The sequence below is a fragment of the Propionibacterium freudenreichii subsp. freudenreichii genome (assembly GCF_000940845.1).
In the GTDB taxonomy this organism is placed as follows: Bacteria; Actinomycetota; Actinomycetes; order Propionibacteriales; family Propionibacteriaceae; genus Propionibacterium; species Propionibacterium freudenreichii.
On the sequence record NZ_CP010341.1, the window covers coordinates 288,358 to 403,700 of the forward strand.

Here is a 115,343-nt window from a genome sequence, read left to right on the forward strand (position 1 = left end):
CCGTGAGGGTGTCATCGACGACCTCCAGGTCGGCCCGTAGGCGACGCAGCCCGCCGGTCGCCATCGGATCGGTGATCGTCACCCGGGCGCCGGCGGCCCGTGCCCGGTCGGCGATTCCCAGCGCTGGAGAGTCACGCAAGTCGTCGCTGTCGGGCTTGAACGCCGCACCCAGGATCGCCACCCGGCGTCCGGCCAGGCCGCCGCCACACAGCCGCGCCAGGGCATCGGTGGCCCGGTCGCGGGCGCGCAGGTTGAGGGCGTCCACGCGCCCCAGCAGGTCGGCGACGGGTTGGGCGCCGAGCTCGCCGGCCCGCGCCTGCAGTGCGCGCAGGTCCTTGGGCAGGCAGCCGCCCCCGAAGCCGATGCCGGCATCGAGGAATCCTGCGCCGATCCGCGGATCGAGGCCGAGCGCGTCGGCCAGCGCGGTGACATCGGCGCCGGCGGCGTCGCACAGCTCGGCCATCGCGTTGATGAAGCTGATCTTGGTGGCCAGGAAGGCATTGGCCGAGGTCTTCACCAGCTCCGCGGTGGCATAGTCCACGGCCAGCCGGGGCGTCGCGGCGTCGATCCCACGATGGCAGCGGGCCAGCTGGCTGCGCGCGAAGCGGGCCTGCTCGGGGTCGTCGGGCAGGCCGTGCACCAGGCGGGCCGGTGCCCGGGTGCCGGCGATCGCATGGCCCTCGCGCACGAACTCCGGCTCCCAGGCCACCACCAGGTCGGCATCACACCGCGACAGCCGCTCGGCCACCCGGGCCGCGGTGCCGACCGGGACCGTCGACTTGCCCACCACCAGCGTGCGATGGGTGCGCGAGGCATGGGCCTCCACCTGACGCAGCGCCGCATCCAGCTGCGACAGGTCGGCGCGCCCGGCTGCCACGGGCCCCTGCGCGCCCGATCCGTCGGGAGCCGGGTTCCCGGTGGCCCGACCGTTGCCCACCGGCCCACTTCCCGCAGGCCCAGTTCCCCCGTGCCCAGCTCCCACCTGCCCATCTCCCAGCTGGGGCGTGCCCACCGCCAGGTAGATCACCTCGGCCGCCCCCAGCGTGCCGGGGTCGGTGGTGAACCGCAGGCCATGGCCCACGGTGCGGCCCAACAGCCCGGCCAGGCCCGGCTCATGGAACAGTGGCTCGCCGGCCTGCAGGCCCGCCACCTTGCGGGCGTCCACGTCGAGGCCGACAACCTCATGGCCCGCCCCGGCGAGGCAGGCTGCGTGCACTGCGCCGAGATAGCCGCAGCCGATAACGCTGATGTGCATGCCTGCCACGGTAGCCATCGCCGCGCAGGCCCCGGCCGCCGACGCGGGCGCGGCGACGGCCTGCGCGTCCGGCCGTGAAACAATGATCCCCATGTCGTCCTTGCCCTCGCAGCTGTCCGAACGTGTCCAATCCGTGGCGGGTATCGACCCCGAGATGCGGCCCGCCACCAAGCCCCAATTCGGCCACTTCCAGTCGAATGTGGCGCTGCGCCTGGCCAAGCAGCAGGGCAAGCCACCGCGCCAGGTGGCCCAGGAAATCGTCGACAAGCTCGACGTGGGCGATCTGTGCGAGCCCGTGGAGATCGCCGGGCCCGGCTTCCTCAACTTCCGGTTGCGTGCCGACGTGCTGGCCGGTGCCGTCACCGACCAGCTGCACGACCCGCGCGCCGGCATCACGCCCACCGAGCTGCCGCAGACCGTCGTGATCGACTACTCGGCACCCAACGCCGCCAAGCAGATGCACGTGGGCCACCTGCGCTCCACGATCATCGGCGATTGCTTCAACCGCGTGCTGCGCGCCAAGGGCCACACGGTGATCGCCCAGAACCACATCGGCGACTGGGGACGCCAGTTCGGCATGCTCATCGAGCAGGCACTCGACGAGAAGCTCGACCTCGACAGCCTCGACCTGGCCGGCGCCGAGGAGCTCTACAAGCGCGCCAACGCCCACCTGAAGTCGGACGATGCCTTCGCCGACCGCGCCCGCGAGCGCGTCGTCAAGCTGCAGAACGGCGACGCGGACACCCGCGCCATGTGGCGCAAGATGATCGACCTGTCGAAGGCCGGGTTCAACAAGACCTATGCCCGCATGGGGGTGCTGCTCACCGACGCCGACTATGCCGGCGAGTCGATGTACAACGAGATGCTGCCCCAGGTGTGCGACGACCTCGAGCAGCGCGGCATCGCCAAGCTCGACCAGGGCGCCCTGGTGGTCTTCGTCAAGGGCTTCGACGCCCCGGCGATCCTGCGCAACTCGCAGGGCGGCTACGGCTACGACGTCACCGATGTGGCCGCCGTGCGCTACCGCGTCGACGACCTGGAGGCCAACCGGCTGATCTACGTGGTGGGTTCGGAGCAGACCTATCACTTCAACCTGATCTTCGCCGTGTGCCGCGAGGCCGGCTACCTGCCCGCCTGGGTGAGCGCCCAGCACGTGGGCTACGGCATGGTGCTCGGGGCGGACGGCAAGAAGTTCTCCACCCGCGAGGGCACCGCGGTGCACCTCAACGACCTGCTCGACGAGGCCGAGGAGCACGCCGCCCCCGAGATCGCGCTGGCGGCCATCAAATACGCCGACCTGTCGAACTCATTGCAGAAGGACTACGTCTTCGACCCCGTGCGGATGACCCAGACCACCGGCGACACCGGCCCCTACCTGCAGTACGCCCACGCCCGCGTGAGCCAGATCCTGCGTAAGGCCGACGCCGAGGGCCTGTCGGGCGACACGATCAGCGTGCTCGACGAGGTGCCCGAGCAGGAACTCGCCCTGTGGCTGACGCGCTTCGGTGACGCCGTCGACGAGGTGGCCGACGAGCTGACGCCCCACAAGCTGTGCACCTACCTCTACGAGCTGGCCACCAAGTACTCCACGTTCTACGAGAACTGCCCGGTGCTCAAGTCCGACGGCGATGTGCGCACCTCTCGGTTGGCGCTGTGCGCCACCACCAAGCGTGTGCTGGCCACCGGTCTCGACCTGTTGGGAATTGCGGCGCCCGAACGGATGTGAACCGGCGCCGCCGGCCGGTGACTACCGCGCCGGTGCCGCCGTGGACCTGCGGACGCGCAGCGAGGGTGCCACCAGGCTGCGCTGGGGTGGCGACGCAGGCTGCAGGATGCGGCGGATGATCGATTCGCCCGCGAGTCGTCCCTGCTCCTCGCTGTGCGTGTCCACCGAGGTGAGGGGCGTGGTGCCCGACCGTGACAGGAATGAGTTGTCGATGGTGGCCACCGACAGGTCCGTGGGGATGCGCAGTCCCAGGTCGGCCGCGGCGGTGAGCAGCCCGGCGGCCGCGAAGTCATTGGAGACGAAGACCGCCGTGGGTGGGGTCCCTCCGCGTTCGAGGAGGCGACGCCCGGCGTCGTATCCGCCCAGGTCGGTTCCGTCCGAGCTCTCCATCATGGTGTTCCCGCCCAGCCCGTGGGTGGCCATGAAGTCGCGGTAGCTGTCACGCCGGATGGCGAACGAGCGGGCGTCCGGTCCGGCGAGGTGGGCGATCCGGCGGTGGCCGAGGTCGAACAGGTGGTGCATCACCAGCGCGGCGGCCGCCGCATCGTCGCCTGTGGTCACGTCCACCGGTGAGTCATCGAAGTCCCGGCTGCCGGCGATGACGGTGGGCATGAGCTCGATCGCCTCCGACAGGGCGTGCGTCACCGGCATCGTGCCGGCCAGGACGATGCCGTCGACCTGGCTCTCCAGGAAGGTGTGGATGAGTCGCTCGTCCATGTGCCGGTCCACCCGGGTGTCACCCACCACCATGTAATAGCCGTGGTGGTGCAGCGCAGCGCCCAGGCCACCCAGGAAATCGCCGAACCAGGGCTGGCGAAGGTCGTTGACCATCGCCCCGATGGCATGGGTGCGTCGTTCGGTGAGGCTGCGGGCCATCGCATTGGGGCGGTATCCGAGCTCGTCGACGGCGGCCTGGATGGCCTCGCGGGCCGCGTCGCTCAGGTAGGTGCCGCCCTGGAGGAACCGCGACACCGATGACTTGGAGACGCCGGCACGCGCGGCGACCTGGCGAATCGTCACCGACGGGTTCTCCGGGCCGGGGCCTGCTGTGTGCGTCACGCGTCTCCTGCCTTCTGTCAGCCGAGGGGCCGCGCCGTGGGCCGGCGCCCTGCAGTCCCGGGTCTAGTCAAGCAGCTTCGGTTCGCGTCGGGGGATCGGACCGAGGGGTTGACAAGCGGTCTTCCCGGGAATGATACTGGGACCGGTCCCACATCAGTGCGCAGAGTTGCTCACGTCAATCTGGGACCGGTCCCAGAAGATTCGGCGAACTCTCCGCCTGAGCACAAGGAGCACTTCATGACCACCACTGACAAGGCGCCCGCCACCAGGGCCCGACTGGGCAGCGCCCCCGACTCGTGGGGAGTCTGGTTCCCCGACCATCCCCAGCAGACCACCGGCACCCGCTTCCTCGATGAGATCGCCGAGGCCGGCTACCACTGGATGGAGCTCGGCCCCTACGGCTTCCTGCCCACCGACCCCTCGCAGCTGGCCGACGAACTGGCCGCCCGCGACCTGCACGTGTCGGCCGGCACGGTGGGTGGCGCCTTCCACAAGAAGGACGAGCTCGAGGCACTCACCCAGGAGGCGCTGCGCGTCGCCAAGCTGGCCGCGGCCGTGGGTGGCAAGTACCTGGTGCTCCTGCCCGCCATGTACCGCGACCTGCTCTCGGGTGACTACCTCGAGGACAAGACGCTCGACACCGAGGGCTGGAAGCAGTTCATCCGCTCGTGCGAGGAGGTCTCACGGGCCGTGCAGCAGGAGACGGGGCTGCGGGCGGTGTTCCACCCCCACGCCGACTCCCACGTCGAGACCCAGCAGCAGACCTACCGCTGGCTGGACGACACCGATGCCGACGCGGTGGGCCTGTGCCTCGACACCGGCCACATCGAGTACGGCGGCGGCGACAGCGCAGAGATCATGCGCCGCTACCCGCAGCGCATCGAGTACATGCACTTCAAGCAGGTTGACCCCGAGCTCATGAAGACCGTGCGCGACAAGGACCTCGCCTTCGCCGATGCGGTCAAGCTGGGCGCCATCTGCGAGCCACCCAAGGGCATCCCCACCGCTGAGTCGATCGCGGCGCAGATGCACCTGCTCAACCCCGAGCTGTTCGTGATCGTCGAGCAGGACATGTTCCCCTGCGATCCCGACGACCCCCTGCCCATCGCCGCCCGGACCTGCGGCTACCTGCGCAGCGTCCCGCTGGCCCTCTGATCGTCTCCTCCACACGAAAGCGACATGACATGACACTTCGCATCGGACTCGTCGGCGCCGGATTCATCGGCTCGCTGCACGCCCGCAACCTCTTCGCCTCGCCGCGCTTCGACCTCGCCGTGGTCGCGGAACCGAACGCCGACCACGCCCGCGCCGTGGAGGAGCTCACCGGCGCCACCATCGTGCCCGACTGGCGCACCCTGGTGGACGACGACTCCCTGGACGCCGTGCTGATCGCCAGCCCCGCCGAGGACCATCCCGAGCAGGTGGGGGCCTTCGCACGCGCCGGGAAGCACGTCTACTGCGAGAAGCCACTGGGACTCACCCTGGAGGCCGCCGACGCGGCAGTGGCCGCGGTGCAGGAGGCCGGCACCCTGTTGCAGATGGGATTCAACCGGCGCCTTGACCCGAACATGGCGGCACTGCACGCCAATGTGGCCGACGGGCGCGTGGGCGATCCGCTGATCGTCAACATCATCTCCCGCGATCCGGGGCTGCCCGACGCCTCTTACCAGCGCGGCCCGGGAAAGATGTTCATGGACACCTCCATCCACGACTTCGACACCGCCCGCTTCCTGGCCGGCTCGGAGATCGTCGAGGTCTCCGCGTTCAGCGCCGCCCTGGTGGACGAGCTGGCGCGCGACGCCGGCGACGCCGACACCTGCCTGATCACCCTGCGCTTCGCCAACGGGGCACTGGGCGTCATCGACAACTCGCGCCTGGCCACCTACGGATACGACCAGCGCGCCGAGGTGCTCGGCACCCTGGGCCTGGCATCGATGGGCAATGTCCCCAGCACCACCACCACGGTGGCCGATGGCGCGGGCTATCTCACCCCGCCGCTGCCCGACTTCTTCCCCGAGCGCTACGCCGAGTCGTACCGCATCGGGCTCGACGTCTTCGCCGATGCGATCGAGAAGGGTTCGCCGGTGGCCTCGGACGGCCACGACGCCCGCCAGGCCCTGGCCGCCGCCTTCGCGGCCGAGCAGTCCCGTCGCGAGCAGCGGGCCATCCCCCCTCAACCAGTAGTCGGCCACCCGGGTCGTCGAGTTCGATCCGGGTGGGTCCGCTCACCATCCCCTGTCGGGCCCGGGCGCAATGTCGAGCCGGGGCCCGACCAGAAAGGAGAGTCATGTCCAATGCAGTACGTGACGCCGGGGGTACGAAACCAGCGTCGCAGCAAGAGAATCAGCTCCCCCCATTCACGGTCGGCCCGCATTCCAAGCGGCTCGGCATCATCGCGGTCATCGCCACCTTCGGCGGGCTGCTGTTCGGCTATGACACCGGAGTGGTCAACGGTGCCCTGACGCCCATGAAGGCCGACCTTGGCCTCACCTCGGTCACCGAGGGATTCGTGGTCTCGATCCTGGTGGTCGGGGCGGCCTTCGGGGCGATCATCGAGGGCGGCGTGTCCAACCGCCTGGGCCGGCGGCGCAGCATCCAGATGCTGGCCCTGATCTTCATGATCGGCACCACCGGGTGCGTCCTGGCACCCACCTGGCAGGTGCTGGGCATCTTCCGCTTCATCCTGGGACTGGCCGTCGGCGGGGCGTCCGCCGTGGTGCCGGTCTACCTGGCTGAGATCGCGCCGGTGGAACGTCGCGGCAGCCTCGTCACGCGCAATGAGCTCATGATCGTCAGTGGCCAGGTCTCGGCGTTCATCATCAACGCGATCATCTACCAGTACTGGGGCGACCACCTGTCGGTGTGGCGCTACATGTTGCTGGTGGCGCTGCTGCCGGCGATCGGGTTGTTCTTCGGGATGCTGAAGGTGCCCGAGAGTCCCCGCTGGCTCATGTCGAAGGGACGCGAGGACGATGCGCTGGCAGTGCTGAAGCTGATCCGCGCGCCCGAACGGGCGGAGGCGGAGCTCGTGGAGATGCGCTGCCTGGTCAGCGCCGATCAGAAGGCCGAGTCGGCGAGCTGGTCGGATCTGCGCACGCCGTGGATCCGGCGCATCGTGTTCATCGGAATCGGCATCGGCATGTTCTCGCAGTTCAGCGGCATCAACGCGATCATGTACTACGGCACGCAGCTGTTGAGCAACACCGGGTTCTCAGCCGACACGGCCATCATGGCGAACACCCTCAACGGGTTGGCGTCGATGATGGGCGTGACGGTGGCGGTGATCATCATGAACCGCATCAACCGGCGCACGATGGTGATCACCGGCTTCTGCCTCACCACCACCTTCCATGTGCTGGTCGGCATCTGTGCCCTGGCCATCCCCGACGGGGTGGCGGCGAAGCCGGTCGTGATCCTGGTGCTGGTGATGTGCTTCGTGTTCTCGATGCAGGCCCTCATCGGACCCCTCACCTGGCTGCTCCTGTCGGAGATCTTCCCCCTGCGGGTGCGCTCGTTCGCGATGGGCGTCTCGGTGTTCATGCTGTGGGTGGCGAATTCGATCGTCGCCTTCGCCTTCCCGCCGCTCGTCGAGGGCGTGGGCGTGTCCACCACGTTCTTCATCTTCGCCGGGCTGGGGGTGCTGGCGATCATCTTCATGGTGCGCATGGTGCCCGAGACGCGCAACAAGACGCTCGAGCACTTCGAGGAGGAGATGCGCCAGCACGGTGAGCCGACAGCTGCTGGTTCGTGATGCCGCAGGCTGTCGGGAGCGTGTGGTGGGTGGCCTGATGCGCCGTCAGCTCGTTTGCGCCGGCTGACGGTCCCCCCGGACCCCCGTCACATGGGGTGGCCCGTCCCTTCGGGGGCGGGTCACCCTTTTCATGTCAGGCGCCGTCATGTCAGGCGCCGTCACGTGCGTCGCCGTCATGTCCGACGGCGGTGTGCGCACCTCTCGGTCGGCGCCGTGCGCCACCACCAGGCGTGTGCCGGCCACCGGTCCCGGGTGGTGGGGAATTGCGGAGCCCGCACGGACGCGAACCGGCAGCGCTGGCCGGCACCCACGGGGCGACGCCTGCGGAAGCGGGGCACTGCGCATCTCCTGATGATTGGTTGACGGTGGATGGAGCGATCGTATCGGCCGGGGGAGGGTCCGGGGTGGGCAACGGGCAACGCGGGCCGCTCAGCGCGGCACCACCATCGGCGTGCCGGTGATCGGATCGTCCATCACCAGGGCGTCCACGTCGAACACCTCACGCATGGTCTGCTCGGTCACCACCTCGCGCGGGGTGCCCTCGGCCACGATCCGGCCCTGCTTCATCGCGATCAGGTGGGTGGCATAACGGGCCGCCTGGTTGAGGTCGTGCAGCACCGCCACGATCGTGGTGCCCTGCCGGTTGAGCGCCGCGAACAGGTTCAACAGGCCGTACTGGTGCGAGATGTCCAGGTAGGTGGTCGGCTCGTCGAGCAGCAGGATCGGCGTCTGCTGGGCCAGCGCCATCGCCGTCCACACCCGCTGGCGCTGCCCGCCCGACAGCTGGTCCACCGGCGCATTGCGCAGGTCGGAGACGCCGGTCACCTCCATCGCATCGTTGACGGCCATCTCGTCGTCGTGGCTCCACTGGCGGATCAGGCCCTGGTGTGGGTAGCGTCCCCGCGCCACCAGGTCGGCCACGGTGATGCCCTCGGGCGCCGTCGACGACTGGGGCAGCAGCCCGACGATGCGGGCCACCTCCTTGGTGCGATAGGTGCTGATGGCCTTGCCGTCGAGCACCACCTCGCCGCCCCGGGGCTTGAGCAGCCGTGACAGTCCGCGCAGCAGCGTCGACTTGCCGCAGGCATTCGGCCCGATGATCACGGTGAACGATCCGGGCGGAATGTGCACGGTGAGGTCGTCGGACACCACCCGGTCGCCATAGGCGAGCTTCACGTGTTCGGCGCCGAGCCGGCTGACGAGGGCCGTGCCGGCCTCGTGGGTACCAGCGCTGTGCGCATCGGCCCCGTGTGTACCAGCGCTGTCTGCCCCGGCATCGTGCGGGACGTCGCGGCCGGCCGTGGTGGGGGAGTCGGGGGTGGACTTGATGGTCACAGTGAGCGAGCCTCTCTGAACAGCAGGGCCAACAGATAGGCCCCACCGATGACGATGGTGACGATTCCCACCGGAATCGGGTTGGTGGTGAGGTGCTGGGCCACCACGTCGGCGCCGACCAGCAGCAGCGCCCCGGTGAACGCCGAGGTGAGCAGCGGGATTCCCGCTGAACGGGCGAGCCGACGCGCCACCTGCGGGGCCGACAGCGAGATGAAGGCGATCGGCCCGACGGCCGCGGTGACCACGGCCACCAGCCCGACGCCCACCACCAGGATCGCCAGCCGTGAGCTCTCCACCCGCGTGCCATGGGCCAGCGCCGTGTCATTGCCCAGCTCGAGCTGGCGCAGCGGCCGGGCCAGCAGCACCGTGCAGGCGACCAGCAGCGCGGCGGCCGGCAGCGCGAAGGTCAGCTTCGCCCAACTCACCAGCGACAGCGTGCCGGCACCCCAGATCGATGCGGACATCGCCACCTCGGTGCGCATCCGCAGCAGTAGGAAGGTGTTGACGGCCGTCAACATGGCGGTGGCCGCGATGCCCACCACGATCAGCCGGAAGCCCTGCACCCCGCCCCGCCAGGCGAGCAGGTAGATCACCAGCGCCGTGACGATGCCGGCCACCACCGCCGCCACCGAGGTGGACACGGCGCTCGTGGCGCCCAGCGTGGTGACGATCAGCACGCCGGTGTACGAACCGGTGGAGAAGCCGATCACATCGGGCGAACCCAGGGGATTGTCGGTGAGGGTCTGGAACAGCGCCCCCGACAGCCCCAGCGCGGCACCGAACACCAGGCCGGCCACCACGCGGGGGGCCCGCCACTGGGTGACCACGGTGGTGGCGAAGCCCTGGTCGCCGAACAACGCCGAGACCACCTCGGGAATCGACAGCGGATAGTCGCCCAGGCTCAACGCCAACAGCGAGATGGCCACGCAGGCCGCGCAGATGACGGCGCACGCGATGATCATCCGCCGGGGGATGCGGTGGCGCCACGGAGCCATCGTCGACATGGCGACGGACGGACGCATCGCGGTCGGCTCCGGGGCACGTCCGGTCGTGCTCGTGTCACTCACAGCTTGCCCGCCTTCGTGCGGCGCACCAGGTAGATCAGCACCGGACCCCCGATGAATGCGGTGACGATGCTCACGGCCACCTCCCCGGGACGCAGGATGATGCGTCCCACGACGTCGGCGGCCAGCACCAGCACCGGCGCCCAGACCACGCACAGCGCCATGATCCAGCCCTGCCGCGGTCCGCTGATCCACCGCGCCACGTGGGGCACCATCAACCCCACGAACACGATCGGACCCACCATGGCGGTGGCGCCGCCGGCCAGCAGGGTGATGGCGGCGAGCGCGAGCAGGCGCGCCCGGTTGACGTTGGTGCCCAGTGCCCGGGCCAGGTCGTCGCTCAGGGCGATGGCGTCCAGCGAGCGTCCCAGTAGCGCGGCGATCACGAGTCCCGCGGCCAGGAAGGGCAGTGTGGGCACGATCACGTCCCAGCCCCGGTCGGCGAACGAGCCGGCCTGCCAGGCCTGGATCACCGAGAACCTGCGGTCGTCGGCCAGCCGCATCGCCGAGGTGATGCCGCTGAGCACCGCCCCCAGGGCCATGCCGGCCAGTGTGATGCGCGCCGGACTCACCGAGCCGCTTCCCGACGCGCCGATCAGGTAGACCACCACGGTGGCCACCAGGGCGCCGGCGAAGGCGAACCACAGGTACTGGCCCGGTGAGCTGGCCCCGAACAGGCCCACGCCCAGGGCAATGGCGAAGGCCGACCCGGAGTTGACGCCCAGGATGCCCGGATCGGCTAGCGGATTGCGGGTGACGGCCTGGATGAGCGCTCCGGCCACGCCCAGCGCGGCGCCGGCCAGCAGGCCCAGCACCGTGCGCGGCAGGCGCAATGTGGTGATGATGCGGGCCGCCTCGGAATCATGGGCGCCGGTGAGTGCCTGCCAGACGGTCTGCAGCGGCACCGTGGCCGATCCGACGGCCAGGCTGGCGGCGCAGGCCGCCACCAACAGGGCGATGCCGACCACCAGTCCGATGAGGCGACGCCGGGTGGCGTCGGGTGCATGCGGTGACGACAACTCGGCGGTGCGCGCAGGGGCGGACGAGTTGGGGGTCACGGTGTGAAAGTCTAGAACAGCTCACGTTTGTAAGCTAAGCCTTACCTAATCTAGGCTGAGCGCGCCCCCTGATGATGCTGTGCAAACACCCCACACCACCATCCATCGATTCCAGAACCAACAACTCCCGAGCCACCACTCCTCCACCCACCGGTGCGGCCCATCGCAGCCGCCACCCATCACGCCGCAGTCGCGTGAGGGAGCCTCCGGCGGCGGGAAGGGGCGGTGGCGTGAAGAAAGGCCCGATATGACCCTGCGTCGCGCAGTGATCGCCCTGATCGCCGCCATGTCACTACTGCTTGCCGGGTGCTCCGGCTCGTCCTCATCGTCGAAGTCCAGCGCCAGCGCCTCGGGTGGTGCGGCCGCGGGAAGCTTCCCGCAGTCCGTCGACACCGCCTTCGGCAAGGTGACCATCGAGAAGGCCCCCCAGCGCGTCGTCGCGCTCGGCTGGGGCGACGCTGAGACCGCACTGGCGCTCGGCGTGCAGCCGGTGGGCGCGTCCGACTGGCTGAACTTCGGTGGCGAGGGCGTCGGCCCGTGGGCCAAGGGCCTGTACACCACCGCGCCGACGATCATCGGCACGATGGAGCCCAACTACGAGCAGATCGCCAGCCTCAAGCCCGACCTGATCCTCGACGTGAAGAGCAGCGGCGACAAGGATCGCCATGATCGCCTCGCGCAGATCGCCACCACCGTCGGCATCCCCGAGGGCGGCACCAGCTACCTGACCACCATGGACCAGGAGGTGACCATGATCGCCACCGCGCTGGGCCAGCCCGCCAAGGGCAAGGAGCTGCTCGACGCGGCGGATGCCAGCTACAAGAAGGTGGCCGACGCCCATCCGCAGTGGAAGGACAAGACCGTCACCGTGGCCACGCGCACCAGCGAGGGTTGGGGCGCCTACATCGAGGGCGACACCCGCCTGGCCTCGCTGGAGAAGCTGGGATTCAAGCAGAATCCGACCATCGCCTCGATGACGCCCAGCAGCTCGGGATTCTCGGTGAGCGTGTCCAGTGAGCAGCTGTCGGCGTTCAATGCCGACCTGATCGTGGCCTTCCCGATCTACATCGACACCACCCAGATCACCGACGATGCGCAGTGGAAGCAGCTGTCCACCGTGCAGGCCGGCCATGACGCGGTGATCGACGGCGACCTGTCCAGTTCCTTCGCGGTGGGTTCCCCGTTGGCCGTGAACTACATGCTCGACAACATGGTGCCGAAGCTCGAGAAGGCCACGGCCTGACCCGGCGCACCAGCACCTGACCCGGTGCCGACCCTCGCGGCGGCGCGGTCGGGCGAAGAAAGCCGAAGGAAAGGGCGGGCACCCACTGGGTGCCCGCCCTTTCCTTGTGCGAGGTTGACGCGCGTGATCGATGGCGCGTGATTGCGCGTGGCTGGTCGGTTACCGCGCCGCTAGGCCGGCACCGACGCGATGCGCTGTGCGCCGGGCGGCACGTCGGCACCGACGCGCAACGACGCGGCCAGCGCGGCCCCGATCGTGCCGGCGCCATTGCGCAGGCTGGCCGGAACGATCGGCGTCTGCAGGTTGAGCAGCGGCAGGAACCGCTTGTACTCACGGCTCACCCCGCCGCCCACGATGAACAGGTCGGGCCACAGCAGCTTCTCCAGGGTGGAGTAATAGCGCTGCAGGTGCTTGGCCCATTTCTTGTAGCTGATGTGCTCGCGTTCCATGTACGACGACGCCGCGCGGCTCTCGGCATCGCGGCCATTGATCTCGATGTGCCCGAACTCGGTGTTGGGCACCAGGCGTCCGTCATGGAACAGGGCGGTACCCACGCCGGTACCCAACGTGGTCAGCACCACGGTGCCCTGCTTGCCACGGCCTGCGCCGTACTGCATCTCGGCCACCCCGGCGGCGTCGGCGTCGTTGACCAGCACCACCTCACGGCCGAGCTTCTCGGAGAGATAGGCGTCCGCGTCCAGGCCCACCCACGACTGGTCGAGGTTGGCCATGAAGGGCGTCACGCCGTGGAGCACCGGCGCCGGCACGGCGACGCCGATGGGACCGTCGATCTGATCGGCGAACTGCTCGATGATCGTGGCCATGGCCCCGGCACAAGCCTCCGGAGTGGAGGGCTGGGGCGTCAATACCTTGCGTCGCGGCACGGCCAACTCTCCGGCCTGGAGGTCCACCGGGGCACCCTTGATGCCCGAGCCGCCGACATCGATTCCCAACACATGAGTCACGCCTCTCATGGTACGAGGATGGCAACCCCGTGGGGCCCAGTTCGCCAGACCGCGTGGACGACGTCCGGCCTCAGCCGACCATTCCCAGCCAGCTCCAGTAGGTGAGCACCATGACGCTCATGAAGGCCGCGCCCAGCACGCTCATCACGGCACCGGTGCGGATCAGCTCGCGGGTGCTGATGAAGTCGGTGCCCATGGCCACGGCATTGGGCATATTGCTCACCGGCAGCAGGTACTGGTGGTTCATGTTCATGCCCAGGATCAGGCCGAACGACGCCTGGTTGGCGCCGATCGCGCCGGCGTGGGCGAGGATGATCGGGGTGAGGGCATTGGTCTTCGGACCGCCGCCGGTGAAGAACACCTGCAGGATGGTGATGAACCACAACAGGATGATCATCTGCACCGGGATCGACAGATGCGTGATGGGCCCGAACATGGTGGTGGCAAGCCATTTCGCGGCGCCCGAGGTGGTCAGCGCGGTGCCCATCGACAGGCCGGCGCCGTACACCATGAACACATTCCACGGCACCTTCTCCTGGGCTTCCTTCCAATTGAGCACGCCCAGTCCGGGCAGCAACAACAGGATCACCGCGATGATGCCCACCACGATCGTCGACAGCATCGGGGGCTCGGTGGCCCACAGCACCAGGGTGGCCATGAACACGGCCAGCGTGTACCACTCCGACTTCTTCACCGGTCCCAGTCGCGCCAGCTCACCGGAGATGTACTCCTTGGCGCCCTCGACGCGCGAAGTCTCCGGCTTCCACATGAGGCTGATGACCATCACCGACAGCGCCGACAGCACGAAGGCCGGCGGGCCACCCACCTTGAACCACTCCGACCACGAGACGGTGTGGCCGGTGGCTGCCTGGATCAGGCCGACGGTGGCGGGGTTGCCCACATGGGCGGTCAGCACGCCGATGCTCATCATCGTGCCGCTCATGGCGACGATGAAGATGAGCGCCTTGACGATATTGCTCTTCCCCCGCTCGGCGCCGAAGGCCTGCCCGATGCCCATGATGATGGGCAGCATCAGTAGGGTGCGCGCGGTGATAGAGGGCACCAGGAAGGTGAGTACGGCCATCACACCCGCGATCGCCCAGTAGATCTTGAGGGCCGATCCACCGGCCAGCCGCACCACCGACAGGGCGATGCGTTCGCTCAGTCCGGACTTCTCCATCGCGGCGGCCATGATGAAGCCCACCACGATCAGCCACAGTGAGGTGTTCGAGAAGCCGGCGAACGAGCCGGCCAGGTTGGTGCCGCTCGACACCACCAACAACAGAATGATGAGGAAGCCCGACAGGGCGTCCGACACGGCCTGGGTGACCCACACGATGATGGCGAACACCGCAACCGCCAGCGCGCCCTTGGCGCTGGGTGTCAGCGCTCCAGTGGTGGGGATGGCGAAGCGGACGAGCAGGAAGCCGAGCGTGGCAATGCCCAGAAAGATCCAGTTCTTGCGCATATGAACCTCCAACGTGGCGCGATCAGGATGCTAGGGGTGCTGCGGGCCCGTGCAGGGTGAGTCTCATCGGGGCAACGGCCGATAAGCTCAACATGGTTGGCGCCCGCACGCAGGGCTGCCCGCTGGGGGGGACGCCCCACGAGGTCACCGCGGAGCGTTGATCCGCGGGGTTCCTCGCAGCGCGTTGATTCGCGTGCAGGGAAAACCTACAGGTGTCGGGCCCCCAATGGGTGGTGTGGGGTGGACGCCTGTCACGAACGGGCGTCGTGCAGGCGCCCGGCAGACACGGACGACGACAGACAGGAAGCTTTGATGAGTTGGTTGGTCACAGGTGGCGCCGGGTACATCGGCTCGCACATCGTGCAGGCATTCCAGCAGGCGGGCATCGATCCGGTGGTGATCGACGACCTGTCCAGCGGGCATGAGCACTTCGTGCCCGAGGGCGTGCCCTTCGTGCGCGGCTCGATCCTCGACACCGGCCTGGTGCAGCGCACGCTGGACGAGCACCATTGCGAGGGCGTGGTGCATGTGGCCGGGTTCAAGTACGCCGGCGTTTCGGTGACGCGTCCGCTGCACACCTACGACCAGAACGCCACCGGCACCGTCTCGGTGTTGCGCGCGATGCGCTCGGCCGGCGTCCACCGCTATGTGTTCAGCTCCTCGGCGTCGGTCTACGGCACCCCCGACGTCGACGAGGTCACCGAGCAGACCGCCCTGCACCCCGAATCGCCCTACGGGGAGACCAAGCTGATCGGTGAATGGCTCAACCACGACATGGAGCCGGTGGACGACCAGTGGCAGGGCGTCAACCTGCGCTATTTCAACGTGGTGGGCTCGGGCAGCGACCAGCTCTACGACACCAGCCCGCACAATCTCTTCCCGATCGTCTTCGACCTGCTGCTGAGCGGCGGCACGCCGAGGATCAATGGCGACGACTACCCGACCCCCGACGGCACCTGCGTGCGTGACTATGTGCACGTGGCCGACCTGGCCCGCTCGCATGTGGCCGCGGCCGAGCAGATGATGGCCGGCAAGAAGCTCGAGAAGGCCTACAACCTGGGCAGCGGCACCGGCTCGTCGGTGCGCGAGATCATGGACGCGATCGCCCGGGTCACCGGCATCGCCTTCACCCCCGAGATCGCCCCGCGTCGGCCCGGAGACCCGGCCCGCATCGTGGCGCGCGGCGACAAGGCAGCCCGCGACATCGACTGGAAGATGCGCCACAGCCTCGACCAGATGGTGGAGTCGGCCTGGAATGCGCGCCGGGCCCACCCGCAGGGCGCCTGATCAGCGCGGGCCCACGGACAGGGGGCCCATCAGCCGGCCGGTGCCTCGCCGACGCGCTCGCCGGTGACCATGGTCACCGGATACTGCTGCAGGGCGGGGCGCATGGTCCACGGGGTGGGTAGCTGGGGGATCGGCTTGTCCATAGGGCAGGCCCAGCAGTCGGCGTCCACCACGACGCACGTGCATGCCCATGTCCACACTCGGGTCGAGCAGCCACTGGAACTGGATGCCGTCGGCCTGTGCCACGATCGCCGTGGCCACGCCCGCCGGGTAGACCACCTGCGGTACCAGCCCGGCCTGCGACATCTCGGTGATCCACGAGGTCAGCCAGCCGGCCAGCCGACGGTAGCGGCGCTCCAGGTAGTCGTGGGCCGGATGGTGCGGGTCGACGGCCGCCGCGGCGATCGTCAGGTAGAGCGTGACCAGCCCGGGCACCTTCATATTGGAGTCCATGATCTGGGCCAGCGATTCCACCGGATTGGTCTGGGCGTCGAGGTCGGAGCGGCGCACGTCCATCGCGTCGCGGTGCTGCAACACCGCACTGAGCAACTGCTCCTTGCTGTCGAAGTAGTGCATGATGCCGGCCGGTGTGATTTGTGCCCGTTCGGCGATGCCGCGCAGCGACGTGGCTCGATAGCCCTCGGTGGTGAATACCTCCAGGGCGGCGTCAAGGATTTCGAGCCGCTTGGCCGAACCCTTTGGATAGTGACGAAGAGTCATGTTGGATAGTGACGAAGAGTCATGCTGGCCAGTTTAAGTCGGAATGACTTCGTCGACGGTGCCCAGTGGTGGGAAGAATTGAATGGCGTACGGTAATTTGTGCCAGCCGAATCGCCCCTGGATCATGGGCGGGAACGGCTCCTGGTCGGGGGGAGGACAGGTCCCTGACCAGGGGGAAGCACGTCGCCGACCGCGCTGGGCGCAGCGCCCGGGTGCCGCAGGCCGGATGGGCGTGCACAGCGCGCACAATTGTCGGCATAGCATGCACTGTGCGCGACGATCGATAGGTCTGCTCCTTTGTGCAAATCCCCCACAATCACGTGCCGGCGGTGCGGGGAGGGCGCGGAGCGGGCGTGAAAGGAAGCAGCCATGCCTGACCAACCCGCCCGGGCCGCATCCGTCCCTGAGTCCGAGCAGCGTCGTCAGGCACATCGGATCGTGAGTCGGCTCGCCCCCGACGAGAAGGCGGCGCTGCTGTCGGGTGCCGACGCATGGCACACGGTGGGGCTCGACCGCCTCGACGTGGCGGCCGTCACCCTGGCCGACGGTCCGGCCGGGCTGCGCAAGGTGGCCGACCCCGAGGTCGGCGTCATGCGGTTTGACAACGCCGTGCGCGCCACCGCCTTCCCGGTGCCGGCCGCGCTGGGGAATTCGTTCGACCCCGATGTGGTGGCCATGGTGGGCCGCGCCATCGGCGAGGAGGCCCGCGAGCAGTCGGTGGGCGTGGTGCTCGGCCCGGGGATCAACATCAAGCGCTCCCCGTTGGGCGGGCGCAACTTCGAGTACTACTCCGAGGACCCGATCCTGTCGGGCCAGCTCGGCGCCGCCTGGGTGCAGGGCCTGCAGTCGTGCGGCGTCGGCGCCTGCGTGAAGCACTTCGCGGCGAACAACCAGGAGACCCGTCGCATGACCGCCGACGCGCTCATCGACGAGCAGACGCTGCACGAGGTGTACCTGAGGGCCTTCGAGCACGTGGTGCGCACCGCAGACCCGTGGACGCTCATGTGCGCCTACAACAGGGTGAACGGCACCTATTGTTCCGAGAGCCACTGGCTGCTCACCGAGCTGTTGCGCGATCAATGGGGCTTCGACGGGCTCGTCGTGTCCGACTGGGGCGCGGTGCTCGACCGGGTGCGCTCGCTCGCCGCCGGCGTCGACCTGGCGATGCCGCCCGACCTGGCGCGCGACGCGGCGGACATCCAGTCGGCGATTGCCCGGGGCACGCTCAGCCCGCAGGGCCGTGACGAGGCATGCGCGCGGGTGGTCGAGCTGGCGCTGAAGGTGACCCAGGGCACCACCCGAGAGCTCGGACGCCGGGTGGGTGCCCACCACCACGTGGCCCGCGAGGCCGCCGGACGCAGCATCGTGCTGCTGCGCAATCGTGCCGTCGACGCGAACAACCACGGCTCCGCCAATCCCGTGCTGCCGCTGGCCCATGGCGCGAAGCTGGCCGTGATCGGCGAGTTCGCCGCCAACCCGCGCTTCCGTGGCGGTGGATCCTCCCAGGTGATCCCGATGCTGCTCGACATCCCCCTGGACGAGATCCGCGGGCGTGCCGACGAACCCGTCCGCTACGAGGCCGGGTTCCTGCTGTCGGGCGAGTCGGACGACGAACTGGCCGACCGCGCCGTCGAGGCCGCCGAGGAGGCCGAGGTGGCCGTGGTGTTCGTCGGGCTGCCCGATGACGCCGAGTCGGAGGGCCTCGACCGCACGTCCATCCTGCTGCCGGCGGTGCAGACCGGGCTGGTGCAGCGCATCGCCGCCGCCAATCCGCGCACCGTGGTGGTGCTGACCAATGGTGGCGTCGTGCAGCTGGCCGAGTGGTCGTCGGAGGTGCCGGCGCTGGTGGAGGCGTCGTTGCTCGGCGAGGCGGGCGGGTCGGCCATCGCCGACATGCTGTTCGGCGAGGTGAACCCCTCGGGCAGGCTGGCCGAGACCATTCCGCTGCGGCTGCAGGACACCGCCGCCTATTTCAACTTTCCCGGCGACCGCAATCAGGTGCGCTATGCCGAGGGCCTGCACGTGGGCTACAAGTGGTACAACGCCAGCCAGCTGGAGGTGGCCTATCCCTTCGGCCACGGGCTGTCGTACACGCGGTTCAGCTACAACGGGCTGCACCTTGCGGCTGACGAGTCGGGGCTGCACGCCCGGTTCACCCTGCGCAATACCGGTGCCCGGGTGGGACGCGAGATCCCGCAGCTCTACGTGGCCCTGCGCGCTTCGGCCTATCGTCGGGCCGGTTTCGAGTTCAAGGCCAGCGCGGTGGTGCAGCTGGCCCCCGGTGAGCAGCGCGAGGTGACGCTGAGCGTGCCGCCTGCCGACCTGGGGGTCTGGGACGCCGACCTGCACCGGTGGTTGGTCGAGGGCGGTGACTACGACGTGGCCGTGGGGGCGTCGTCACGCGACATCCGGCTCAACGGCATCGTCACCGTGCGGGGCGAGGCCCGCCCGCGCACGCTGGATCGAAACTCCACCGTCAGCGAGTGGCTGTCGAGCCCGTTGATGGCCCAGTTCCTGGCCGTGCAACTGGCCAACCTGGCCACCGACCCCGCCGCCGCCACCGACGGCGCCGGCCCCCGCGACCCCCAGGAGTTCATGCGCCTCGCCCACGACCTGCGCCTGTCGCAGCTGCCGGTGTTGGCGCCCCAGCTACACATCAGCCGTGAGCAGATCGACCAGCTGATCGCCGCCGCCGGCATGGATGCGCGGCCACGGCCCCGCCGCATCGATGATTCCGTCGTCGAGGGCCCGGATGTGAGCCCCCGATGAACGCGGGGCGAACCCTTGACTTCGCCCCGGGGTCCGACGTCGACCGATGGCGTCATACGGGCTGGTGGAGTGGTTCCCGAACCCCCTAGTCAGACCGGATTTTTCGCCCGTCACGAAGTCGCTGTTCCGCCGCTTGGTGTCTTTTGCGGTCCGGTTGATAACGGGGCTAGTGTCCAATCGTTTTGAATCGATTCGGGTGTGCCCGCGTCGACCAGGGGATCCTGCTCCACGGCAGGCTGCATTGCGTCCATACCTCGGGAACCACGCCGTTCCCGACGCGGCGGCAGCGCGCGGTGGGGCGGCATGTCTCACGTCTCACGGTGTGGTGGACCACTGCACCGGTCGATGCGCAGCACGGATCCAGTGGTGGCCGCCTCCATGCCCTTGACCAGGAGCAGTCATGACCTCTGGCACATCCCCGTCACAGGGATCTCCACAAGTTCTCACCACTACCGGCTTCGACGAGGTGGACACCCCGCAGATGCGCCGCTTCCAGCGACGTGTCACCCTGCTGTCCGCCGGCGGCACCTTCCTGGACGGCTTTGACCTCACGGTGATCGCCGTGGCGCTGCCGCTGATCAAGGACGAATGGCACATCACCGCGCTGCAGCAGTCGATCATCGTGTCGGCGGCCCTGGTCGGTTCGCTGATCGGTGCCCTGTGGCTCGGCCACCTGACCGACCGCCATGGCCGCAAGGCCATGTACGTGATCGACCTGCTCGGCTTCGTGGTCTTCGGGGCGCTCACCGCCTTCGCCCCCTCGGTGTTGTGGCTGATCATCTTCCGCTTCCTGCTGGGCCTGGGCATCGGCGCTGACTATCCGATTTCGGCGACGCTGGTCTCGGAGTTCTCGTCGAACAAGCGGCGGGGCATGCATTCCACCTCGCTGGCCGCGTTCTGGTTCGTCGGCTCGGTGTTCGCCTACATCGTGGGCCTCATCGTGGCGCCGATGGGCGACCTCGCCTGGCGCGCGATGCTGCTGGTGGGTGCCGCCGTGGCGCTGGTCGTGTTCTTCATGCGCATCAAGCTGCCCGAGTCGCCGCGCTGGCTCATCGCCCACGGCCGTGAGCAGGACGCCCGCGAGGTGATGCACCGTGTCACCGGCCTGCAGGTGGCCGAGCACATCAAGCTCGTGGTGCCCGAGGCAGTGCCGGCCCGCAAGCTGTTCACCCCGCGCTTCCTGAAGCGCACGATCTTCACCTGTGGTTTCTGGTTCTGCTATTCCACCGCCTACTACGCGATCTCGATGTACACCCCGACGATCCTTGCCCCGTTCACCAAGGGCGACCGCACTGCCAACATCGTCGGTTCGGGCGTGGTGGCCATCATCGGCCTCATCGGGTCGATCATCGGCATGAACACCGTCGACCGCTGGGGGCGTCGTCCGCTGATCATCACCAGCTTCGCCGGCCTCACCATCTCGCTGGCCATCATCGGCGTGAACACCTCGCCCAGCCTGGGCTTCCTCATCGTGCTGTTCTCGTCGGCGGTGCTGTTCGCCAACGCCGGCGGCGGCATCCTCAACTTCGTCTACCCGGTGGAGCTGTTCCCCACCAACATCCGCGCGACCGCCTCGGGCCTGGCCACCTCGGTGAGCCGCTTCGGCTCGATCCTGGGCGTGCTGGTGTTCCCGAACGTGGTGAAGGCCTGGGGCCAGAACTCGGCCATCTGGATCTTCGCGGCCGTGGGTGCGCTGGGGACCATCATCTGTATCGCGCTGGCGCCCGAGACGAAGAATCGTACGCTCGAGGAGTTGAATCCCGAACCGGGGGAGCCCGCACATGTCTGATATTTCTCGAGAGGCCACGACCGACGACGACCCGGCCGACAACGGCCCGGCTGCCGGCGATACCGCTGACACCACCAACCACCGCATCGTGCGGGCGCAGCCCTATCAGGGCCGCTATGTCGAACTGACCGACGCGCCGGGCGAGCCCCACGTGACACGCGACGAGCTGGCGCCGGGAATCGGGGATGACCCGACGTCCGACTGGACGCCATCGGGCGGGCCGCTGCTCAGCCTGGCCCAGCTCACCGACTTCCAGCTGGCCGACCTCATCTCGCCGGCGCGCACCGACTACCTGCAGCGTCGCTCCGATGATCCGCGCTGGACGCGGATGACGCCGTCGTACCGGCCCGAGGAGTTCCTTGAGCTGCATGCCATCGAGGGGGTCGCGGCGTCGATCCGCGAGTTCGCCGAGCAGCACCACCTCGACGTCACGGTCACCACGGGCGACAACACCGATTCGGCCCAGCACAACGAGCTGGCCACCTATATGCGGCTTGTCACCGGCGGACCGGTCGACCCGACGGCGCTCGGGGTGGGCCATCCCTCCTCGCCCACCGGACTGGCCGACGACCCGGCCTACTGGCATCCCAGTGGCACCGCACCCGACGAGTTCACCGATCGCGGCGTGCCGCGACGTCCCGGAGCCGATGCGGCGGCCGCCAAGCCGTTCACCGCCACCGGTGTCGGCACCCCGTGGCTCACCGTCTACGGCAACCATGACGCCCTGGTGCAGGGCAGGGCGACGGGCAGTTCGCTGTACAGCGAATATGTGCAGGGCAATCGCAAGCCGGTCGAACCCCCCGCGGGCTATGAACCCGCGGACGAGGCGCTGGTCGACTTCGTGGCCGATCCGATGGTGCTCACCGGTGGTCCCTCGATTCCGGTGCCCGCCGACCCCGACCGGCGCGTGCTCGACCGCGAGGGCTATGTGAAGGGCCACCTGGCGGCCGATGGCCTGCCGGTGGGGCACGGCTTCAGCGAGCTGAATGCCGAGACCCATACGGCCTACTACGTGTGGGACGCGGTGCCCGGGATGCGCATCATCACCCTGGACACGAACAATGCGGCCGGCTTCTGGGACGGCGCCCTCAACGATGGCCAGTTCACCTGGCTGGCCGAGCGGCTGGCCGAGGTCTCGGCCGACTCCGACGATCCGCGGCTGGTGATCATCGCGGCGCACCACGGGCTGTCGACGCTGACCAACGGCTATCGCGACGCCGAGCACCATGAGGAGCTTCACCTGGCCGACGACGTCGAGGCCCTGCTGCACCGCCATCCGCAGGTGATCGCCTGGATCTCGGGGCACACCCACGTCAACCTGGTGACCCCGCGTCCGGCGGATGGCCAGCAGTCGTCCCCGGGCGGCGGTTTCGTGGAGTTCTCCACCGCAGCGGTGTCGGAGTGGCCGGTGCAGTGGCGTCACCTGGAGGTGCGGATCGCTCCCCGCGGGGCCGTGATCCGCTCGACGATCCACGACTCGGCGGCCCCATTGCACGCCGAAAGCTGGCAGACTCCGCTGGAGCTGGCCAGCCTGCATCGTGCTGTGGCCGCCAACGATCCTGATGCCGTGGGGGGCCTTGAGGCCCAGGGGAGTGCCCGCGACCGCAATGTGATCGTGCACGTACCGCTGCCGCCCGAGCTGGTGTCCGCGGTGCTTCGAGCAAGTCTGACGAGGGATTGATTGTCTGTGCCATTTTTGTCGTCCGAGCTCGCGCTGCGTGAGCTCATCCTGCTGAGCATTGCGTTCGTGCTGTGCTCAGTGGTGGGCCTTGAGCGGTCCATCCACCAGAAGAATGCCGGCTACCGCACCCACGTGCTGGTCGGCATGGGTGCCTGCGGCCTCACGCTGGTGTCCTGGTACGGATTCGGCGCGGGCATCGCCGGCCACGGCGCCGGGATCGATCCCACGCGTATCGCAGCGCAGATCGTGTCGGGCATCGGCTTCCTCGGTGGCGGCGTGATCTTCAAGGGACGCAATTTCGTGCGCGGCCTCACCACGGCGGCCACCATCTGGATCACTGCCGCCATCGGCATGTCGGTGGGTTCCGGACTGGTGGTGCTGGGGGCCATGCTCACCGTGGCCCACCTGCTGACGATCTTCATCGTCGGGCCCCTGATCCGCAAGATCCCGCCGGCCGACAGGCGTCGCGAGCTCACCATCGTCTACGAGGACGGTCAGGGCGTGCTGCGCAAGATCCTGGGGGCGGCCACCGACCAGGGATTTGCCGCGGAGGTGCGCTCCACCCGGCGCCTGCCGCGCAAGGACCGCGACCTGATCTCGATGGAGCTGCGCTTCTTCGGCAATCAGCCATTGCGTGAATTGGTGGTGCCGATGTCGGAGATTCCCGGTGTTGACCGGGTGTTGTTGCATGGTGTCGCCGAAGATGAGGATGACGACGACGAGACCTCGGCCTGATCGGGCGCTCGCCGGCGCCAGGTGAACGCCGCATTGCGTCGGGGAGGCTCAATGCGGATATAGGGCTCGGCGGAGAGTCGGATTTCGCTGTCAGAGAAGCGCAATAGCGATAACACAGTGTGCACTTATTTCCTGTGAGGATATGAGTGCGTGCGCATCCGAGCACGCGCTACGCGCAAGAACGTTGCCCTGTGCGCCTTCGCGACAGTAAGTCCTTTGGTGCGCGGGCCGTTCTGTGATTAAATGGCCGGCGGCCCTGCGCCCGCTGGGCCACCGCAAAGGAGCAAAATGTCAACGACTGACACTGCGCGGCCGGCGAGGAAGAGGTCGTGGCTTTCGTCACCGCTTCCCGCGCCACGCTTGCCGGATGCCGAGGTGAAGCAGCGATACCCGCGCATGAGATTCCAGGTGTTCATGGGAATCTTCGTCGGGTATGCCGGCTTCTACCTGATTCGCAACAACATCTCGTTGGTTGCGCCGATCCTGCTCAAGGACGGCCATATCGACAAGGTGGGCATCGGCCTCATCGCCAATGCCGTGCTGATCGCCTACGGCCTGTCGAAGTTCTTCATGGCCACGGTGTCCGACCGGTCGAATGCGCGCTACTTCATGCCCATCGGCCTGGCCCTGTCGGCCGTGGCGAACCTGTTGGTGGCCTTCGTGCCGGCGCTCACCGGCTCGATCGCGATCTTCGCGATCATGATGTTCATCAATGGTTGGTTCCAGGGAATGGGGTGGCCTCCCAGTGGCCGCGTGCTGGTGCACTGGTTCTCCACCAATGAGCGCGGTTGGAAGACCGCCATCTGGAACTGTGCCCACAATGTCGGCGGCATGGCCGTCGGCGCGGCGGCCTCGTGGGGCCTGGCCATCACCGGCGACTCGTGGCAGAGCGCCTTCTGGCTGCCCGCCCTCATCGCGCTGGTCGTGGCCCTGTTCGCCTTCCTCACCATCCGCGACACCCCGGCGTCCGTCGGCCTGCCGCCCATTGAGGACTTCCGCAACGACCCGGCCAAGGTTGAGGTCGACAACTCCGAGATCGCCCAGCAGAGCTACTGGCGCGTGATCTGGGAGCATGTGCTCAAGAACCGCACCATGGTGCTGTTGGCGCTGGCCAATGTGTTCGTGTACGCGCTGCGCTACGGCGTGCTGTCGTGGACGCCCACCTACCTCTCGCAGGTGCACCACGTGTCGGTGACCAAGGGCATCGCCGGGTTCTCGCTGTTCGAGCTGGCGGGCCTGGTGGGCACGCTGGCCTGTGGCTGGGTGTCCGACAAGGTGTTCCACGGCAACCGCACCAAGACCGGCATCACCTTCATGGTGGGTGTGGGCATCTCGCTGGTCGCCTACTGGCTGGCGCCGGTGGGCACGCCGTACTGGCTGCTCATGGTCTTCCTGTTCTTCATCGGCGCCTTCATCTACGGCCCGGTCATGCTCATCGGCCTGCAGGCCCTGGACATGTCGGCGCGCCAGGTGGCCGGCACCTCGGCGGGCTTCACCGGCCTGTTCGGCTATGTGATCGGTGCGACGCTCGCGTCCACCGGTGTGGGCTGGATGGTGCAGCACTTCGGCTGGGGCGTCACCTTCGGTGCGCTCACCGTGTGCGTGGTCATAGCGATCGTGCTGCTGGCCTGCATCGGCCCGGAGGAGAAGCGGCTCATCGCGTCACATGACGCCGCCGTCGAGGAGAGCTTCCAGGAAGAGGACTGAGCTGGGCTCGGTTCACACCGGAAGTTCCCGGGGCTGATGCCCCGTTGATACTGAGCAGGGGATCCGCCGTCGTGGCGGGTCCCCTGCTGTGTGTGGTGGGTGCTGGATCCCCCTAAGTGGGCAGTTGTGCGGGAATGACGCCGCATAGGTGTCCACTTAACGGCCGTGGTCGGGGTTGGCGGCGTGATAGGTGCGGATAAAGCACCGTGGACGGTGCTCTTGTCGACCGCATCGTCCTGGTGGCGCGAGGCCGGACGACCCGTGTCCTGGTGGCGTCCCCCGGGGCCGGATGGCCTGTGGCGACGGGACTCAGCTGGCGGTGCTCAGGCGACGCGGGCGCGACGCGCCTGCGGGAACTCCTGCATCTGGCGCAGGGCCTCGTCCACGATCTCGGGCATCGTGTCGAGCGGTCCCTTGAGGAAGTCGGCGCCCGCGGTGACGTCGCCATCGTTGCGTCGTGCGTAGTCGGCGATGAACGCGCGCGCCATGTCCACGGCGTCCTGGGGAAGGTTCTTCGAATCGCGCATACCGGAAACGCTAGTAGCACAGTCCAAGCGAAACCTGTGGGACGTGCCGGACGGCGCCCGGTTGGGTACGCGGAGAATCTGAGCCTGTCGGTCTAGTTCAACACCGGCGCCGACAACTCCAGGGCGTACTTGGAGTTCAGCTGGCCGACGGCGGCCAGGTCGGGCGTGGCCCAATCGAGGGCGGGCAGTTCATCGGCGGTCAGCCAGGTGAGCTTGTCGTGGGCGTCGCTGTGCGTCGGACGCTCAGCGGCGGTGGCCAGATAGAAGCGGATGCCGATAATGCGGTCTGACTTGGTCGTTTGCGACGAGGTGAGCATGTCATGCACCTCAACGTCGACGCCGAGTTCCTCGCGGATCTCGCGCCTGAGCGCCTGCTGGGCGGTCTCTCCGGGCTTCACCTTGCCGCCGGGGAACTCCCATTTGCCACCCGCATCAAGGCCCGCGTCGCGTCGGCAGGCAAGGTAATGATCGCCGTCGACAATGACGGCTGCCACCACGTCAAGCACCTGCAGTTTGGGATAGAGCACGCTTCCCATAGTGGCACGTCACAGGAATGGGTGGTATCGCACCTGCACCCGGGGTTGAGCCCTGGGCTGTCAGACCCCCGGCCCGCCATCGCCTAGGCACGGCCCGTCACACCCCATGAGCTTGTTGGACCCCCGCGCCTGTTGGACCCATGCGCCTGTTGGACCCCTGCGCCCGTTGGGCCTATGAGTCTGTGGAACCCACAAGTGAGTCTGCGGAACCCACGAGCTTGTCGGCCGCATCCTCGATGGCCAGCCGATCGGGGCAGGTTGCCGGACCGGGACGCGTCGTCGACAGGGCACCGGCGCAGTTGGCCAGCACCAGGGCCCGATCACGGGGAATTCCCTCCAGCAGGGCCGCACCCAACACGCCGGCATGGGCGTCCCCGGCACCATTGGTGTCAACGGCCCCGACCCGCGGCGTGGGCACCTTGCGGGCCGCATCGCCATCGGCGAACCAAGCGCCATCCGAACCCACCCGCAGGATCACCGGGGCCCCGAGCCGCTGCGACAACAGCCGGCAGCGCTCCTGCTCACCGCGCGCCGCGACCCCAAGGCGCTCAGCCAACAAGCACCCCTCGAGGTCGTTCATCGACCACATCGGGTGCAGGTCGATCATGGCCTGCAGGCTCGATCCGGGGAACTCGGCCACCATCGGGCCGGCATCGAACAACACCCGGCCGCCGGCCTGCGTCCACTCCGTGCGCGCGGCAGCGAAGCGCTCCACCGCGGTGCGCGTGCCGGGCGACATGAAGGAATAGCCGCACAGGTACACCAGGTCGTCGTCACGCAGGGCCAGGCCGGCGAACTCGTCGGGCCCCATCTGCGCATCGGCGCCGCTCACCGAGATGAAGGAGCGTTCCCCATCGGGTTCGGTCATGGCCACGCAGTAGCCCGTGTCGAGCCCGGCGATCGTGGGCCCCTGCGCCGCCACGCCGATCCGACGCATCGCGCCGCGCAGGATGTCACCCATCGGGCCGGTGCCCACCGCGCCGAAGAAGTCGGGCGACAACCCCATCTGCTTGACGGCCCACAACACGTTGTAGCCACCGCCGGCGTTCATCGTCGCCTTGTCGGCGAACACGTCACCCCCGCGCTCGGGGATGCGGTCGACGTACACCGTGAGGTCGACGATCATCTGCCCCAGGTGCAGGAAACGCCCCCGGCTGCGGTCAACGGGCTCACTCACGCAGCGGCTCCGGCGGCGAGTGCCGCGGCGGCGTCGTCCTTGCGGCGCAGCCCACCGAACAACGCGTACAGGCCGGCGGCGACCACCAACGACACCAGCCAGGCGAGCCCGTTCGTGCCGATCCAGGTGTGCGACAGCGGCCCGGCGAACCAGACTTCGGTGTCGGAGATTTTCGCGCTCATGAACAGCAATCCAACCACCAGCCCGATCAGCCAACTGCCGGTGCCGGCAAGGCTGATGCCGTGCCAGTACCAATAGCGTGCTCCCGGACGAAGGTCGAGCAGCCCATGAGCGTCGTAGCTGCGGCGTCCCGCCATGTCCACCAGGAAGCAGCCGATCCACGCGGTGATCGGCACGGCGAGCACCGAGATGAAGCTGATGAACGGCCCGTAGAAGCTGTCGGAGATCAGCATGAAGTAGATGCTGCCGGTGATCGTCACCACGATGTCGACCACCACGGCGTACACGCGGCGGATGCGCACGCCCAGCGTGATGGTGGTGAGCCCGGCGGAGTACATGGAGATGTGGTTGCTCATCAGCAGCCCGGCGAAGGCGGCGATCAGATAGGGCACCGACACCCAGGTGGGCAGCGACTGGTGCACTGCGGCGATCGGGTCGGAGGCGGTGGCGATGGACGAATTGCCGGCGGTCAGCGCCGAACCGAGCCCGATCACCACCACCAGCGGGATGCCTGCCCCCACCGACGCCGAGGCGACCAGTGATCGCGTCTTCACCGACAGCTTCTGGTAGCGGGCCATGTCGGCCCCCGAGTTGGCCCACCCGACGCCGGTGCCGGCGACGATCGTGCCGATGCCCACCACGAACGCGCTGGCCGGTCCGGGTGCGTTGCCGATGAACGCCGACCAGTCGACGGTGGTGGCCAGGTACAGGGCGACCAGCGCGGTGAGCGCACCGAACACCCAGGTGGCCCACTTCTGCACGGTCAGCAGGAAGGAATGGCCGGTGGCCGAGACCACCACGGTGAGGGCCACGAAGATGACGATGCACACCACCGTGAGCACCGGATGGGCCTTCGCGTCGGCGGTGGTGCCGGTGGCGATCGAATACAGCGAGATCAACGCGAACGCCCCGGTCAGCGTGGTGACGGTCTCCCAGCCGAGCCTCGAGACGAGTGATACCAGGGTGGGTCCGGCATTGCCGCGCACCCCGAAGATGGCCCGCGACAGGGTGAGGGAGGGCGCACCGCCGCGTCGTCCGGCAACGGAGATGACGCCCACCACGGCGAAGGAGCCGAAGGCGCCGATCGCGGTGGCCAATACGGCCTGCCACAGGTTCAGCCCCAGCGCGATGAGCGTGGCGCCCAGGGGGATGCCAAGGATGGAGATGTTGGCCGCGAACCAGATCCAGAACAGCTGGCCGGGGGTGCCGTTGCGCTTGTCGGCCGGCACCGGCTCGATGCCCCGCTGCTCGACGTGTGACAGCACCCCGTGCTCGATCGGCGCCTCCAGGAGTCGCTCGTCGGGAGCGGGTGTGGTGCTGGTCGCGGCGGTGGTCATGCAGCCTCCTCGGGGCACGCAGGATTCTCCGGGGAAGGAATCGCTTCCGTGGGGGGAGGAGTGTCTGGCGCCTGACTTTGGTGTTAACGCGACCAAAACCTAGTGGACGGCCCCGCGCGTCCCCACAAGGGGGTCCCGGTTGCCGACGGTCCCGGGCTGCTTGCTATGGGGCGCCGACTAGTGCGTCGGGTCGGACACCAACCTGGCCAGCAGCTCAGCGTGGGCACGCGGCGCCCCGGCCAGGATCGACCCCTTGTGGCGCACGTCCAGGGGCGTGCCGTCCAGCCGGGTTACCGTGACGCCGGCCTCGGCGCAGATCACCATCGCCGCCGCGATGTCCCACGGCGACACCCACAGGTGCACGAAGGCGCCGGCGCGTCCGCTGGCCACCTCGATGCACTCCAGCGTGGCCGACCCGTAGCGGCGATGTCCGCGTGATTCCACCAGCGCCGCCACCAGGCGCGGCATCGCGCGGATCTCCTTGAGGTCGGTGATGATGATCGAATCGCGAAACCCCTTGTCAGAGGGCACCTGCGCCAGCTCTTCGGTCGAGCGTCCGGGTTCGGTCGCGGGCCCACCCACATCGCTGCGCGTCCAATCGTGCTCGTCCGGGTGGCAGGTTGCGCCGTGGCCGCGCACCGCCGAATAGAGGCGTCCGGCCACCACATCGGCCACCACGCCGATCAGCGGCTGGCCGTCGGACACCAGCGCCAGCGAGACCGCATAGTCGCGGCGGGTCTCCACGTAGTTCATGGTTCCGTCGATGGGGTCGACCACCCACACCCGCCCGGCGAACGAATCGACGCCGTGGCCCTCCTCGCCCAGCACCGGATAGCCGGTGCGACTCGTGAGCTCGGCCGCCACGAACTCCTCGATGTCCTTGTCGACACGGGTCACCAGATCGTTGCGGTTGGCCTTGGTCTGCACCTGCAGGTCGCGCTGCTGGCCCGCCAGGGCCATCGCGGACGCCCGCCGCACCACCTGTTCGGCAATCGCCAGCAATGCCTGCGTGTCAAGCTGTTCACTCATCGTCTGCTCCTTCGGAAATCCCGGCGTCGGCGGCCGGGTGTTCCTTGGAGAACTCCCGGTCGGCCCTGATCATCCGCTCCTCGAACAGTGCCACAGCCACCAGGCAGACCAGGCCGACGCCCGCCGAGACGAACAACACGGTGAACGTGGAGCCCCAGCCGTGCAGGGAGTGGCCGAAGATCTCCAGGCCCTGCTTCTTGGGGTCGGCGATGCGTCCCAACAGCACCTTGGCGATCGAGTCGCCGAACACATAGCCGAAGGCGCGCGGCACGGCATTCACCACCACGGTGGCGGTCTTGGGGGCGAAGCCGATTACCGAGATGCCGATCAGCGTCACCGGCCCGAAGATCAGGAAGCCGATGAAGAACAGCGCCGCGTACACCACCGTGGGTGTGGTGGCGTGGGCATAGACGAAGATCGGTACCACCACGAGCGCCAGGCCGATCGCCGCGGTCAGCGCGCGTCGTCCGCCCAGCCGGTCGGAGAAGAATCCCCAGCACAGTGAGCCCAGCAGCCCACCGATCTCCAGCGCAATGGTGGTGTTGACGGCGGTGTAGTCGGAGAATCCCAGCTCGCTCTTGGTGTAGAGCACATTCCAGTTGTCGATGCCGATGCGCACCACATAGGCGGCGACGTTGGCGATGCACAGGAACCAGATGGCCGGGTTCTTGACCACATAGTCCATGAGGATGCGTCCCTTGGACACCTGCTGGGTCACCACATCGGCCTTGGCCTGCGGCTCGCCGAAGATCACCTCGGGCTTGTCCCAACCCAGCTCGATTGGGTCGTCCTTGCCGAAGAACAGGCCCCAGATGCCGATCGGGATCGCCACCAGCGCCGGCACCACGAAGAAGCCGACCACCGAGCCGTGGAAGAAGGTGTTGGCGCCCCACAGGGCCAGCGCGCCGGCGGCCATCGCCCCCAGGTTGTGCGATGCATTCCACCAGCCGATGAACCGGCCGCGGTACTTGCGGGGTGTCCAACGGTTCATCGTGGAGTTGCAGCACGGCCCGCCAGGCGATTGCAACAGGCCGGTGAGCGACCACAGCAGGATCAGGTAGCCGTAGGGATTGTGGGTGACCGCCAGCGTGATGCCGATGGTGATGGCCACCACGCCCGAGGCGATGAGCAACGCCGAGATGATCTTCTTCGTGTTGTGCCCATCGGCGAAGAAACCCAGGATGAGTCCGCCGAAACCGTAGGTGAGTGAGAAGCCGAACCCGATCGTGCCCAACGGTGGTGTCATAGCGTCGAAGCAACACTCCCGGTCGGCGGGGGTCTGATCGGTGGAGTGTGCGGATGGCGCGGGTGGGGTTGTCGTTCAGTGACAGGTCGGAGATCTCGACGGCCTCGAAAGCGGGCTGGTCGGTGCGGAGGATCGCCCGTCACCTGGGGCGTTGCCCGTCGGTGATCTTGCGGGAGCTTCACCGGAACTCGACGAAGACCCGCGGCTACCAGGCCGTGACCGCAGACGTCAGAGCGCAGCGTCGGCGGGCTCGCCCGCAGCAGCGGAAGGTCGCGGGGGATCCGGTGCTGCAGGCGAGGGTGGAGGCGGATCTGGCCGCGTCGTGGACGCCGAACGAGATAGCGGGCCGGTTGCGTCTGGAGGCGACAGACCCGACCGTTGAACGCATGGCGAACTCTGCTGACGCACGCGGCCGAACCGTCTCCGGTGAGGCTATCTACCAGTACATCTACGCAATCCCGAAGGGTGAGCTCGCCCGCAAGGGCATCTTCCTGCAGTCCAAGCGGACCAAGCGCCGACCACGTACGACCGGGCGGACGCGCGGTGGCCCAATCGTAGGTATGGTCCCGATCGCGGAGCGAGGTGAGGACGCCGCCCAGCGTCGGGTGCCGGGGCACTGGGAGGGTGACCTGATCATCGGGAAGAACGGCACCTCGTGCGCGGCGACGCTGGTGGAGCGGATGAGCGGGTTCACCGGGCTGCTGGCCCTGTCCTCGAAACACGCCGAGCCAACCGCTGACGCGGTCATCGAGTTTTTCAACGACTTGCCCGAGATGATGAAGGCATCGTTGGCGTGGGACCAGGGCAGCGAGATGGCCCAGCACGCGAAGGTCTCCCTGGCCACGGCGATGCCGGTCTACTTCGCCGATCCCCACTCGCCCTGGCAGAGGCCCAGCAACGAGAACACGAACCGGCTCTACCGGGAGTATCTGCCCAAGGGCACGGTGATCCCCGATCACCAGCCCTACCTCACCACCATCGCCGAGGAGATCAACAATCGACCCCGCCGCCGACTGGGCTATCTCACGCCCACCGAGGCATTCGCTCGACTGCTCGCCGGCGAGCCCCATGTTGCTTCGACGCCTTGACATCGCCAACTGGGTGGTGGTGAGGCCCAATTGGTCGCGCAGGAATGGCTGGGCCGACTTGAAGTTGGTGCGCAACAGGTAGAAGCCGCCATAGCCGATGATGAGCACGGCATAGGTCTTCATGAATTCACGCAGCCACCGCTTGCGCTGGGTGGTGATCGGAATGTCCGACTTGGGTGCGGGCACGATATTGAATGCCGTCTTCAGACTTCCCACGGGGGTCCTCCTTGGGTGAGGGTTGCCGCGTCCCGGCAAGGGGCGTGGACGCTCTTCGGAGCGCACCAGGTGTGTGCGCACCGACGGATCAGGTTCCGGGGGGATTCCGCAGGATCGGGCCTCGTCGCTCGAAGTGCGGGACGCAGACGACTTTACGGGAAGGCGTCGGGTGCATATGCAGGGGGCGGCGAAAGTGCACCGATGACTTTATCGTGCAATATCCCGGGCTGTCAAATGGGCAACTATCCAAAATGTCCGCACAAATAAGGGGGATATCGGCTTATAGGGGGCGTGTGCGAGTGGCGCGTGGCATCCGGCATTCGGGGGCGCGGCAGGAGTGGCGGTCGGGATCGGGACGCGTCGCGGGCCGCACGTGCATCAATTCCCGCGGGGGTGCACCGCTTCGACCACCATGGCGCTGCCCTGGCCGCCGCCGATCGAGATCGCGGCCAGCCCATAGCGTCCCGCGCCCTCGCGCACGAGCCGGCTGAACAGTCTCACCAGCAGGATCGCGCCGGACGCACCCCACGGATGGCCCAGGGCGATGGCCCCGCCCCGGGGGCACAGGCGGTGCTCGTCGAGATCGAGTGCGTCGGCGCAGGCCAACACCTGGGCGGCGAAGGCCTCGTTGAATTCCAGGGCGTCGATCTGGTCGAGGCGCAGTCCGGCGTCGTCGAGGGCGGCGCGCACGGCCGGCACGAGGCCCAGGCCGAACCGGTCGGGGTCGTAGCCGACGGTGCGGGCGGCCAGCACGCGCAGCCCGGGGATCGCCAGGTGGGCGTGGGTGGCGGCGTCCACCATGGTCACGGCGGCTGCCGCGTCGTTGATGCCGCAGGAATTGGCGGCCGTGACGGTGCCGCCCGGGCGGAAGGCGGCGGGGAAGCGGGCCAGTCGCGCCATCGTGAAGCCGCTCCGGGGACGCTGATCGCGGCCCACCCGGGCAATCGGCACGATCTCGGCGTCGAAGGCGCCGGCGTTGCGGGCGGTGGCGGCGCGGGTGTGCGAGCGCAGGGCATAGCGGTCCTGGCGCTCGCGACTGATGTGCAGCTCGGCAGCGAGCTGATCGGCCATCACGCCCATGTCGGGGTCGAGCCAGGGTGGCGGCGCGAAGGGCGCCCGGTCGAAGGTGCTGGGTGGTTCGCCGTCGCGGCCCGGCCACAGGGTGATCGGCTGGGTGCTGGCGGCCTGTACCCCTCCGGCCGCCACGACGCCCGGCTGGCTGCGGCAGCGGTGCCATGCATATTCGATGGCAGCCATTCCCGATCCGCATTGGCGGTCGAGTGTCAGGGCGGGTACGGCCGGGTCGATACCCGCGGCCAATGCCGCCACGCGCGCCGGATCGCCACCGGGTCCGCGCACATTGCCGAGGACCACCTCGCCGAATCCGGTGCCGGTGGGCAGCCGGGCGTCCAGCTCGCCGAGCACGGGGGCGGCTAGGTCGGTGGTGGTCTGGTCGGCGAAGACGCCTCCGGTGGTGCCGATCGGGGTGCGCAGGGCCTCGATGATCACCGGGTTGTCGGCGAGGGTGTTCACGGTGAGTCCGGCCTATCGGTGGGGCCTCCCAGTTCCAGGGCCAGGGCGCGCAGGTCAACCTTTCCGCTGAGGGTCAGCGGAGGATGGGCCACCCACTGCCAGCGTCGTGGTCGGTCGGCGCCGGTGAGGTGTTCGCGCGCCCAGGCTCGCACCGGACCCAGGTCGTCGCGCCGGGTCACCACGGCGGTCAGCACCTGGCCGAGCGCGGCATGCGGTAGCCCGAGCAGGAACAGCTCACCCTGCGCCCGATGACGCAGCCGCTCGAGCAGCGGGGCGAGGAGCACGGTCTGCCCTGCTGTGGTCACGGCGCCATCACGTCCTTCGACGATCAGCCGGCGCCCATCAAGGGCTCCGCGGTCTCCCACTGTCACGAAGCCGTCGTCACCGCGCCGCAGCGGTGCGGGAGTCTCGAGCCGCAGGGGCACGGGATTTCCGGACGACGGGGGTTCATCGGCGCTGGCCTGCAGGTATCCCTGCGCGAGCCACGGTGAGCGCACCCAGATGGTGCCGTCGGTGATGCGGGCCTCCACGCGGTCGAAGAGCTCCAGGTCGTCGCGGCAGCTGCCCATCGCGATCATCGACATCTCGGCGGCGCCGTAGTAGTGCACCACGTTGATGCCGCGCGTCGTGGCCCGGTCGCGAAGCCCGCGCGACAGGCTATCGCCGGCCACGATCACCTCGCGCAGACGCTGCGAACGGGGCAGTCCGGCGTCCAGCAGGGAGCTCAACCGGGCGGGTGTGAGCTGCCAGATGGTGGCGCATTCGGGCTTGTCGGACGACCATTCCACGCCGTTGTGAACAGCCAGGCAGGCGGCGAACAGGTTCATCGTGGAGCCCATCGGGCCGGGGATCCAGATGCGGTCGTGAGGCGTCAGTGCGCAGCGCCGGGCCACCGCATCGAGGCTGTCGACCCAGGAATCGGTGGTGCGCACGATCACGCGTCCGGCGCCTGTGGTCGTGCCCGAGGTGCGCAGGCCGATCAACTGGCCGCGGCGATGCGCCTGCCAGAACTGGTCGGCGGCCCCGGGGCCCGGGCCGAGCACGCACGCCTGCCGGGCGATGTTGGCGCTGGTGCCCATGGGCTTCCTCCCGGCGGTTGCTGAACGTTGTTCATTGAACACCGTACAGCCAGCCCGGGGTCGGTTCGAGTGGTCTGCGCAGGCGGGGAATCGGCGTTTTCCGGGGGGCGCCGTCGCCCGAGCACAGGGCGGATGTTTGGATTGAAATCCCAACAACGGAAGGAACTGCCATGAACGATGCACAGTCCGCTTTCGACAAGGCTGCGGGTAAGGCCAAGGAGGTCATCGGCAAGGTGACCGGCAACGACGAGATGGCCGCCGAAGGCACCACGCAGAACGCGATGGGCAAGGTCGAGGGTGCCTTCAACGAAGCCAAGGACAAGGTGACCGACACCGTCAATGGCGTCAAAGAAGGCCTGAAGGGTGTCTTGAACAAAGACGAGAGCTAGCCCTTCACCCCAAGACTCCCCGCCCGGTTCGGTCCTGGGCGGGGAGTCTTTTGCATGCCCGGTGGTGGCGGCCCCGGACCCTCAGGCGCTGTGCCCGGTTCGGCCTCGGGCACTGCGCCCGGTGCGGCTCGGGTGCGATGGCTCCCGATCGTGGTGTTCTACGTGCTCGCCTGTGCGCTGGCGTGGTTGGTGATCTCACCGCTGTGGATCAGTGGAAAGGGCTCCAGAATCCGCTCATGGGCGTGCTCTCCCCGCTCATGATGTACACCCCTGCCGTGGCGGCATTGTTCGTGGTGATGGTGGTGCAACGGGTGCGGGGGCGCGCGGTGCTGGCGTCGCTGGGCATGTGGCCGATTCGGCCCCTCAAGCGGACGCTGCTGTTGGCGCTGGCCGCCCTGGTGGGCACCGCCCTGCTGCCGATCGTGGTGACATTCATCGCCGCCGGGCTGGGGCTCGTGCGCCTCGACCTGGTGAACTTCTCGGGCTTCGCGCAGGTGTTGCAGTCGCAGATGCCGGCCGGACAGACCTATCCGTTGTCGGTGCGCACCACGGTGATCGTGCAATTGGTGATGCTGTTGCCGGCCTCCGCCACCAATGCGATGTTCACCGTGGGCGAGGAGATCGGTTGGCGTGGCTTCCTCATGTCATCGCTGCGTCCGCTGGGCACGTGGCCTGCGCTGGTGATCAGCGGGGCGATGTGGGGACTGTGGCATGCGCCGCTCATCCTGCTGGGCTACGACTTCGGCCGACGCGATGCGCTGGGCGTGCTGCTCATGATCGTGTCGTGCGTGATCCTTGGCACGTTGTTCGGGTGGTTGCGCATCCGCAGCGGCAACATCTGGCCGTCGGTGTTCGGTCATGCCGCACTGAATGGCACGGCGGGTTTCCTGGGACTGGTGGTGGCGGCGGGCGAGTCGCCGAGCGTGCTGGCCACCAGCCCCCTGGGCTGGATCGGGTGGACGCTCGTGGCGCTGGTCGTGGTGGTGCTGGCGCTCGCCGGCCAGTTCCGCGGCAAGGACCAGTGGGCCGTCAACGTGGCGAAGGCTCCGGCGGTGGGTCCGAGTCCGTTCCAGCCCTGAGCTGTGCGGGGGATTGGCCGCTATCGGACCGGAGTGTGACGGAATAAAAGCGGCGGTTCGAGCGTTGTACAGTGTGAGGGACAACATCTTATAGGGGTGTGCGTCGCGCGATCAGTTTGGTGGATCGTGGCGCAACCCATGAGCCAGAGGAGTGAATATGACGAATACCATTTCTGCGATTCATCAGGCAGAAGTCTCCACCACCAACCTTCAGAACGCCGAGAGCGGCTTTGTCGCCTCCGATATCCTTCGTGATTCGCTGCAGTCAGTGCTTGTTGACTTGATTGCGCTGAGTTTCTCGGGCAAGCAGGTGCACTGGAACATCGTGGGGCCGAACTTCCGCGACCTGCACCGCAACTTTGACGACGTCGTCGAGATCGCCCGCGAGGGTTCCGACACGATCGCCGAGCGCATGCGTGCGCTGCACGTGGCACCGGACGGCCGCACCGACGTCGTCTCCGCCACCACCACCCTTCCCGAGCTGCCCGCCGGTGAGATCCTCTCCAGCGACGCAGTCGACCTGGTCGTGAAGTCGATCGAGGCCACCACGCGCACCATCCGTGAGGTGCACGACGCGGTGGATTCCGCCGATCCGTCGACCGCCGACCTGCTCCATGAGCTGATCAACAAGCTCGAGCAGCAGGCATGGTTCATCGCCGCCGAGAAGCGCCAGCCCCAGGACTGACCACTGACGGTGGTGTTCGCGCACCCCCTGGGGTGAGCGACTGAAAGACCAACCCCGGGCGCGGGGTCCGAGGCCTGCGCCCGGGGTTTTTCATGCCCGCGAGCGGGTTGACGGGCCTGGTTCGCGTCAATTTGGTTCGTCGCCTGCGGCCGCTGGGGGCCTCGAGGTCCGTGATCAGAAGACTCGAGGTCCGGAATCAGAAGATAGGTGCGGATAAAGCACCGAAGACGGTGCTTTATCCGCACCTATCTTTCGTTTTCGCTGGGGTCGGTGGCTGGGCAGTTGTGCGGTGTCCTTGCCGCACAAGCGTCCACTTCATGCCCGGATCGAGGCCGTCGGCGATGTCAAGGCGTCGAAGCAACATGGGGCTCGCCGGCGAGCAGTCGAGCGAATGCCTCGGTGGGCGTGAGATAGCCCAGTCGGCGGCGGGGTCGATTGTTGATCTCCTCGGCGATGGTGGTGAGGTAGGGCTGGTGATCGGGGATCACCGTGCCCTTGGGCAGATACTCCCGGTAGAGCCGGTTCGTGTTCTCGTTGCTGGGCCTCTGCCAGGGCGAGTGGGGATCGGCGAAGTAGACCGGCATCGCCGTGGCCAGGGAGACCTTCGCGTGCTGGGCCATCTCGCTGCCCTGGTCCCACGCCAACGATGCCTTCATCATCTCGGGCAAGTCGTTGAAAAACTCGATGACCGCGTCAGCGGTTGGCTCGGCGTGTTTCGAGGACAGGGCCAGCAGCCCGGTGAACCCGCTCATCCGCTCCACCAGCGTCGCCGCGCACGAGGTGCCGTTCTTCCCGATGATCAGGTCACCCTCCCAGTGCCCCGGCACCCGACGCTGGGCGGCGTCCTCACCTCGCTCCGCGATCGGGACCATACCTACGATTGGGCCACCGCGCGTCCGCCCGGTCGTACGTGGTCGGCGCTTGGTCCGCTTGGACTGCAGGAAGATGCCCTTGCGGGCGAGCTCACCCTTCGGGATTGCGTAGATGTACTGGTAGATAGCCTCACCGGAGACGGTTCGGCCGCGTGCGTCAGCAGAGTTCGCCATGCGTTCAACGGTCGGGTCTGTCGCCTCCAGACGCAACCGGCCCGCTATCTCGTTCGGCGTCCACGACGCGGCCAGATCCGCCTCCACCCTCGCCTGCAGCACCGGATCCCCCGCGACCTTCCGCTGCTGCGGGCGAGCCCGCCGACGCTGCGCTCTGACGTCTGCGGTCACGGCCTGGTAGCCGCGGGTCTTCGTCGAGTTCCGGTGAAGCTCCCGCAAGATCACCGACGGGCAACGCCCCAGGTGACGGGCGATCCTCCGCACCGACCAGCCCGCTTTCGAGGCCGTCGAGATCTCCGACCTGTCACTGAACGACAACCCCACCCGCGCCATCCGCACACTCCACCGATCAGACCCCCGCCGACCGGGAGTGTTGCTTCGACGCTATGACACCACCGTCCCCGAAGATGGGGAGGACCTTTGCAGGTTAGACGACGTAAAAGTCCTCCCCATGACGCGTGGTCTGGGCCTTGCGCCAGGTGACCCGGCATCTCTTGTATTGGCGAGCCGCGTGATCAGCCGGCTCGCCTCTCACGCGAGGTCGGTCCAGAAACCGGTCGTTCCGGTGAGGAACGCCTTGCCGTCGATCACGCTTCCCTCGCGCGGGGTGGGCGTGATGCCCAGGGGCAGCGCGACGGTGACGGGGAATCCGCAATCGGCGTCGATGCGGTACCACTGCTGGCCGGTCAGGGCATTGGTCACGGTCTCGACGCGTTCGCACACTGCCTTGAAGATGCTGATGGGGCTGGCGTTGTCCGCCGTCTCATCGCCCGAGTAGAGCGCGAAGAGCCAGGGGCTGGTGACGAATGTCGGCCCCAGGAACATCTCGTCGGGGAGGCCCGCGACCGGATCATGCACCGGCGCCCCTGCCGTAATGATGGGCGTCTGGGATTCCCGCCAGGCGTCGACCGTGTCGAACACCGCAACGTCCACGGCAATCGCGCCCATGCGGTAGCCGTCGAAGCGCGCAGGCTCGCCGACGTCCTTCAACGGGTACCACGGGTACATGTGGGGGTCGTCCACGAAAGCCAGCACCCGGGTGATCAATTCGCCCTGCTCGTCCAGAACGTTGACCTCTGCTGTGCCGGGCCACACCTGCCACACCTCGGCGGGGACTCGCTCGTGGCCGCTGACGGTGAAGGTCTCTGTGGAGAATCCCTCCGACGTTTCGAACATGCAGACGCTTGCGCCGGACGGGTCGGCATAGACCAAGAGGTGATCGAACCGCTCATTGCGCGCGAGCGATTTCAGCTTGTCATCATCCAGGAGGTCATAGGTCTCTTCCCACGAAGCCGGGAATCCCATGGATTTCAGGAAGTCATCGTCCATGGGTCCATCGTGGCAGCTGGCACTGACAGTTTCTGGGTCGGTGTCGACGTTATGCAATTCGATCTGGACTCCCGGGCGCAGGCGCGTGGATGTGGCTGTCCGCCGGCCTAGGTCTTGGTGTTGGGTATCAGATAATGGGGTCCCACAAAGCCGATGTGGACCTTGCCGGTCGTCCCGGCGGTGTCGTCGTAGAAGTAGATGCGTGGAGCGAGATTGCCCCCACCCTCGGCGATCTTCAGGTGTGGTTCCATGTAGAGCCTTCCCGAACGGTCCACGGCGGGATCAATGTCGAAGGTGCGGCAAGTGCGGAACTTCTTGTTGTTGACCACCGTCTCGCCTTCGCGCATCGACAGTTTCTTGGGTGACGCCGGCCAGCCACCGGGGCGTCCTTTAAGGCACCAGGCCCAGAAGTCCCCGGCGAAGCCGTCCCGTCGGTCCCGGACGAATGCCGCGAGTGCTCGCAGACCGCGCCAGGCGGTGTTGCCCCACGCCGCGCTATTCATGTGCGAGTCCAGTTTCTTCAGGTCGCGCTTGCAGCTCTCGGGCACGGTCAGGTCATCCGCAAGATACATCTGCGCGGCGAGGACGGCCTCGCTGATCGCATCCACCATGTCCGGCGCCTCGTCCGTGGATTCGGCGTGTTGCGCTCCCCAGTAGAGCCCTGCATGGCCGTGTTCGGCCAGGACCTTCTGCAGGCGTTCGAGGTGTGCTTGGGCCAGCGAAAGCTCTCTCGTCGCCTCCTCGTAGTCTTCGGTCAAGGACAGGTTCTCGTCCTCATAGGAATCGATCTGCTGCTGAAGCTCGGCGTTGGCGGCGCCAAGGTCACTTCCGGAGGCGCTGTCCCATTCGGGACCGGTCAGTGCAGGCAGCACGCGACGCCTCGTTGACTGCTGCGTGACAAACGAGACCAGACCATCCACCGTCGCACCCGCTGGGCGGGCTACAACGTACTTCCAGGGCAGGAACCGGTGCATATGGCTGCCCTCGACGACTCGCGCGGGAACATATGTGCGGATTGCGCCTCCCCAGGCGGCCATGTCCCCCAACTGCCTGCGAAACTCGGTAACTGCCGCGTTCCCCAGGGTGAATACCTGGGCGGTTCCCATTGAGCGGGTCGCCACCCGCGCCGCGAGGCGTTTCCAGTCAAGCCCGGAATCATCGTTGGGGGGCGGTTCCGTGAAGACGATCGCCGGGAGCCTTCGGTCCGTCTTTTTCAAGAAGTCGACCAGTACGGAGACTTGCGCGGCGTCCAACTCGGAGACCTCATCGAGGAGGGCCGAGCCGCCGAGCCGCCCGCCGCCCGTCGCCGTCAGCAGATCTGCGATCACCCGGGGACGGCCGACCGAAATCCGCACGGTGACGTCATCACCTTCGAAGGAGTTCTCCACAAGAGCACTGAGCGTTCCGTCGACAACGCGGAACCGGCCGGTTGTCTTCCACAGCTGGCCGTCGCTGCCACTGTCCGTGCAGGTCGCTTCAAGGGCGTTATCGAGATCGGTGAGTTCGTCGCGGACCTCATAGTTTCGCGACTTCCCTTCTCCCGTTTCCTTGGCCCACCTGTCGAAGGCGTTTCGGCAGGCCTGGATTGTGGCCGCTGAGTCATCGGCCTTGGACTCCCACATGGCTCTGTAGAGCAGGCTCATCTCGGTCTCCTTGTCAGTGAGGACAGGTTATCCGGCTCTTCGCGATCCGGGGTGTAGCGGGGGGTTGAGTCTGGCTGGCGTGTCGGGGTGGGTGTGAGGGTCGGGGTCTTCCGATGATGGGAGTTCCTACGCTGCCCATCTGAAAGACCCCGACGTGTCCCACGCTACCTTTGCTGCCCCCGATCTGACCACGTTCGCCCGCCTGGATGACCTCGGCCTCGTGGTGGTGGGCCAGAGAGTCCTCCCGGATCGCTGCGAGGTGGCCTGCCGGGTGGTGGACGATGACCGGTGGTGTCGCGAGTGTGGGTGCGAAGGGATCCCCCGCGACACCGTGGTCCGTCGCCTCGCCCACGAGCCCTCGGGCTGGAGACCGGTGACACTGGTGGTGCGAGTGCGTCGCTACCGCTGTTCGGGGTGTGGGCGTGTGTGGAGGCAGGACACCACTGGGGCGGCCCAGCCGCGCTCGAAACTGTCCCGGGGCGGACTGCGTTGGGCCCGTGGCGGGCATCGTCGTCCAACACCTCACCGTCGCCCGGGTCGCTGAGGGTCTGGGCGTGTCCTGGGACTGCGCCAACACCTCCGTCCTGGAGGAGGGACGCAGGGTCCTCATCAACGATGAGCATCGCTTCGAGGGTGTGACCACGATCGGGGTGGACGAGCACGTGTGGCGGCACACGCGCAGGGGCGACAAGTTCGTCACCGTGATCATCGACCTCACCCCGCTGCGCGAGGGAAGGGGTCCTGCCAGGTTGTTGGACATGGTGGAGGGCCGCTCCAAGAAGGCCTTCAAGGAGTGGCTCAGCCAGCAAGACCCTGCGTGGCGCGACCGGATTGAGGTGGTCGCCATGGACGGCTTCACCGGGTTCAAGACCGCAGCGAAGGAAGAACTCCCCGACGCGGTGGAGGTCATGGATCCCTTCCACGTCGTCCAGCTCGCCGGCGATGCCCTGGACCACTGCCGCCAGCGCGTCCAGCAAGACACCACCGGACATCGAGGCCGGTCCGGGGATCCCCTGTACGGGGTGCGCAAGACCCTGCACACCGGGATGGATCTCCTCACAGACAAGCAACGCACCCGCCTGGAGGGCGTCTTCGCCCAGGACGCTCACGTCGGGGTGGAAGCCACCTGGGGCATCTACCAGAAGATCGTGGCCGCCTACCGCGATCCCGACCCCAAGGCCGGGCGAGCCCAGCTGGCCCACGTCATCGAGGTCATCAGCCGCGGCGTTCCCGCCGCCCTCGCTGAGATCATCACCCTGGGGCGCACCCTCAAGCGGCGCGCCACAGACGTCCTGGCCTACTTCGAGCGCCCCCACACCTCCAACGGCCCGACAGAAGCCCTCAATGGCCGACTGGAACACCTGCGCGGCTCAGCCTTGGGCTTCCGAAACCTGACGAACTACATTGCCCGCAGTCTCCTCGAGGCCGGAGGATTCAGACCCCAACTACACCCTCAATCGTGAAGAGCCGGTTATCCAAGCGCTCTGACAAATGAGTGGCGCCTGGGCGAGAAACGGTCCCTTGCGACGGTTCCCGCTGTCGGGCAGATCCTTGCGCCCGGGAGCTGGTTCATCCAGCGTCCACCAAACGCCATGGTGGGGCCTCGAGGTGCGGGATCAGAGGGTAGGTGTGGATAAAGCACCGTCTTCGGTGCTTTATCCACACCTATCTTTCGTTTTCACTGGGATGGGGCCGGGTCGGGCCCTGGGTGGGCAGTTGTGCGGCGTCATCGCCGCACAAGCGTCCACTTCATGCCCGGATCGGGCCGTCCCCCAAGATGGGGAGGACCTTTGCAGGTTAGACGACGTAAAAGTCCTCCCCATGACGCGCGGCCTGGGCCTTGCACCAGGGAGCACCCGGACATTGCCGTCCGGCGATGCCTTGAAGGCTGCTTCCGACCGGTGGTGCAGCATGCACCATGAGGCCAGATCGGCCGTGGTCGCAGGTCGCACGGATCGAGGGGGGATCGTCGAAACCACTGACAGTCGGCCAATCCAGAGTTACCTTCTGAGGAGAGCATCTTCCAGCGCCGATGCCAAGCCGTGCCCTTGCCGTCGGATGACAAGCGATCGTAGGAGAAGACGTCATGGCGAAGGATCCTGTCCGGAGACGCTTCTGGCTGCTCGTGGCAAGCACGGCGGTCCTCGCGTCCATTGCGATTCTTATCCGAACCCTGGGACATGACACCGAGGGCAGGGCTCTCGGTATCTGGTTTGAATTGGCAGTATTGCTGTTCGTTGTGCTGGTTCCCACGATCCTGACCCTGGCCTGCGCAGGGGTAACTGTTCAGGTGGTGGCTGGGGTCCAGGCCTGTCCGTTGAACAGGTCGACGAGGACCTGGTAGGTGTTGCAGGCCTGCTTGGTGGCGGTGGACAGGTAGGAGCGCAGCCGGAGGAAGCCCTCGGCGCCGGTCAGAGTGCGGTGGCATCCCGAGACCTTCTGATGCACCTTGACCATGCGGATCTCGCGTTCAGCGGCGTTGTTGTCGGGTGCCAGGCCCGGTGTGGTGGCGAAGCGCAGGTAGTCGTCGATCCGGGCACTGATCCGCCGGGCCAGGGCGCGGTGCTTCGCCCCGACCTTCCCGGGCACTCCCGAATCCGCACCCAGTCGTGCTGCGTCGACGATGAGACGCCGCCCGGCCTCCAGCAGTCCGGGGTCGGCCTGTCCTGCGGCGGCGTGGGGATCGCGGATCAGCGGCAGGAGGGCGTCGAGGACCTGGCGGGCCCAGCAGAACGCCCCGGGCGGGTCGTGGGCGTCGTGGTGGTCGGCCACCGCGACCAGTTCGCGGATCAGGTGGGCGCAGCACAGTTGGTGGTCCACGTGCTCGTAGGTGTCGTAGGGGGCCCACGCGTCATGGACCAGCACACCGGTGCAGCCGGGCAGGATGCCGGCGGCATCCATCCCCGCCCGGCCCCGCCGCCGGTGCACACTGATATGCGAGTACTGACCGGTGGAGGCCGAGTGGACCCAGTGCAGCTTCCCAGCGACCCGCAGCCCGGTCTCATCGGCGTGGACGACAGGGGATGCGGCGATCCGGCCCGCCACCTGGCCGGTGAAGGCGTCCAGGGGCTCACCGCCCGCCTGTTCGACGGCGGCGGCCACCGCCCCGGTCGACACGGGCATCCCCAGCAGGTCGGCCATGGTCACCGCGACCCGCCTGATCGGTATGTACTGGCCGGCGGCCAGGTAGACCATCGCCGCACGGGCCGCCGGCCCGTAGGAGACCGGCGCGGCCACCCCGGCCGGAGCCGTCCCCGCCGTCAGGTGCCCGCAGGCGCACCGGCGGGTGAGGATCTGGTGCTCGGTCACCACCGCGCGCACCTGGGGCAGGTCGACCACCTGCCGGGCCACCACACCCACGTCGCAGCACTCGTCCAGGACCCCGCCGCAGGCCGGGCACCGGTCCGGGGCGTGGGTCACGATGTGATCGGGATGATCGACCTGGCGCAGGGCCGCACCCGGATGGCCGGGCTGGCCGCCCGGGTGCCGTTCTGAGGGGCGCCGCAAGGATTTCGGGGCCGGCTTGGCCAACCCGTCTGCCGAGGGTGGCTTCGACGAGTTGCGCGAGGTCGACCCGAGTTGGCGTTCCAACTCAGCGATCTGGGCCGCCTGGGCGGCCACCAGCCCGACCAGCTCGTCATAGGTGGGTTTACGCGACCGCGGCATGCCCCGAATACTCCACCTCCAGCCCCCGGACCAGCGACGCGACACGCCGCACACCCCGCCAGACCCCCGAACCCACCAGCTGAACAGTTACGCGCAGGGAAGGCGAATCAACGCCTGTACAGGACTCTCATAACGGTCTCGTGCTGCCTGTTTCTGGCCTCGACCTCCCTGTTCCGCCAATCGGGCATCGCCTGGCTCTCGGTGCCGGATGTCATTGACTCGGTCCTGATGTTCGCCGGGATGTGGGCATACCTGGCCGGTTGGAGACTCAGCGACTCAATGAAGAAGAGGGTTGAGTATCTCGGAGCCCGATAAGGGGTCCGGCGATTCCTGATCCCGGAAGCGGGTGAGCTTGCGGTCTCAGTGTGCGGGGCACCGCTGAAGGACCCTGCGACCGAACTGCGCACCGACCACTCGTCCACACACAGCTGGAGCGGGCGCACTCATGCCGGAGCTCTGGTCAGGAGAGGCCCGAGGCCTGACGTGGGATCGCGCCGATCGCGCCAAAGGGACGATCATCATTGACCGGCAGCTTCAGCCCATCATGCCGGATGCTGCGCTGATGTCCGGCTGCAAGGTCATTTGCCCGGAAGGCAGTCATTGGCTCGTGGCGCCGCCCATGAGGGTCCATGATCTGCGGGCATGGTGTGGATTCCAGTCCGGCGCTGGGGTCCACCAGGAGGATCGAAGCTTCTGCGTCTTCCACGAAGCGCGTCACTCGAATGTGTCGTTGCTGCTCGCTGCAAGAGTCCGGAGTCAGTGATCAGTGCGATCGTCGAGCATGCAAGCTTCGCGGCGACCGAGCAGTTTGCCCGCACCGACCTCGACGCGGCACGCGTCCCCCAGGAAGGTGCAGGACAGCCTCGTGCTGGAGCTTGATGGCTGAGCATGGAATGAGCCGCCGACCACAATGGCCGGCGGCTCATTTTGTTTCAGCGACTAGCCCACCAACGAGACTGATGTCACCTTGAGGGTGGCCGTCTTCATGGCTTCCTGCTTGTCGGATGAGACGAACTGGAAGGCCTTCTGCTGAGTGGACTGCCCGGCAGCAAGGTCATTCGCATAGAGCGAATCGGTGGCAACCTGCGAGCCGTCGGCGGCATTGGCGGCGATCGTGATCGAGTACGAGTGTTGCTTATCGGTGATGTTCTTCACGGTGACCGGAACCTGGGTGGTAAAGCCGTCGGAGGCGACGGAGAAAGTGCCCATCGTGACGTTCACGGAGTTCTGGAGCAGCTGCTCCGTGTTCTCGCCGGTGAAGTCGCCCAGGCTGGCGCTCGCCGACGCGAGGGAGGAGCTGACGCTCTTCGCGGCGCCGTAGATCGTGGTGGTTGCGACGATGGCGACGATGATCGCGGCGACTCCCAGGATGGTGGCTGCGATGGCTTTGCCGCCATGCTTCTTCACGATCCCGAGGATGCCGAACAGGAGCGCCAGGGCGCCACCGATGATCGCAACGGGCATGCCGATCACGGGGATGAAGGCGAAGACGACGGCAATGATGCCGAGCACGAGGCCCGCCGTGGACAGTCCGGTCTTCTTTGGCGGCTGCGGGGCGGCGTATTGCGGCGGGACCCCCTGCTGCGGAGGCGTCGGGGGGACAGATGGGTTGGTGCTCATGCGAGCTCCTTCAACGTGGTGAGTACATAGCTTGATGATGGGTAAGACATACTGCGCTCACAGAAACTTAGCCCGCAGCGGGCCTCGCCGCAGGCATTCCATTGGATTCAATGCACAGCGCCTGCGAGCTCCCCTTTGTGAACAGTCTGTTCGCTGGGATGTAACTGGGATGGAAGTGGCCAAGCCGCCTCGCAAGCTTGCGATCGCCAACGCCGAGTTCGTCGGCTGCCTCGGACGGACTGGCGGTTCGCTGGAGGGTCCTCGCTACCGTCGCGAGCGGGATTAGGAGGCCTGCGACAGTCTGGTCGATCAGGCTCTCTTCGCGATCGCACATCCATGCAAGGGTCGTCCGCGTCTGGCATGCAGGATCTCGCGCGTACTCGGATCCCGCGTGCAATCAGGCGGTCGATGAGGACGACTTGAGCTGAGGTACCAGCTGGTTCTGGGCCTGGAGGCCCGGGATCAGAAGATGGGTGCGGCTAAAGCACCGTCTTCGGTGCTTTAGCCGCACCCATCTTTCGTTTTCGCTGGGATGGGGCCGGATCAGGCCTTGGGCGGGCAGTTGTGCGGCGTCATTGCCGCACAAGCGTCCACTGAGTGCCCGGATCGTGGCCGTCACCCAAGATGGAGAGGACCTTTGCAGGTTAGACGACGTAAAAGTCCTCCCCATGACGCGAGGTCTGGGCCTTGCGCCAGGTGGACATTGATCCGCAACCATTCTCCGGGGGCACTCCTGGGCACCATGATTCCCTGCGACCGAACCGCGCACCGACCACTCGTTCAGGCATAGATGGAGCGGGCGACGGGAATCGAACCCGCGTGTCTAGCTTGGGAAGCTAGCGCTCTACCATTGAGCTACGCCCGCACAGCCTTACGGCTTCCAAGACATTAGCGCATCAGCGCGCTGCGATGAAGTCCACCGCACGGGCATCGCCCAGGTCGACGTCCGACTCACTGGAAGCGCGGCAGGGGACCGTAGAACACGTCTGTCGGCAGCTCGGGTTGCGGCGCTGGAGCGCGCAGCGTGTCCCATTCGGCGAAGTAGTCGCGGCTGGACCCCAGCCTCAGCAGCACCACGCCCACCAGCGCACACGGGATCGCCGCCACGGCCCACCAGTTGAACAGCACCCCGAGCAGTGATCCACCCAGGGCCCACCAGGACAAGGTGCGTGCGAAGCGATGCCCCGTCCACGCCTGGTAGGCGGTGACGCAGGGCAGGGCGACCATCGCGGCCACCACCGCGGCCAACCCACAGGCGAGCAGGAGCGACCACATGCCACCCGGGCGCGGATGCAGCCATCCCGTCACCCACGATGCAGTATGGAACTGCCCCTTGTGCATCGCCTGGAACCAGTACCAGGAGTAACCGGTTCCAGCGCACAGTGCCGACGCCCAGAAGGCCACTTGCGTGGCGACGATGCTGCGACGCCGTACCGGCTCCCCGGTCCTCGGTGACACCGGCACGCCACCGGCATGCGGCGACAGCGGCGGCAGGGTGGCGATCGGCGTGGCCGGCGGAGTGCCGAAGCCCTGCGACCCGGATTCCGGATCCGCGTGTTCCGCCCCAGCGCTCGTCTCAGTCGTCGCAGTGGCGGGGCCCTCGCCCGACGCCGTGCGGCGCGGGGCGTCGTCGTGGGAACTCATCGGCCCCTCCAAACTGGTGTGCTGCCGGCCACTGAATGCCCTGCCAGCCTAGCGTCCGCCAGCTGTGCGCCCGGTATGGAAAGTCCCGCCCGAACACGACCTGTGTGCGCCGACCACGGCAGGAGCCATCGCGCCACCGTGATGGTGCGCAATCACCCCCGCCATGGATCCCGGCGCCGGACGGTCACGCCTCCGGCGTCGCCTCACCCAGGGTGACCAGCTTGTTGAAGTTGGGAATGGTCGTGTCGCCGCCCAGGTGCTGCGAGTCATACAGCTTCATCGTGTTCGGCGTGACCGACAGGAACACCTCGTGCATCCGCTGGTTGGCAAGGTCGCGTTCGATGAACTGCCCCAGCACAGGGTCGCTGATCGACGCCAGCATCGTCTCGTAGGGCACCTCAATGGCCGCGGCGTAGTTGCGCGGCACCGCATTCACCAGGCCAGCCGGCCGCGCCCCGAACGCACCCTCCTTGCCGACGAAGCCCATCCGCATCGACAGGGCCGTGCCCCAGCGTCCGTCGACCGTGTGCAGCACCAACGGATAGCTCTTGTCACCCACCCGCAACGCCGCGTCATGGCGTGCCGACGCATAGGCGAAGTTGTCGATCACCAGCTCACCGCCGGTCGGCATGGTGCCCACATAGTCATAGGGCGAGTCGGCCACGAGCGTCTCGGTGCTGCGATCACGCTCGGAGTTGTCGAGCCAGCGGCCCTGGATCTCCTCGCCGGTGGGGGCGAACTGCCAGGCCGGGTCATCCAGCGCCTTGAACCAGTAGCCGTGCATGCCGGCGGCGCTCTCACCCTCCACCCGCAGCTCGCGATTCTCCGAGCCGGCATGGGTGGAATGGATCGAGATGCGGTCGGTGATCCTGCCCGGCACCTTCGGTTGGTGGGCCCAGTCGGCCGTCGGCAGCTGGATCGCCGCGGTGCTCGGATCGAGCAGGTGCTGCAACGCATCGGTGGCCGAGGGCCGCTCATCAGGACGCCATGTGTAGCGGAACTGCGCCGGGTCCGAGCCATTGATATCGAAGTCGGACAGCTTCGTGTACATGTCGCCGTACTCATTGGTGATGAAGTGCACCGAACCGGACGACGACAACGACGTGGCCCGGAACCGCGAATTGAACGGCGTGCCCACCTCGTAGGAGTAGTCCTGCGCCAGCCACGGGTCGAGCGTGTAGATCTTCGACCCGTCGGGGCTCAGGGCCGTCACCTGGGTGACCTTGGCCAGCGAGATCGGCTGCTGGGTGCCGTCGGGCATCGTGTAGGTGCGGTCGGTCTGGTTGCCGATCACGCTCAGCGACCACCGGTTCGGCTCGGTGGTGGGTGATTGCAGGCCGTCGCCGAACCAGAACGGCGAACCCCAGGCACGCACCCAACCCCACTTCGAGGGGTCGGACAGCAGATTGCCCATCGTGTAGATCCAGCCCTGCGAGTCCAGGGCGATCAGCAGGTCCTCATTGAGGGAGATCCCAACCACCTGCCCGGCCAGGCATGAGGGCATGGGAGCCTCGCGCCACTGCTTGTCACCGATATTGCGCACATAGATCTGTCCATCGCGCAGCGCCGTCTCCACCTTCTGGTTGAAGCCCTGGCTGTTGTCACGCAGGTCGACGCTGCGTGGCAGCGAGGGGTCGCTGGCCACGGGCAGGGCGTCATAGCCGTCGTTGCCGAAGGTGGGCGCCACCAGCCCCAGCGGCAGCTGGCCATAGCCCTTCACGAAGTCCCCGACCAGGGGCACGCAGTCGGCGAGCGGACCGGTGGACGCGGGAATCTGGGGCTGCGGCGTGTCGGGGGCAGCGCTGCGGTCATCGTCAGGGCGAGGCCCGTGGCCAGGACGGCCCGCAGGAGCTTGCCGCGGCGCCGCGCGGGGCGGGCCTGTCGGTGCGTGTCGTGGGTGTGTTCGTGGGGTGCATGGGCGTGTTCGTGGGGTGTGCGTGCCATGGTCTGTCCTCGCGTCGTTGTGAAGGCGGGCGCACCGCACCATCCGCGGTCCCGACGTGGTCGGCGAGCAGACAACCGTGTCCGCCACCAGCCGCGTCACGAGTGGTTCGGCGTGGTTCAGGGGGATTTTGACGCTATCAGCCCTTGTCGGAGCCGACGAGGGGGTTGGGGCATCGTGCGTGCTGTCAGATTGCCGACGCCCGATTCGTGCACGGAATGCACCCGTGAACACATCGTCGTGCGGGCCCCATCGCCCCGTTCGGTCACCGGCCAACCCGACCCGCCGGCTCACTAGGCTGGGGCCATGAGCACCCAAGATCTCCCCTGGAAACTGGTCCTCTTCGACCTGGACGGCACCCTCATCAACTCGATCGACCTGGTGGTGGCGGCGTGGCAGCACGCCTTTGCCGACGTGCTGGGCAAGCAGCTCGACCGCGAGACGGTGCTCCCGTGGATCGGCCTGCCGCTCACCGACACCATCGCCGAGCAGGGCGGCGACAAGGCCGAGGCGCTGCGCGCGTCCTACGACCAGTTCATGCAGGCCAACCACGATGACATGGTGACCGCCTTCGCCGGGCTGCCCGAACTGCTCGACGACCTCGCGGTGTACAACGTCGGGACCGCCGTGGTCACCGCCAAGGGACGCGAGCTGGCCGAACGTGGACTGCGCGTGGCCGGCTACCCCGAGACGCTGCACGTGGCGGCCGCCATGGAGGACACCCGCGAACACAAGCCCAATCCGGCACCGCTGCTCGCCGCGCTGGCCCACGAAGGCGCCCATGCCTCCGACGCCGTGTACGTCGGCGACGCCATCTACGACCTGCAGGCCGCCGAGGCCGCCGGCATTCCGGCGATCGGCGTCACCTGGGGCGCCGGCAAGCGCGACGCCCTGCACCAGCAACGGGCCCTGGCATTTGCCGATGCCCCCGACGAACTGCGCGCCCAACTGCTTGGCTGAAGGGCGGGGCCACCGCGCGGCCCACATCCGATGGGCGTCGCCCGTCGTCGCGCCCGGTCCCCGGAGAGGACGCCCACCATGGCTGACCACCTGACAGTTGCCGTCGCCACGCCGCTGAGCGAGGAACTGTGCCTACTCATCGAAGCGCGGGAACCACGCTGCGAGCTCATCCGTGACCAGTCGCTGCTGCCGCCGATGCGCTATCCCGGCGACCACGCCGGAGATCCCGGGTTCCGGCGCACCGCGCGTCAGGAGGAGGCCTTCCGGGCCATGCTGACCCATGCCGACGCCAGCTATGGCATCCCCGGCGAGAGCCCCCAGCTGCTGGCGTGGACGGCCGAGCACAACCCGGGCCTGCGCTGGGTGCACACCACCGCCGCCGGCGGGGGAGCCCAGGTGCGCCAGGCCGGGCTGAGCCGCGAGCAGCTCGACCGGATCACCTTCACGACCTCGGCGGGCGTCCATGCCGCACCGCTCGCGGAGTTCGCGGTCTTCGGGGTGCTGGCCGGCGCGAAGCTGCTGCCCCGGCTGACCGCCCAGAAGCACGACCGCACCTGGGGTGGGGCCTTCCTGATGCGCCAGTTGTCGCAGATGACCGTGCTCGTGGCGGGCATGGGCCACATCGGGAATCGCTGCATCGACGACTTCCATGCGCTCGGCGCGCGGGTGATCGCCTACAACCGTTCCGTGCACGACAACCCGAATGTGTCCGCCGTGTACACCACCGGACAGCTGGGTGAGGCCGTCGAGCAGGCGGACGCGATCGTCGTCACCCTGCCGGGCACCGAACGCACCAACAAGCTGCTGTCCGCCGAGATCCTGCAGCAGGTGCGGCCGGGCACCATCCTGGTCAACGTGGGACGGGGCACCGTGATCGACCAGGCCGCGATGGTCAACGCCCTGGCGGACGGCCGGCTCGCCTTCGCCGCGCTCGACGTGGTGGCCGACGAGCCGCTGCCCACCGACAGCCCGCTGTGGGGATTGCCGAATGTGATCATCAGTCCCCACACCGCCGGCCTGGACGCCCACGAGGACCGCTCCATCGCCGAACTGTTCGCCCGCAGCGCCACCCTCATCCTCGATGGCCGCGAGCCCCTCAACCGGGTGAACACGGTCGAGTTCTACTGAGCAATGCGCTCATTCCACCTGCCACCGGAAGGGGCGACAATGGCTAAGGACCTGCCGAACGACACAACACCCACGACGGCGCCATCCGTGACATCACTGTTCGGGGTGAGCGGTCGCCGGGCGATCGTCACCGGCGGTGATTCCGGACTGGGGCACGGCCAGGCCGAGGCGCTGCTCGAGGCCGGCGCGCAGGTGGTGATCATGGCCCGCACCCGCTCGAAGGTCGACGCCGCCCTGGCCGGGTGGGCACGCCGGGGGCTGGAGGGCCACGGCGTGGTGGCCGACCTGTCCGATGCGGCATCACGGGGCCGGGGCTTCGACGAGGCCGTCGCCACGCTGGGTGGTCTCGACGTGCTGGTCAATACCGCCGGCATGATCACCCGCCACCGGGCCGAGGACTATCCCCTCGACGAATACCGGGCGGTGCTGGCCGTGAACGCCGAGGCGCCCTTCGGGCTGAGCCAGCGGGCCGCGCGGATCTTCATCGCGCAGGGGCACGGCAAGATCATCAATATGGCTTCGATGTTGTCGTTCTCGGGCGGCGCCAATGTGCCGGCCTATGCCGCGTCGAAGGGCGCGATCGCCCAGCTCACGAAGGCGTGCGCGAACGAATGGGCGGCGCACGGCATCAACGTCAATGCGATCGCGCCCGGATATATGGCCACCGACCTGAACACGTCATTGCAGGGCGAGGACAATCCCCGCTACCGGGAGATCACGGCCCGCATTCCCGCAGGACGCTGGGGCAATGCCGACGACCTCAAGGGCATCACGGTGTTCCTGGCCTCCGGCGCCTCGGACTATCTCAATGGGGCGGTCATCCCGGTGGACGGCGGCTACCTGGGACGCTGATCCGGCTTCCCTCCGATAATCGGCGGCGCCCATGCCGAGCTGCCAACCCATATCGCCATGCCGAGCTGCCAACCCGCGTCCACTATCCCGTGCTGCCAATCGGCATCACCCGGAAAACCATTGTGGCCCGACCTCCCCCAGGGGCCGGGCCACAATGGTCATGCGTTGTTCGGTCATGCGTTGTTCAATCTGATGGATCAGGACGCCAGCATGCGGCGTCCGACCGATCAACGGTAGTGCGAAAGCTTCATCGTGCCGTTCTCGATGAAGTTCAGGTGCCAATCGTAGGAATGGCGCAGGTCGTGCGGCGTGTGCTTGGCCTTCGACGTCACCAGCGAGTGGTCGAAGTACTCCTGCAGCTGCGCACGGAAATCGGGATGCACGCAATTGTCGATGATCTTCTGGGCGCGCAGGCGCGGTGCCAGGCCACGGAGGTCGGCGATGCCCTGCTCGGTGATGATCACCATCACGTCATGCTCGGTGTGGTCGACGTGGCTCACCATCGGCACGATCGCCGAGATGGCGCCGTCCTTGGCGGTCGACGGCGACACGAATGCCGAGATGTAGGCGTTGCGCGTGAAGTCACCGGAACCACCGATGCCGTTCATCATGCGGGTGCCCATCACGTGGGTGGAGTTCACATTGCCGTAGATGTCGGCCTCGATCATGCCATTGCACGACAGCACGCCCAGGCGACGGATGACCTCAGGATGGTTCGAGATCTCCTGGGGACGAAGAACGATCGACTTGCGGTAGTTCTTCGCGTTCTCATTCATGTTGTGCGCGTAATCGGGGCTCAGCGAGAAGGCCGTTGCCGAGGCGACGGCCAGCTTGCCGGCGTCGATCAGGTCGACCATGCCGTCCTGGATCACCTCGGTGTAGCTGGTGAGGTTCTCGAGGTCGGAATGCAGCAGGCCGTCGAGCACGGCGTTGGGGATATTGCCCACGCCGGACTGCAGCGGCAGCAGGTTCTTCGGCAGGCGGCCGTGCTTGACCTCGTTGGCATAGAAGTCGAGCAGGTAGCCGGCAATGGCGCGCGAATCGTCGTCAATCGGCTTGAACGGCGAGTTGCGGTCACGGTCGGTGGTCTCGATGACCGCCACGACCTTGTCGGAATCGATGGTCAGGAAGGTGTCGCCGATGCGGTCGCCCACATTGTTGATCGGGATGATCGGACGGTTCGGGGGAGTCAGATATCCATTCCAGATATCGTGCATTCCCTCGAGGTCGGGCGACTGCCAGGAGTTCACCTCGATGATGATCTTCTCGGCCATGTCGAGGTAGGTCTTGTTGTTGCCCACCGACGAGGTGGGAACGATGTTCCCGTCCTCGGTGATGCGCACGGCCTCGACCACGGCGAAGTCGAGCTTGCCCATGAAGCCCTCGGCCACCAGCTGGGCCGAGTGCGACAGGTGGATGTCGGTGTACAGCGTGGTGCCGTCGTTGATCTTCTTGCGCAGCGTCGGATCCGACTGGTACGGCATGCGGTAGTGCATGCCATCGACGCCGGCCAGGGCACCATCGAGCTCGGGAGCGGTGGACGCACCGGTGAACGCGTTGACGGTGAATTCCTCGCCGCGCTCGTGGGCTGCCTTGATCCTGTTGGCCAGGGCCTGGGGCAGTTCCTTCGGGTAACCCGAGCCGGTGAAACCGCCGAAGCCGATCTGGGCTCCATTGGGGATAAGGGCTGCGGCCTCATCGGCGGTCATGATCTTTCCGCGCAACTTCTCGTTGGAGATGCGTTCGTTCATGTTTCCTCTCCTGATCCGTGGCGCTGCACGTCCCTCGTCGGCCGGGCGGCGCCGTCACGGGGTCAGGCTATCGTGCCCCGACCCCTCGTGGCATGTTGACTGAAAAGGCAAGCTGATGGCGGATTAATCGCTCACCGATGCGGTGGGACGCAGCACGAAGCCGGTGCGCAACTTCGGAATGAAGAAGGTCGACTTCGGCGGCATCAACAGGCCCTCGCGGGCCGTGCGCATGATCTCGGTGAGGCTGGTGGGACGGATCAGGATGCCGGCGGCATGGTCGGCCACCATCGTGCGCATCTCGTCCAGCCCGTGCTGGTAGGTCACCTGGGCATCGGTGTCGCCCAGCGCCTTCTCGAGCCAGGCCCCGTCGAGTGCGCGCATGTCGTCGAAGGCCCCCTCGTGGGGGATCAGCCAGGAGGCGGTGCCGTCGGGCTTCAACAGCACCAGGCGTGCCTGCGCGACCATCTCGGACAGCGTGGCCGGCGTCAGTTCCTCGTCGATCGGGTCGATGTCGAAATAGCGTGACAGCGCTTTGTTGAGGTCGTCCCAGCTGATGCCGTCGACCAGGCGGTGGATCGCCTCGATGGCCAGCTGGTGCTCCACGAGCTCGTTGACGAACGCCAGCGTCTGCTCGGCGGGGGTGTCGGTGCGGCCGGTGGCCTTGCGCACCTCGTCGCGGTAGGTGCGCGAGATGGAGTAGCGGTGGTGTCCGTCGGCGATGAGCACATCGTCGGCGGCCAGGATCTCCTGGATCTTGGCGACGCGGCCCGGGTCGACCACGCGCTCGACGCTGTGGCGCACGCCGTCGACGGTGATCTCGCCCACCGGCTCACCCGGCGCGGCCAGGGCGTCGGTCAGGCCGTGGGCCAGCGACAGTCCCCACACCGGCGAGCCGTTCGTGGAGGTGGCGCGGGTGAGGTCGAGGCGATCGGTGACCGCCTTCTTCGTGGTGCGCTCATGGGGCAGCACGCCGCCGGCGCCCTCATCGACCACCTCGAGGCCGCCGAGCACCCCGGAGATCACCCGATGGGCGCCGGTGGCGTCGGTGAAGGCCATGCGATAGATGGTGAAGCTGGGCTGGTCGTCGTAGACCATGACGCCCTCGGAGATCCATTGGCGCAGCAGGGCGGCGGCCTTCACATAGCGGTCGTCGCCGCCGCGGGGATCGTCAACCCAGGCGATGTTGTGCGGGTCGCGTGCCTCCAACTCGTCGATGTCGGCGTCGCTGAGCACGTCATAGGGCGGCGCGATCACCTTGTCGAGGTCGGCCGACGGGGCATAGCGAAGGGCAGCAAAAGGCTCGAAGCGTGGCATGCGCCAAGGCTATCGAGCAGCCCCCGACATTGGCATCTTTCCGGCCAATGCCGATAGGGAATGCACACAATTCCCTCGTGGTCGCCGCGACATCTGCCCCTGTCAACGGCGAGGGCCACGCACTGGGGCGACGGCGTTGGCCACCGGGGGGTCTGGCAGAATTACGGCCATGGTCACCCCCATACCCCATGGACGCCGCGAGCTCACCGGACACCCGTTATCGGTGCCGATGGACGCTGCCCCGGGCCGGGACGCGACATGTTCCGCCGATGATGGCGACCATGGATTGCGCCCGGTGGGGGGAATGCGGCGGTGACGATCCAGGCGGAAACCACCGAGCCGGGTGGCTGGAGCAAGCGTTGGGCACGCTGGCGTTCCTACGGCCTGGTCGAGAACCTCTTCTTCGTGGCCGCGGCGGCCTTCTCACTCATGCTGGCCGTGGTGGTGCTGCGCAAGGGCGTCAGCAGGCCGGCCGATGTGCTGTTCCTCATCGCCTTCTACCTGGTGCTCGCCTACCTGGCGCTGCCCAGGTTCCACCGCATCCTCACCGCGCTCTACGTGCCCGACTACTACATCGGCCGCACCCGCACCGGCGACGGACTGCTGGGCGACCCGGTGAACCTGGCGCTGCTGGGCGACGGCGTGCAGATCCGGCAGGCCATGGAGGACGCCGGATGGGTCGAGGCCGACCCGGTCAACCTGAACTCGGCCCTGCGCATCATCGCCGGCTCGGTGATGCGCCGCAGCTATCCCACGGCGCCGGTGAGCCCCCTGTTCCTGTTCGGACGCCAGCAGGACATGGCCTTCCAGCAGGAGGTCGACGGGTCGCCGTCCAAGCGTCACCACGTGCGCTTCTGGCGCTGCCCGCCCGGCTGGCTGCTGCCCGGTGGCGCACGCGTCGACTGGCTGGCGGCCGGCACCTTCGACCGCGCGGTGGGCCTGTCGCTGTTCACCCTGCAGGTGACCCACAAGATCGAGCCGAACATCGACGTCGAGCGCGACCACATCGTCGCGACGCTTGAGCACGCCGTGCCGCAGACGAAGGTGAACGTGCTCGAGAACTTCTCCACCGGCTACCACACCCGCAACGGTGGCGGTGACACGCTGCGCACCGACGGGGCGCTCCCGGTGATCGACCTCAGCGCGGTGCCGGTGCATGCCGAGGCCCCCCACGAGGAACAGCACCAGATGCTGTCCGACGTCGGCAAGCGGCCGGTCTCGTTGATCCTGGCGTTCCTGCTGATCCTGATCGGCATCGGCATCACCTTCTCCGAGGTGGCCGTCGATGCCTTCCACGACGTGGCCGGGCAGGTCGCCGCATCGGGGGGCACGCGCACCGAGGTGATCGTCGCCAATGTGGTGGCGTTGGTGGTCCTCACGGGGCTGCAGGTGGTGTTGAGCACCCTGGTGTTCAAGGGATTCAATTGGGCGCGCGTGCTGCTGTTGGCCGTCACCAGCGTGACGCTCGTGACGCGCCTGGCGGGCGCCATCGTGCGCGTCCCCGGATCGATGGACATCGTCCAGATGTCGGTTGATGTGTTGATCGTGTACGCACTCACCTCGCTGAGTGCGCGCACCTGGACACATGACCGACGCACCCTGCGCAGGGAGCTTCGTCGCAAGCGACGCGACGCGAAGGCCCTGGGCGCCTAACGCCGGGACCGGCGTGACACGAGGGCGCGGTGCACGGCCGGGTCATGCACCGCCCACATACTGCCCACCAGACAGATCCACCCCACAACCGCGATGGTTGTGGGGTGGTCAGCTCAGCGGTGCCGGTGTCGGCCGAATCAGCGTCCGACCGAGGGCAGGATCTTGGCGTCGAGCAGGCCAAGGCTGCGCTGCTGGTGGAAGTACCAGTTGAAGATGCGGCGGAAGTCGTCGGTGCCGGGGCGCGCCCAGTTGCGCATCAGTTCGCAGCCGAGGGCCAGGGCGGTGGTCGGGTGCGCGCCGGCCTGGATCATCCGGTCGAAGGCGCGGTCGTTGGTCACCTGGCTGACACCGCCCACGGCGTCGGCCACGGAGGTAGATCTCATAGCCGGCCTCGATCATGTCGAGCGCCGGGAAGGCCAGGCAGACCTCGGTCCACAGCCCGGCCATGATGATCTTGCGGCGTCCGGTGGCCTCGATGGCCGCGCGGAACTCGGGGTCCTCCCACGCGTTGACGCCGGTGCGGTCGATCTGGTCGACGCCGGGCAGCTCGTTCATGATCTGGGGAACCGTGGGTGCGTTGACGCCCATGCCCACCGCAACCGTGGAGACCACCGTGGGGATGTCGTAGGTGTGCGCCAGCTTTGCGAGCGTGACGACGCCCAGGTCGATCTCCTCGCGCGAGACCGAGCCGACGGTCGCATATTGGCCGGGCTGGAAGTCGATGAGCACGACCACACTGTTCTGCGGGGTCAGCAACTGATCAGCCTGGGGGTCACGGATGGGTTCTGGATCAAGTTTCGCCATGCCCACATTCTTGCGCGTCCACAAGGAGGTTTGCAGTAGCTCTCACCAAGCTTGCAGCGGACAAGCGCCGGTGCCTCAGACGTCGGCGTCGAGCAGCCGGAACATCCGCACCACGAACCAGGCCAGCTCCAGGCCCATGGCCCCGAAGATCACGACCAGGGCCAGCCAGCCCGGGAGGTTGAAGCGGGGCGACAACGCAAAGACGTTGGCGCCCACGGCCATCGCGACGATGAACCACCCGGTGAACCAGGCCATCAACGACCACAGGCGTGGCCGGAAGATCGGCCAGCGGTCCGGGTGCTGCCAGTAGGTGACGCGCTCGGCCCGCTTGCCCGGCGCGTGGAGCCCTTCGCTACTGAGGCCGACGGCCGCGCTGGCACCCAGCAGGGCGGCAGTGAACAGGACGATGGAGATCACGGTGAAGGCCAGGAAGCCGTTGCGGGAGGTCCACGAATCAACCTGTCCCGTGACTCCGGCGTGCTGGGGCACCACCTCGGGCATCTGCGTCCATGCGGCGACGTTGATCGCCAGCCCGATCACCAACATCACCAGGGCCGGGCGTGAGCACTCCCAGAACCCGCGCGGCGGGTTGAGCGGATCGGTCAGGGCCTGCGGGTGCGCGTCTGCGCGGTGTCGCGACCGGACGGGTTTGGCTGACCAACCGGGGCTGGCTGGGGGTTCATGCCCCCAGTATCGGACGCGCGCCGGGCGGCGTCAGCAGGTCTGGAGATTTCGCGCCGACAACGGCACTGGCCGGCACCCCGAAGGGCACCGGCCAGTGGTTGACAGGTCGCTGCAGCGATGGTTGTCCCTACTTCACGCCCTGTACCTCGTCGGGGTGGCTGCCCTGGCGTTCGTTGCGGTTGAGCGCGGTGATCTCGGCCATCTGGCCGTCGGTGAGCTCGAAGTCGAAGATCTTGGCGTTCTCCTCCATGCGCGCCCGGTGCATCGACTTGGGGAACACCACGTCGCCGCGCTGGATGTGCCAGCGCAACACCACCTGCGAGGCGGTGCGGGACAGCTCGCCGGCGATGCGGTCGATCGTCGGATCGGAGAGCACCACGCCACGGGCCAGCGGCGACCAGGCCTCGGTGACGATGCCGAGCTCCTTGTCGAGCTCGCGCAGCGGCTCCTGGGTGAGATAGGGGTGCACCTCGATCTGGTTCACCGCGGGCGTCACGCCAGTGGCGTTGATGATCGTGCGCAGGTGATCGGGCTGGTAGTTCGACACGCCCACGGCGCGCACCCGGCCACTGCCCAGGATGTCAACCATGGCGGTCCACGTGGCTTCCAGGCTGGTGGTCTTCGCCATCGGCCAGTGCACGAGGAACAGGTCGAGCACATCGATGCCCAGGGCGGTCATCGTGTCGTCAAAGGCCTTGTGCGCGGCCTTCGGGTCGTGGAAGGCGTTGTTGAGCTTGCTGGTGATGAACAGTTGGTCGCGGGGGATGCCGGCGGACGCGATCGCCTTGCCGACGCCGGCCTCGTTGCCATACATCTCCGCGGTGTCGATGTGGCGGTAGCCGACCTCCAGCGCCTCCTCCACGATGCGTTGGGTGTCGGCGGGCGGCACCTTGTAAGTGCCGAAGCCGAGCTGCGGGATGTTGACGGTCTCGCCGCGGGTTCCATTGGTCAGGGGAATCATTGGGGCTGGGATTGCACTCATGACCCCACTGTTGCACGGGACCGCCCCGTTGCACGAGGCCCCGGCGGTGGTTGCGGGCGCTGGGGGCGCGAGGGGATCGGGCCATGCAGATGACCCCGGCCGTCAGGCCATGCAGATGACCCCGGCCGTCAGGCCATGCAGATGACCAGCGCCACCACGGACAGGGCCACCTCGGTGAACCCGATGAGGGCCGGCCGCAGCACGTGGCCGGTGTTGGTCGCGTGCTTCATGGCAGCGGTGCGGACGATGAGCAGCGCGAAGAACGGCGTCCACCACCAGCTCGCCAGCCCCGCACTGCCGAGCAACAACGCGACCACCAACCAGGCGCCATGCCAGATGAGGCCGGCACGTGCCGATCCGGCGTCGCGGCGCCCGCGGATCAACGCCTTCACGTGGAACACGGTGCCGCCGAAATAGCCGTACAGCAGCGCGCCGATCCAGACATCGGTGCCGGGTGCGAGCAGGGGCCAACCGCCGCAGCGCACCACGAAGAACACCAGGCAGGCGGCACCCACCGTGGTCAGGCCGGACAGCACCGAGCGTTCCCGCTTGTGGGCGGCCAGCACCAGTGCCGCCACCACCAGGGGAGCGAACAGGACGATCCACAACGCCAGGGGAAGGCCGCCGGTCATCAGGATCGCCACACCGGCCACCAGGCAGACCAGCGAGTAGCAGATCAGCGGAGACCGTAGCGGTTGGCGGCGCGCGGGGGCCGTCTTGCGCCACGCCAGCACCGCGTTGAACAGCAGGTACCCGACCAGCCACAGCACGGCCAGCGGGATCGTCCAGGCGGGCACGTCAGCCACGCGGGCACGCAGGATGACCGCCGCCGCGAAGGGGACGGCCAGCATCGCCCAGGCGCCGTGCTGGTTGGGGATCCAGTGCTTGATCGAGGTGCTCATCGTGGCGGCAGGCTATCGGGCCGGGCGCTGCGACCCGTAGTCGCGAAGAGCCAGGGGTCCGCGACGGCCACTGGGTGGAGGGTTTCGATGCGTCTATTCAGCACAACCCTCCGGTGAGTGGCCCGAACCAGAAGATAGGGGCGGAGAAAGCACCGTCTATGGGGCTTTATCCGCCCCTATCTTCGTTGGACCGCTGGCGTCGGCCCTCAGCGGGCGATCGAGCGCGTCACCGTGTAGAAGGGGTTCTGGAAATCGACCGTCGTGGGGCCGATCGACGCCGTCAGGCGCGCCTTCCACGGCAGGTGCGAGTTGTAGACGCACCAGAACTCACCACCGGGACGCAGCAGGCGTCCGGCTTCGGTGAACATCTCCAACGCCGGCTCGGAGTCCTTCGCCACGCCACGGTGGAAGGGCGGGTTGCAGACGATCACGTCGAGGCTGTCGGCGGGCCAGTCGTTCAGGTTCCACGCCCAGTGCACCGTGACGTGCCTGCCGTTGGCCTCGCTGGTGATGCGGGTGGAGTCCACCGCGGCCAGGCTCGTGTCCACGCCGTGCACGGTGGCCTCGGGATTGGCACGGGCGAGCAGCGTCGCCAGGATGCCGGAGCCACAGCCGAGGTCGAGCAGGTCATTGCCGTGCAGGTCGGCGCAGCGCTCCGCCAGCAGGCGGGTGCCGTCGTCCACCTTGTTGGTGGCGAACACGGCGCCGTGGGCGATCACGCCCAGTGACGGCTCGGGATGCAGGTTCTCCCGGGGCCAGGTGAGCTCGGTGGGCGTGGCGCCGATGGCGTGCAGGGCACGCGACTTGTTGCGTCCCAGCGACGCCGACACCGCCTTGAAGTGCTTGCCGAGCACGTCGTTCATTGACAGGGTCATGTGCTTGGTGCGTCCGGCCGCCACCAGGTGCACGCCGGGCAGGGCATGTGCCGAGATGCGCTCGGCATATTCGTCGAGTGCGGCCAGCGCCTTCGGCAGCCGCATCCACACCAGGTCGACGCCCTCCAGCGTCGCCGCGTCCAGCGCCTCGATGAGCAACGATCGGGGCACCTGGTCGGCGTCGCGGCGATCGTCGCAGTAGATGGACACCCGCCCGGCGACGTCGCTGGCTGCGTCGGCAAGCTCGGGGGAGTCGATGACGAGCAGGTGCTTGGCGCTCTCGGGGGATTCTTCGATGATCATGCGGTCGACGGGGTCCATGGTGCCGATTGTTTCCTACTGGACCCACTTGGGGCATCCCGGGGGATGTGGTGGCCGCGTGCGTGCGGGCGGGGACGTTACCCTCAATACCCGTGGCCATCTGGACGAAGAGTGATCGGGAACTGTTCGCGTTGGCCATTCCCACCTTCGCCTCGCTGGTGTCCGAGCCGCTGCTGGTGCTGGCCGATACTGCCTTCATCGGCCACCTGGGTGCCGTGCCGCTGGCCGGGCTCGGCCTGGGCGGCAATGTATTGGGCGTTGTCACCGGCCTGTGCGTCTTCCTCGCCTATGCCACCACCGGCACCACGGCGCGTCGCTTCGGGGCCGGCGATCCGCGCGGAGCCTTCGAGGCCGGACGCGACGGCATGGCCCTGGGTGCGGTGCTCGGCGCCGTGCTGGCCGCCCTCATCTGGGCGCTCGCACCCACCATCATCGGCTGGTACCACCCGGCCCCCGACGTCGCAGCGGCTGCCGTGGCCTATCTGCGGCTGGTGATCCTCGGATTGCCGTTCCAGCTGGTCGTGCTGGCCTCCACCGGACTGTTGCGCGGCCTGCAGGACGCCCGCACCCCGATGGCGGTGGCGATCGGGGTGAACCTGACCAATATCGGCCTGGACGCCCTGCTCATCTACGGTTTCGGGTTCGGCATCCGCGGCTCGGCCACCGCCACCGCGACCGCGCAGGCGGCGTCCTGCCTGGTGCTCGTGGCGGTGATCGCGCGGCGCGCCCGGGCCCGCAACCTGCCCGGCGGTGGGGTGCCGTTGCGTCCCAGCCTGCACGGCATGTTCGACGCGATGTCGCACGGCGGCTGGCTGGTGGTGCGCAGCCTGGGCCTGTGGATCTCGCTGACCGCCACCACCGTGGTGGCCACCCGCATGGGTTCGCTCATCCTGGCCGCCCACCAGGTGGCGAACTCGATCTGGAACTTCCTGTCGTTCTCGCTCGATGCGCTGGCGATCGCCTGCCAGGCGCTGATCGGACGCTATCTGGGCGCCGAGGACCCAAGCGGCGCCAAGCGCGTGATGCGTCGGGCCATGGGTTGGGGAGTCGTGCAGGCGTGCTTGGTGGGCGTGGTGCTGGTGGTGGCGCGTCCGCTCATCATCCGCATCTTCACCACCGATCCGGCGATCACCCACCTGCTGCTCGGTGCCCTGGTGGTGCTGGCCTGCCTGCAGCCGCTGGCCTCCCTGGTGTTCGTGCTCGATGGGGTGCTGATCGGTGCCGGCGACACCCGCTACCTGGCGATTGCGGGGCTGTTCGTGGTGGTGATCCACCTGCCGCTGCTGGCGCTCGTGTGGCACTTCGACGCCGGGCTGGTGTGGCTGTGGATCGCCTACGGCGGGTTCCTTGCCGCGCGCGGCCTGACGCTGGCCCTGCGCGCCCGGTCAGGACGCTGGGCGTCGACCGGCGAATAGGTGTGGACGCGGGGCCGCCGGGAAAGATAGGTGCGGATAAAGCACCGTCTGTGGTGCCTCATCCGCACCTATCTTCCAAGTGCGGGTTGGGACGCCGCGGTCCCGCCCCTCATGGTCAACGCGGCACTAGGTGTACTTCCCCGTGACGTTGTGAACGCGGGCTGAGGGAGTCTGGCCGCCGATCCCGGTGTGGGGTCTGTGGTGATTGTAGTGATGGAGCCAGGTCTCGTAGGCTGCGGCGCGCTCGGCTTCGCTGGCGTAGGGCTTCGCGTAGGCCCACTCGACGGCGAGGGTTCGGTTGAACCGCTCGACCTTGCCGTTGGTCTGCGGCCGGTATGGCCGGGTCCACTTGTGCTTCACCTCGTCGCCGAGCGCGTCAGCGAAGGCGCCTGACCGGTAGCAGGAACCGTTGTCGGTCATCACCGCGGTGACTGTGACGCCCAGGCCTGCGAAGAACGCGTTCGCGCGGGTCCAGAACCCCGCTGCGGTCTCTTTGCGCTCGTCGTCAAGGATCTCTGAGTACGCGATCCGGGAGTGGTCGTCCACGGCGTGGTGCAGATACCGGTAGCCGCGAGAGCCGGCTGCCCCGGCACGGGCTGCCTTGTCGCGGGCCACTCCCGCGTGACGGTCCTGCATGGATCCGCGACCGTGGGCACGCCACCCGCCGCCGTCGGGGATCCGGCCTTGTTTCTTGATATCTACGTGCACGAGCTGGCCCGGCGCGGCGACCTCGTACCGTTTCGGCTTCGGGCGGCGAACCGGCAGCCCGGTGGCCTGGTCGATGTTGATCAGCTTCGGCATCTTGTATCGGGCGAGCACCCGACCGACCGTGGAACGGTGCAACCGCAGGTGATACGCGATCCGGTGCGGACCCCACCGGCGAGTGAACCGCAACGCGACGATCCGATGCTCCGTCTTACGCGAAAGCCGGTTCGGTGACGAGGTGGGCCTCGAACTACGGTCGATCAACGGCAGCCCTGCCCGGTACCTGTCGGCCCACCGCTTCACCGTCGCGGGCGAGCACTGGAACCGTTCCGCCGCCCGCCGCAACGACCAGCCCTGTTCCACGACGAGAACAGCAAGACGACGACGCCCTTCCGGTGTCAAGGGTGCGTTAGCGTGAGTCACGAAGACCTCCGTGGTCAGGAGAGTGAGTGTGGTAACCCACATCCTGCCCGGAGGTCTTCGCTACCTCACCCGTTCACAACCTCCCGGGGAAGTACAACTAGGGGAGGACTTTTACGTCGTCTAACCTGCAAAGGTCCTCACTTAGTGGGGGAAGGGTGGGGGGCGTCGTTCGGGGCCGGGCCAGTCCTCGAACCGGGTCAGAGCTCGGTGCCCGCGAAGAAGTCCTCGTCGATCTCGCCGATCTCGTAGGTCTTCTTCACCTGGACGCCCACGTGATAGCGGATCATGAGGGACGCCAGACGCGCGCCGTCAATCAGCACGACACGCGTGGGCAGTTTTTCGGCAAAGTCTCGGGCATCGGTGCTGAACCGGGAGGTGGTGAAGAACACACCCTGATTGGCACCGTTTCCCTGTAGCGCGCCCGCGAACGCCTGGACGGTGGGCCGACCGACTGCGGCGTCGAGGTCGTAGCGCTTGGCCTGTACGTAGACGCGACTCAGCCCGAGCGCGTCCTGATCGACGATCCCGTCGATTCCGCCATCACGCGAGAGCTGGGTGCGGGTGATGCGACCGTCCGTGCCGGGATAGCCCATCGCCTCCAACAGGCTGAGCACGGCGTCCTCGAAGAACGCCGGGTCCTGATCGTGCAGGCGCCCCAGTAGTTCGCTCGCCAGCTCTTCGTGGATGCGTTCGATGCCCTCCTCGATCTGCTCGGTGGGCGACAGCGCGGCGGTCTCGGCCGGGATGGTGCTGGACGATTCCGGAACCGACGCGGGTGACGTGGACGCTGCATTGCGGTGATTGCTGGGGATCACATACCCCGGCACTGCGCGCAGGTCGTGTTCGGTCAGGCCTGCCGGATGCGATGCCAGGAGCTGGCGGCCGACGTCGGTGATCCGGTAGTGGGCGCGTGTCGGACGCTCCACCGCCCCGGCCCGATACAGGTATGACAAGGCCCAATTGGCGCGATTCGCGAAGCGCGGTTGGCCCGAGGGCAGCAACTTCTCGCGTTGCTCGGGCGTGATGGCCAGAGCGTCGGCGACCGGGGCAGCAACGGTATTGCCCCGGTGGATGTCGCCATCGGCCAGCAGGCGCAGCGCGGGCACCATGAACTCTTCCCACGTGGGCATTGACGTCATGTGTTCTCCCCGTTCGTGGCGGGTGGACGCGGCAGTGCGACCACGTGCGGCCGACAGCATGGTAGCGGTCGGGTGGGTAGGGATCCGGGGCGCAGGGCCGCATCGTCGTTATCAGTGGGGGAGCCAGGATCGGTGCCGCTATAGGGCACGTCACTCGGAGGGATCAGGCCCTCCACGGGGTGCCCACGAAAGACAGGTGCGGATAAAGCACCGTCTGTGGTGCCTCATCCGCACCTATCTTCCAAGTGCGGGTTGGGACGCCGCGGTCCCGCCCCTCATGGTCAACGCGGCACTAGGGGAGGACTTTTACGTCGTCTAACCTGCAAAGGTCCTCACTTAGTGGGACCGGAGCTGCGGGCCGCTCGTCGACGCACCCGCCCCACATGCCCGCCCCACGCCGCACTACCCCACACCACCGACAAACAGGTTGGTTACGCACACATGAGACGGCTCATCTCATAGTTGTGTGGACCTGCTTGTAACGCCCCCGTGGCGGTGGGACGGTGTGGATATGACCATCGCCCCTCTCGAGATCCACGTCATCGCAGACTCCTCGGGTGAAACCGGTGCCCGGGTGGCCCGTGCAGCCCGCATGCAGTTTCCCAACCAGCGCTTCACCATCGTGCGCCATGCCCGGGTGCGCAACGCCGACACCCTGCTCGAGGTGTTCGACGACATCTCGGACTCCGCCGACCCCACGGTGGGCCAGTCGCGACGGGTCATCTTCTACACGCTCGTCAACGGCGAGATGCGCGGCATGGTCGAGCGCTATTGCGACGACAAGTCGATCCCGCGTGCCGACCTGATGGGTGATGCGCTGATCGCGCTGTCGCAGGTGGCCAAGACCAGCGCCGACGAGGTGCCGATGCGTCCGGTCGGCGTGGAGGCCGACTACTTCGAACGCATCAGCGCCATGGAGTTCGCCGTGCGCAACGACGACGGCGTGATGCCCGACTCGTTGCGCGAGAGCGACATCTGCCTGATCGGCGCCTCGCGCTCGGGCAAGACCCCCCTGTCGATCTACCTGGGCTATGCCGGCTACAAGACGGTCAACGTGCCGATCGTGCCGGGCATCAAGGCCCCCGAACAGCTCTACGAGATCGATCGCTGGCGCATCGTCGGGTTGACGATCGACGCCGAGCGCCTGCTGCAGATCCGCCAGCGGCGCGTCAAGGGGCTGGGCGGCTATGGCACGAAAGACGGATACTCGGACCTCGCCAAGATCTACGATGAACTTGACGAGGTGAAGGCCGTGCAACGAAGCCTGGGCTGCCCGATCCTTGACACCACCGGCCTGGCGTTGGAGGAGGCCGCGGCGCGCGTTATCGACATTGTGGAGAGGCGTGCCAAGCAGTTCGGCGCCCATTTGCGTCGTCCTGCCGGCAGCATGAAACTCACTCCCTGAGCGGGGTTGAGCTAGCGGCGCAAAACCGGAACAATCAAAACCACGCGGCCGACCGTTGCGTGTTCAACAATGAGAAGTCGAGATGGTGTCAAAGAAGTGACCAGTTCGACCCGACGGGGGAGTGTGCAAGCACCCCCGTCGCGGCCATAAGGGCCAACGGGGAGGCCCCGTTTGCTTGCCACATGTGTTGTCAAAGGAGATATCAGCCGTGAGCGAGAAGTACATCTACGATCTGTCCGAGGGCGATGCCTCGATGAAGTCCTTGCTGGGTGGCAAGGGTGCCGGTGTAGCCGAGATGATGCGTCTGGGCGTACCGGTGCCCGATGGCTTTACGGTCACCACGCAGGCCTGCATCGAGACGATGAACAATGGCGGCACCTGGCCCGCAGGCCTTCGCGATCAGATCTCTGACGCGCTCGCCCGCTTCGAGGAGCGTGCCGGACGCAAGCTCGGCGCGTCCGAGAAGCCGCTGCTGGTGTCGGTGCGTTCGGGTGCCGTCGTGTCGATGCCCGGCATGATGGACACCATCCTCAACCTGGGTATCTCCGACGAGTCGGTGGCCGCCGTGGCCGCCGAGGCCAACAATGAGCGCTTCGCCTGGGACTGTTACCGCCGCTTCATCCAGATGTACGGCGAGGTCGTCGAGGGCCTCGACGCGCACATCTACGAGGACGCCCTGACTGCCATGAAGCAGCGCAAGGGTGCCTCGCAGGACACCGACCTGACCGCCGAGGACCTCAAGGAACTCACCACGGAGTTCAAGCAGATCAGCGATGACGCCCTGGGCGGCGCCTGGCCCTCCGACCCGCGCGAGCAGTTGATGCGCGCCGTGGAGGCCGTGTTCAACAGCTGGCAGAACCCGCGCGCCAAGGTCTACCGCAAGGCGAACCACATCTCCGACGACCTGGGCACCGCGGTGAACGTGATGCAGATGGTCTTCGGCAACCGCGGCGAGACCTCCGCCACCGGCGTCTGCTTCACCCGCAACCCCTCCACCGGTGAGAACGCGCTGTACGGCGAGTTCCTCACCAACGCGCAGGGCGAGGACGTGGTGGCCGGCATCCGCACCCCGCGTCCCCTGATCGAGATGAAGGAGGTGCTGCCGCAGGCGTACGGCGAGCTGGTCGACACCATGCACAAGATGGAGACCCACTACCGCGACATGCAGGACATGGAGTTCACCGTCGAGAACGGCAAGCTCTACATGCTGCAGACGCGTAACGGCAAGCGCACCGCCGCCGCTGCGTTGAAGGTTGCCTCCGACCTGGTGGACGAGGGCCTCATCGACAAGGAAGAGGCCGTGCGCCGCATCGAGCCCGACCAGCTCGATCAGCTGCTGCACCCGGCCATCGATCCCGGCCAGAGCGCCACGCCGATCACCAAGGGCCTGCCGGCCAGCCCCGGCGCGGCCGTGGGTGCCGCGGTGTTCGACGCCGATACCGCCGCTGAGCGCGGCGAGGCCGGTGAGCCGGTGGTGTTGATCCGCTTCGAGACCACCCCTGATGACATCCATGGCGTGCTGCAGGCACAGGGCGTGCTCACCGCCCATGGCGGCATGACCAGCCACGCGGCCGTGGTGGCCCGCGGCTTCGGCAAGCCCTGCGTGGCAGGCGCCACCGACATCAAGATCGACACCGAGGCCAAGACGATGACCGTCGGCGGCGTCACGGTGCACGAGGGCGACACGCTGACCCTCAACGGCTCCACCGGCGAGGTGTTCAACACGGCGCTGAAGCTGATTCCGCCGCGTCTCAACGAGGACTTCCTCAAGGTGGTCGGTTGGGCCGACGAGATCCGCGACCTGGGCGTGGAGGCCAACGCCGACAACGGCACCGACGCCGCCAAGGCCCGTGAGTTGGGTGCCGAGGGCATCGGCCTGTGCCGCACCGAGCACATGTTCTTCGGTGACGACCGGCTGCCGGCCATGCACGAGATGATCCTGTCGGAGAACGACGAGCAGCGTCAGGTGGCGCTCGACAAGATCTTGCCGATGCAGCAGAGCGACTTCGAGGCGATCTTCACCGCCATGAAGGGCCTGCCGGTGACGGTGCGCCTGCTCGATCCGCCGCTGCACGAGTTCATGCCCGACCTGGTGACCCAGGCGCTGAAGGTGCAGGAGATGGAGCTCAAGGGCGCCGATCCGACCAAGCTGGCCGAGGAGCGTCGCACGCTCGCACAGGTGAAGAAGCTGCACGAGCAGAACCCGATGTTGGGCACCCGCGGTTGCCGCCTCGGCATGCTCTACCCGCAGATTCCCGACATGCAGGCCCGCGCCATCGCGCGTGCCGCGTTGGCCGTGCTCGACCGCGAGGGCGAGACGGTTGACCTGCAGATCATGGTGCCGTTGGTGCACCTGCGCCAGGAGCTGCAGCGTCAGCGCGAGATCGTGGTGGCTGCGGTGGACGACGAGCTCGACAAGGCCGGCCAGAAGCTCGACTACCTGGTGGGCACGATGATCGAGCTGCCGAGGGCCGCCCTGGTGGCCGATCAGATCGCGCAGGAGGCTGATTTCTTCAGCTTCGGCACCAACGACCTGACGCAGACCACGCTGGGCATCAGCCGCGATGACGCCGAGAACGGCTTCCTCGGTTGGTACGAGGCGCAGGGCGTGGTGAAGCGTGACCCGTTCGCCACGATCGACGTGGATGGCGTCGGCCAGCTGGTGCGCATGGGCACTGAGAAGGGCCGGGCCGCCAATCCGAAGCTGTCAGTGGGCGTCTGCGGTGAGCACGGTGGGGATCCCGACTCGATCGCGTTCTTCCAGTCGGTGGGCCTTGACTATGTGTCGTGCTCGCCGTTCCGCGTGCCGATCGCCCGGTTCGCTGCGGCGAAGGCCAAGCTCGCCCAGGCGGACGCAAGCAAGTAGCAGGTGAACCGCCGGGGTTGCCGCGGCCAGTGAGCGCGGCAACCCTGACGGCGCCGACGCAGGTGGACTCCGGCGTGCTGGGAAACCGGTGCGCCGGAGTTCTGTGCGTCGGCAGTTCTGTGCGGGCATGGGGGCGCACCCGTGGGAATCACGGTCGCGGAACCGCGCCCGGTGGAGCCGCAGAGATGCACCCGGTGGAAATGCGGCCGCGGAGATGCGGGCGTGGGGATACGGCCGCGACAGTGCGGCCGCTGAAATGTGGCCGAGGAGGCTGCAACCGTGGGGATACGGCCGCGGAAATGTGGCCGAGGAGGCTGCAACCGTGGCGATGCGGCCCGGGGAATGCAGGCCGTGGGAGAAGCGCGCCGAAGGGCCTGCCCTAGACTGAATTTCGCCGCCGGACGCCGCTGATGTGCGTCCGCGTGAGCCCGGACATGGTCACCATCGGGAGGGTTTTGTCAATGGCGGACGAGCACAACGGCGCAGTCGGAGCACCTTCGACGCATCTGTGGGGCGAGTCGGCCTGGCTTGCCCTCGACATGTGGCGGATCAGCTACACACCCGGTGACTGGTTGATGGTTGCCGGGCCGCGCTGCGTCGTCATGCTGCGCCCGCTGCCCAGCACCGACCCCGCCGCACTGGAGCCGTTGTGGCGCGATGTGTCGTCGGGGGCACCCCTCGAGCAGGTGATCGACACGCTCAACAAGCACGGCCTGGCGCAACTGTCCGAGGTGGCCGTGGCGGGACTGACCGCCGACGGCGTGCGCTGCCTGTTGCGTGGCGGCGTGCAGGTGTTGGACGCCCGATCGAGCCAGCTGCTGGCCCGCGGCGGCAGCACCCCCGCATGGTGCGACGCGGTGCTCAGCTCCCTGTACCTGCGCATCGTGCCCGCCCGCGACGACGGCGGCTCGGCGATGCCACTGTCGGCAGGGCCTGAATTGGAGATGTCGGTGGGCATGGCGCAGTGCGCCGCGGTGCTGGTGGACATGCGCGTGGAGACCCTCGCGGCGCGTCAGCCGGCCAGCGTCGACGCGCAGGTGCGGGCCGTGCAACGCGCCGAGTCCGGCGCAGAGGCTTTTGGTGCTGGTGCGGGCCTTGCGGCGCCCGGCCATGGTGGCGGTGCCTCCGCGCCCGGTGATGCCCCCATGGGCGTCGATGACGATGAGGACGCGGTGGATGGCGAGGACATCTCCGATGACCAGCCCGTCGGGGCAGACGGGCGCGATGTGTCCCGCATGGATATGGCGGACCGGAGCGACGTCTCCCGCGCAGGTGTCCCGGCTGCGCGCACCGATGGCGCGTCTGGTGCCCGCCCCTGGAGTGTCGGCACCCGGGCAACTGGTGGCGACGAGCGCGGCTCGGCTGAGTTGACCGCCGATGAGCAGGCTCGCGATGAGCAGTCCGCCGACACATCCCTCGACGCGGAGCAGTCCAGCCCCGAGCAGTCCGGCGCAGGACAGTCTGGTGCAGGGCAGCCGGGGGCGTGGCAGCCCCACGATCAGCAGGCCGACCACCAGCAGCCGGTTGACCAGCAGTCCGGCGGTGGGCATTCCGATGTCAGCCAGACCGAGGGGGACCAGGCCGATGAGGACCAGGCCGGCGCCGAACACGGCCGCCAGTGGTCCAGCGCATCCCCCGAGGTGCTGCGCGAGATGGGCCTGGCCGCCGACGGCAGCGAACCGGCATCCGCGCCGCCGGCGTCAGCACCCGCGGCTGGCGCGTCGCAGGTCTTCGGCGCCCCCGAGCGGCCTGCGCCGTCCAAGGTGGCGGACACCGGACAGCCCGACGCCGCCCGCGCCGCCCATGCGTGGTTCGAGGAGAGCACCGGCTTTGCCGTCGGCGCACCCTCCGACGCCGAGGCCTTCATGTTCGAACCCACCCAGGCCTTGCCCGACAAGCAGGCCATGCCGGTGGTCAACCCTCCCGAGCCCGAAGCCGCCAACGACGCCAAGGGGCCGGCAGACGCCCCCGCGACACCGGACGTGGACGGATCGGCCGATGCCGGGACCGACCCATCCGGGACCGACGTGGCTGCCGACGAGGGCTCGGCGCGCCGGCATCGTCCTGGCCAGGACTCCGCCGAGGGGATTCCGCGACGTCGCCGCCCGGTCACGTCCGGGGAGGGCAGGTCGGAGGAGAACCTCGGGCTGTCCCTGGTCGACGACCTGATGCGCGATTCCGAGCGCGCCGCGAACCACCCCGGCGAGTCCTTCAGCGTCGGGTTGTTCGGTGCGCCGATCGAGTCGTCGATCGACCTGAGCGCCCCGGCGCCGGTCGTGGGTTCCCGGGAGCCGCACGAGCCTGCCGAGCCACCGGCCCACGGCGTCGGGACGCCGGCCAATCCCGCTCCCACAAGCGGCGATGCCGCGCCGCAGCCAGCCCCGCACCAGCCAGCGCCGCACCAGGACGCGCCACAGCAAGGGAACCAGCAGCACGGGATTCAGCAGCACATGACCCCTGCCGGGGCGCACCCCGAGGTCGTTGCGGGCCTGACCAGCCCGGGCGCGGAAAGTCCCGGTCCGAGCGGCCCGAGCGCGGGTGATCCGGGGCACGACCGCAGGCCTGCCGACGGCCGCGCTGACCTCGAACCCGAGGCAACCCTCCAGCCCCCGGCAAGCACCGGGGCGCCCTTCACCCCGCCGGCGCCGGCATTCCCTGCGCCGTCAGAGCAGGGGCAGCGCGCTGACGTGCTGCCCGATGCCGCCCCGGACCGTCCCGGTGCGGTGCCGCCGATGCCCGCCGGGCAGGCCTCGGCCGCGAGCACGATGCGCGAACCTGCCGTGGAGTCGCCGCAGGGAGCGTCGGCCAGCGACACGGCCGGCCCCTCCCGGGCTGCCGGTGCCGTCCCGCGGGCGCCGCTGTTCCAGATCGTCACCTCGGGCAACCAGGTGGCGGTGCTCGACCGTCCCGCCGTGGTGGGTCGGGCCCCGGTGGTCGACGATGGCCTCAGCCGCGCCGTCACGGTGCCGAGCCCCGGGCACGACATCAGCCGAACCCACCTGCGCATCGAACAGCGCGGCGATGTGGTGGCCGTCACCGACCTGCATTCCACCAATGGGACGGTGATCAACGAGCCGGGCAAGAGCCCGTCCCACCTGGCCGACGGCCGGACCCGACTGGTGCCCGTGGGCACGGTGCTGGAGCTGGGCACCGGCGAACGCATCCGCATCGAAGCCGCCGACGCCTGAGGCGTGGCCGCGCGGTGTTCCGACAAGGCCCGGGCTCCCACAAGGCCCCGGATATCCACACGGTCCGGGCGACCGCGCGGTGCAGGCGTCCAAGAGCACAACCGTCCACCATGTCCAGCCGTCCACAGGGTCAGCCGATCACGCTGACAATCCGTCCACAAGGGTTGACTGTCCACAAGGGTTGACCGTCCACAGGGGTTGACCGGCCAGGAGGAACCATGAGCGATCCATCATCGTCGGCGCCCGAGGTGCGGGCTGCGGCCAGGGCTGCCCGCAGTGCGCTGGAACGGGTCACCAACCGTCGGGGACGAGTGGGGGTGCTCGGCTCGCTGAACGCGGACCTCACTGTCACCACGCGCACGCTTCCCGGCCCCGGCGAGACCGTCGTGGGCGATCCGCTGGTGGTGCGTCCGGGCGGCAAGTCGGCCAACCAGGCGGTCGCCTGCGCGCTGGCCGGCGCCGACACCCTCATGGTCGGGGCCGTCGGCGACGACGCCCATGGCGAGATGTTGCGGGAGTCGCTGACCCGGGCCGGGGTCGACATCAGCGGCGTGCGGAGCGCGCAGGTGGCCACCGGCACGGCCGTGATCACCGTGGACCACCGGGGCGAGAACACGATCGTGGTGTCAGCCGGGGCGAACGGCACGCTGGGGGCCGACGACGTGCGCGACGCCGCTGACGCCCTGCGCACGGTCAGCGTGCTGGGACTGTGCCTGGAAGTGTCTGACCCGGCGCTGTTGGCCGCACAGAGGCTCGTGAACTCGGCGGGCGGCACCACCGTGCTCAATGTGTCACCGCTGCGCGAGGTGAGCGCCGAACTCGTCGCGGACGCCCAGGTGCTCATCGTCAACGAACACGAGCTCGCGGCGGTGGTCGGCTCCGATCCGGGCCGGGAGCCGGCAGATATCGCGGCAGCGCTGGACGGCCATGGCATCGGCCGCGCCGTCGTCACGCTGGGGTCGCAGGGTTCGGTGGCCGTGGAGGCCGGACTGGTGGTGAGCGTGCCCGCCTTCCCCGTGCAGGCCATTGACACCACCGGTGCCGGCGACGCCTTCATGGGCACCCTCATGGCGGCGATCGCCGCCGAGGTGCCGCTGGGCGAGGGCGCGGCCCTGGCGTCGGCGTTCGCGGCCATTGCCGTCACCCGACGCGGTGCCCAGGCCTCCTACCCCGGCCAGCCGGAGCTGCAGGAGTTCCTGGCCCGCTGGTGACGTGGGAGTGGGTCCGCGCGGAGCCGGGTATCCAGCTGGGATACCGGGCCATCACGCCTGACCACCGGGCGCTTGCCGGCCACCGGGCTGTCGCGCCTGACCACCGGGCGCTTGTCGGAGGCCGGGCTGTCGCGCCCGGCTCACCGTGCCCGGCTGGCCCGGGGCAGTACGGCAAGGCCCGGTGTGACCAGGCCCAGTGCGACCAAGGCCCAGTACGACCCGGCTCAGTGCGACCAAGGCCCAGTACGACCCGGCTCAGTGCGACAAGTCCGCCTGCGGCGGCGGCCCCGCCGGCCGACTCGAATCGTCCGACGCCAGCGGCAGGCGCAGCGTGAACGTCGTGTGGCCGTCGGAGGAATCCAGCGCAGCAGTGCCACCGTGGGCGGCCATGACGGCCGCGACGATGGCCAGGCCGAGCCCCGTGGAACCCTCCTTGTCGTGGGTGCGGGCCACGTCGGCGCGCGCGAAGCGCTCGAACACCTTGTCGGCGATCTCGGGCGGCACTCCGGGCCCGTTGTCGTGCACCCGGATCACGGCCTGATCGCCCTCGATGCCCACCGAGGTGTCCACCTGGGTGCCCGCGGGGGTGTGCTTGCGGGCGTTCGACAGCAGGTTGGCCACCACCTGGTGCAGCTGATTGCGGTCGGCCATCACGGTGACCGCCTCGTCGGGCAGGTTGAGGCGCCAGTGGTGGTCGGGGCCGGCCACCTGGGCGTCAGAGGCGGCATTGAGCACCACCTCAACCACGTCGGTCTCGGCCAGCTGCAGCTCGGGCTTGGTGTCCAGCCGGGCCAGCAGCAGCATGTCCTCCACCAGCCCGCTCATCCGCTCCGACTCGCTGGTGATGCGGCTCATCGCGAAGGCGGTGTCGGGATCGAGCTCGTTGGCGCGTCGCTGGGCGAGCTCCGCATAGCCACGGATCGACGCCAACGGATTGCGCAACTCATGGCTCGCATCGGCCACGAACTGCTTCACCTTGTTCTCCGACGCCTCGCGCGCCGTCAGGGCACCCTCGACGTTGTCGAGCATCCGGTTGAACGACAGGCCGACGCGTCCCACCTCGTTCTTCGGATCGGTCTCGGAGTTGGGGATGCGGGGCGGCAGGTTCACCTCGCCCTTCTCCAGGTCCATGCGGGAGACCTCATCGGCGGTGGTGGCCAGGTGGTTGAGGGGGTCGAGCGAGCGACGCACCACGCTGCGCGCGATGATCGCGGCGGTGCCGATGGCCAGGGCGGCGAGGATCGCCTCGAAGATCACCAGGCGGTGGATCACGCTGTTCGACCGCTCCATCGGCACGCCGACGAACAGCTTGGCCGAGACGGTGGACTCGGAGCCGTCGGCGTTGGGCACGCCGATGCGCACATTGCTGGCGACCACCCGGTAGGAGCCGAGCTCCGCCAGCCGCACGGTGTGGGCGCGCGGATCGACCGGCACCTTCGCGATGGCGTCATTGACTCCCGAGGAGGTGCGCACGGTCTGGGTGCGGTCGTAGGTCTCGACGCTGCCGACGGTGGTGCCGTCGCCCTGCTGGATCACCACCACCGCGTCGGCGGGCAGGCCGCCGAGCGAGATGGCGCTGCCGGTGGGTGACGAGTTCCGGCTCTCGGCGCCGACCGACTGCGACAGTTCGTGGTCAACCTCGTTGACGAGGATCTGGTAGACGACGAAGGTGCTCAGCACGCCCAGCAATATCGCGATCGCGGCGACCAGCGCCGAGATACGGGCCACGAGCTGGCGGCTCAGCGTGCCCTTGGCCATGGCCGGGGCCTTCCTGGCCCGGGCCATGCCATTGGTGGTCTGGGTCAGCAGTTCCTGGCCGGCCGCGGTGGGCACGGTGCCGGGACTGACCGGCACGGTGCCGGTGGCACCACTGACAGGGGCAGCGCCGCTGGCGCCGGTTGCGGTGGCGTCCGGCTGGCGGGGGAACGACGCGTTCGCATTCGACGACATCGAGGCATCGCCGGAGGGCGCCACGAAACCCGGACCGGACTGGGTCGTCGCGGAGTTGGTCGTCCCGGAATGGGCTGCCTCGTCCCGGATCGCCCCGGGGTGGGCAGCGCCGGGCTGCTCGTTCGGATGCTGGACGCTGCCGCCGGGCTGCTCAGGCCGGCTTGAGGACATATCCGGCACCGCGCATGGTGTGGATCATCGGTTCGCGTCCGGCGTCGATCTTCTTGCGCAGGTAGCTGATGTAGAGCTCCACCACGTTGGCCTGGCCGCCGAAGTCGTAGTTCCACACGCGATCGAGGATCTGGGCCTTGGACAGCACGCGCTTCGGGTTGCGCATCAGATAGCGCAGCAGCTCGAACTCGGTGGCGGTGAGGTGGATCTCGTCGCCACCACGCGTCACCTCGTGGGAGTCCTCGTCGAGCACCAGGTCACCGACGATCAGCTCGGACTCGGAGCGCTTGCTGGTGGCTCCGCTGCGGCGCAACAGGCTGCGCAGCCGGGCCATCAGCTCCTCCACGCTGAACGGCTTGGTCACATAGTCGTCGCCGCCGGCGGTCAGGCCGACGATGCGATCATTCACCGCGTCCTTGGCGGTGAGGAAGATCACCGGCACGTCGGGCTGTTCGGCGCGCACCCGGCGCATCACCTCGAGGCCGTCGAAGTCGGGCAGCATCATGTCGAGCACGATGGCGTCGGGATTGGTGTCGCGCGCCGCACGCACCGCATCGGAGCCGGTGGCCGCCGTCGTGGGTTCCCAGCCCTCGTAGCGCATCGCCATCGACAGGAGTTCAGTCAGACTGTTCTCATCGTCGACCGCCAGCACGCGGATGGGCGTGCCGTCGGGGCGGGTGAGCAGTTCGGGTGCATTAGGTCCAGCCATGCGTCCATCCTGACAGCGAGCACACAGGCTTCACTGTAGAAAGCCTGTGCGTTCACTGTGGGCGGATATGCCCGGGTGTGTCGCCTGCGGACGCGCCGCCGGTGCACCTGCTGCCCGCGGGGGAGACGTTGCCCGCAGAGCGGACGTCGTTGACAGTGCTCGCTGGTCGCGCCTAGATTTGTGGGCAATCGGGGCACCTGCCCCACTGCCATGAGGATGATGATGACTGTCGACACGACCACCGCCACTCGCGGTGCCGCCCTGTCGCCGGACCAGCTCGTGACGAGCCCCCTCGTGATGATGCCCATGCTGTGTTGTGGGCGAATGCTCTGCGCCTGCTGAGCAGACCTGTTCGACTCGCCCCCGGGCGACCGCATCCATGCGGGACAGGCCTTCTCGCCACAGGACCCGTGTCCGTGACAAGGCGCTCCCCTCAAAATCGCTCGTGCCCATGTGGCCCCGCCGTCGAGTCGGTGGCCAGCGCCGAGCCACCACTGCACGTCCCAGCACTGCACAACCCACCACAAGCCCACAGCAAGGATGATGAGCCATGAGCAATCCCACGAATCCCGCCAATCCCAGCGGCGGAACCCCCGGCGCGCTGCCCGAGAAGCCACACAGTGGCCCCAGCAAGGGCCTGATCATCGGCATCGTCGTGATCGTGCTGGCCATCATCGTGGGCCTGGTGGTGTTCTTCACCACCCGCAAGCCCAAGGCGGCAGCCACCACCACGGTGACCATCGGCGTCACCGACGAGTCGCAGCCCTACTGGGCCAAGCTGAAGGAGCTCGCGGCCAAGGAGAACATCACGGTGCAGACGAAGAACTTCGCCTCCTACACCGAGGTGAACCCGGCGCTGCGCCAGAAGCAGCTCGACCTGAACCAGTTCCAGCACCTGCTCTACCTGGCCAACTACAACGTGCAGAACAACGACAACATCGTGCCGCTGGGCGGCTCCATGATCGTCCCGCTCGGCCTGTACTCGAAGAAGCACACCTCGGTTGACCAGATTCCCCAGGGCGGCGAGATCGCCATCCCGAACGATCCCACCAATGAGGCCCGCGCCCTGCTCGTGCTGCAGGCAGCCGGCCTGTTGAAGCTGAACGGCGGCGGCACCGCACTGTCGACCCCCGCCGACATCGACCAGGCCAACTCCAAGGTGAAGGTCACCCCCGTGGACGCCGCCCAGACCGCAGCCTCCCTGCCCAGCGTCGACGGCTCCATCGTCAACAACTCGTTCGCCGCCGATGCCAAGCTGGATCCGTCCAAGGCGCTGTACAAGGACGACCCGAACAGCGCGGCCGCCGAGCCGTACATCAACGTCTTCGCCGTGCGCAAGGACGACCTGAACAACCCCACCTACAAGCGCGTCGTCGAGCTCTACCATGAGAAGGCGGTTGCTGACCTGGTGGTTTCTGGCTCCAATGGCACCGCGGTGATCGTCGAGAACAAGTCGCAGGCCGACCTGCAGGCGATCCTCGACAAGTTGGAGACCCAGATCAAGGAGAAGAAGTGACCCAGAGCGATCCGCGACCGGGTGACCACACCCTGACCAGCCAGATATCGTTCCGCGATGTCTCGAAGGTCTACAAGACCGCGTCGGGGTCGGTAACGGCCCTGAAGGGAATCAACCTGGACGTGAAGCCCGGCGAGATCTTTGCGGTCATCGGTTACTCGGGCGCGGGCAAGAGCACTCTGGTGCGGCTCATCAATGGGCTTGAGAAGGTGACCTCGGGCAGCGTCGAGGTCAATGGCTTCGACGTGACGAACATGACCGAGCACCAGTTGCGCAAGGTGCGTCCGGAGATCGGCATGATCTTCCAGCAGTTCAACCTGATGCAGTCGAAGACGGTGTACGAGAACATCGCCTATCCGCTGCGCCTGGCCAAGTGGAGCAAGGCCGACATGAAGGCCGGCATCACCGAACTGCTGCACTTCGTGGGGCTCACCGAGAAGGCCTGGGTGCACCCCGACGAGCTGTCCGGCGGCCAGAAGCAGCGCGTGGGCATTGCCCGGGCGCTGGCCACCAAGCCGTCGGTGCTGCTTGCCGACGAGTCAACCAGCGCCCTGGATCCCGAAACCACCCAGGACGTGCTCGGCCTGCTGCGGCGCGTCAACGAGAAGCTCGGCGTCACCATCGTGGTGATCACCCACGAGATGGAGGTGGTGCGCGCGATCGCCGATCGCGTGGCCGTGCTCGACAACGGCGACCTGATCGAACAGGGGCCGGTGGACCAGATCTTCGAGACCCCGGCCACCGAGACCACCAAGCGGTTCGTCAACACGATCATGCGCCACAATCCCAGCACCGAGGAATGGGACCGCCTCCGTGCGGAGAATCCCGATGCCACGCTGGTGAGCGTCAAGTCGGTGGACCCGGGCGAATTCGGCGCGGTGCTGGCGCAGATCAGCGACGACGCCAGCGACGACCACAAGGTCAGCTTCGCCATCGTGCAGGGCGGCGTGGTGCAGGTGAAGACGCGCTCCATCGGCAGCTTCACCCTGGCATTGCGGGGCAGCCCCGATGCGATCTCGCGCGCCAGCGACAAGCTGTTGGCGATCTCGCACCAGAAGTCCGATGAGGCCCCGGCGCCGCCACCACGCGAGGCCACCGATGAGCCGGCGCAGCTGGTGAACAGCGCGCCCGGCTCGGCGGGGTTGATGACCGGTGAGACGGTGTCGCCGGCCCGCGCGGCCGGCCAGGACGACGCGGCCGGGCAGAGCGACGGCGCCCGCGACAACGGGATCGCCACAAACGGATTGGGGGTGCGGGCATGAACTGGGACACCATCGGCCCCGTCTACGGCAAGGCAATCGTCGAGACCCTGATCATGGTGGTGATCACGCTGGTCATCGGCGGTTTCGCCGGCCTGCTGCTCGGCCTGGGCCTGTACTCCACCCGTCGCGGTGGGGTGATGTCGAACTCCGGGCTGCACACCGTGCTGAACGTGGTGGTCAATATCGTGCGACCCATTCCGTTCATCATCTTCGTCACGGCCATCGGCCCGTTGACGCTGCTGGTCATGGGCACCACGATCGGCACCACTGCGGCAACCTTCGCCCTGTGCGTGGCGGCCACCTTCGGCATCTCACGCATCGTGGAGCAGAACCTGGTGACCGTCGATCCCGGCGTGATCGAGGCGGCCCGTTCCATGGGTGCCGGCCCCTGGCGCATCCTGTTCACCGTGGTGATCCCGGAGGCCCTCGGGCCGCTGATCCTGGGCTACACCTTCGTGTTCGTGGCCGTGGTGGACATGACCGCCGTGGCCGGTGCGGTCGCCGGTGGCGGCCTGGGCCAGTTCGCGATCAGCTACGGCTATCAGCGCTTCAACTGGGGCGTGACGGGCCTGGCGGTGGTCACGATCATCGTGTTGGTGCAGATCGCGCAGTTCACCGGTAACCGGTTGGCGCGCAAGGTGATGCGTCGCTGACAAGGGGCTTTATTGGTCGCTCTTGATGGTTGAAGGGGCGGGCGGACGACTGGTGTCGTCCGCCCGCCCCTTCGGTTTGTGGGCTTTGGTTGGGAGAGTCTCCCGTGCCCATCGGAGCGTGAGGCTACTTCACAGTCAGGACGCCCTTGATGACGGCGCGGTGGATGAAGGCTGCCATGGCGTCACGGTTGGTGTCGGCCAGGGGGCGGTAGGTGCTGTCGGGCCATCCGGTGGAGATGCCGGTGGAGGCCATCCATTCGATCTCGCGGTAGTACATGTTGTCGGCGGGCACGTCGTGGAACGACGGGCTGGCCGGCAGCGCCACTGCAGGGCTGCCGGACTGGCGGTACAGGAACGCAGCCATCGCGTCGCGGGAGACCGGGGTGACGGGACGGAGGGTTCCGTCGGGCCAACCGGTGGTGATGCCCTCGTGCGCGGCCCACTCGATCTCCTTGTAGTACATGTTGCTCGGAGCAACATCGGAGAAGGTCTGCTTCGTCGGGGTGAACGCCGGCGAACCTGCCATGCGGTAGATGTAGGCGATCATTGCGTCACGATTGATGGGCGTGACGGGACGGTAGGTGCCGTCGGGCCAACCGGTCGTGATGTTGTTCGCCTTCAACCAGCAGATGTCGTTGAAGAACTGCATGTTCGGGGTGACATCGGTGAAGTACTGGGTATCGCAGGTGGGTGTGGTGCCCTTGTTGTAGGTGAAGTACCAGGTGGCGGTCGCACCCTCGGTGAGGGTGTAGCCGTCCTGTGCCTTGGCGGTGACGGTGATCTTCTGCCCATCGTTCAGGGTGATGGTGCCGGTGACGGTCTTGCCGTCGACCTGGTAGTCAACGCCGGGGACGGTGGGGATGGTGACCTGGTCTGCGCCCTGGCTGGGTGCCTTGGGGGTGACCGTGTTGCCGGTCTCACCACCGCCACCACCACCGGTGGTGCCGGTCCCGACCTTCACGTAGAAGGTGTTGCTCACACCGTCAGGGGCGTAGGTGACGGTCACCGGGTAGGTGCCGTTCGCGCCAGTGTTCACCTTCGAGATGTCGATCTTCACATCGTCGCTGGGCAAGGTGATGGGGTTGCCGGCATGGTCGTTGACCACCAGGCCGAGGTTCCCCACGGGATCGAACTTCCCGCCCACGGCGACCTCGGCATCATGGCCGTCGATCACCTGGCGCAGTCCCACGTAGGGGGCCGTGCGATCGGGATTGACCTTCACCGGGTTGCCATCGGAGTCGACGACGTTGGCCGACGTGGTGCTGGCTTGGTAGATGTACTGCGTCATCCGATCGGCACCGCTGAACTCGGTGTCATAGCCGTGCTCCTTGACGGCCGCCGCGAGGGGCGCCGTGGGAACCGTGTAGTAGCCCTTCAGGTACAGCAGCCCATCGGAAGCCCCCGACGCGGCGGCCACCCTGAAGTTGTTCACCCAGTAGTTCACGCCATTCTCGGCCTTGGGCATGTACTGCTGCAGTGAGGGAACGGTCGTGTACTTGCTGCCGTCCTTCGACTTCACGGTGGCCAGGAAGGCACCGGTGTAGGGCACAAGGCTGGTGTCGCCAGCCTTCAGCGGGCTCGCGAAACGGATCGAAGTCTCGGGGACCGCGTTGACCGAGATGCCGTAGGACGCCGCGCCGATGCTGAATACCAGCCCGGTAGCCGGGTCCTGAAGCGTCGGCAGCGTCAGTGGCACTCTGATCGTGATGCTGGCATTTGGGGCGAGCGTTCCCCGGAGTTCCACCTTCTCGAGGGACGTGGGCGCCTTTGTCGCGTCAGCGGTTCCGTCGAGGGACTTGTACCGGTAGGTGATCGACTAGTCCGTCAGCTTGCCTGTGATCAGGTCCGGGTCCAGCTCACTACCCTTGAACGCGCTCGGGTCGACATCCACTGACTTGGAGTCATTGTCATAGCCGATATAGAACCTCGGGAGCGTCATCTGCTCGTCGACCTTGAAGTCGGCATCCGAGGTGTTCTTGATGGTCATCACCTGGTACATCGACTTGACCTGATCGGCATCGACGATCGAGTGGCCGAGACTCTTTGGCAAGACCAGTTTCTTCCCCGCGGCGTTCGACATCGCCGGGGTGCCGGTGCCATCGGCGGTGGTGTAGGCGGCGATCTGCGAGTAGAGCTGGATCTTGTCGTTGCTGTGGGCGTCTGTGTACGCGCCCTGGGCGAAGTCAGAGTCGTTGATCACCAGGCTGGACGCCTCGGCGGCAGCGTCATTGCTGGCCACTGTGCCGTTTGCGGCGGCAGCCGCGACGGCAGTCGGGGTGTTCGGCGCGGCAAAGGCCGTGGCCGGGGCGATGAAGCTGGTGCCGATCAGGGCAGCGGAAGCTGCTGCCGCGATCGCAATCCGGCTCAGCCGGGGGAGTTGAATCCGTGACATGTACTCGTCACTCACTTTCGATGGGGTGGAGAGCCGCCAAATGGGTAGCCCGCCAAAGGCGAACAGTGAACGGCTCTGTTTTGTCATCCTTTCGCAAACTATGAATTCTCGCCACGCGCTGTGATTGCGCTGTGGGCGATCCGAAGTGATTGTGTGACGGAATCCTGCACCATGGGCCACACGGTGCAGGAATCGACGTCAGGGGTAGCCGATCGGGGACCCCAGCACCCTTTCCCGGGCCCTCGTCCACCGGCTTGGAGGTCGCTCGGAATCACCGTCCCCAGGCTCTGGGGTCCGCTCGTGAGCGATGTATCGTTGGGTATCGCTGAGCAAGCCACGGACATATCGTCCACGGCTTGCCACCACGACGAAAGGACTGACATGTACGGAGCATTCGGCAGGGGACCCGGCGGCCGTGGGCGTCGCGACAACGGCTTCGACGGTGGCCTCGCGGCGCCGTTCGACCAGATCGAGAAGCAGTTCCGCGACTTCGTGCAGGCACGCACCCAGAGCCGTGCCGCCCGCGGCGACGTGCGCGCAGCCGTGCTGGCGCTGCTGTCCGAGGAGCCCATGCACGGCTACCAGATCATCCACGAGATCGACAAGCGCAGCGCAGGCGCTTGGAAGCCCAGCGCCGGCTCGGTGTACCCGACGCTGCAGATGCTGGCCGACGAGGGACTCGTCTCGCTCGAGGAGCAGGACGGCAAGAAGGTCTACAGCCTCACCGAGACCGGCCGCAGCGAGGCCGAGGCGGCCAGCGACAAGCCCAAGCCGTGGGAGTCGGCGGCCGACAATGACCTGCCCGAGTCGATGGTGCTTCCGCGGGCCACGGCGCGCCTGGTGCAGGCAGTGGGCCAGGTGGTCACCACCGGCAACGCGTCCACCACCCAGGCCGTCACTGAGGTGATCGATGAGGCTCGCCGCAAGGTCTATTCGATTCTTGCGCAAGACTGAAGCAGGTCGCCTTCGCGGCGCGGGTGACCGGGGAGGCCTCCAATGAGCAGTGATCGACCACTGCGGGCACGCTATCGGCGAATCCTTGGGTTCTTCGCCCGGCTGACCGTGCAGATGTGGTTCTTCGACGTGGTGCTGCCGCGCGTGGGCCTGCGTCGGCTTGCCGCGCGCGGACGCACCCGGCGGTTCCAGAAGGCGGCGGCACGCTTCCACACGCTGGCGGCCGAGCTGGGCGGGCTGATGATCAAGCTCGGGCAGTTCATGTCCACCCGCCTGGACGTGCTGCCACCCGAGGTCACCGAGGAACTCGCCGGCCTGCAGGACGAGGCCCCCGAGGTGCCGTTCTCGCAGATCCGGCCCATGGCCGAGGCCGAGCTGGGCATGCCGCTGTCGGCTGCCTTCGAATCCTTCGAGTCCACCCCGGTGGCCGCCGCGTCGCTGGGCCAGGTGCACCGCGCGCGGCTCTCGCCGTCCGAGGCACGCGACGTCGGGTTCCGCAATGTGATGGTCAAGGTGCAGCGTCCCGGCATCGAGCAGGTGATCGACATCGACCTCACCGCCCTGCGCAGGGTGGCCGGCTGGGCGTCGCACCTCAAGGCGATCTCGCAGCGCACCGACATGCACGGCATCGTCGAGGAATTCGCCCGCTCCAGCGCCGAGGAGATCGACTACCTGCACGAGGCCTCCAACGCGGAGCGCTTCGCCGCCAACTTCGCCGACGATCCGACGATTTCGGCGCCCGCGGTGGTGTGGGAACGCACCAGCCGGCGCGTGCTCACGCTGTCGGATGTGAGCGCCATCAAGGTCGACGACATCGAGGCCCTGAACCAGCACGGCATCGACCCGCACGAGGTGGCCTATGCGGTGGCCGACGCCTATATCAAGCAGGTGTTCGAGGACGGCTTCTTCCACGCAGACCCGCACCCGGGCAATCTGTTCGTCACCCCGGTGCCCGACGCGATGGTCGGCGAGGTGGGCAGGCGCTGGAAGCTGACCTTCATCGACTTCGGGATGATGGGCGAGGTGCCCGGCGACCTGCGCGGCCAGCTCAAGGACGTGATCATCGCCATCGGCCTGCGCGACAGCCAACGCCTGGTGCGGTGCATGGAAGAGCTGCACATGCTGCTGCCCTCGGCCGATCGGTCGCTGCTGGAGCGCGCCGTGGGCCAGCTGTTCGACCGCTTCGGCGGCATGAGCCTGGCCGAGATGCGCGAACTCGACCCGAAGGAGTTCATCGACTTCGGACGCCAGTTCCGCGACCTGATGCGCGAGATGCCCTTCCAGCTGCCCGAGGACTTCCTGTTGCTCATCCGCGCCGCGTCGCTCATGAACGGGCTGTGCACCGCGCTCGATCCCGACTACAACCTGTGGGATTCGGTGCAGCCCTACGCCGACCAGCTCGTCACCGGCGACCCGGGTTCGCAGGCGAAGATGATCCTCGACGAGGGCAGGGCGCTGCTCGAGATCACCCTGGGCCTGCCCCGACGCCTGACCCGCGTGCTCACCATGGTGGAACGCGGCCAGTTGAGCGTCGAGATCCCCGAGATCGAACGCCAGCTCAGCCATATCGAGGTGGGCGTGCGACGCGTGGTCGCCGCCGTGCTGTTCGTGGGGCTGTTGCTCGGCGGCATCCTGCTGCGCGGCAACGACCCGATGTGGGGCCTGATCATGATGGGCGTCTCACTGGTGCCGCTGGCCTACGCGGTGTTCGGGGGCCTGTTCAGGCGCTTCCGCGTCTGAGCGATGGGCGGGGTGGACGCTTCTGCGTCCGGACGATGGGGCAGGGGGACGCGTCCGGGTGACGGGGCAGGCTCAGGAACTGTGCGCCCCGCCCCGGCCAACGAGGCCCCCACTAGGCCAGACGTTCCTCGGCCCGATGCCGGCGCACGGCCGTATCGATCGCGCCCAGGCCGGCTGCGGCAACGGCCGACACCACGATCGAACCCAGCGTCGAACCGAGCCAGCCGGGTGCCACGAAGCCGAGCGCCTGCGCCAGCCCGGCCCACAGATCGGACCAGCCCGGGATCGACCCCGGATAGATCAACTGATAGGCCACGAAGCCGATGACCCAGGCCAGGGTCGGTGACCACCTGAACGGCGCTGCGGACGTGGTGTCCCAGCGTCCGCGCCGGGTGACGAAGAAGTCGACCACCGCCACGGTGAACAGCGGCACGAACGCCGAACCGATCAGGTAGAGGAATCCCTCGTACTGGTCGAACCCGGCCAGCCCGGCCAGCACGGTGGCCACCACGCCGACCGCCACCGAGATGACGCGTCGATCCAGGCGTGGCGCCAGGTTGTGTACCGACACCGTCGACGAATAGACATTGGCGAAGGCGTTGTCGAGCTCGTCGAGCAGCAACAGGCCGATCGCCAGGCCACCCACCGGGAGCACCATGAGCGCCGCCAGCAGGTTGGTGCCGGCCAGGTCGCCGCCAAGGTGCGCCACCGCGAACACCCCGAGTGCGTAATAGGCGAAGATTGCCAGGCCGTAGCCGGTCGCCGAGCTGGCGAACGCGGAGCGTCCCGAGGTGGCGTGACGCGAATAGTCCGCCGCGAGCGGGGCGAAGGAGACCACCTGGGCCGCCGCCAGGTCGACGCCGGGCCAGAAGCCGATCACGGTGTCCTGCCCGATGGTGTGGCTCGGCTGGCGCAGCACCATCACGAACAGGTAGATCGACCCGGCCAGCACCAGCCACAGCATCACGGTGCGCAGGATCTTCACGCTGCCCAGCGGACGGATCGCCATGAGCGTGCACAGCGCGCCGGCCACGATCACGAACGGCCAGTGCCAGGCGGCGCCGACGATGTGCGTGGCGGCGCTGGTGATCACGATGATCTCCATCATCGCCCAGCCGATGTTCTGCGCGATGTTGAGCACCGTGGGCACCACCGACGCGCCCCGGCCCAACAGGCCGCGCAGCCCGACCATCGACGGCGTGCCGGTGTGGGCGCCGATGCCGGCCGCGCCACCGAGCAACAGGGCACCGACCAGCGTGCCGAGCGCGCACGCCGCCAGCCCGCCGACCAGCGAACCCACCGATTGGGTGACCAGCGCGCCGGTGAGCGGGCCGAACAGGGTGACGCCGAACGACGCCCACATGGCCGTCTGGGCACCGGCTCCCAGGGTGCGCGGCGGCTTGTCGGTGAGCGTCAGCGGGGCCTCCACCGACCGGCGCGACTCAGTGCTGGACGAGCGGTGTCCGGCAGGCGTGGACAGCGACGAATATGCGTCTGACAAGGTGGTTCACCACCAGCGGTAGAAGTGGTGCACGGGTCCGCCGCCTGCGCCGATGTCGAGGGCGTCGGCATGGGCGATGGCTCCGCTGAGCCAGTCCTTCGCGTCGCGCACCGCCGCGTCCCAGCTGTCGCGCTGGGGACGCAGGGCGGCGATCGCGGAGCTGAGCGAGCAGCCGGTGCCATGCGTATTGACCGTGTCGATGCGCGGGGCGTGCAGCACCTGCACGTCGTCGGCGCTGGCCAGCACGTCCACCGATTCGGCGCCGTGGCCGTGGCCGCCCTTCACCAGCACCCGCTCGGGTCCCAGCTCGAGCAGGCGGGTGGCCTGGCCGATCATCTCGTCGACGCTGTTGGCCTGGGGCTCGTCGAGCAGCACCGCGGCCTCGGGCAGGTTCGGCGTGATGAGGCTGGCATGACGCAGCACCCCGCGCAACGCCTCCACGGCATCGTCGGGCAACAGGTGCGCGCCCGAGGTGGCCACCATCACCGGATCGACCACGATGGGCAGATCGGGCGTGGCGGCGCGCAGGGCGGCCAGCCCGTCGCGCACCGTGGTGGCCAGTTCGGCCGACGCGAGCATGCCCACCTTCACCGCGTCGAGGCGGATGTCGCTGGTCACCGCGTCGAGCTGGGCGGTGACGAACTCGGGAGGCGTCGCGAGCACGCCCGTGACGCCGGTGGTGTTCTGGGCTGTGAGGGCCACGATCACGCTCATGCCGTAGGCGCCCAGCGCCGAGAAGCTCTTCAGGTCGGCCTGGATGCCGGCGCCGCCCGACGAATCCGACCCGGCGATCGTCAGGGCAACAGGGGGCCTGGTGGCCGCCGTGGCTCCGGACGGTGCGGTGGTGTCCGGGGCAGGGGGAGTGGACATCATCGGGCCGCCTTGTCGGGTGAGGGGTTCGGGCTTGCAGAGGGGTCCTGGCTTGCGGGGCTTGCCTGGCCTACAGGGTTGCCCGCCGTGTGGCCGGTGTGGGCCGCGGGGACGCCGGTGGCCCGTGACCAGGCGTCCACCAGGCGGCGGGTCGCGGCCGCGATGTCCGGCTGTCCGCAGATGGCGCTGACCACGCTCATGCCGTCGCAACCGATGGCGGCCAGCGGCGCGGCGTCGTCGGCCTTGACCCCGCCGATCGCGCAGACGGGCCAGGGACTCACCTCCACCACCGACGCCACGGTGGCCATCCCCAGGTCGCCGGCCTCGGGCTTGGTGCCGGTGGAGTGCAGCGCGCCGACGCCGAGGTAGTCCACCAGCTGCTCGCCCATGGCGCGGGCGGCGGCCACATGGCCGGGGGTCTGGGTGGACAACCCCAGGACCGCGTCGGGGCCGAGCATGGCCCGCGCCCGGTCAATGGGCATGTCGTCCTGGCCCACATGGGCACCCTGCGCGCCGATGGGGCCCACCAGGTGCACCCGGTCGTCGATCAGCAGCGGCACGCCGGTGCCGTCCAGCACGTCGACCAGGCGCCGGCCCAGGGCGACGAAATCGTCGTCGGACAGGTGATGGTCGCGCAGCTGCACGAGCGTCACGCCGGCCGGGACGGCCTCGCGCACGGTGCGCACCACGCCGTCGACGCCGCCGCACTGTTCGGTGTCGGTGACCAGGTAGACGGACAGGTCACCGCTGCGACGTCGGCCGGCTCCGGGCTGCCTGTCGAACTGCCCGTCGGGCTGGGCATCGGATCGGGGCATCGGACGGTCCTCGCTTCGTAGCATGGCCGGCCTCACGCGGCCAGGGCGCGCACGTCGGCTTCGGCGGCGAGCTGTTCGGGGCTGACGAGGTAGAGCTGGTCCACCAGCGCCGTGGCGAACGAGCCGGGGGCGCGGCTCTCGGCGGCGGCATGGTCGGCGGCGACGCACAGCAGGGCGGTGGCGGCCGTGGCGGCGTCCACCGGGTTCGGCACGACGGCGGCGAAGGCGGCCATCAGCGCGCCGAGGGAACAACCGACGCCGGTCACCCTGGTCATCCACTCGTGGCCGCTCGACACGGTGAGCACGCGCTCGCCGTCGGTGATGTGGTCCACCGGGCCGCTGATCGCCACGGCACAGTGATAGGTGCGCGCCAGCTGCTTGGCGGTGGCCAGGGCGGCAGTCACCGGATCGGTGGAATCGGTGCCGCGTCCGCCCGACGACGAGCCGGCCAGCGCGATGATCTCCGAGGCATTGCCGCGGATGATGGCCGGATCGCCGGCCGCCAGGGCATTGCGTGCCACGTCGGTGCGCCAGGGCAGGCCGGCGGCCACCGGGTCGAGCACCCACGGGTTGTGGTGCGTCGCGGCCGATTCGGCGGCCAGCAGCATCGCCTTGGCGGTCTCGGGATAGGGGGTGCCGGTGTTGATGAGCACGCCGCCGGCGATGGCCGCGAAGTCGGCGGCCTCATGGGAGTTGTCCACCATCGCCGGGCTGGCTCCGGCCGACAACAACACATTGGCGGTGAAGTTCGCCACCACGATGTTGGTCAGGCACTGCACCAGCGGATTGTTGTCACGCACCGCGCGCAGCGCGCCCGCCAGGTCGACCGCCTGCTCGGTGGTGGCCGTATCGATGGTCCCGGTGGTTCCGTGGGCCATATGGACGTCGGTCATTGACGCTCGCTTCCTTCGCCGGCATTACCCGGACAGGTTCGGCGGTCGACGCCCGGATGGCGTCCTCTCAGCCCACACACTCGGTGAGCTCCCGCGTTTCACCGGCGAGTGTAGCCCCGGGCGCCGTCGCCCCGGGCAGTGCCGGGCAAGCAGGCGCCGGCGATGCCACGCAGGGTCTGGTGGGGGAGCCGTTCGGCCTCGTCGGCGGGCGCTCGTTGGCAATGTTTGCGGGGATGTTGAATGCCCCGGCGGCACGTGGGAGCGTTGCCCGTGGAGTTCGGCGCCAGCGCACGATCCCCACACCCACGCAGCACCCGATTGCCGCACAAGTTTTGACGCACCAATGCAGTGAAGAGCCCGTTCGTTCCGCTGTCAATGGGGCCAGAGGAGAAGCAGTGAAGCACAACTGTCCGTCAGGGCGTCACGCATGAGCACCACAGCGGCCGATCCGGCCCCCGCCGGACTGCGCAGGAGCCTGCGAAACCGCCACATCCAGATGATCGCCCTGGGCGGGGCCATCGGCACGGGCCTGTTCTACGGCTCCGCGGAGTCGATCGGCCAGGCCGGCCCGGCGATCCTGCTGTGCTACATCGTGGGCGGCGCCATCATCTTCCTGGTGATGCGCGCGCTCGGTGAGATGAGCGTCGACACGCCCACCTCGGGTGCCTTCAGCTTCTATGCGTACAAGAACTGGAGCCCACGCGCCGGATTCATTTCGGGGTGGAACTACTGGTTCAATTACATTGCCGTTTCCATGGCCGAACTCACCGTGGTGGGAAAGTACATCCAATTCTGGTTACCCGGCGTTCCGCAATGGGTTACCGCCGCGGTCTGCCTGGTGGCAATCACGGCGATCAACCTGATCAGCGTGAAGGCCTACGGGGAAAGCGAATTCTGGTTCGCCATCGTCAAGGTGGTGGCCATTATCGCCATGATCGTGTTGGGCCTGGTGATCATCCTCACCGGCTTCGGCAATGGCGGCCATCCGATCGGATTCTCCAATCTGTGGAAGAACGGCGGCTTCTTCCCGATGGGCGTCACCGGAATGCTCATGGGCCTGGTGGTGGTGATGTTCAGCTTCGGCGGCGTCGAACTGATCGGCATCGCGGCCGGCGAGACCGACGACCCCAAGAAGACCATCCCCAAGGCCATCACGCAGGTGGTCTACCGCATCCTCATCTTCTACGTGGGTGCGGTGTTCGTGATGCTGTGCCTGTTCCCGTGGAACGAGCTGGGCACCTCCGAGAGCCCCTTCGTGGTGATCTTCCACAAGATCGGCATCGGCTCGGCGGCGACGATCCTCAACATCGTGGTGCTCACCGCCGCGATCTCGGCCTACAACTCGGGCCTGTACTCCAACGGACGCATGCTCTACAGCCTGGCCAGGCAGCGCAACGCCCCTGCCGTGCTGGGCAGGGTGAACCGCTTCGGCTCGCCCTATGTGGGCGTGCTGGTGTCGTCGTGCGTCACCGCCATTGCGGTGGTGCTCACCTATCTGTTCCCCGACACGGTATTCCTCTATGCGATTTCGATCGCCCTGATTGCCGGCATCATCAATTGGACGATGATCGTGATCACCGACATCAAGTTCCGTAAGCGCATCGGGCCCGAGGGCGTGCGGAAACTCGCCTTCAGGATGCCCGGCCATCCAGTTACCAGCTATGTGGTGATCGCCTTCCTGGCCATGGTGGTGGTGTTCATGGGATTCATGCCAAATTACCGTATTTCGTTGATTGTCGGGGCCGTCTGGCTGGCCGTGTTGTGGTTCTTCGACTGGTTGCTCACCCGGCGCCACGGGGTGCGCCATATTTCCGCCGAATGATCGCGCGGGACGCCGGGCGGCGCGGGTGGCACAGAGCGGGTGGCACAGTGGATACGACAAGGGATCACAACGAGAACGGCGTCGCAGCGCGTCCGCGGCGTAGCAAGGAGTGAGGCGTGGCGGATCACGCGAAGGTGTCCGATGGTGCCGATGAGCAGCACAGCCATTCCCATGGGGTGAGTGCCAACGCAGATCGTCGCTACCTGTGGGGTGCCCTCATCGCGCTGGCCCTGTTCATGCTCGGCGAGGTGGTGGTGGCCTTCATCACCGGTTCGCTGGCGCTGCTGTCCGACGCGGGTCACATGCTGTCCGACGTGGCGTCGATCGGCGTGGCGCTGTGGGCGATGACGCTCGCGGCGCGCCCGGCGCGGGGACGGTGGACCTATGGCTTCAAGCGGGCCGAGATCCTGGCGGCGCTCGCCAACGGCGTCACCCTGTTGGTGTTGGGACTCGTGCTGGCCGTGGAGGCCGTGCGGCGCCTGATCACCCCGCCGCAGGTACATGCCCCGCCGGTGATCGTGGTGGCGCTGGTGGGCATTGCGGTGAACTTCCTGGCCACCTGGCTGCTGGCCAGGGCCAACCGCACGAGCCTGAACGTACGCGGCGCCTATCAGCACATCCTCACCGACCTGTTCGGCTTCATCGGCACGCTGGTGGCTGGTCTGGTGATCCTGTTCACCGGGTGGACGCGCGCCGATGCACTCGCCTCGCTGGTGGTGGTGGCGCTCATGCTGCGGGCCGGCTGGCCGCTGGTGAAGGAGTCGGGCAGCATTCTGCTCGAGGCGGCGCCACCCGACATCGACCTCGACGAGGTACGCAAGCACTTGATGGACCTCGACCACGTGATCGATGTGCACGACCTGCACGTGTGGACGCTCACCGATGGCCTGCCCGCCGTGTCGGCCCATGTGGTCACCCGCGACGACTGCTTCATCGACGGTGACATGCCCGAATTGCTCGACGAACTGCAGGACTGCCTGCGCACGCACTTCGGCATCGAGCACTCGACCTTCCAGCTCGAGCCCGGGGCGCATGCCCAGCACGAGCCGGGTATGCATCACCACTAGTCGGGGGCGCCCCTGCCGGGTCGGTTCCGGCCGCACGGTGATCGTCGGCCGGCCCCGACGGCGGAATCGGGCCTTAAGTGGATGGTTTCGATGCGTCTAATCACCACAACCATCCACTTAGTGACGAACCGACCCGATAGGACGACGCCCGCACCCCAAAACCCCGCTCAGTGGGCACTTATGCGGTGTCATGTGCCGCACAGGTGTCCACTTAGGGGACAAGTGGCCGCCAATCCGACGACAGATGGGGAGGACCTGCCCGCCGACGTCGGTCCGATGTCGTCAGGCCTCGGGGATGTCGCGGCCGAATGCCTCGAGTGTGACTGATGCCGGGTCGGGTCCGCCGCGCACGCCGGTGTTGAGGGCGTCAATGCAGCTCGGACCACCGGCGATGGGGCCTGTGGGTTCCGGGGCGTAATCGGCATCGGACTGGCCGACGTGCGACAATCGACGGAACTTCCGCCCACGTGAGGATCTCCTGTGCTGAATGACCCCATTGCCTACGCCGACCAGCTGTTGGCGGCATCCGTCGTCGACCCCGACGGCACGCTCAACCTGCCGGTTGACCTCGAGAAGGTGGCCGGCCCCCTGGGTATCGAGGTGTTCGCCCGCGAGGACCTGACCGCCGACCAGTCGCCGCAGATCGGCGTGGCCGATAACAATCCGAATGCCGTGGCCATCTTCGTGTCGGCCCACGAGCCCCATCGCGATCAGACGCCCAAGATCGGTGGGGCGCTGGCCGCCCTGCTGCTGATGCCCGACGATCAGACGAAGACGATCGAGCAGCGCCTGTCGTTGCCGGTCAGCGACGAGCAGATCGCCTGGAGTCGCGCCTTCATCGGTGAGCTGCTGGTGCCGGCCGGGACTCTGCTCGACCAGTGGAACGCGACCTTCCCCGAGATGGACACCCCGGCCGATGCCGTGCACGCCGTGGCCGTGTCGTACGCGGTTTCGGACGCCTTCATGGCCGACCGCCTCACGACGCTGGGCCTGTTGCGCCCGCCGGCGCCTGCATCGGATGACGATCAGGCCTGACTCAATGACGCATGCCGGCTCGCCAGGGGTTGGACCCCCGGGAGGCTGCGCAGCGGGATGGGGCCCGGGGGATCCTTCGGCAGGCCGCCCAAACGGCACGCAGGAGAACTTGCCCACCCCCGGTCCCGCAGCCTGATTGCTGAATCCATTACGAGGATCGTGGTGAGTCCGGGAACAGGGCTCGCGGTATACGGAGATATCGGTCGGCCTGCCCGCGGGAAAGGTTTTGCCACCCGACGTGCGGATAATCCACTGATATGTGGGTGCGTGGCGTTGCCCCGGCCTGTTCTTGAGTGCATGCTGACAAGGGGAATGGCGGTGTGTAGGTGGCCCGTCCCGGGGGGCGGAATGACCTTCGTCCGGCGTGCCGGCGCCCGCCCACGAGTGCACTGTGCGCACCCTGAGAGTCCCCTCAGTGTTCTGCGCCGTGGCGCCCTATTCACGCGGATAATGGGCTCTTCACGAACGAGGGTGTAGCGCGGGTCTGAATCCGCCGGCTTCGAGCAGCGACCGAGCGATGTAGTGGCTGAGGTTGCGGAAGCCGAGGGCCGTGCCGCGGAGGTGTTCGAGTCGGCCGTTGATCGCTTCGGTGGGGCCGTTGCTGGTGCCGGGGCGGTCGAAGTAGCCGAGCACGTCCGAAGCGCGCTGTGTGAGGGTGCGGGCGAGTTTGCGGATCTCGACGAGCTGCTCCGGGACGCTGGCGCTGATCTTGTCGATCGTGTGCGCGAGGAAGAATCTGCCCAGGCCGCGGTCCTTGTCCCGGTAGGCGGTGATCATGTCTTGGTAGATGCCCCACGTCGCTTCGACCTCGACGTGCCTGTCGTCGGCGAACAGGGCATCTAGCCGCGCCTGCTGCTTGTCGGTGAGCAGACCGGCACCGGTGAGCAGGGTCCGTCTGGCCTGGTAGGGCGGATCGCCCTTCATGCCCCGCCGGCCGAAGACGTCGTGCTGTACCCGGCGTCGGCAGTTCTCCAGCGCGTCACCGGCGAGCCGGATCACGTGGAACGGATCCATGACCGGGGCCGCGTCGGGCAGTTCTTCGGCGGCGGCGGTCTTGAACCCGGTGAATCCGTCCATGGCGACCACCTCCACACGTGCTCATCGACCCCGACGACCTTCACCCCCTCGAAGCGGTGCTCCTCGTCGATCAGCACCCGCTTGCCCTCGGCCAGAACGGCGTCGTTGGCGGTGTCCCAGGCCACCGCGAGCCCCTCGGCGACCCGAGCCACGCTCAGGTGCTGGACCACGATCCCTTCCAGCGCCCACCGCAGAGCGCGCCGAGACAACTTGGCCCGGGGCTCGGCCGCGGCGGTGGTGTCCTGGCACCACACATACCCGCAGCCGCTGCAGCGGTAACGGCGCACGACGACCTCCAGCGTCGTGGGCCGCCAGCCCAGTGGTTCGTGGGCAAGCCGTCGGACCACGGTGTCACGTGGTCTCCCTTCGCAGCCGCAGCGCCGGCACCACTGGTCGGGCTCGACCACCTGGCAGGCCAATACGGCACGATCCGGCTCGAGTCGCTGCCCGGTGACAACGAGGCCGAGTTCGTCGAGGCGGCAGAAGGCAGTCAGGTCGGGGCTGGCGAACGCATCAGCGCGCCCGCCGACGGTAGCGTCGTGCACGTCGAGGTCTTGCGGGCTGAGTGTGTAGGAGCTCTCATCCTCGGGAGACCTCGACCTCTATCCGGCCACCGACGCGCCGGCCCGCCGCGCGACGTGCGCTACACCCTCATCTGGGAAGAGCCAGTTAACCAGTTCAAAGTTATTTCCTGTCACTTGTATTTTTGGGAATCGCTGATTTCCCTCAGTGCTTCCCCTGACTGCACGTCGGACTTAATCGTCCGAAGTGCAGTCACATAATAGCGTGTGCCGTCGACAGTTCATGGTCTCTACCCACCGCGCCCACCCCAAGATCTGGAGTTCGGCATCGTCCCGTTATGGCTACATATCGTGCTGTGGGAGGCCCGCAGCTCGGCTGACGCCAGCCGCCGGCACTGATTCTCACGAGTGATATGGGTCTCGTTTTGGCCGATTGGTGAATGTCATCCCTGATCTCTAGAGGAATCGTCACGGCTGTACTTGGCAAATGGATCGGTCGCGATCATGCTGCCGCCCTGACCGGCTCCTTCGTCGCTGTTGGAGCTGCTCTCGGCACCTGTATCCTGCTGGAGCGGGTCCTTCCGATGATGGTCAGGGAAACAAGAACCGTGCAGGGGATCGACATCTGGGGAACTGTCAACCGTTCGGTTTTCTCGTCGATGACTGCATTCCAGAGGGGACACTGGTGGCATGTCAGAGGACGACCGAGCTTCGGTGACACCAATCGATGCGGTCCGTCGACGTCGTCGCCGACGGGCCGGCGGATCTGCCGGGGACGCGCTGGAGCGGATTCTCAATGCCGGCATCGACCTGGCGCACGCCGAGCGGGCCGGATATCCGCTGGATGAGGCTGAGCTGATGGCCCTGGACCGCTGCGATGAGATCGGGGGAGTCCGGGGCATCGTGGCCGCCGAGTACGGCGACCCATATCCCCGGGATCCCCAGGCGCCTACCGATCCCGGAGATCCCCGCTGGGACTTCTGAGGCTCAGGACTTGGCGAGCTCGTTGCGCAGCACGTCTCGGATGACCGCCGAGACGCTCTTGTGCTCGCGGCGGGCCCGGGCGACCAGCGCGGCGTCGGTCTGCTCGTCGAGTCGGGTGGCACGTTTACGGGACTGACCGGAACCGGTGGCGTGGTCGGCCCCCACATTGGGTCTGCCGCGCAGGAACTGGCGGCCGGCCTGGCGTGCCTGGGCCCCGGTCAGCATGGGGGCCGAGTCGTCGGTCAACGGGGCCTGCGACTCGGCCCAGTCGGCCATCTGGTCCCAGTCAGGGGTGGTGGGCTTGGTCATCTGTGTGCTCCTTTCCGGGGGGTTCGGATCTGGTCGAGGAACTGTGGGCGGGCTTTCATGGCGTGGAAGATGATCAGGTCGTCGTCGGTGTGGACGGCCATCACCTCGATGATCCGTCCGGTGGTGTCGGGTCCCACGAACAGTGAGGGATCGGGCATGTCGGGCAGTCGAGAACGTTGGAAACTGGGTTTGGCGAGCAGGGCGTGCTCAATCGCCCAGATGGCGTCCTGCTCACTGACTCCGTGCCGGCCAGCACTGTGGGTGAACGTCACTGACAATATTGTACCCCAATAATGTTCGCGTGAGGTGCCCGGTGGCTGTTCTGGGCACTGCCGGGTGGGGAGACGGATGGTTCGGCCCTGGGCCTGTGGCGGGTGTGAGGTCGATACGCTGTGGCCCAGTCGGGGCGGAAGGGAAACGCTGGTGGCGACGGTCAGGACGATCCAGGATGTGATCGAGGAGTTCGGCTGCGAGCCGTCTGCGGTGGTGAGGGGGACTCGGTTTGAGGAGTTGATGGCTGGCTACTTCGCCGCCGACGCCACTCTGGCGGCGACCTATGACGAGGTGTTCCGGTGGCCCGAGTGGTCGCACAATGAGGGCACTCATGACACGGGGATCGATCTGGTGGCTCGCGAACGCGAGTCGGGACACTGGACGGCGATCCAGTGCAAGTTCTACGACCCGCGTCATCGGTTGCAGAAGGCCGACATCGACTCCTTCTTCACGGCCTCGGGGAAACGCTGGGACGGTGTCGCGTTCACCAACCGGATCATCATCTCCACCACGGATCGGTGGTCGCGGCATGCCGAGGATGCGCTGCGTAATCAGAGCGTGCCTGTCCAGCGGATCGGGATGGCCGATATTGCTGAGTCTCGTGTGGACTGGATGTTCCATTCCGATGACCCGTTGGGGTTCACTCCGCGCAAGGCTGTCCGGTTCGGGTTGCGGCCTCATCAGAGGGAGGCCATTGATGCGATCCAGGCTGGCTTCGAGTCTCATGATCGGGGTCAGTGGATCTCGGCGTGTGGGACGGGTAAGACGTTCACGTCGTTGAAGTTGGCCGAGCGGCGTTGCGCCGATAACGAGGGGCATTTGACGGTGTTGTTCCTGGCGCCGTCGATCTCGTTGGTCTCCCAGAGTCTGCGGGAGTGGCTGGCCCAGTCGCAGACCCCGATCCGCCCGTTCGTGGTGTGTTCGGACACCAAGGCCAGTCGTCAGGCCGAGGACATCACCGTTCACGACATCCCGCTGCCCACCACTGACCCGGACCGGCTGGTCGCCGAGATGGCTCGTGGTGGGCGGCGGGGCCGGCAGATGACGGTGGTCTTCTCGACCTACCAGTCCATCGACGTGGTGGCCCGGGCGCTCAAGCAGTCGGGGGCGGGCCCGTTCGATCTGGTTCTGTGTGATGAGGCCCATCGGACCACCGGTGTGACCCTGGCTGGTGACACGGGGGAGTCGGCGTTCATCAAGGTCCACGACAACGCCTATCTGCCGGCGGTCAAGCGGTTGTACATGACCGCGACCCCCAGGATTTATGGCACCGATGTGAAGAAGAAGGCCGATGACGCGGCCGCGGTGTTGACCTCGATGGACGACGAGGCGATGTTCGGGCCGGTGTTCCACCGCCTGGGCTTCGGGCAGGCTGTGGAGCGGGGCCTGCTGTCGGACTACAAGGTGATGATCCTGGCGGTCGCCAACGACGCCATCGACCCGGACATGCAGGCCTCCCTGGCCGGTGAGGGCCACGAGTTGAGCCTGGACGACGCGGCGAAGATCGTGGGGTGCTGGAACGGGCTGGCCAAACGCACCACCGACAACGACTTCGGCGACCATCCGACGCCCATGCAGCGGGCGGTGGCGTTCGCCGCCAACATCAAGGCCTCCAAGGCGTTCGCCGGGGCGCTGCCCCAGGTCGTCGACCAGGTCATCGGTGATGATGCGGCGTTGCAGGTCGACGCCCACCACGTCGACGGCACGATGAACGCGCTGACCCGAGGCGAGGAGCTGGCCTGGCTCAAGGCCCCGGTCCCGGAGGGGGAGTGCCGGATTCTGTCGAATGCCCGGTGCCTGGCCGAGGGTGTGGATGTGCCGGCGTTGGATGCGGTGTTGTTCCTGTCCCCGCGTAACTCGCTGGTCGACGTCGTACAGTCGGTGGGCCGGGTGATGCGCAAGGCCCCGGGCAAGGACTACGGGTATGTCATCTTGCCGGTGGCGATCGATGCCAGTGAGAAACCGGAGGTTGCGCTGCGCGACAACAAACGGTTCAAGGTCGTCTGGGACGTGCTGAACGCCCTGCGGGCCCACGATGACCGTTTCGAGGCGATGATCAACACCATCGACCTGGACCACAGCACCGGCGGCAAGGTCTCCATCGACGTGTTCTCCCCCCACGGTGGCCCCGCCGACGATGACAACCGGCTGGACGGCGCGCAGCCGGTGAACCCGTTCGCCGGCACCCAGCCGCTGCTGGTGGGGTCGGATCTGTGGCGTGAGGCGATCCTGGGCCGGATCGTGAAGAAGTGCGGCCAGCGGGAGTACTGGGAGTCGTGGGCCGATGACGTGGTGGCCATCCACGCCAACCAGGTCCGCCGCATCACCGGCATCATTGCCGCCGCCCGCCGTGACGGGGCGCCGGTCGCCGGCCAGTTCGACATGTTCCTTCAAGGCCTGCGGGCCAACCTCAACGAGTCGATCGACGCGGCTCAGGCCGTTGACATGATCTCCCAGCACCTGATCACCCGGCCCGTGTTCCAGGCGCTGTTCCCGGCGGGGTCGTTCGCCGAGCGCAACCCGGTCTCGATCACGATGGGACAGATGGCCACCGCCCTGGAAGGCTACGGACTGGCCGCAGAGACCGCAAGGTTGGACCGGTTCTACGACTCGGTGGGCCGCCGCGCCGCCCAGATCCGCACACCGGAGGGCCGCCAGAGTGTCATCCACCAGCTCTATGAGCAGTTCTTCCGCACAGCCTTCCCCGCGCAGTCGTCCTCGCTGGGGGTGGTGTACACCCCGGTGCCGATCGTCGACTTCATCCTGCGAGCCGCCGACCAGGTGTGCCGCGACCAGTTCGGCTACGGCATCACCGATCCCGGTGTCCACGTCCAGGACCCGTTCACCGGCACCGGGACGTTCATCGTGCGGCTGTTGCAGTCGGGCATCATCAAACCGGCGGACCTGGCTCGCAAGTACACCGGGGAGTTGTGGGCCAATGAGTACATGCTGCTGGCCTACTACATCGCCGCAGTCAACATCGAGACGACCTACCAGGCCCTCGTCGCCGCCCAGCACCCGGACCGGGCGGTGGACTATGTGCCGTTCCCCGGTGTCACGTTGACCGACACATTCCAGATCACCGAGAAGGGCGACCGGGTCGACACGAGCCTCATCCCGGTCAACAACCAGCGGATCGAGGCCCAGCTGGCCGCCCCGATCAAAATCATCGTGGGCAACCCGCCCTACCGCGCCGGCCAGGACTCGGCCAACGACAACAACGCCAACCTGTCCTACCCGACCCTCGACGCCCGGATCGCCGCCACGTATGCGGCCCAGTCCACCGCGACGAACAAGAACAGCCTCTACGACTCCTACATCCGGGCATTCCGGTGGGCCACCGACCGTCTCGGGGACCAGGGGGTTGTCGCATTCGTGACCAACAACGGCTGGCTGGACGGCAACACCGCCGACGGAATCCGCAAGACCTTCCAGACAGAGTTCTCCGACATCTGGATCTACAACCTCCGAGGCAACGCCAGGACAGCAGGCGACGCCAGAAAACGCGAGGGGGGCGGCGTGTTCAACTCGGGCTCACGAGCCGGTGTCGCAGTCCTGGTCGCCGCCAAGAACCCCCACCAGACCGGCTGTCACATCCACTACCACCAGGTGCCGGACTACCAGTCACGTGAGGACAAACTCGACGACATCACCGACGCCACCTTGACCACCACCGGCTGGACCACCATCACACCCAACACGGACGGGGACTGGCTCAACCAACGCAACCCCGCCTTCCAATCCTTCACGCCGATCGCCGACGAACCAGGAGCCATGTTCACCAGCCACTCAGCCGGCGTGCAGACCAACCGTGATGCGTGGTGCTACAACTTCAGCCACCAGGCCGTCTGAAGCGCCCTGAGTTTGTTGGAGACTCCTGACCTTGGAAACGAGGATGGGGTTATGCCGAAGGAACTGGCGAATGGGAAGCCGACGACGCGTCGCTACTCGGTCGAGGAGAAGGCCGCCGCGGTGCGGATGGTGAGGACGCTGCGCGCGGAGCTGGGCGTCACGCAGGGGACGGTGCAGCGGGTCGCGACGCAGCTCGGTTACGGGGTCGAGTCCGTGCGGATGTGGGTCAAGCAGGCCGACGTCGACGACGGTGTCGTCCCCGGTGTGAGCTCGGCGGAGGAGCAGCGGGTGAAAGAGCTCGAGCAAGAGAATCGGGAGCTGCGCCGGGCCAACGAGGTGCTGAAACGGGCGGCGTCTTTCTTCGGGGCGGAGCTCGACCGCCACTACCGGAAGTAGTCGCGTTCATCGACGCGAACAAGGACGACGTCGTGGACGGTCGCCGGCTCGGAGTCGAGCTCATCTGCAGACTGTTGCAGGTGGCTCCGAGCAGCTACTACGCCGCCAAGACCCGTGCGCCCTCTGCCCGTGCGCTGCGTGACGAGGAACTGATCCCGCAGCTGGTCGAGATCTGGGAGGCCAACTACCGCGTCTACGGGGTCCGCAAGCTCTGGAAGGCTGCCCGGCGTGGGGGCATCATGATCGGCCGCGACCAGACTGCGAGGCTGATGCGCGCCGCAGGGATCGAAGGTGCGAGGCGGTCGAAGCGGGTGAAGACCACGCGGCCGGACCCGGCGTCGTCGCGGCACCCGGACCTGGTCAAGCGGGAGTTCACCGCGACGGCACCGAACCGGCTCTGGGTGACCGATCTGACATTCGTGCCCACCTGGGCTGGCGTCGCCTACGTCTGCTTCATCATCGACGCGTTCTCCCGGATGATCGTGGGGTGGCGGGTCGCGTCACATATGCGCACCGAGATGGTCCTCGACGCGATCGAGATGGCGCGCTGGTCCCGAGGCGCCCACCATGAGGATCTGCGGTGTCACAGCGACGCGGGCTGTCAATTCACATCGATTCGCTACGGCGAACGCCTCGCAGAGATCGGTGCGACACCCTCGATCGGGACCGTCGGCGATTCGTATGACAACGCCCTGGCCGAGACGGTGAACGGCTACTACAAGGCCGAGTTGGTTCGCGGGCCCACCCGCTCGGGACCGTGGAAGACGGTCGAGGATCTCGAGCTCGCGACGCTCGGCTGGGTGCCCTGGCACAACACGCAGCGCCTCCACGGATACCTCGGAGACGTCCCACCCGCCGAGTTCGAGAACGTGTTCTATGCTGTCCCCAACGACAGCAATCTGCTGATCGGAATCAAATAGCGCGAGTCTCCATCAGACCCAGGGCGCTTCAGTCGAGGCCAACATGACCCGCATGATCGACTACTACAATCAACAGGCTTCAACCTGCGACGGAGAAGAGCAAAACCTCGACCGTGATCCCACCAAGATCAGCTGGTCATCCAGTCTCGTTCCCCGTGCCCTCCGCGGAGAATTGAGAGAGTTCCGAAAAGACTCAATACGAACGGGCCTCTACAGGCCGTTCTCAAAGCAAGCAGTCTACTTTGACTCCGTCTTCAATCATCGCCCCGGCAAGAGCGCTGCATACTTCCCCACCCCCGCACACGACAACATCGGCTTCTATCTTGTGGGAGTGGGTTCCGCGGTCCCGTTCAGTGCGGTCGCGATTGACTGCCTCCCGGATCTCCATGTGACGGGGGCCGGAAGCGGCGGCCAGTTCTTCCCTCGCTGGACCTATGAGCGGGCCGATAGCGGCGACCAGGACGTCCTGCCTGCCCCCGACGAGACCGTCGACGAGTGGGGCTACCGGCGCGTCGACAACATCACCGACCAAGCGCTCAAGGCTTATCGCGACGCGTTCGGCGCGCAGGTGTCCAAGGATGACATCTTCTACTACGTCTACGCCGTCCTCCACTCGCCGCAGTACCGCACGGCGTTCGCCGCAGACCTCAAGCGCATGCTGCCCCGGATCCCGCTGGCCGCCTCCCGAGACGACTTCGAGCGGTTCGTCGATGCCGGGACCAGGCTGATTGATCTGCACGTCAACTATGAGTCGGTGGACCCGTACCCGCTGGTCGAACACCACACCGAAGGCGTGCCGGAAGGTGTGCTGTACAGGGTGGAGAAGATGCGGTGGAAGGACAAGACCGCCAAGAAGACCCTCATCTACAACGCTCACGTCACCCTCGACGACATCCCTGTCGTCGCCAGTGAGTACATGCTCGGCTCCAGATCGGCGCTGGAGTGGATCATCGACCGTTACAGGGTCAAGACGGACAAGGCCTCCGGCATCCTCAACGACCCCAACCAGTGGGCCACCGAGCACGACGATCCTCGCTACATCCTCGACCTGGTCAAACGCGTCACCCGAGTCTCCGTCGACACCATGGCGGTCGTTGAAACTCTGCCGGGGCTCCCGTTGTGACCGATCCCGAACCCCTGGATCCGTGGACTCGGATCGACGTGTCGGGGTGGAAGGTGAACCTTGTTGAGCCGGCCGGGTCGACCGCCGGCATGTGGCTGATCAGACCGGGCACCACACAGCACTGGTTGTGCAAGCTGACTACGACTCCGGCCACAGGTGTGGAGCAGGGCGAGGACTGGGCGGAGGTGGTGTCCACCCAAGTGGCACGGGCACTGTCTGTGCCCTGCGCTCAAACCTGTCTGTGCACCCAGGACGGCCAACGAGGATCGCTGTCACTGTCGGTGAGGCCCTTCGGCTATGACTTAGTCGAAGGAAAAGTCTTGCTCCAAACTGAGAATGTTCCCGGCTACGTGCCGTATGAGGTGGGCGGCCATGCAGCTGATCCTCAGCGGCCCGGCGTCGAGCGGCCCGGCCACACTTTGGAGAACATCCGGAGAGTCCTGGACCAAGTAGAGCCCCCCGATGGATGGATGGGGCCTTCCACGGCGACTGGGTTTGACGTGTTCGTGGGGTACTTGGTGCTCGACGCCCTCGTGGCCAACCGTGACAGGCACGAGGAGAACTGGGCGGTCCTACGGGCTCAGACGAACGATGTCGCTGACCGAGTGTCTCCCTCCTACGATCATGGTGGGACCCTGGGATATCAGCTGTCCGAAGCCGCCCGCCTCAGCTGTCTCGACACGCAGGATGGCGTGGCTCGTTGGGCGAAACGCGGTACCGCCTGGCGGTTCGAACATCGACGACCTGCGCCCACTCTTGTCGAGGTTGCCGTACGGGGACTGGAGATGTGTCGGCCGGCCACTGCCGTGTGGTGGCGGTCTCGCCTGCACGACCTTGACCTCAGTGCCGTGGTTGAGCGGGTATCGTCAGGGGTTCCGGGAATGTCTGAGCTGGCCGGTAGGTTCATCACTGAACTGCTCAATATGAACGTCAGGAGGTTGCGGGATGCCTTACACATCAGTGCTTGAGCGTGCCAGTGCCGATACCGCCACCCGTGTCGTGGACCTGCTGGTGTTGTGGCAGCGCCCCGACACCAGGCAGATCGTGCCGATTGGACGGTTCGGCTTTAACGGCGTCGAGTACACGTTCTCCTATACCCGCACTGCCACCGAGCTCAGCAGCTTCCGGCCGCTTCCGGGTCTTGGCGGCTTGTTCGATCGCTACCAGTCGACCACGATGCCTGCGGTATTCAGTCAACGTGTTATGTCCGATCAGCGGCCCGACTACAGCAGCTATCTTCACAGCCTGGGACTGGAACGGGCCACCCCGTGGGAACAGATCGTGTACTCGGGTGGTCCCCGGGCTGGGGACACGTTGCAGTTCATGCAGATGCCGGTGGTGTCTGAGGGGACGGCGACAGCTCAGTTCCTGGTGAACGGGATCTCGCACATTCCCGATGGACTACTGCGCCTCGACGATCGGACGGTTCAGGTCACCAGGCCGCAACTGGATGGCGCTCTTGCCGGGGTGCAGAAGTTCCAGAGTGTCCGCCTCGCCAGAGAGATCGACAACCCCGAAGATCCCCACGCGGTACTTGTCATGGATGGGACTGTCCCGCTGGGATGGGTGCCCCGTGTTCTCTCCCAAGGTGTGCGCCAGCTCATGGACGCAGGTTTGGCAGAAGCTGTGGTGGACAATCTGGGTTCTGTAGGTGCATCGGACCACGAGCGCCTGACGTTGACCATCAGGACCTCAGCCCCAGAAGGATTCAGTTTCGATCCTGACGGGCGGTGGGATCCCGCCTTCCGCGGGTGAGTAGCGTCGGTGCTCCGGAGATTGCTCACCAATGGCCACCTCGACTGCCTCGTCGACCGCACCTTCGGCGCCACCAAGAAGCATGCCTGCAACCATGACGGGGAAGCATTGCTGTACAAGCGGTACTCGTCCAGGACGGGTCTGGGGCCACTCGCATGACATGGGGAATTGCCGCTGACATTGCGACAACATTCGGCGTGTTCGTGGCACTCGTCGGCGTGATCGTGTCGGCCTTCCTCGGTGTGCGTTCCGAGAGAGCCAGCGCGAGCCGCTCGGAAGCGGCCGCCAGACTGAGCGACGAGAACGCTCGGTTGACGATAGCCGCTCTCGAAAAGATCGCAGCACATCAGCCAGGCCATGAGCCACTGCAAGTGGCCACGAAGGTCGCTTGGGCCATGACCCACTACAAGGGCGACACCTACCAGTTGCAGAACATTGGAGACAAGACCGCATACGAGGTGGAGATAGACCCTGCCCGCGACGCGAACATGATATTCCGTAAGCCAGCTGTGGCCGATCTAAACCCAGAAGATGCACTTACCTTCTTGGCTGCCAAGACGATGGCTACGTTAGATAGCACGATCACGGTCGCATGGACTGAAGAGGGAGACAACACTCCGCACGAGTGGCGCTACCCCCTGCCTCCTCGTCCGCCACGTTAGGCCTGGAGCGACGTGCAGTCACTGGAAGGTAGCTCGCGAGTTGGCCAGTCCTACCGCAAGCATGAGGTCATTTCAAGCAACTAGAAAATTGGCGTTGGGTGAATCTGAATCATTTCAGTGACCTGAGCGCTTCGTCAGCTCGATACAAGTAGTAGAAGTCATGGGATGCAAGATCCTTTCTGGCTCTCGCTCTTTCCTTTGTCACGCTTCTGGCCATTATCCCTACAGTTGCCAACGCGCCGATTCCTGTCGCGATAGCTCCGTTAATGTCTGTCTTATCAGCAATCAGCATACCGATCGTTAAAGGCGCCCAAGTGCCATTCGCCAGACTTTTTATGTCACCATCGACAGCCTGAATCATTTCACGAACAAGTCCATGGTCTGCCATAGCGGACCTAATCTCTTGAATTTCTGGCTCGACACGCGTTCTCCAAGCTGCAAGAATATCGGCCTGAACGTCAGCATCGAAGGGACTGGTAGTCATCTCCTCTCTCAGGGCCGCCACATCAGCGCGATATTGAGACAACGGTTCATCAAGATCGCTTCGAAGATCCATGATCTCGTCCATTGGGGCTGTGGTGAAAGCTGGGAGGCAAGAAATGAATCCAGTCCCTAGAGTGGCTTCCTTGGCATTATTAAGTACTCGTGTTGAAGGTGTGATGAGTCCCTCATTCTGCATCGCCGTCACGAGGGGAGACGCGGTCGGATCGAGAAGAATCAGCTTGTACTGATCGTTGAGGGTCTTCGTGAGTTCATCGAGGAACTGATCGAGCAGATCGTTGGAATTGATCGCGCTTGATATGCGAGGATTGAAAGTTACTGTGCGGCTTGATATTACACCGTTTAGCTCTTCGACCCCTGACGTAACACGTAGTTGATGGAGATCACTCAACATTTTGTCCATCTCGGGTCCATGTATAGACTCATGGATCTGAGTAAGCTGGTGATCGATCTCATTTCCTTGAGGGGAATCGTTCAAGATCTCTTTACGATCCTCTGGGTTCATATGTAACAGTGTTAGGGCCACTCGCAGTAAATGTATATCCATGTTGTTCTGCTTCAGAATATCTGGTCCTGCTAGCTGTAGCAGTGTCTCATCGTCAAGAGACTGAAGAAACAGCCCTGGGTCTTCAGCGATACCCTCCGCGGTACTTCGTGTCTGGTTGATTATTTCGGTCATGGGGCTTAACAGTTCGACATCGTCGGCATATAGTATGGATGCTTTTATAAGGTTATTTACGTGTCGAAGTTCGGGTTGCTCTGAGGTTCCTACGCCTGTGGAGACGACAGTCAGATGAGTTGGATGCACTGTCTTGGCGGTGCGTCTTCTGCTTCTGTTTGGTGTGCGATTGTGCTTGGTCACGAGACTCCTCGTCGGTGGTCGGTCTGCTGTTGGTCCGGGAAAGAGCTTCAGTGTTGGTAGCGGCCTTGGCCGGACAGGGCGGTGTAGAGGGTCTGCCGCGACACTCCGAGATCCCGGGCGACCCTGGATTTGGTCACCCCGTTGGCGATGCGCCGGCGGGCGGTGTCGATCTGGTCGGCCGACAGTTTCGGGGTCCGGTTGTAGACGCCGCGGGCTTTGGCCAGGGCGATGCCCTCGGCCTGGCGTTCTTTGATGGTGGCTCGTTCCAGTTGAGCTACAGCGCCCAGGATGGTGAGCATGAACTCACCCTGGGGGGAGTCGGTGTTCAGGGCGGGCTGGTCGATGAACTGGATCTGGACGTCCTTGTCCTTGAGCTGGTTGACCAGGGCGAGGAGGTCGGTGGTGGAGCGGGCGAGCCGGTCGGGCGACTTCACCTTCACCACATCACCGGAGCGCACGTAGCCGAGCATGGCCTGCAGCTGAGGCCGGTCGGTGGTCCTGGCCGAGATCTTCTCGGCGAAGAGCCGATCAACCTGGCCGATGGCCTCCAACTGGCGTGCCGGGTTCTGGTCAGTGGTCGAGACCCTGACGTAGCCGACAGTCTGCCCGTCATGTCCACTCATGCTTAAACTCTACGACAGAGCTGTCCATCATGTCTCAAAGCGGCATGGTTGGACACGGTTTCCCGTGGGGCGGGGGAGTGTCTGGTGGGGTATACCCCGGTGGGCGGATCAGCTGCTCAGTGCGATTCGGACTCCTGGCTCGGTCAGGACATCACAAATCGACCAGGACTCCCAGGCGATCCAGATGCGGGGCGGGGGCGGGGTAGCCCTGGGCTGGACGTGGCGCACCGGCCCTGCACAGTGGTGGCCATGGTCACATACGCACGCTCGTCTGTGACCATGGCCACCACCATCTGCTAGGCCGCTGTGCCGTCCTCGGTGGTGTCATCGACGCGCTCGTCGACGAACCGCTCGAATGCGGCTATGAGGTCTTGCTCATCGTCGAAGGCATGGAGTGTCTTGGCGACGTTCGCCTGTCGGACGGGTTTCAGCTCGGCCCTCCTCTGGAGGACGTCCTTGGGTGTCTTCAGCCATTTGCCGTCGGAGGTGAGCACGGCCTGCGTGAACTGAACGTAGGAGAGCACGGTGGTCTCGTAGTAGCGGCGAGCTGACATGAGGAGATTCCGTCGGGCCCATCCCTTGGGGACCAGGAGGAGCGGGCGGTCGTTTGCGACGGGCAACCGACCACGAGCTGTTGTCCATCGCATGGCGTGCCGATCCCAAACCGGTCGTTCGACGGACTCGGTGTGGTGAGAGCCAGCCGTGAACTGCGGGTAGATGTCGAGCATCGCTGCGGTGAACTGCATGAGCGGGTCGAAAACGATCCGGGTAGTGATGTCGGAAGTGATGTCTCGGTCGATGCCTTCAACGAACATCGGAAGTTCTTCAAGATGACGCAGCACACCGATTCGAACCAGTGCTTCAACGTTTCCAAGAAGTGTGTCCCAGATCAAGGTGCCGACCTGGTCTGCACCGCCGTGGCCGTGTGTACCGGTTCTTGTCATGCCGAGGCACGTCTCGCTTGGCTCATGGAAGTGCTGGAGCAAATCCAGGCCGTGTCTATGTGTATCCTCACCTCCGTCCAGGATGCAGCGCGTCACCTCCGAGAAGAACGTGTCCATGTCTGTGGCGGCCATCTGCGCGTATGGTTCCGGACCTCCTGAGATGCGGATGGCATGAGGGTCGAGGAACAGGAGGTTGTCTCCCGTCACATCGACGTCGAGGAATGGGACCGGACCGGGGATCCCGTAGTAGGTACTGATGTTTGACAAGGCGTGTTGCCTCCTGGGTTGTTGCCCAAGGGGGAAGCAGTGGCTTGTGCCACAGGAAACTCCGCTACGCTGGTGAAGACTCACAAGTCATCATCTGCGCCCCTTGGGCCAGAGGCGGCCCGGGACTGTTCGAGCAGTCCCGGGCCGTCACATTCTTATGGGGTCGGCGATCCCTCCTTCGAGGATGCCGCCGGTTTCCTGTTGCCGTGGACCTCGGCGCTGTCGCCGTTGAGGTCGATGCACAAGATCCCGTCCTTCAGCGTGGGACGCCACCGTCGACTCACGCTCGTGTCGATCCCGTAGTACTGAGTGAACGCCGAGGCCGACAAAAGCGTGAGCCCCGTCCTGCTCTTGGGCTGAGTGCGGATCTGGTAGGCGTTCGGTGAGGCCGTTGCCGGCCGGATGCCGATGATGTTGTTCTCCCTGTCGAAGAGGAGCTCCACGGTTTCGGCGTTGTCGATCAACTTGTGGGCAGCACCGTTGAAGGAGAAGATCCCTCGCTTCTGGATCGTCACGCTCGGCTCCTTGCCCAGCGGAGCGACGCGCTTGTTGAAGACCTCGAATGCCATATCCACCTCCCAGATAGTTTAAACAAGAGTGTACCTAAGAAACGTTCGATCCCAAAGGATCGGACGTTGCCATCTCATCGCGTGAGCTCTTCACGTTGTCCACCGATGTGGGAATCGGCCGATTCGATCGTGCGGCAACGCGTGATTCGACTGCTTGCATCGCAGCACGGACACAATGAAACAGGGTGAATGCTCCTATCATCGCCGCGGCGTCCGCAGGAGGGGTGTCGTGCCGAACCATCCCGGGGATGTGTACGGTCGAGCCATGTCGTTCGGTCGGGGTGAGTGGGTCTTCGTGGATGAGTCGAAGGCCCACGGCTCTTCACGAACGAGGGTGTAGCGCGGGTCTGAATCCGCCGGCTTCGAGCAGCGACCGAGCGATGTAGTGGCTGAGGTTGCGGAAGCCGAGGGCCGTGCCGCGGAGGTGTTCGAGTCGGCCGTTGATCGCTTCGGTGGGGCCGTTGCTGGTGCCGGGGCGGTCGAAGTAGCCGAGCACGTCCGAAGCGCGCTGTGTGAGGGTGCGGGCGAGTTTGCGGATCTCGACGAGCTGCTCCGGGACGCTGGCGCTGATCTTGTCGATCGTGTGCGCGAGGAAGAATCTGCCCAGGCCGCGGTCCTTGTCCCGGTAGGCGGTGATCATGTCTTGGTAGATGCCCCACGTCGCTTCGACCTCGACGTGCCTGTCGTCGACGAACAGGGCATCTAGCCGCGCCTGCTGCTTGTCGGTGAGCAGACCGGCACCGGTGAGCAGGGTCCGTCTGGCCTGGTAGGGCGGATCGCCCTTCATGCCCCGCCGGCCGAAGACGTCGTGCTGTACCCGGCGTCGGCAGTTCTCCAGCGCGTCACCGGCGAGCCGGATCACGTGGAACGGATCCATGACCGGGGCCGCGTCGGGCAGTTCTTCGGCGGCGGCGGTCTTGAACCCGGTGAATCCGTCCATGGCGACGACCTCGATCCCCTCTCGCCAGGGCTTCGGTCTGGCGGCGAGCCAGGTCTTGAACACGGCTTTCGAGCGTCCGGCGACCATGTCCAGCAGCCGTGCCGGGCCGGTCTTGTCGCGCACCGGGGTCAGGTCGATGATCACGGTCACGTACGTGTCGCCGTGGCGGGTGTGTCGCCACACGTGCTCGTCGACGCCGATCGTGGTCACGCCCTCGAACCGCGCCGGGTCATCGATCAGCCGCCGGCGGCCCTCGGCGAGGATCGCGTCGTTCGCGGCGGACCAGGACACCCCCAGCCCTGCCGCGACACGCGTGACCGAGAGATGATCGAGGACCAAGCCCGCCAGCCCCCACGCCAACCCACCGCGGGAGATCTTCGCCCGTACCGGCGCGGCGGCCGTGGTGTCCTGCCGCCAGACCCGCCCACACCCGCAGCATTTGTAGCGCCGGACCCGGATCAGCAGGGTCGTGGGCCGATGCCCGAACGGCTCATGCGCGAGCCGACGGATCACCGTGTCGCGCGGGGCGCCCTCGCATCCACACTCGCGGCACCACCGGTCCGGCTCCACGACACGGCACTCGATCACCGCCCGATCCGGGTCCAGACGCTGCCCGACAGCCTCCAGGCCGAGCTCGTCGAGACCGCAGAACGTGGTCAGGCAAGGTGTAGTGAAAGTAGGGTGTGACACGTCGAGGTCTTCCGGCAGATGGCGAGTGTGAGAACTTCCATCCTCAGGGAGACCTCGACCCCTACCCGGCCACCGACACGCTCAACCCGCTACACCCTCGTTCGTGAAGAGCCCGTTTGGTGGCTCATCCCAATCGGGGGTGTAGGAGTTGGGGTCTGAAGCCGCCGGTCTCGAGCAGGCTTCGGGCGATGTAGTTGGTCAGGTTGCGGAACCCGAGTGCGGAGCCGCGCAGGTGTTCGAGCCGTCCGTTGAGCGCCTCGGTCGGCCCGTTGCTGGTGCCGGGTCGTTCGAAGTAGGCGAGCACGTCAGCGGCTCGCTTCTTCAGGGTCCGGCCCAGGGTGGTGAGCTCGGTGAGCACCTTGGGGACGCCGGCGCTGAGGTCGGTGATCAGCTTCTCCATGAGCTCGCGGCCACGTTGCCGGTCCTCGTGGCGATAGGCGGCGATCATGCGCTGGTAGACACCCCAGGTCGCCTCGACCTCGACGTGAGCGTCATCAACGAACAGCGCGCGTAGCCTGTCGCTCTGCTTGTCGGTGAGCAGGTCCGCGCCGGTGTGCAGCGTGCGCCGCGACTTGTAGAGCGGGTCGTCCCTGAACCCACGGTGCCCGTGGATCGCGAGTTGGACCCGGCGCCGGCACCTGTCGAGGGCGTCACCGGCCAGGCGCACGACGTGGAAGGGATCCATCACCGTGACCGCGTCCGGGATCTCCTCTGCAGCGGCGGTCTTGAACCCGGTGAAGCCGTCCATCGCGACCACCTCGACCGCGTCACGGAAGGCGTCGTCGCGGTCGGCGAGCCAGGTCTTGAACGCCGCCTTCGACCGGCCCTCGACCATGTCCAGCAGCCTTGCTGGGCCGGCGCCATCGCGGACCGGGGTGAGGTCGATGATCACGGTGACGTACTTGTCGCCACGCCTGGTGTGGCGCCAGACGTGCTCATCGACGCCAATGACCTTCACGCCCTCAAACCGCGTGGGGTCGTTGATCAGCAGCCGCTTGCCTTCAGCCAGGACCGCGTTGTTGGCGGTGTCCCACGCGACCCCGAGTCCCTCGGCGACACGGGCGACGGTGAGGTGTGCGACCACGATCCCTTCCAGCGCCCACCGCAGCCCGGTGCGCGAGAGCTTCGCGCGTGGCTCCGCCGCGGCGCTGGTGTCTTGGCGCCACACGTGTCCGCAGTCGGCACAGCGGTAGCGGCGCACTACAACTTCCAGCACGGTCGGTCGCCAGCCCAGCGGCTCGTGGGCCAACCGCCGGATCACGGTGTCACGAGCAGCGCCTTCGCTGCCGCACCGTCGGCACCACTGATCTGGTTCCACCACGCGGCACGCGAGGACCGCACGATCCGGTTCAAGTCGTTGTCCGGTCACGCTCAGACCGAGGCCGTCGAGTCGAGCGAAGGCGGTCAGGTCAGGGCGGCCGAAGCCGGCCGGCGGGGTAGCGTCGGACACGTCGAGGTCTTTCGGATGGATGGCGTAGGAACCTCCATCGTCGGGAGACCTCGACGTCTATCTGCGGACCGACGCGCCCGGCCGACCTACACCCTCATCTGAGAAGACCCCGTTTGGTAGCCACATCGTGAAAGTGGTAAAAGCCATGGTCAGGAGTGTGAGGACTCTCATTTTGTCCATTGTGGTGCCTTTCAAAAGCGTCCCGGGTCGGGTGTCATTCTGAATGGCTGCCGTGGCTCCGGGTGTCGTGTGCCACGACGCTAGGGGCGGCCACTGACAGTTCTTGTGCCTGTGGTGGGCGCAAGTGCCGGGCAAGCGGGCGATCCCCAACCTCCCCGCGCCGCTGTCGTCGGGCGATTTCGACCTACCGGGAACCTTGTTGGCCAGAAACTGTCAGTGGGGCCTGCTTCACTGAGGCCATGCAGGGTGCCCGCATGTGTGGCGATGAGTCACTGCAGTGCGCACCGTCAAGGGGATCCCGACTTTGCGATCCACCTCGGCCTCCAATTCGCCTTGCTGGACGAGATCAGGATTCCGGAACCCCTTCTGGAGGCGACTGGGGTCCTGCTGGACGATCCCGCCTTCGACCCTGACCTGCGCCCCGAGGCCATGGCATGGTGTGCTCAGCTCCGTTCGGGTGACGCAGCCGATCGCAACCTCCACTGATCAGGTCGCGGCGGCCCGTGCCGCCAGGTACAGGCCCTGGGGCATGGGCCGGCGAAGGCGCCATGTGATGCTGATCGGCTTGGAACCGCTGTAACTCACCAGATCGACCAGGCCCAGGAATGTGTACGGCGCTCCCTTGCCGAGGTCGTCGTTGCCGCGCTGGCGCACGAACAGTGCAAGGTCAAAGCTCTGGGCATGCTCGCCAAGCAGGCGTCGGCCGCTTGAACTGCCCGGGGTGGTTGCCGATTGCGACTGCCAGTGGAACAGCGTGTCGTTGATTGCGTAGTCCGCATACATGGTGCTGTCGGTGAAGGTATCCGAGTCCTTCTCCAACTGCACGCTCAATGCGCCGATTCCGGTCGACTCAACCCAGACGACCCCCTCGCGGACATCCCCGGGCATCCGCGCGTCACCATCGGCCCGGCCCACGCCGATCGCCGCCAGCAACTCCTCGCGTCGGTAGGTGCCGTGCACCACCAACGGGGTGCCGGCCAGGTTTCCCCCGGGCCTTTCGAACACGGCGCGAGATGCGTCGACCGAGGATTCCATGACTTCCCGCAGCTCATCGGAGAACCAGCCATGAGCCCGCAACACGTCGAGGCCGTCGCGGATGCTGCCAATGAGCTGGTCGTCCTGATCGCGGCCCTTGGGCCACACCGAATAGAACAGCATCTCCGCGGCGATGCGCTGCATGGGCCCCAGGTTGTCCCATTGTGGGCCCTGCGGTGAGCTCAGGGCCACATATGCCTGGGCGCGCGCCGGATCGTCGACATGGGCGAAATTGCGCACCCGACCACGCAGATAGGCCCCGGTGGGGCTGACGTCGATGGTCGTTGCGAGCCCCGCCCGATGCCGGATGAAGGTCATCTCCACCGGCTCGCCGCGGAACTTGGACCGGCCAAAGATGGATCCGAGGGTCAGTCCGGACTCGGCAAGGAACCGACGCAGCGAATACTCCGTCGGGCTGGCGGAGCGGCGGGCGTAGTCCGCGAACTCATTCACCAGGCGCAGCGTGGTGGTGGCCAGCTGCCTCTTCACATTCTTCAGGACTTCCTTCTGCGACATCTTGTCGAACTGGATCTCGCAGCCCGCCGGCAGCTCGCTGAACCCCTTCTCCACAGAGTCGACCAGCTGCTTGCGTCCCTGGCCGGTCAAGGCCCGCAGGCGGGGTTCGAAGCTGAAGTCCTCGCGCTGGTGTCCCACGAAGTCCAACACGGTGAGCACCGACTTTCCCGGTGCCCGACGCAGACCGCGTCCCAGCTGTTGCAGGAAAATCGTGGCCGATTGGGTCGGACGCAGCATGATCACCGTGTCGATCGACGGGATGTCGATGCCCTCGTTGAACAGGTCCACGGTGCACAAGCAGGCCAGCCTGCCCTCCCGCAGATCGCGGATGGCCGCCTCGCGGATTTCCCGAGACGACTGCCC

Annotated in this window: 87 protein-coding genes, 1 tRNA gene, 6 pseudogenes and 1 other annotated feature (2 of these 95 only partly in view); of the genes and pseudogenes, 40 read left to right on the plus strand and 54 right to left on the minus strand. The window is 67.0% G+C overall.

Features of this window, described 5'->3' with window-relative positions; translation table 11 throughout:
- Positions 1 to 1,255, minus strand: partial view of a UDP-glucose dehydrogenase family protein gene (locus RM25_RS01150; RefSeq protein ID WP_044636578.1) — the 5' portion only. Its footprint begins 179 nt before the window's first position; 1,255 of the gene's 1,434 nt are visible here — the first part of the coding sequence; the start codon lies at positions 1,253 to 1,255; the stop codon falls past the left edge of the window.
- 91 nt (positions 1,256 to 1,346) lie between these two features.
- Here RM25_RS01150 and argS point away from each other — a divergent pair, with 91 nt between their 5' ends.
- Positions 1,347 to 2,981, plus strand: coding sequence for an arginine--tRNA ligase (gene argS / locus RM25_RS01155; protein ID WP_044636579.1), 1,635 nt, complete (start codon positions 1,347 to 1,349; stop codon positions 2,979 to 2,981).
- Between the two features lie 21 nt (positions 2,982 to 3,002).
- On the opposite strand, the gene RM25_RS01160 is transcribed toward argS, so the two are convergent.
- Positions 3,003 to 4,040 carry a LacI family DNA-binding transcriptional regulator gene (locus tag RM25_RS01160; RefSeq protein ID WP_044635910.1) on the minus strand — a complete coding sequence of 346 codons (1,038 nt, stop codon included), beginning with the start codon at positions 4,038 to 4,040 and terminating at the stop codon, positions 3,003 to 3,005.
- A gap of 237 nt (positions 4,041 to 4,277) precedes the next feature.
- Between RM25_RS01160 and RM25_RS01165 the strand changes: the two genes are divergently transcribed.
- The 3 genes and pseudogenes from RM25_RS01165 to RM25_RS13100 all read left to right on the plus strand — a co-directional run bounded on the left by RM25_RS01165 (position 4,278) and on the right by RM25_RS13100 (position 7,791).
- Entirely contained in the window at positions 4,278 to 5,195 is a 918-nt protein-coding gene (locus RM25_RS01165) for a sugar phosphate isomerase/epimerase family protein (protein WP_044635911.1), read from the plus strand.
- 29 nt (positions 5,196 to 5,224) lie between these two features.
- Positions 5,225 to 6,193: pseudogene (locus RM25_RS12195) on the plus strand (Gfo/Idh/MocA family oxidoreductase); the annotation flags it as partial.
- 134 nt (positions 6,194 to 6,327) lie between these two features.
- A complete protein-coding gene (locus tag RM25_RS13100; RefSeq protein ID WP_044635912.1) occupies positions 6,328 to 7,791 on the plus strand; it encodes a sugar porter family MFS transporter in 1,464 nt (487 codons plus the stop codon).
- Between the two features lie 429 nt (positions 7,792 to 8,220).
- Here the strand turns inward: RM25_RS13100 and RM25_RS01180 are convergent, their stop codons facing one another.
- Genes RM25_RS01180 through RM25_RS01190 form a run of 3 tightly spaced genes read right to left on the minus strand, consistent with a single transcriptional unit; the run spans position 8,221 to position 11,248 of the window.
- The gene (locus RM25_RS01180; protein ID WP_036942889.1) at positions 8,221 to 9,126 is read right to left on the minus strand and encodes an ABC transporter ATP-binding protein; all 906 of its coding nucleotides are present in this window, start codon (positions 9,124 to 9,126) and stop codon (positions 8,221 to 8,223) included.
- Complete coding sequence (locus RM25_RS01185; RefSeq protein ID WP_230579932.1) at positions 9,123 to 10,193, minus strand: FecCD family ABC transporter permease; 1,071 nt, start codon at positions 10,191 to 10,193, stop codon at positions 9,123 to 9,125. The genes RM25_RS01180 and RM25_RS01185 overlap by 4 nt, the downstream gene beginning before the upstream one ends.
- The gene (locus RM25_RS01190) at positions 10,190 to 11,248 is read right to left on the minus strand and encodes an iron chelate uptake ABC transporter family permease subunit (protein WP_172664055.1); all 1,059 of its coding nucleotides are present in this window, start codon (positions 11,246 to 11,248) and stop codon (positions 10,190 to 10,192) included. The genes RM25_RS01185 and RM25_RS01190 overlap by 4 nt, the downstream gene beginning before the upstream one ends.
- 247 nt (positions 11,249 to 11,495) lie before the next feature.
- On the opposite strand from RM25_RS01190, the gene RM25_RS01195 reads away from it, so the two are divergent.
- On the plus strand, positions 11,496 to 12,491 hold the full coding sequence (locus RM25_RS01195; RefSeq protein ID WP_036942886.1) for an iron-siderophore ABC transporter substrate-binding protein: 996 nt from the start codon (positions 11,496 to 11,498) through the stop codon (positions 12,489 to 12,491).
- 170 nt (positions 12,492 to 12,661) lie between these two features.
- Here the strand turns inward: RM25_RS01195 and ppgK are convergent, their stop codons facing one another.
- Together ppgK and RM25_RS01205 are read right to left on the minus strand one after the other, a co-directional pair.
- A complete protein-coding gene (ppgK, locus tag RM25_RS01200; protein ID WP_230579931.1) occupies positions 12,662 to 13,456 on the minus strand; it encodes a polyphosphate--glucose phosphotransferase in 795 nt (264 codons plus the stop codon).
- Between the two features lie 70 nt (positions 13,457 to 13,526).
- Positions 13,527 to 14,924 (minus strand): SLC13 family permease, encoded by a 1,398-nt coding sequence (locus RM25_RS01205; protein WP_044635913.1) that lies wholly within the window; start codon positions 14,922 to 14,924, stop codon positions 13,527 to 13,529.
- A gap of 312 nt (positions 14,925 to 15,236) precedes the next feature.
- Between RM25_RS01205 and galE the strand changes: the two genes are divergently transcribed.
- A complete protein-coding gene (gene galE, locus RM25_RS01210) occupies positions 15,237 to 16,211 on the plus strand; it encodes a UDP-glucose 4-epimerase GalE (protein ID WP_044635914.1) in 975 nt (324 codons plus the stop codon).
- On the opposite strand, the gene RM25_RS01215 is transcribed toward galE, so the two are convergent.
- A complete protein-coding gene (locus tag RM25_RS01215) occupies positions 16,212 to 16,931 on the minus strand; it encodes a TetR/AcrR family transcriptional regulator (protein WP_052809062.1) in 720 nt (239 codons plus the stop codon). It lies immediately after the preceding gene.
- Positions 16,932 to 17,300: 369 nt separating this feature from the next.
- Here RM25_RS01215 and RM25_RS01220 point away from each other — a divergent pair, with 369 nt between their 5' ends.
- From RM25_RS01220 to RM25_RS01240, 5 genes are all read left to right on the plus strand, one after another.
- A complete protein-coding gene (locus RM25_RS01220; RefSeq protein ID WP_080774436.1) occupies positions 17,301 to 19,700 on the plus strand; it encodes a glycoside hydrolase family 3 C-terminal domain-containing protein in 2,400 nt (799 codons plus the stop codon).
- A 400-nt stretch (positions 19,701 to 20,100) separates the two neighbouring features.
- The gene (locus RM25_RS01225) at positions 20,101 to 21,489 is read left to right on the plus strand and encodes an MFS transporter (RefSeq protein WP_044635915.1); all 1,389 of its coding nucleotides are present in this window, start codon (positions 20,101 to 20,103) and stop codon (positions 21,487 to 21,489) included.
- Positions 21,482 to 23,170: a metallophosphoesterase gene (locus RM25_RS01230; protein WP_044635916.1), complete on the plus strand. Its 1,689-nt coding sequence runs from the start codon at positions 21,482 to 21,484 to the stop codon at positions 23,168 to 23,170. Before RM25_RS01225 ends, RM25_RS01230 begins: the two co-directional genes overlap by 8 nt.
- A gap of 6 nt (positions 23,171 to 23,176) precedes the next feature.
- On the plus strand, positions 23,177 to 23,905 hold the full coding sequence (locus tag RM25_RS01235) for an MgtC/SapB family protein (protein WP_044635917.1): 729 nt from the start codon (positions 23,177 to 23,179) through the stop codon (positions 23,903 to 23,905).
- A gap of 396 nt (positions 23,906 to 24,301) precedes the next feature.
- Positions 24,302 to 25,612: an MFS transporter gene (locus RM25_RS01240; protein WP_230579925.1), complete on the plus strand. Its 1,311-nt coding sequence runs from the start codon at positions 24,302 to 24,304 to the stop codon at positions 25,610 to 25,612.
- A 323-nt stretch (positions 25,613 to 25,935) separates the two neighbouring features.
- Here the strand turns inward: RM25_RS01240 and RM25_RS01245 are convergent, their stop codons facing one another.
- From RM25_RS01245 to uhpT, 6 genes are all read right to left on the minus strand, one after another.
- Positions 25,936 to 26,139 carry a hypothetical protein gene (locus RM25_RS01245; RefSeq protein WP_013160198.1) on the minus strand — a complete coding sequence of 68 codons (204 nt, stop codon included), beginning with the start codon at positions 26,137 to 26,139 and terminating at the stop codon, positions 25,936 to 25,938.
- A gap of 92 nt (positions 26,140 to 26,231) precedes the next feature.
- Entirely contained in the window at positions 26,232 to 26,666 is a 435-nt protein-coding gene (locus RM25_RS01250; RefSeq protein WP_196488397.1) for a (deoxy)nucleoside triphosphate pyrophosphohydrolase, read from the minus strand.
- 181 nt (positions 26,667 to 26,847) lie between these two features.
- Positions 26,848 to 27,852, minus strand: coding sequence for a PfkB family carbohydrate kinase (locus RM25_RS01255; RefSeq protein ID WP_013160205.1), 1,005 nt, complete (start codon positions 27,850 to 27,852; stop codon positions 26,848 to 26,850).
- Entirely contained in the window at positions 27,849 to 29,369 is a 1,521-nt protein-coding gene (locus tag RM25_RS01260; protein WP_196482679.1) for a purine-cytosine permease family protein, read from the minus strand. The genes RM25_RS01255 and RM25_RS01260 overlap by 4 nt, the downstream gene beginning before the upstream one ends.
- A gap of 177 nt (positions 29,370 to 29,546) precedes the next feature.
- Entirely contained in the window at positions 29,547 to 30,398 is an 852-nt protein-coding gene (locus tag RM25_RS01265; RefSeq protein ID WP_036943064.1) for an inositol monophosphatase family protein, read from the minus strand.
- On the minus strand, positions 30,391 to 31,644 hold the full coding sequence (uhpT, locus tag RM25_RS01270) for a hexose-6-phosphate:phosphate antiporter UhpT (protein WP_080774437.1): 1,254 nt from the start codon (positions 31,642 to 31,644) through the stop codon (positions 30,391 to 30,393). The genes RM25_RS01265 and uhpT overlap by 8 nt, the downstream gene beginning before the upstream one ends.
- A gap of 53 nt (positions 31,645 to 31,697) precedes the next feature.
- On the opposite strand from uhpT, the gene RM25_RS01275 reads away from it, so the two are divergent.
- Positions 31,698 to 32,732, plus strand: coding sequence for an IS30 family transposase (locus RM25_RS01275; protein ID WP_044635816.1), 1,035 nt, complete (start codon positions 31,698 to 31,700; stop codon positions 32,730 to 32,732).
- A 594-nt stretch (positions 32,733 to 33,326) separates the two neighbouring features.
- Here the strand turns inward: RM25_RS01275 and RM25_RS01280 are convergent.
- Both RM25_RS01280 and RM25_RS01285 read right to left on the minus strand, forming a co-directional pair.
- Positions 33,327 to 34,481 carry a thiolase family protein gene (locus RM25_RS01280; protein ID WP_044635919.1) on the minus strand — a complete coding sequence of 385 codons (1,155 nt, stop codon included), beginning with the start codon at positions 34,479 to 34,481 and terminating at the stop codon, positions 33,327 to 33,329.
- A complete protein-coding gene (locus tag RM25_RS01285; RefSeq protein ID WP_044635920.1) occupies positions 34,478 to 35,560 on the minus strand; it encodes an AMP-binding protein in 1,083 nt (360 codons plus the stop codon). The genes RM25_RS01280 and RM25_RS01285 overlap by 4 nt, the downstream gene beginning before the upstream one ends.
- 170 nt (positions 35,561 to 35,730) lie before the next feature.
- Between RM25_RS01285 and RM25_RS01290 the strand changes: the two genes are divergently transcribed.
- The 3 genes from RM25_RS01290 (at position 35,731) to RM25_RS01300 (ending at position 37,713) form a co-directional block, all read left to right on the plus strand.
- On the plus strand, positions 35,731 to 35,949 hold the full coding sequence (locus tag RM25_RS01290) for a CsbD family protein (RefSeq protein WP_044635921.1): 219 nt from the start codon (positions 35,731 to 35,733) through the stop codon (positions 35,947 to 35,949).
- Positions 35,950 to 36,185: 236 nt separating this feature from the next.
- Positions 36,186 to 37,028, plus strand: a complete 843-nt coding sequence (locus RM25_RS01295; protein ID WP_052809063.1) for a CPBP family intramembrane glutamic endopeptidase — start codon at positions 36,186 to 36,188, stop codon at positions 37,026 to 37,028.
- Positions 37,029 to 37,185: 157 nt separating this feature from the next.
- A complete protein-coding gene (locus RM25_RS01300) occupies positions 37,186 to 37,713 on the plus strand; it encodes a Dps family protein (protein ID WP_013160214.1) in 528 nt (175 codons plus the stop codon).
- Between the two features lie 344 nt (positions 37,714 to 38,057).
- Here the strand turns inward: RM25_RS01300 and RM25_RS01305 are convergent, their stop codons facing one another.
- The 3 genes from RM25_RS01305 to RM25_RS01315 form a co-directional block, all read right to left on the minus strand.
- A complete protein-coding gene (locus RM25_RS01305) occupies positions 38,058 to 39,092 on the minus strand; it encodes an IS30 family transposase (RefSeq protein ID WP_044635816.1) in 1,035 nt (344 codons plus the stop codon).
- A gap of 198 nt (positions 39,093 to 39,290) precedes the next feature.
- Positions 39,291 to 40,088, minus strand: coding sequence for a hypothetical protein (locus RM25_RS01310; protein WP_013160233.1), 798 nt, complete (start codon positions 40,086 to 40,088; stop codon positions 39,291 to 39,293).
- Between the two features lie 107 nt (positions 40,089 to 40,195).
- A complete protein-coding gene (locus RM25_RS01315) occupies positions 40,196 to 41,731 on the minus strand; it encodes a hypothetical protein (protein WP_052809064.1) in 1,536 nt (511 codons plus the stop codon).
- 154 nt (positions 41,732 to 41,885) lie between these two features.
- Here RM25_RS01315 and RM25_RS01320 point away from each other — a divergent pair.
- Positions 41,886 to 43,194: pseudogene (locus RM25_RS01320) on the plus strand (ISL3-like element ISPfr8 family transposase).
- A gap of 823 nt (positions 43,195 to 44,017) precedes the next feature.
- Here RM25_RS01320 and tnpC read toward each other — a convergent pair.
- The 6 genes from tnpC to RM25_RS01355 form a co-directional block, all read right to left on the minus strand.
- Complete coding sequence (tnpC, locus tag RM25_RS01325) at positions 44,018 to 45,397, minus strand: IS66 family transposase (protein WP_097784151.1); 1,380 nt, start codon at positions 45,395 to 45,397, stop codon at positions 44,018 to 44,020.
- A gap of 460 nt (positions 45,398 to 45,857) precedes the next feature.
- A complete protein-coding gene (locus tag RM25_RS12510) occupies positions 45,858 to 46,115 on the minus strand; it encodes a hypothetical protein (RefSeq protein WP_144406022.1) in 258 nt (85 codons plus the stop codon).
- A gap of 221 nt (positions 46,116 to 46,336) precedes the next feature.
- Complete coding sequence (locus RM25_RS11695) at positions 46,337 to 47,017, minus strand: hypothetical protein (RefSeq protein ID WP_057374889.1); 681 nt, start codon at positions 47,015 to 47,017, stop codon at positions 46,337 to 46,339.
- A gap of 791 nt (positions 47,018 to 47,808) precedes the next feature.
- Positions 47,809 to 47,882 (minus strand) — tRNA-Gly (locus RM25_RS01345).
- A gap of 86 nt (positions 47,883 to 47,968) precedes the next feature.
- The gene (locus RM25_RS01350) at positions 47,969 to 48,661 is read right to left on the minus strand and encodes a hypothetical protein (RefSeq protein ID WP_044635924.1); all 693 of its coding nucleotides are present in this window, start codon (positions 48,659 to 48,661) and stop codon (positions 47,969 to 47,971) included.
- A gap of 184 nt (positions 48,662 to 48,845) precedes the next feature.
- On the minus strand, positions 48,846 to 50,402 hold the full coding sequence (locus tag RM25_RS01355; protein ID WP_013160236.1) for a hypothetical protein: 1,557 nt from the start codon (positions 50,400 to 50,402) through the stop codon (positions 48,846 to 48,848).
- Positions 50,403 to 50,909: 507 nt separating this feature from the next.
- Between RM25_RS01355 and RM25_RS01360 the strand changes: the two genes are divergently transcribed.
- The 3 genes from RM25_RS01360 to RM25_RS01370 all read left to right on the plus strand — a co-directional run bounded on the left by RM25_RS01360 (position 50,910) and on the right by RM25_RS01370 (position 53,543).
- Positions 50,910 to 51,563, plus strand: a complete 654-nt coding sequence (locus RM25_RS01360) for an HAD family hydrolase (RefSeq protein ID WP_036943078.1) — start codon at positions 50,910 to 50,912, stop codon at positions 51,561 to 51,563.
- A gap of 78 nt (positions 51,564 to 51,641) precedes the next feature.
- On the plus strand, positions 51,642 to 52,691 hold the full coding sequence (locus RM25_RS01365; RefSeq protein WP_044635925.1) for a D-2-hydroxyacid dehydrogenase: 1,050 nt from the start codon (positions 51,642 to 51,644) through the stop codon (positions 52,689 to 52,691).
- A gap of 87 nt (positions 52,692 to 52,778) precedes the next feature.
- Positions 52,779 to 53,543, plus strand: coding sequence for an SDR family oxidoreductase (locus RM25_RS01370; protein ID WP_036943082.1), 765 nt, complete (start codon positions 52,779 to 52,781; stop codon positions 53,541 to 53,543).
- A gap of 227 nt (positions 53,544 to 53,770) precedes the next feature.
- Here the strand turns inward: RM25_RS01370 and RM25_RS01375 are convergent, their stop codons facing one another.
- Together RM25_RS01375 and RM25_RS01380 are read right to left on the minus strand one after the other, a co-directional pair.
- Positions 53,771 to 55,294 (minus strand): succinyl-CoA:acetate CoA-transferase ScpC, encoded by a 1,524-nt coding sequence (locus tag RM25_RS01375; protein WP_013160240.1) that lies wholly within the window; start codon positions 55,292 to 55,294, stop codon positions 53,771 to 53,773.
- 123 nt (positions 55,295 to 55,417) lie between these two features.
- Positions 55,418 to 56,608 (minus strand): DUF1015 family protein, encoded by a 1,191-nt coding sequence (locus RM25_RS01380; RefSeq protein ID WP_036943086.1) that lies wholly within the window; start codon positions 56,606 to 56,608, stop codon positions 55,418 to 55,420.
- Positions 56,609 to 56,920: 312 nt separating this feature from the next.
- Between RM25_RS01380 and RM25_RS01385 the strand changes: the two genes are divergently transcribed.
- Complete coding sequence (locus RM25_RS01385; protein WP_013160242.1) at positions 56,921 to 58,261, plus strand: LssY C-terminal domain-containing protein; 1,341 nt, start codon at positions 56,921 to 56,923, stop codon at positions 58,259 to 58,261.
- Positions 58,262 to 58,398: 137 nt separating this feature from the next.
- Here the strand turns inward: RM25_RS01385 and RM25_RS13105 are convergent, their stop codons facing one another.
- The 6 genes and pseudogenes from RM25_RS13105 to RM25_RS01410 form a co-directional block, all read right to left on the minus strand.
- Positions 58,399 to 58,644 (minus strand): cysteine hydrolase family protein, encoded by a 246-nt coding sequence (locus tag RM25_RS13105; RefSeq protein WP_230846261.1) that lies wholly within the window; start codon positions 58,642 to 58,644, stop codon positions 58,399 to 58,401.
- 46 nt (positions 58,645 to 58,690) lie between these two features.
- Positions 58,691 to 59,065, minus strand: a pseudogene (locus tag RM25_RS13470) (isochorismatase family protein); the annotation flags it as partial.
- Between the two features lie 75 nt (positions 59,066 to 59,140).
- On the minus strand, positions 59,141 to 59,611 hold the full coding sequence (locus RM25_RS01395) for a DUF1648 domain-containing protein (RefSeq protein ID WP_044635926.1): 471 nt from the start codon (positions 59,609 to 59,611) through the stop codon (positions 59,141 to 59,143).
- A 265-nt stretch (positions 59,612 to 59,876) separates the two neighbouring features.
- On the minus strand, positions 59,877 to 60,731 hold the full coding sequence (locus tag RM25_RS01400) for an aldo/keto reductase (RefSeq protein ID WP_013160245.1): 855 nt from the start codon (positions 60,729 to 60,731) through the stop codon (positions 59,877 to 59,879).
- A 128-nt stretch (positions 60,732 to 60,859) separates the two neighbouring features.
- Positions 60,860 to 61,633, minus strand: a complete 774-nt coding sequence (locus RM25_RS01405) for a YwiC-like family protein (protein WP_013160246.1) — start codon at positions 61,631 to 61,633, stop codon at positions 60,860 to 60,862.
- A gap of 206 nt (positions 61,634 to 61,839) precedes the next feature.
- Positions 61,840 to 62,829 (minus strand): class I SAM-dependent methyltransferase, encoded by a 990-nt coding sequence (locus RM25_RS01410; RefSeq protein WP_052809066.1) that lies wholly within the window; start codon positions 62,827 to 62,829, stop codon positions 61,840 to 61,842.
- 92 nt (positions 62,830 to 62,921) lie between these two features.
- Here RM25_RS01410 and RM25_RS01415 point away from each other — a divergent pair, with 92 nt between their 5' ends.
- Positions 62,922 to 64,244 (plus strand): MATE family efflux transporter, encoded by a 1,323-nt coding sequence (locus RM25_RS01415; RefSeq protein ID WP_044635927.1) that lies wholly within the window; start codon positions 62,922 to 62,924, stop codon positions 64,242 to 64,244.
- 126 nt (positions 64,245 to 64,370) lie between these two features.
- On the opposite strand, the gene RM25_RS01420 is transcribed toward RM25_RS01415, so the two are convergent.
- Together RM25_RS01420 and RM25_RS01425 are read right to left on the minus strand one after the other, a co-directional pair.
- Positions 64,371 to 65,372, minus strand: a complete 1,002-nt coding sequence (locus RM25_RS01420) for an IS481-like element ISPfr17 family transposase (protein ID WP_044636591.1) — start codon at positions 65,370 to 65,372, stop codon at positions 64,371 to 64,373.
- 197 nt (positions 65,373 to 65,569) lie between these two features.
- Positions 65,570 to 66,511, minus strand: a complete 942-nt coding sequence (locus RM25_RS01425; protein WP_036943148.1) for a restriction endonuclease — start codon at positions 66,509 to 66,511, stop codon at positions 65,570 to 65,572.
- Between the two features lie 511 nt (positions 66,512 to 67,022).
- Between RM25_RS01425 and RM25_RS01430 the strand changes: the two genes are divergently transcribed.
- The 4 genes from RM25_RS01430 (at position 67,023) to RM25_RS01450 (ending at position 75,181) form a co-directional block, all read left to right on the plus strand.
- Positions 67,023 to 67,916, plus strand: a complete 894-nt coding sequence (locus RM25_RS01430) for a pyruvate, water dikinase regulatory protein (protein ID WP_044635928.1) — start codon at positions 67,023 to 67,025, stop codon at positions 67,914 to 67,916.
- Between the two features lie 208 nt (positions 67,917 to 68,124).
- Positions 68,125 to 70,782, plus strand: coding sequence for a pyruvate, phosphate dikinase (gene ppdK, locus RM25_RS01435; protein ID WP_013160252.1), 2,658 nt, complete (start codon positions 68,125 to 68,127; stop codon positions 70,780 to 70,782).
- Positions 70,783 to 71,243: 461 nt separating this feature from the next.
- Positions 71,244 to 73,970, plus strand: coding sequence for an FHA domain-containing protein (locus tag RM25_RS01445; protein ID WP_052809067.1), 2,727 nt, complete (start codon positions 71,244 to 71,246; stop codon positions 73,968 to 73,970).
- A gap of 218 nt (positions 73,971 to 74,188) precedes the next feature.
- On the plus strand, positions 74,189 to 75,181 hold the full coding sequence (locus RM25_RS01450) for a ribokinase (protein ID WP_052809068.1): 993 nt from the start codon (positions 74,189 to 74,191) through the stop codon (positions 75,179 to 75,181).
- Between the two features lie 255 nt (positions 75,182 to 75,436).
- Here RM25_RS01450 and RM25_RS01455 read toward each other — a convergent pair whose 3' ends face one another.
- Together RM25_RS01455 and RM25_RS01460 are read right to left on the minus strand one after the other, a co-directional pair.
- Positions 75,437 to 77,302: a sensor histidine kinase gene (locus RM25_RS01455; protein ID WP_052809069.1), complete on the minus strand. Its 1,866-nt coding sequence runs from the start codon at positions 77,300 to 77,302 to the stop codon at positions 75,437 to 75,439.
- Positions 77,283 to 78,011: a response regulator transcription factor gene (locus tag RM25_RS01460; RefSeq protein WP_013160256.1), complete on the minus strand. Its 729-nt coding sequence runs from the start codon at positions 78,009 to 78,011 to the stop codon at positions 77,283 to 77,285. The genes RM25_RS01455 and RM25_RS01460 overlap by 20 nt, the downstream gene beginning before the upstream one ends.
- A gap of 550 nt (positions 78,012 to 78,561) precedes the next feature.
- On the opposite strand from RM25_RS01460, the gene RM25_RS01465 reads away from it, so the two are divergent.
- The 3 genes from RM25_RS01465 to RM25_RS01475 are packed head-to-tail and all read left to right on the plus strand — an operon-like array spanning position 78,562 to position 81,442.
- The gene (locus tag RM25_RS01465) at positions 78,562 to 79,527 is read left to right on the plus strand and encodes a MetQ/NlpA family ABC transporter substrate-binding protein (protein WP_036943101.1); all 966 of its coding nucleotides are present in this window, start codon (positions 78,562 to 78,564) and stop codon (positions 79,525 to 79,527) included.
- A complete protein-coding gene (locus RM25_RS01470; RefSeq protein WP_044635930.1) occupies positions 79,524 to 80,789 on the plus strand; it encodes a methionine ABC transporter ATP-binding protein in 1,266 nt (421 codons plus the stop codon). Before RM25_RS01465 ends, RM25_RS01470 begins: the two co-directional genes overlap by 4 nt.
- On the plus strand, positions 80,786 to 81,442 hold the full coding sequence (locus RM25_RS01475; RefSeq protein ID WP_013160259.1) for a methionine ABC transporter permease: 657 nt from the start codon (positions 80,786 to 80,788) through the stop codon (positions 81,440 to 81,442). Before RM25_RS01470 ends, RM25_RS01475 begins: the two co-directional genes overlap by 4 nt.
- 124 nt (positions 81,443 to 81,566) lie before the next feature.
- On the opposite strand, the gene RM25_RS01480 is transcribed toward RM25_RS01475, so the two are convergent.
- Positions 81,567 to 83,138 carry an S-layer homology domain-containing protein gene (locus tag RM25_RS01480; protein WP_044635931.1) on the minus strand — a complete coding sequence of 524 codons (1,572 nt, stop codon included), beginning with the start codon at positions 83,136 to 83,138 and terminating at the stop codon, positions 81,567 to 81,569.
- A gap of 120 nt (positions 83,139 to 83,258) precedes the next feature.
- Entirely contained in the window at positions 83,259 to 83,921 is a 663-nt protein-coding gene (locus RM25_RS01485; RefSeq protein ID WP_143828468.1) for a hypothetical protein, read from the minus strand.
- 294 nt (positions 83,922 to 84,215) lie between these two features.
- Between RM25_RS01485 and RM25_RS01490 the strand changes: the two genes are divergently transcribed.
- Together RM25_RS01490 and RM25_RS01495 are read left to right on the plus strand one after the other, a co-directional pair.
- Positions 84,216 to 84,788 (plus strand): PadR family transcriptional regulator, encoded by a 573-nt coding sequence (locus tag RM25_RS01490; RefSeq protein ID WP_013160262.1) that lies wholly within the window; start codon positions 84,216 to 84,218, stop codon positions 84,786 to 84,788.
- Positions 84,789 to 84,830: 42 nt separating this feature from the next.
- A complete protein-coding gene (locus RM25_RS01495; RefSeq protein ID WP_044635932.1) occupies positions 84,831 to 86,528 on the plus strand; it encodes an ABC1 kinase family protein in 1,698 nt (565 codons plus the stop codon).
- Positions 86,529 to 86,640: 112 nt separating this feature from the next.
- On the opposite strand, the gene RM25_RS01500 is transcribed toward RM25_RS01495, so the two are convergent.
- The 4 genes and pseudogenes from RM25_RS01500 to thiM form a co-directional block, all read right to left on the minus strand.
- On the minus strand, positions 86,641 to 88,029 hold the full coding sequence (locus RM25_RS01500) for a purine-cytosine permease family protein (RefSeq protein ID WP_230954657.1): 1,389 nt from the start codon (positions 88,027 to 88,029) through the stop codon (positions 86,641 to 86,643).
- A gap of 6 nt (positions 88,030 to 88,035) precedes the next feature.
- Positions 88,036 to 88,899: a bifunctional hydroxymethylpyrimidine kinase/phosphomethylpyrimidine kinase gene (gene thiD, locus RM25_RS01505; protein ID WP_275451355.1), complete on the minus strand. Its 864-nt coding sequence runs from the start codon at positions 88,897 to 88,899 to the stop codon at positions 88,036 to 88,038.
- A gap of 119 nt (positions 88,900 to 89,018) precedes the next feature.
- Positions 89,019 to 89,639, minus strand: a pseudogene (gene thiE / locus RM25_RS01510) (thiamine phosphate synthase); the annotation flags it as partial.
- 107 nt (positions 89,640 to 89,746) lie between these two features.
- Complete coding sequence (gene thiM, locus RM25_RS01515) at positions 89,747 to 90,607, minus strand: hydroxyethylthiazole kinase (protein ID WP_080774442.1); 861 nt, start codon at positions 90,605 to 90,607, stop codon at positions 89,747 to 89,749.
- A 427-nt stretch (positions 90,608 to 91,034) separates the two neighbouring features.
- On the opposite strand from thiM, the gene RM25_RS01520 reads away from it, so the two are divergent.
- Together RM25_RS01520 and RM25_RS01525 are read left to right on the plus strand one after the other, a co-directional pair.
- Entirely contained in the window at positions 91,035 to 92,429 is a 1,395-nt protein-coding gene (locus RM25_RS01520; protein WP_144406023.1) for an amino acid permease, read from the plus strand.
- 176 nt (positions 92,430 to 92,605) lie between these two features.
- Entirely contained in the window at positions 92,606 to 93,496 is an 891-nt protein-coding gene (locus RM25_RS01525) for a cation diffusion facilitator family transporter (protein ID WP_311318732.1), read from the plus strand.
- A 282-nt stretch (positions 93,497 to 93,778) separates the two neighbouring features.
- On the opposite strand, the gene RM25_RS12940 is transcribed toward RM25_RS01525, so the two are convergent.
- A complete protein-coding gene (locus RM25_RS12940) occupies positions 93,779 to 93,943 on the minus strand; it encodes a hypothetical protein (protein WP_013160271.1) in 165 nt (54 codons plus the stop codon).
- A gap of 33 nt (positions 93,944 to 93,976) precedes the next feature.
- Between RM25_RS12940 and RM25_RS01530 the strand changes: the two genes are divergently transcribed.
- Positions 93,977 to 94,531, plus strand: a complete 555-nt coding sequence (locus RM25_RS01530) for a hypothetical protein (protein WP_044635935.1) — start codon at positions 93,977 to 93,979, stop codon at positions 94,529 to 94,531.
- 459 nt (positions 94,532 to 94,990) lie between these two features.
- On the opposite strand, the pseudogene RM25_RS01535 reads toward RM25_RS01530, so the two are convergent.
- Positions 94,991 to 96,153, minus strand: a pseudogene (locus RM25_RS01535) (transposase).
- Positions 96,154 to 96,819: 666 nt separating this feature from the next.
- On the opposite strand from RM25_RS01535, the gene RM25_RS01540 reads away from it, so the two are divergent.
- Positions 96,820 to 97,113, plus strand: a complete 294-nt coding sequence (locus tag RM25_RS01540; RefSeq protein ID WP_044635936.1) for a hypothetical protein — start codon at positions 96,820 to 96,822, stop codon at positions 97,111 to 97,113.
- A gap of 3 nt (positions 97,114 to 97,116) precedes the next feature.
- Here RM25_RS01540 and RM25_RS01545 read toward each other — a convergent pair whose 3' ends face one another.
- On the minus strand, positions 97,117 to 97,422 hold the full coding sequence (locus tag RM25_RS01545; protein ID WP_044635937.1) for a ribbon-helix-helix domain-containing protein: 306 nt from the start codon (positions 97,420 to 97,422) through the stop codon (positions 97,117 to 97,119).
- Entirely contained in the window at positions 97,419 to 97,694 is a 276-nt protein-coding gene (locus RM25_RS01550) for a hypothetical protein (RefSeq protein ID WP_052809070.1), read from the minus strand. The genes RM25_RS01545 and RM25_RS01550 overlap by 4 nt, the downstream gene beginning before the upstream one ends.
- Before the next feature lie 151 nt (positions 97,695 to 97,845).
- On the opposite strand from RM25_RS01550, the gene RM25_RS01555 reads away from it, so the two are divergent.
- The 6 genes and pseudogenes from RM25_RS01555 (at position 97,846) to RM25_RS01585 (ending at position 106,403) form a co-directional block, all read left to right on the plus strand.
- Positions 97,846 to 101,547, plus strand: coding sequence for a restriction endonuclease (locus tag RM25_RS01555; RefSeq protein WP_044636597.1), 3,702 nt, complete (start codon positions 97,846 to 97,848; stop codon positions 101,545 to 101,547).
- A 51-nt stretch (positions 101,548 to 101,598) separates the two neighbouring features.
- A protein-coding gene (locus tag RM25_RS01565) for an IS3-like element ISPfr12 family transposase (protein WP_257009039.1) occupies positions 101,599 to 102,863 on the plus strand; the annotation gives its coding sequence in 2 pieces (ribosomal slippage) (positions 101,599 to 101,902 and positions 101,902 to 102,863; 1,266 coding nt in all).
- Positions 101,898 to 102,032, plus strand: a sequence feature (AL1L pseudoknot). It overlaps the preceding gene by 135 nt.
- Positions 102,864 to 102,900: 37 nt before the next feature.
- Positions 102,901 to 103,986 (plus strand): annotated as a pseudogene (locus RM25_RS01570) (type ISP restriction/modification enzyme); the annotation flags it as partial.
- A gap of 945 nt (positions 103,987 to 104,931) precedes the next feature.
- Entirely contained in the window at positions 104,932 to 105,741 is an 810-nt protein-coding gene (locus RM25_RS11700; RefSeq protein ID WP_126412610.1) for a hypothetical protein, read from the plus strand.
- A 9-nt stretch (positions 105,742 to 105,750) separates the two neighbouring features.
- Positions 105,751 to 105,900 carry a hypothetical protein gene (locus tag RM25_RS12690; RefSeq protein WP_155641129.1) on the plus strand — a complete coding sequence of 50 codons (150 nt, stop codon included), beginning with the start codon at positions 105,751 to 105,753 and terminating at the stop codon, positions 105,898 to 105,900.
- A complete protein-coding gene (locus RM25_RS01585; RefSeq protein WP_060759099.1) occupies positions 105,897 to 106,403 on the plus strand; it encodes a hypothetical protein in 507 nt (168 codons plus the stop codon). The genes RM25_RS12690 and RM25_RS01585 overlap by 4 nt, the downstream gene beginning before the upstream one ends.
- A gap of 109 nt (positions 106,404 to 106,512) precedes the next feature.
- Here RM25_RS01585 and RM25_RS12520 read toward each other — a convergent pair whose 3' ends face one another.
- The 7 genes from RM25_RS12520 to RM25_RS01620 form a co-directional block, all read right to left on the minus strand.
- A complete protein-coding gene (locus RM25_RS12520; RefSeq protein WP_144406024.1) occupies positions 106,513 to 107,766 on the minus strand; it encodes a hypothetical protein in 1,254 nt (417 codons plus the stop codon).
- A gap of 47 nt (positions 107,767 to 107,813) precedes the next feature.
- Entirely contained in the window at positions 107,814 to 108,389 is a 576-nt protein-coding gene (locus RM25_RS01590) for a recombinase family protein (RefSeq protein ID WP_044635942.1), read from the minus strand.
- Between the two features lie 296 nt (positions 108,390 to 108,685).
- On the minus strand, positions 108,686 to 109,600 hold the full coding sequence (locus tag RM25_RS01595; protein ID WP_044635943.1) for a DUF8370 family protein: 915 nt from the start codon (positions 109,598 to 109,600) through the stop codon (positions 108,686 to 108,688).
- A gap of 155 nt (positions 109,601 to 109,755) precedes the next feature.
- Entirely contained in the window at positions 109,756 to 110,169 is a 414-nt protein-coding gene (locus tag RM25_RS01600; RefSeq protein WP_036940401.1) for a hypothetical protein, read from the minus strand.
- A gap of 322 nt (positions 110,170 to 110,491) precedes the next feature.
- Positions 110,492 to 111,799, minus strand: a complete 1,308-nt coding sequence (locus RM25_RS01605) for an ISL3-like element ISPfr1 family transposase (protein WP_044635944.1) — start codon at positions 111,797 to 111,799, stop codon at positions 110,492 to 110,494.
- A 124-nt stretch (positions 111,800 to 111,923) separates the two neighbouring features.
- On the minus strand, positions 111,924 to 113,249 hold the full coding sequence (locus RM25_RS01610) for an ISL3-like element ISPfr2 family transposase (protein ID WP_026138135.1): 1,326 nt from the start codon (positions 113,247 to 113,249) through the stop codon (positions 111,924 to 111,926).
- A 666-nt stretch (positions 113,250 to 113,915) separates the two neighbouring features.
- Positions 113,916 to 115,343, minus strand: the 3' portion of a protein-coding gene (locus tag RM25_RS01620) for a DEAD/DEAH box helicase (protein ID WP_196488118.1). 1,737 nt of this gene lie beyond the right edge of the window; the window shows 1,428 of its 3,165 coding nt (coding positions 1,738-3,165); its start codon lies beyond the right edge, outside the window — the gene reads right to left on this strand; it ends in the stop codon at positions 113,916 to 113,918.

Coding starts and splice junctions, on each gene's coding strand:
- argS (WP_044636579.1), top strand. CDS start 1,347: ATGTCGTCCTTGCCCTCGCAGCTGTCCGAACGTGTCCAATCCGTGGCG.
- RM25_RS01165 (WP_044635911.1), top strand. CDS start 4,278: ATGACCACCACTGACAAGGCGCCCGCCACCAGGGCCCGACTGGGCAGC.
- RM25_RS13100 (WP_044635912.1), top strand. CDS start 6,328: ATGTCCAATGCAGTACGTGACGCCGGGGGTACGAAACCAGCGTCGCAG.
- RM25_RS01195 (WP_036942886.1), top strand. CDS start 11,496: ATGACCCTGCGTCGCGCAGTGATCGCCCTGATCGCCGCCATGTCACTA.
- RM25_RS01205 (WP_044635913.1), bottom strand. CDS start 14,924: ATGCGCAAGAACTGGATCTTTCTGGGCATTGCCACGCTCGGCTTCCTG.
- galE (WP_044635914.1), top strand. CDS start 15,237: ATGAGTTGGTTGGTCACAGGTGGCGCCGGGTACATCGGCTCGCACATC.
- RM25_RS01215 (WP_052809062.1), bottom strand. CDS start 16,931: ATGACTCTTCGTCACTATCCAAAGGGTTCGGCCAAGCGGCTCGAAATC.
- RM25_RS01220 (WP_080774436.1), top strand. CDS start 17,301: ATGCCTGACCAACCCGCCCGGGCCGCATCCGTCCCTGAGTCCGAGCAG.
- RM25_RS01225 (WP_044635915.1), top strand. CDS start 20,101: ATGACCTCTGGCACATCCCCGTCACAGGGATCTCCACAAGTTCTCACC.
- RM25_RS01230 (WP_044635916.1), top strand. CDS start 21,482: ATGTCTGATATTTCTCGAGAGGCCACGACCGACGACGACCCGGCCGAC.
- RM25_RS01240 (WP_230579925.1), top strand. CDS start 24,302: ATGAGATTCCAGGTGTTCATGGGAATCTTCGTCGGGTATGCCGGCTTC.
- RM25_RS01245 (WP_013160198.1), bottom strand. CDS start 26,139: ATGCGCGATTCGAAGAACCTTCCCCAGGACGCCGTGGACATGGCGCGC.
- RM25_RS01260 (WP_196482679.1), bottom strand. CDS start 29,369: ATGACCACCGCCGCGACCAGCACCACACCCGCTCCCGACGAGCGACTC.
- RM25_RS01265 (WP_036943064.1), bottom strand. CDS start 30,398: ATGAGTGAACAGCTTGACACGCAGGCATTGCTGGCGATTGCCGAACAG.
- uhpT (WP_080774437.1), bottom strand. CDS start 31,644: ATGACACCACCGTTGGGCACGATCGGGTTCGGCTTCTCACTCACCTAC.
- RM25_RS01275 (WP_044635816.1), top strand. CDS start 31,698: ATGGCGCGGGTGGGGTTGTCGTTCAGTGACAGGTCGGAGATCTCGACG.
- RM25_RS01285 (WP_044635920.1), bottom strand. CDS start 35,560: ATGGGCACCAGCGCCAACATCGCCCGGCAGGCGTGCGTGCTCGGCCCG.
- RM25_RS01290 (WP_044635921.1), top strand. CDS start 35,731: ATGAACGATGCACAGTCCGCTTTCGACAAGGCTGCGGGTAAGGCCAAG.
- RM25_RS01295 (WP_052809063.1), top strand. CDS start 36,186: ATGGGCGTGCTCTCCCCGCTCATGATGTACACCCCTGCCGTGGCGGCA.
- RM25_RS01300 (WP_013160214.1), top strand. CDS start 37,186: ATGACGAATACCATTTCTGCGATTCATCAGGCAGAAGTCTCCACCACC.
- RM25_RS01305 (WP_044635816.1), bottom strand. CDS start 39,092: ATGGCGCGGGTGGGGTTGTCGTTCAGTGACAGGTCGGAGATCTCGACG.
- RM25_RS01310 (WP_013160233.1), bottom strand. CDS start 40,088: ATGGACGATGACTTCCTGAAATCCATGGGATTCCCGGCTTCGTGGGAA.
- RM25_RS01315 (WP_052809064.1), bottom strand. CDS start 41,731: ATGAGCCTGCTCTACAGAGCCATGTGGGAGTCCAAGGCCGATGACTCA.
- tnpC (WP_097784151.1), bottom strand. CDS start 45,397: ATGCCGCGGTCGCGTAAACCCACCTATGACGAGCTGGTCGGGCTGGTG.
- RM25_RS11695 (WP_057374889.1), bottom strand. CDS start 47,017: ATGAGCACCAACCCATCTGTCCCCCCGACGCCTCCGCAGCAGGGGGTC.
- RM25_RS01350 (WP_044635924.1), bottom strand. CDS start 48,661: ATGAGTTCCCACGACGACGCCCCGCGCCGCACGGCGTCGGGCGAGGGC.
- RM25_RS01360 (WP_036943078.1), top strand. CDS start 50,910: ATGAGCACCCAAGATCTCCCCTGGAAACTGGTCCTCTTCGACCTGGAC.
- RM25_RS01365 (WP_044635925.1), top strand. CDS start 51,642: ATGGCTGACCACCTGACAGTTGCCGTCGCCACGCCGCTGAGCGAGGAA.
- RM25_RS01375 (WP_013160240.1), bottom strand. CDS start 55,294: ATGAACGAACGCATCTCCAACGAGAAGTTGCGCGGAAAGATCATGACC.
- RM25_RS01380 (WP_036943086.1), bottom strand. CDS start 56,608: ATGCCACGCTTCGAGCCTTTTGCTGCCCTTCGCTATGCCCCGTCGGCC.
- RM25_RS13105 (WP_230846261.1), bottom strand. CDS start 58,644: ATGAGATCTACCTCCGTGGCCGACGCCGTGGGCGGTGTCAGCCAGGTG.
- RM25_RS01395 (WP_044635926.1), bottom strand. CDS start 59,611: ATGTTGGTGATCGGGCTGGCGATCAACGTCGCCGCATGGACGCAGATG.
- RM25_RS01400 (WP_013160245.1), bottom strand. CDS start 60,731: ATGAGTGCAATCCCAGCCCCAATGATTCCCCTGACCAATGGAACCCGC.
- RM25_RS01405 (WP_013160246.1), bottom strand. CDS start 61,633: ATGAGCACCTCGATCAAGCACTGGATCCCCAACCAGCACGGCGCCTGG.
- RM25_RS01410 (WP_052809066.1), bottom strand. CDS start 62,829: ATGGACCCCGTCGACCGCATGATCATCGAAGAATCCCCCGAGAGCGCC.
- RM25_RS01425 (WP_036943148.1), bottom strand. CDS start 66,511: ATGACGTCAATGCCCACGTGGGAAGAGTTCATGGTGCCCGCGCTGCGC.
- RM25_RS01430 (WP_044635928.1), top strand. CDS start 67,023: ATGACCATCGCCCCTCTCGAGATCCACGTCATCGCAGACTCCTCGGGT.
- RM25_RS01445 (WP_052809067.1), top strand. CDS start 71,244: ATGGCGGACGAGCACAACGGCGCAGTCGGAGCACCTTCGACGCATCTG.
- RM25_RS01450 (WP_052809068.1), top strand. CDS start 74,189: ATGAGCGATCCATCATCGTCGGCGCCCGAGGTGCGGGCTGCGGCCAGG.
- RM25_RS01455 (WP_052809069.1), bottom strand. CDS start 77,302: ATGTCCTCAAGCCGGCCTGAGCAGCCCGGCGGCAGCGTCCAGCATCCG.
- RM25_RS01460 (WP_013160256.1), bottom strand. CDS start 78,011: ATGGCTGGACCTAATGCACCCGAACTGCTCACCCGCCCCGACGGCACG.
- RM25_RS01465 (WP_036943101.1), top strand. CDS start 78,562: ATGAGCAATCCCACGAATCCCGCCAATCCCAGCGGCGGAACCCCCGGC.
- RM25_RS01475 (WP_013160259.1), top strand. CDS start 80,786: ATGAACTGGGACACCATCGGCCCCGTCTACGGCAAGGCAATCGTCGAG.
- RM25_RS01485 (WP_143828468.1), bottom strand. CDS start 83,921: ATGACAAAACAGAGCCGTTCACTGTTCGCCTTTGGCGGGCTACCCATT.
- RM25_RS01490 (WP_013160262.1), top strand. CDS start 84,216: ATGTACGGAGCATTCGGCAGGGGACCCGGCGGCCGTGGGCGTCGCGAC.
- RM25_RS01495 (WP_044635932.1), top strand. CDS start 84,831: ATGAGCAGTGATCGACCACTGCGGGCACGCTATCGGCGAATCCTTGGG.
- thiD (WP_275451355.1), bottom strand. CDS start 88,899: ATGTCCACTCCCCCTGCCCCGGACACCACCGCACCGTCCGGAGCCACG.
- thiM (WP_080774442.1), bottom strand. CDS start 90,607: ATGACCGACGTCCATATGGCCCACGGAACCACCGGGACCATCGATACG.
- RM25_RS01520 (WP_144406023.1), top strand. CDS start 91,035: ATGAGCACCACAGCGGCCGATCCGGCCCCCGCCGGACTGCGCAGGAGC.
- RM25_RS01540 (WP_044635936.1), top strand. CDS start 96,820: ATGTCAGAGGACGACCGAGCTTCGGTGACACCAATCGATGCGGTCCGT.
- RM25_RS01545 (WP_044635937.1), bottom strand. CDS start 97,422: ATGACCAAGCCCACCACCCCTGACTGGGACCAGATGGCCGACTGGGCC.
- RM25_RS11700 (WP_126412610.1), top strand. CDS start 104,932: ATGCCTTACACATCAGTGCTTGAGCGTGCCAGTGCCGATACCGCCACC.
- RM25_RS01585 (WP_060759099.1), top strand. CDS start 105,897: ATGACATGGGGAATTGCCGCTGACATTGCGACAACATTCGGCGTGTTC.
- RM25_RS01590 (WP_044635942.1), bottom strand. CDS start 108,389: ATGAGTGGACATGACGGGCAGACTGTCGGCTACGTCAGGGTCTCGACC.
- RM25_RS01600 (WP_036940401.1), bottom strand. CDS start 110,169: ATGGCATTCGAGGTCTTCAACAAGCGCGTCGCTCCGCTGGGCAAGGAG.